General features: G+C 64.7%; 110 protein-coding genes, 1 tRNA gene and 4 pseudogenes (1 of these 115 running past the window's edge). 56 read left to right on the top strand and 59 right to left on the bottom strand.

Going from position 1 to position 112179, the window contains the following annotated elements; translation table 11 throughout:
* Positions 1-33 precede the first annotated feature (33 nt).
* On the top strand, positions 34-642 hold the full coding sequence (locus ACVWY3_RS08605) for an FMN-dependent NADH-azoreductase (protein ID WP_456838065.1): 609 nt from the start codon (positions 34-36) through the stop codon (positions 640-642).
* Positions 643-696: 54 nt separating this feature from the next.
* Here ACVWY3_RS08605 and ACVWY3_RS08600 read toward each other — a convergent pair whose 3' ends face one another.
* Positions 697-879 carry a hypothetical protein gene (locus ACVWY3_RS08600; RefSeq protein WP_456838064.1) on the bottom strand — a complete coding sequence of 61 codons (183 nt, stop codon included), beginning with the start codon at positions 877-879 and terminating at the stop codon, positions 697-699.
* Between the two features lie 174 nt (positions 880-1053).
* Complete coding sequence (locus tag ACVWY3_RS08595) at positions 1054-1827, bottom strand: SDR family oxidoreductase (RefSeq protein ID WP_456838063.1); 774 nt, start codon at positions 1825-1827, stop codon at positions 1054-1056.
* A gap of 122 nt (positions 1828-1949) precedes the next feature.
* Here ACVWY3_RS08595 and ACVWY3_RS08590 point away from each other — a divergent pair, with 122 nt between their 5' ends.
* On the top strand, positions 1950-2420 hold the full coding sequence (locus tag ACVWY3_RS08590; RefSeq protein WP_456838062.1) for a winged helix-turn-helix transcriptional regulator: 471 nt from the start codon (positions 1950-1952) through the stop codon (positions 2418-2420).
* Positions 2421-2590: 170 nt separating this feature from the next.
* Here the strand turns inward: ACVWY3_RS08590 and ACVWY3_RS08585 are convergent, their stop codons facing one another.
* Complete coding sequence (locus ACVWY3_RS08585; RefSeq protein ID WP_456843319.1) at positions 2591-2830, bottom strand: hypothetical protein; 240 nt, start codon at positions 2828-2830, stop codon at positions 2591-2593.
* 228 nt (positions 2831-3058) lie between these two features.
* Here ACVWY3_RS08585 and topA point away from each other — a divergent pair, with 228 nt between their 5' ends.
* From topA to ACVWY3_RS08565, 4 genes are read left to right on the top strand one after another with little or no spacing between them, the layout of a single operon-like run.
* Entirely contained in the window at positions 3059-5794 is a 2736-nt protein-coding gene (gene topA / locus ACVWY3_RS08580) for a type I DNA topoisomerase (RefSeq protein WP_456838061.1), read from the top strand.
* Between the two features lie 20 nt (positions 5795-5814).
* Complete coding sequence (gene rnr / locus ACVWY3_RS08575; RefSeq protein ID WP_456838060.1) at positions 5815-8166, top strand: ribonuclease R; 2352 nt, start codon at positions 5815-5817, stop codon at positions 8164-8166.
* The gene (locus ACVWY3_RS08570; protein ID WP_456838059.1) at positions 8160-8600 is read left to right on the top strand and encodes a DUF983 domain-containing protein; all 441 of its coding nucleotides are present in this window, start codon (positions 8160-8162) and stop codon (positions 8598-8600) included. The genes rnr and ACVWY3_RS08570 overlap by 7 nt, the downstream gene beginning before the upstream one ends.
* A 31-nt stretch (positions 8601-8631) precedes the next feature.
* Positions 8632-9381, top strand: coding sequence for an NUDIX hydrolase (locus ACVWY3_RS08565; protein WP_456838058.1), 750 nt, complete (start codon positions 8632-8634; stop codon positions 9379-9381).
* A gap of 122 nt (positions 9382-9503) precedes the next feature.
* Here the strand turns inward: ACVWY3_RS08565 and ACVWY3_RS08560 are convergent, their stop codons facing one another.
* Entirely contained in the window at positions 9504-10046 is a 543-nt protein-coding gene (locus ACVWY3_RS08560) for a hypothetical protein (RefSeq protein WP_456838057.1), read from the bottom strand.
* Positions 10047-10230: 184 nt separating this feature from the next.
* On the opposite strand from ACVWY3_RS08560, the gene ACVWY3_RS08555 reads away from it, so the two are divergent.
* The 3 genes from ACVWY3_RS08555 to rpmG all read left to right on the top strand — a co-directional run bounded on the left by ACVWY3_RS08555 (position 10231) and on the right by rpmG (position 13411).
* On the top strand, positions 10231-11568 hold the full coding sequence (locus tag ACVWY3_RS08555; protein ID WP_456838056.1) for an amidohydrolase: 1338 nt from the start codon (positions 10231-10233) through the stop codon (positions 11566-11568).
* 143 nt (positions 11569-11711) lie between these two features.
* Positions 11712-13037, top strand: coding sequence for an LLM class flavin-dependent oxidoreductase (locus ACVWY3_RS08550; protein ID WP_456838055.1), 1326 nt, complete (start codon positions 11712-11714; stop codon positions 13035-13037).
* 206 nt (positions 13038-13243) lie between these two features.
* Positions 13244-13411: a 50S ribosomal protein L33 gene (gene rpmG / locus ACVWY3_RS08545; RefSeq protein WP_007603295.1), complete on the top strand. Its 168-nt coding sequence runs from the start codon at positions 13244-13246 to the stop codon at positions 13409-13411.
* A 231-nt stretch (positions 13412-13642) separates the two neighbouring features.
* On the opposite strand, the gene ACVWY3_RS08540 is transcribed toward rpmG, so the two are convergent.
* Positions 13643-17515, bottom strand: coding sequence for a LuxR C-terminal-related transcriptional regulator (locus ACVWY3_RS08540; RefSeq protein ID WP_456838054.1), 3873 nt, complete (start codon positions 17513-17515; stop codon positions 13643-13645).
* A 152-nt stretch (positions 17516-17667) separates the two neighbouring features.
* Between ACVWY3_RS08540 and ACVWY3_RS08535 the strand changes: the two genes are divergently transcribed.
* From ACVWY3_RS08535 to ACVWY3_RS08525, 3 genes are all read left to right on the top strand, one after another.
* On the top strand, positions 17668-18003 hold the full coding sequence (locus ACVWY3_RS08535) for a nuclear transport factor 2 family protein (RefSeq protein WP_456838053.1): 336 nt from the start codon (positions 17668-17670) through the stop codon (positions 18001-18003).
* 283 nt (positions 18004-18286) lie between these two features.
* Complete coding sequence (locus ACVWY3_RS08530; RefSeq protein ID WP_456838052.1) at positions 18287-19888, top strand: hypothetical protein; 1602 nt, start codon at positions 18287-18289, stop codon at positions 19886-19888.
* A 43-nt stretch (positions 19889-19931) separates the two neighbouring features.
* Positions 19932-20498, top strand: coding sequence for a hypothetical protein (locus ACVWY3_RS08525; RefSeq protein WP_456838051.1), 567 nt, complete (start codon positions 19932-19934; stop codon positions 20496-20498).
* 10 nt (positions 20499-20508) lie between these two features.
* Here ACVWY3_RS08525 and ACVWY3_RS08520 read toward each other — a convergent pair whose 3' ends face one another.
* The gene (locus ACVWY3_RS08520) at positions 20509-21747 is read right to left on the bottom strand and encodes an MFS transporter (protein WP_456838050.1); all 1239 of its coding nucleotides are present in this window, start codon (positions 21745-21747) and stop codon (positions 20509-20511) included.
* 130 nt (positions 21748-21877) lie between these two features.
* Between ACVWY3_RS08520 and ACVWY3_RS08515 the strand changes: the two genes are divergently transcribed.
* Positions 21878-22480, top strand: a complete 603-nt coding sequence (locus ACVWY3_RS08515; protein WP_456838049.1) for a TetR/AcrR family transcriptional regulator — start codon at positions 21878-21880, stop codon at positions 22478-22480.
* A 34-nt stretch (positions 22481-22514) separates the two neighbouring features.
* Here ACVWY3_RS08515 and ACVWY3_RS08510 read toward each other — a convergent pair whose 3' ends face one another.
* Both ACVWY3_RS08510 and ACVWY3_RS08505 read right to left on the bottom strand, forming a co-directional pair.
* Positions 22515-23888: a PleD family two-component system response regulator gene (locus tag ACVWY3_RS08510; protein WP_456838048.1), complete on the bottom strand. Its 1374-nt coding sequence runs from the start codon at positions 23886-23888 to the stop codon at positions 22515-22517.
* Positions 23889-23902: 14 nt separating this feature from the next.
* Positions 23903-24268: a response regulator gene (locus ACVWY3_RS08505; RefSeq protein ID WP_008566616.1), complete on the bottom strand. Its 366-nt coding sequence runs from the start codon at positions 24266-24268 to the stop codon at positions 23903-23905.
* A 241-nt stretch (positions 24269-24509) separates the two neighbouring features.
* Between ACVWY3_RS08505 and ACVWY3_RS08500 the strand changes: the two genes are divergently transcribed.
* From ACVWY3_RS08500 to ACVWY3_RS08485, 4 genes are all read left to right on the top strand, one after another.
* A complete protein-coding gene (locus ACVWY3_RS08500; RefSeq protein ID WP_456838047.1) occupies positions 24510-24821 on the top strand; it encodes a DUF3572 domain-containing protein in 312 nt (103 codons plus the stop codon).
* Entirely contained in the window at positions 24818-26107 is a 1290-nt protein-coding gene (locus tag ACVWY3_RS08495) for a DNA polymerase IV (protein ID WP_456838046.1), read from the top strand. Before ACVWY3_RS08500 ends, ACVWY3_RS08495 begins: the two co-directional genes overlap by 4 nt.
* 336 nt (positions 26108-26443) lie before the next feature.
* On the top strand, positions 26444-26860 hold the full coding sequence (locus ACVWY3_RS08490) for an ACT domain-containing protein (protein WP_456843318.1): 417 nt from the start codon (positions 26444-26446) through the stop codon (positions 26858-26860).
* Between the two features lie 64 nt (positions 26861-26924).
* A complete protein-coding gene (locus ACVWY3_RS08485) occupies positions 26925-27329 on the top strand; it encodes a nuclear transport factor 2 family protein (RefSeq protein ID WP_456838045.1) in 405 nt (134 codons plus the stop codon).
* Here ACVWY3_RS08485 and ACVWY3_RS08480 read toward each other — a convergent pair.
* The 3 genes from ACVWY3_RS08480 to ACVWY3_RS08470 form a co-directional block, all read right to left on the bottom strand.
* Complete coding sequence (locus ACVWY3_RS08480) at positions 27306-27746, bottom strand: MerR family transcriptional regulator (RefSeq protein ID WP_456838044.1); 441 nt, start codon at positions 27744-27746, stop codon at positions 27306-27308. The genes ACVWY3_RS08485 and ACVWY3_RS08480 overlap by 24 nt on opposite strands.
* A 292-nt stretch (positions 27747-28038) precedes the next feature.
* The gene (locus tag ACVWY3_RS08475) at positions 28039-28440 is read right to left on the bottom strand and encodes a RidA family protein (protein ID WP_456838043.1); all 402 of its coding nucleotides are present in this window, start codon (positions 28438-28440) and stop codon (positions 28039-28041) included.
* A gap of 71 nt (positions 28441-28511) precedes the next feature.
* Complete coding sequence (locus ACVWY3_RS08470) at positions 28512-29357, bottom strand: cell envelope integrity EipB family protein (protein ID WP_456838042.1); 846 nt, start codon at positions 29355-29357, stop codon at positions 28512-28514.
* A 243-nt stretch (positions 29358-29600) separates the two neighbouring features.
* Between ACVWY3_RS08470 and ACVWY3_RS08465 the strand changes: the two genes are divergently transcribed.
* Genes ACVWY3_RS08465 through ACVWY3_RS08450 form a run of 4 tightly spaced genes read left to right on the top strand, consistent with a single transcriptional unit; the run spans position 29601 to position 32591 of the window.
* Positions 29601-30068: a RidA family protein gene (locus ACVWY3_RS08465; RefSeq protein ID WP_014494672.1), complete on the top strand. Its 468-nt coding sequence runs from the start codon at positions 29601-29603 to the stop codon at positions 30066-30068.
* A gap of 5 nt (positions 30069-30073) precedes the next feature.
* Positions 30074-30820, top strand: coding sequence for a glycerophosphodiester phosphodiesterase (locus ACVWY3_RS08460; protein ID WP_456838041.1), 747 nt, complete (start codon positions 30074-30076; stop codon positions 30818-30820).
* Between the two features lie 53 nt (positions 30821-30873).
* On the top strand, positions 30874-32115 hold the full coding sequence (locus tag ACVWY3_RS08455; protein WP_456838040.1) for a GNAT family N-acetyltransferase: 1242 nt from the start codon (positions 30874-30876) through the stop codon (positions 32113-32115).
* Between the two features lie 50 nt (positions 32116-32165).
* The gene (locus ACVWY3_RS08450; protein WP_456838039.1) at positions 32166-32591 is read left to right on the top strand and encodes an HIT domain-containing protein; all 426 of its coding nucleotides are present in this window, start codon (positions 32166-32168) and stop codon (positions 32589-32591) included.
* A gap of 3 nt (positions 32592-32594) precedes the next feature.
* Here ACVWY3_RS08450 and tsaA read toward each other — a convergent pair whose 3' ends face one another.
* From tsaA to ACVWY3_RS08435, 3 genes and pseudogenes are all read right to left on the bottom strand, one after another.
* Positions 32595-33086, bottom strand: coding sequence for a tRNA (N6-threonylcarbamoyladenosine(37)-N6)-methyltransferase TrmO (tsaA, locus tag ACVWY3_RS08445; RefSeq protein ID WP_456838038.1), 492 nt, complete (start codon positions 33084-33086; stop codon positions 32595-32597).
* 32 nt (positions 33087-33118) lie between these two features.
* Positions 33119-33262: pseudogene (locus tag ACVWY3_RS08440) on the bottom strand (AzlD domain-containing protein); the annotation flags it as partial.
* 65 nt (positions 33263-33327) lie between these two features.
* Positions 33328-34170 carry a transglycosylase SLT domain-containing protein gene (locus ACVWY3_RS08435; RefSeq protein ID WP_456838037.1) on the bottom strand — a complete coding sequence of 281 codons (843 nt, stop codon included), beginning with the start codon at positions 34168-34170 and terminating at the stop codon, positions 33328-33330.
* Between the two features lie 213 nt (positions 34171-34383).
* Between ACVWY3_RS08435 and ACVWY3_RS08430 the strand changes: the two genes are divergently transcribed.
* Together ACVWY3_RS08430 and ACVWY3_RS08425 are read left to right on the top strand one after the other, a co-directional pair.
* A complete protein-coding gene (locus tag ACVWY3_RS08430; RefSeq protein WP_456838036.1) occupies positions 34384-35400 on the top strand; it encodes a TRAP transporter substrate-binding protein in 1017 nt (338 codons plus the stop codon).
* 71 nt (positions 35401-35471) lie between these two features.
* Positions 35472-36110, top strand: coding sequence for an HAD family hydrolase (locus ACVWY3_RS08425; RefSeq protein ID WP_456838035.1), 639 nt, complete (start codon positions 35472-35474; stop codon positions 36108-36110).
* On the opposite strand, the gene ACVWY3_RS08420 is transcribed toward ACVWY3_RS08425, so the two are convergent.
* Together ACVWY3_RS08420 and ACVWY3_RS08415 are read right to left on the bottom strand one after the other, a co-directional pair.
* A complete protein-coding gene (locus ACVWY3_RS08420) occupies positions 36107-37147 on the bottom strand; it encodes a phenylacetaldoxime dehydratase family protein (protein WP_456838034.1) in 1041 nt (346 codons plus the stop codon). The genes ACVWY3_RS08425 and ACVWY3_RS08420 overlap by 4 nt on opposite strands.
* Before the next feature lie 27 nt (positions 37148-37174).
* Complete coding sequence (locus ACVWY3_RS08415) at positions 37175-38191, bottom strand: carbon-nitrogen hydrolase family protein (RefSeq protein ID WP_456838033.1); 1017 nt, start codon at positions 38189-38191, stop codon at positions 37175-37177.
* A 196-nt stretch (positions 38192-38387) separates the two neighbouring features.
* Here ACVWY3_RS08415 and ACVWY3_RS08410 point away from each other — a divergent pair, with 196 nt between their 5' ends.
* From ACVWY3_RS08410 to ACVWY3_RS08395, 4 genes and pseudogenes are all read left to right on the top strand, one after another.
* The gene (locus ACVWY3_RS08410; RefSeq protein ID WP_456838032.1) at positions 38388-39344 is read left to right on the top strand and encodes an AraC-like ligand-binding domain-containing protein; all 957 of its coding nucleotides are present in this window, start codon (positions 38388-38390) and stop codon (positions 39342-39344) included.
* Positions 39345-39385: 41 nt separating this feature from the next.
* Complete coding sequence (locus tag ACVWY3_RS08405) at positions 39386-39676, top strand: hypothetical protein (protein WP_456838031.1); 291 nt, start codon at positions 39386-39388, stop codon at positions 39674-39676.
* A gap of 117 nt (positions 39677-39793) precedes the next feature.
* Complete coding sequence (locus tag ACVWY3_RS08400) at positions 39794-40819, top strand: aldo/keto reductase (protein ID WP_456838030.1); 1026 nt, start codon at positions 39794-39796, stop codon at positions 40817-40819.
* Positions 40820-40989: 170 nt separating this feature from the next.
* Positions 40990-42412 (top strand): annotated as a pseudogene (locus ACVWY3_RS08395) (MFS transporter).
* Positions 42413-42507: 95 nt separating this feature from the next.
* Here ACVWY3_RS08395 and clpA read toward each other — a convergent pair.
* Together clpA and clpS are read right to left on the bottom strand one after the other, a co-directional pair.
* Positions 42508-44919, bottom strand: coding sequence for an ATP-dependent Clp protease ATP-binding subunit ClpA (gene clpA, locus ACVWY3_RS08390; RefSeq protein WP_456838029.1), 2412 nt, complete (start codon positions 44917-44919; stop codon positions 42508-42510).
* 285 nt (positions 44920-45204) lie between these two features.
* The gene (gene clpS / locus ACVWY3_RS08385) at positions 45205-45537 is read right to left on the bottom strand and encodes an ATP-dependent Clp protease adapter ClpS (protein WP_235545867.1); all 333 of its coding nucleotides are present in this window, start codon (positions 45535-45537) and stop codon (positions 45205-45207) included.
* A 467-nt stretch (positions 45538-46004) separates the two neighbouring features.
* Here clpS and ACVWY3_RS08380 point away from each other — a divergent pair, with 467 nt between their 5' ends.
* Both ACVWY3_RS08380 and ACVWY3_RS08375 read left to right on the top strand, forming a co-directional pair.
* Positions 46005-46358, top strand: a complete 354-nt coding sequence (locus ACVWY3_RS08380; protein WP_456838028.1) for a hypothetical protein — start codon at positions 46005-46007, stop codon at positions 46356-46358.
* Between the two features lie 200 nt (positions 46359-46558).
* Entirely contained in the window at positions 46559-46714 is a 156-nt protein-coding gene (locus ACVWY3_RS08375) for a hypothetical protein (RefSeq protein ID WP_456838027.1), read from the top strand.
* Positions 46715-46789: 75 nt separating this feature from the next.
* Here ACVWY3_RS08375 and ACVWY3_RS08370 read toward each other — a convergent pair whose 3' ends face one another.
* The gene (locus tag ACVWY3_RS08370; RefSeq protein WP_024341049.1) at positions 46790-47128 is read right to left on the bottom strand and encodes a phasin family protein; all 339 of its coding nucleotides are present in this window, start codon (positions 47126-47128) and stop codon (positions 46790-46792) included.
* 399 nt (positions 47129-47527) lie between these two features.
* Between ACVWY3_RS08370 and ACVWY3_RS08365 the strand changes: the two genes are divergently transcribed.
* Positions 47528-49357, top strand: coding sequence for a serine hydrolase (locus tag ACVWY3_RS08365; protein ID WP_456838026.1), 1830 nt, complete (start codon positions 47528-47530; stop codon positions 49355-49357).
* A gap of 224 nt (positions 49358-49581) precedes the next feature.
* Here the strand turns inward: ACVWY3_RS08365 and ACVWY3_RS08360 are convergent, their stop codons facing one another.
* From ACVWY3_RS08360 to ACVWY3_RS08345, 4 genes are all read right to left on the bottom strand, one after another.
* Complete coding sequence (locus ACVWY3_RS08360; RefSeq protein ID WP_456838025.1) at positions 49582-50307, bottom strand: DnaJ domain-containing protein; 726 nt, start codon at positions 50305-50307, stop codon at positions 49582-49584.
* A 264-nt stretch (positions 50308-50571) separates the two neighbouring features.
* Positions 50572-51321 carry a VWA domain-containing protein gene (locus ACVWY3_RS08355; RefSeq protein WP_456838024.1) on the bottom strand — a complete coding sequence of 250 codons (750 nt, stop codon included), beginning with the start codon at positions 51319-51321 and terminating at the stop codon, positions 50572-50574.
* 124 nt (positions 51322-51445) lie between these two features.
* Positions 51446-52306: an alpha/beta fold hydrolase gene (locus tag ACVWY3_RS08350; protein ID WP_456838023.1), complete on the bottom strand. Its 861-nt coding sequence runs from the start codon at positions 52304-52306 to the stop codon at positions 51446-51448.
* Between the two features lie 339 nt (positions 52307-52645).
* The gene (locus tag ACVWY3_RS08345) at positions 52646-53569 is read right to left on the bottom strand and encodes a division plane positioning ATPase MipZ (RefSeq protein WP_456838022.1); all 924 of its coding nucleotides are present in this window, start codon (positions 53567-53569) and stop codon (positions 52646-52648) included.
* A gap of 282 nt (positions 53570-53851) precedes the next feature.
* Here ACVWY3_RS08345 and panC point away from each other — a divergent pair, with 282 nt between their 5' ends.
* Complete coding sequence (gene panC / locus ACVWY3_RS08340; RefSeq protein ID WP_456838021.1) at positions 53852-54703, top strand: pantoate--beta-alanine ligase; 852 nt, start codon at positions 53852-53854, stop codon at positions 54701-54703.
* Here the strand turns inward: panC and ACVWY3_RS08335 are convergent.
* From ACVWY3_RS08335 to ACVWY3_RS08315, 5 genes are all read right to left on the bottom strand, one after another.
* Positions 54700-55140 (bottom strand): DUF1489 family protein, encoded by a 441-nt coding sequence (locus ACVWY3_RS08335; protein WP_456838020.1) that lies wholly within the window; start codon positions 55138-55140, stop codon positions 54700-54702. The two genes, panC and ACVWY3_RS08335, sit on opposite strands and share 4 nt — an antisense overlap.
* 42 nt (positions 55141-55182) lie before the next feature.
* The gene (locus ACVWY3_RS08330; protein ID WP_456838019.1) at positions 55183-56181 is read right to left on the bottom strand and encodes a hypothetical protein; all 999 of its coding nucleotides are present in this window, start codon (positions 56179-56181) and stop codon (positions 55183-55185) included.
* Between the two features lie 150 nt (positions 56182-56331).
* Positions 56332-56523, bottom strand: coding sequence for a hypothetical protein (locus tag ACVWY3_RS08325; protein ID WP_027559703.1), 192 nt, complete (start codon positions 56521-56523; stop codon positions 56332-56334).
* Positions 56524-56725: 202 nt separating this feature from the next.
* Positions 56726-57094, bottom strand: coding sequence for a YidB family protein (locus tag ACVWY3_RS08320; protein WP_456838018.1), 369 nt, complete (start codon positions 57092-57094; stop codon positions 56726-56728).
* 136 nt (positions 57095-57230) lie between these two features.
* Positions 57231-57893 carry a glutathione S-transferase family protein gene (locus ACVWY3_RS08315; protein WP_456838017.1) on the bottom strand — a complete coding sequence of 221 codons (663 nt, stop codon included), beginning with the start codon at positions 57891-57893 and terminating at the stop codon, positions 57231-57233.
* Positions 57894-58015: 122 nt separating this feature from the next.
* Here ACVWY3_RS08315 and ACVWY3_RS08310 point away from each other — a divergent pair, with 122 nt between their 5' ends.
* Positions 58016-58729 (top strand): DUF599 domain-containing protein, encoded by a 714-nt coding sequence (locus tag ACVWY3_RS08310; protein WP_456838016.1) that lies wholly within the window; start codon positions 58016-58018, stop codon positions 58727-58729.
* A 373-nt stretch (positions 58730-59102) separates the two neighbouring features.
* The gene (locus tag ACVWY3_RS08305) at positions 59103-60203 is read left to right on the top strand and encodes an IS4 family transposase (protein WP_456836948.1); all 1101 of its coding nucleotides are present in this window, start codon (positions 59103-59105) and stop codon (positions 60201-60203) included.
* 791 nt (positions 60204-60994) lie between these two features.
* On the opposite strand, the gene ACVWY3_RS08300 is transcribed toward ACVWY3_RS08305, so the two are convergent.
* The 4 genes from ACVWY3_RS08300 to mgtE all read right to left on the bottom strand — a co-directional run bounded on the left by ACVWY3_RS08300 (position 60995) and on the right by mgtE (position 64894).
* Positions 60995-61972 carry a hypothetical protein gene (locus ACVWY3_RS08300; protein ID WP_456838015.1) on the bottom strand — a complete coding sequence of 326 codons (978 nt, stop codon included), beginning with the start codon at positions 61970-61972 and terminating at the stop codon, positions 60995-60997.
* A gap of 49 nt (positions 61973-62021) precedes the next feature.
* On the bottom strand, positions 62022-62840 hold the full coding sequence (locus tag ACVWY3_RS08295) for an aldo/keto reductase (RefSeq protein ID WP_456838014.1): 819 nt from the start codon (positions 62838-62840) through the stop codon (positions 62022-62024).
* Between the two features lie 120 nt (positions 62841-62960).
* Entirely contained in the window at positions 62961-63263 is a 303-nt protein-coding gene (locus tag ACVWY3_RS08290; protein ID WP_456838013.1) for a helix-turn-helix domain-containing protein, read from the bottom strand.
* A gap of 209 nt (positions 63264-63472) precedes the next feature.
* The gene (mgtE, locus tag ACVWY3_RS08285) at positions 63473-64894 is read right to left on the bottom strand and encodes a magnesium transporter (protein ID WP_456838012.1); all 1422 of its coding nucleotides are present in this window, start codon (positions 64892-64894) and stop codon (positions 63473-63475) included.
* A 116-nt stretch (positions 64895-65010) separates the two neighbouring features.
* Here mgtE and ACVWY3_RS08280 point away from each other — a divergent pair, with 116 nt between their 5' ends.
* Positions 65011-65784 carry a polysaccharide deacetylase family protein gene (locus tag ACVWY3_RS08280; protein WP_456843317.1) on the top strand — a complete coding sequence of 258 codons (774 nt, stop codon included), beginning with the start codon at positions 65011-65013 and terminating at the stop codon, positions 65782-65784.
* 160 nt (positions 65785-65944) lie between these two features.
* On the top strand, positions 65945-67231 hold the full coding sequence (locus tag ACVWY3_RS08275; RefSeq protein ID WP_456843316.1) for a polysaccharide deacetylase family protein: 1287 nt from the start codon (positions 65945-65947) through the stop codon (positions 67229-67231).
* A 4-nt stretch (positions 67232-67235) separates the two neighbouring features.
* Here ACVWY3_RS08275 and ACVWY3_RS08270 read toward each other — a convergent pair whose 3' ends face one another.
* Complete coding sequence (locus ACVWY3_RS08270; protein WP_456838011.1) at positions 67236-67610, bottom strand: hypothetical protein; 375 nt, start codon at positions 67608-67610, stop codon at positions 67236-67238.
* A gap of 258 nt (positions 67611-67868) precedes the next feature.
* Between ACVWY3_RS08270 and ACVWY3_RS08265 the strand changes: the two genes are divergently transcribed.
* Positions 67869-68126, top strand: coding sequence for a hypothetical protein (locus ACVWY3_RS08265; protein WP_456838010.1), 258 nt, complete (start codon positions 67869-67871; stop codon positions 68124-68126).
* Positions 68127-68335: 209 nt separating this feature from the next.
* Here the strand turns inward: ACVWY3_RS08265 and ACVWY3_RS08260 are convergent, their stop codons facing one another.
* From ACVWY3_RS08260 to ACVWY3_RS08235, 6 genes are all read right to left on the bottom strand, one after another.
* Positions 68336-68524, bottom strand: coding sequence for a hypothetical protein (locus ACVWY3_RS08260; RefSeq protein WP_456838009.1), 189 nt, complete (start codon positions 68522-68524; stop codon positions 68336-68338).
* 11 nt (positions 68525-68535) lie between these two features.
* Entirely contained in the window at positions 68536-68865 is a 330-nt protein-coding gene (locus tag ACVWY3_RS08255; RefSeq protein ID WP_456838008.1) for a four-helix bundle copper-binding protein, read from the bottom strand.
* Between the two features lie 133 nt (positions 68866-68998).
* Positions 68999-69901, bottom strand: a complete 903-nt coding sequence (locus tag ACVWY3_RS08250; RefSeq protein WP_456838007.1) for an NAD(P)/FAD-dependent oxidoreductase — start codon at positions 69899-69901, stop codon at positions 68999-69001.
* Positions 69898-70974, bottom strand: a complete 1077-nt coding sequence (locus tag ACVWY3_RS08245; RefSeq protein ID WP_456838006.1) for a flavodoxin family protein — start codon at positions 70972-70974, stop codon at positions 69898-69900. Before ACVWY3_RS08245 ends, ACVWY3_RS08250 begins: the two co-directional genes overlap by 4 nt.
* 66 nt (positions 70975-71040) lie before the next feature.
* The gene (locus tag ACVWY3_RS08240) at positions 71041-71241 is read right to left on the bottom strand and encodes a hypothetical protein (RefSeq protein WP_456838005.1); all 201 of its coding nucleotides are present in this window, start codon (positions 71239-71241) and stop codon (positions 71041-71043) included.
* A gap of 2 nt (positions 71242-71243) precedes the next feature.
* Positions 71244-71450: a hypothetical protein gene (locus ACVWY3_RS08235; protein ID WP_456838004.1), complete on the bottom strand. Its 207-nt coding sequence runs from the start codon at positions 71448-71450 to the stop codon at positions 71244-71246.
* Positions 71451-71771: 321 nt separating this feature from the next.
* Between ACVWY3_RS08235 and ACVWY3_RS08230 the strand changes: the two genes are divergently transcribed.
* Complete coding sequence (locus ACVWY3_RS08230; RefSeq protein WP_456838003.1) at positions 71772-72056, top strand: hypothetical protein; 285 nt, start codon at positions 71772-71774, stop codon at positions 72054-72056.
* A gap of 29 nt (positions 72057-72085) precedes the next feature.
* On the opposite strand, the gene ACVWY3_RS08225 is transcribed toward ACVWY3_RS08230, so the two are convergent.
* The 5 genes from ACVWY3_RS08225 to ACVWY3_RS08205 all read right to left on the bottom strand — a co-directional run bounded on the left by ACVWY3_RS08225 (position 72086) and on the right by ACVWY3_RS08205 (position 78203).
* Positions 72086-72286: a hypothetical protein gene (locus ACVWY3_RS08225; RefSeq protein ID WP_456838002.1), complete on the bottom strand. Its 201-nt coding sequence runs from the start codon at positions 72284-72286 to the stop codon at positions 72086-72088.
* A gap of 472 nt (positions 72287-72758) precedes the next feature.
* Positions 72759-73505: a Crp/Fnr family transcriptional regulator gene (locus ACVWY3_RS08220; RefSeq protein ID WP_456838001.1), complete on the bottom strand. Its 747-nt coding sequence runs from the start codon at positions 73503-73505 to the stop codon at positions 72759-72761.
* Positions 73505-76675 carry a CheR family methyltransferase gene (locus ACVWY3_RS08215; RefSeq protein WP_456838000.1) on the bottom strand — a complete coding sequence of 1057 codons (3171 nt, stop codon included), beginning with the start codon at positions 76673-76675 and terminating at the stop codon, positions 73505-73507. Before ACVWY3_RS08215 ends, ACVWY3_RS08220 begins: the two co-directional genes overlap by 1 nt.
* 240 nt (positions 76676-76915) lie before the next feature.
* Positions 76916-77185 (bottom strand): hypothetical protein, encoded by a 270-nt coding sequence (locus ACVWY3_RS08210; RefSeq protein ID WP_456837999.1) that lies wholly within the window; start codon positions 77183-77185, stop codon positions 76916-76918.
* 10 nt (positions 77186-77195) lie between these two features.
* A complete protein-coding gene (locus ACVWY3_RS08205) occupies positions 77196-78203 on the bottom strand; it encodes a chemotaxis protein CheB (RefSeq protein ID WP_456837998.1) in 1008 nt (335 codons plus the stop codon).
* Positions 78204-78293: 90 nt separating this feature from the next.
* Here ACVWY3_RS08205 and ACVWY3_RS08200 point away from each other — a divergent pair, with 90 nt between their 5' ends.
* Both ACVWY3_RS08200 and ACVWY3_RS08195 read left to right on the top strand, forming a co-directional pair.
* The gene (locus ACVWY3_RS08200; RefSeq protein ID WP_456837997.1) at positions 78294-78698 is read left to right on the top strand and encodes a response regulator; all 405 of its coding nucleotides are present in this window, start codon (positions 78294-78296) and stop codon (positions 78696-78698) included.
* 62 nt (positions 78699-78760) lie between these two features.
* Complete coding sequence (locus ACVWY3_RS08195) at positions 78761-78952, top strand: hypothetical protein (protein ID WP_456837996.1); 192 nt, start codon at positions 78761-78763, stop codon at positions 78950-78952.
* 350 nt (positions 78953-79302) lie between these two features.
* Here the strand turns inward: ACVWY3_RS08195 and ACVWY3_RS08190 are convergent, their stop codons facing one another.
* Positions 79303-80085, bottom strand: coding sequence for an SDR family NAD(P)-dependent oxidoreductase (locus tag ACVWY3_RS08190; RefSeq protein WP_456837995.1), 783 nt, complete (start codon positions 80083-80085; stop codon positions 79303-79305).
* Between the two features lie 174 nt (positions 80086-80259).
* Here ACVWY3_RS08190 and ACVWY3_RS08185 point away from each other — a divergent pair, with 174 nt between their 5' ends.
* The 6 genes and pseudogenes from ACVWY3_RS08185 (at position 80260) to ACVWY3_RS08160 (ending at position 86024) form a co-directional block, all read left to right on the top strand.
* On the top strand, positions 80260-81435 hold the full coding sequence (locus ACVWY3_RS08185) for a zinc-dependent alcohol dehydrogenase (RefSeq protein ID WP_456837994.1): 1176 nt from the start codon (positions 80260-80262) through the stop codon (positions 81433-81435).
* Between the two features lie 11 nt (positions 81436-81446).
* Complete coding sequence (locus ACVWY3_RS08180; RefSeq protein WP_456837993.1) at positions 81447-82004, top strand: hypothetical protein; 558 nt, start codon at positions 81447-81449, stop codon at positions 82002-82004.
* A complete protein-coding gene (locus ACVWY3_RS08175; protein WP_456837992.1) occupies positions 81997-83598 on the top strand; it encodes an alpha-amylase family glycosyl hydrolase in 1602 nt (533 codons plus the stop codon). Before ACVWY3_RS08180 ends, ACVWY3_RS08175 begins: the two co-directional genes overlap by 8 nt.
* A gap of 157 nt (positions 83599-83755) precedes the next feature.
* Positions 83756-83935, top strand: a complete 180-nt coding sequence (locus ACVWY3_RS08170; protein ID WP_456837991.1) for a CsbD family protein — start codon at positions 83756-83758, stop codon at positions 83933-83935.
* A 45-nt stretch (positions 83936-83980) separates the two neighbouring features.
* Positions 83981-85096 (top strand): annotated as a pseudogene (locus ACVWY3_RS08165) (DUF305 domain-containing protein); the annotation flags it as partial.
* Positions 85097-85244: 148 nt separating this feature from the next.
* Complete coding sequence (locus ACVWY3_RS08160; RefSeq protein ID WP_456837990.1) at positions 85245-86024, top strand: Crp/Fnr family transcriptional regulator; 780 nt, start codon at positions 85245-85247, stop codon at positions 86022-86024.
* A gap of 20 nt (positions 86025-86044) precedes the next feature.
* Here the strand turns inward: ACVWY3_RS08160 and ACVWY3_RS08155 are convergent, their stop codons facing one another.
* Entirely contained in the window at positions 86045-86653 is a 609-nt protein-coding gene (locus ACVWY3_RS08155) for a cysteine hydrolase family protein (RefSeq protein ID WP_456837989.1), read from the bottom strand.
* A 23-nt stretch (positions 86654-86676) separates the two neighbouring features.
* Complete coding sequence (locus tag ACVWY3_RS08150) at positions 86677-88998, bottom strand: FdhF/YdeP family oxidoreductase (RefSeq protein WP_456837988.1); 2322 nt, start codon at positions 88996-88998, stop codon at positions 86677-86679.
* 182 nt (positions 88999-89180) lie between these two features.
* Here ACVWY3_RS08150 and fdhD point away from each other — a divergent pair, with 182 nt between their 5' ends.
* Entirely contained in the window at positions 89181-89948 is a 768-nt protein-coding gene (gene fdhD, locus ACVWY3_RS08145) for a formate dehydrogenase accessory sulfurtransferase FdhD (RefSeq protein WP_456843315.1), read from the top strand.
* Between the two features lie 263 nt (positions 89949-90211).
* Here fdhD and ACVWY3_RS08140 read toward each other — a convergent pair.
* Positions 90212-90296 (bottom strand) — tRNA-Leu (locus ACVWY3_RS08140).
* Positions 90297-90467: 171 nt separating this feature from the next.
* Positions 90468-90710 (bottom strand): FliM/FliN family flagellar motor switch protein, encoded by a 243-nt coding sequence (locus ACVWY3_RS08135; RefSeq protein ID WP_018647371.1) that lies wholly within the window; start codon positions 90708-90710, stop codon positions 90468-90470.
* Between the two features lie 82 nt (positions 90711-90792).
* On the opposite strand from ACVWY3_RS08135, the gene lipB reads away from it, so the two are divergent.
* On the top strand, positions 90793-91542 hold the full coding sequence (lipB, locus tag ACVWY3_RS08130) for a lipoyl(octanoyl) transferase LipB (RefSeq protein ID WP_456837987.1): 750 nt from the start codon (positions 90793-90795) through the stop codon (positions 91540-91542).
* Between the two features lie 199 nt (positions 91543-91741).
* A pseudogene (locus ACVWY3_RS08125) lies at positions 91742-92451 on the top strand (DNA helicase).
* Between the two features lie 30 nt (positions 92452-92481).
* On the opposite strand, the gene ACVWY3_RS08120 reads toward ACVWY3_RS08125, so the two are convergent.
* A complete protein-coding gene (locus ACVWY3_RS08120; RefSeq protein ID WP_456837986.1) occupies positions 92482-92922 on the bottom strand; it encodes a tautomerase family protein in 441 nt (146 codons plus the stop codon).
* Between the two features lie 113 nt (positions 92923-93035).
* Between ACVWY3_RS08120 and ACVWY3_RS08115 the strand changes: the two genes are divergently transcribed.
* Positions 93036-93890 carry a LysR family transcriptional regulator gene (locus tag ACVWY3_RS08115; protein WP_456837985.1) on the top strand — a complete coding sequence of 285 codons (855 nt, stop codon included), beginning with the start codon at positions 93036-93038 and terminating at the stop codon, positions 93888-93890.
* A 4-nt stretch (positions 93891-93894) separates the two neighbouring features.
* Here ACVWY3_RS08115 and ACVWY3_RS08110 read toward each other — a convergent pair whose 3' ends face one another.
* The 3 genes from ACVWY3_RS08110 to ACVWY3_RS08100 are packed head-to-tail and all read right to left on the bottom strand — an operon-like array spanning position 93895 to position 96567.
* Complete coding sequence (locus tag ACVWY3_RS08110; RefSeq protein ID WP_456837984.1) at positions 93895-95331, bottom strand: TIGR01777 family oxidoreductase; 1437 nt, start codon at positions 95329-95331, stop codon at positions 93895-93897.
* A complete protein-coding gene (locus ACVWY3_RS08105) occupies positions 95328-95993 on the bottom strand; it encodes a DUF4166 domain-containing protein (RefSeq protein ID WP_456837983.1) in 666 nt (221 codons plus the stop codon). Before ACVWY3_RS08105 ends, ACVWY3_RS08110 begins: the two co-directional genes overlap by 4 nt.
* Before the next feature lie 16 nt (positions 95994-96009).
* Entirely contained in the window at positions 96010-96567 is a 558-nt protein-coding gene (locus ACVWY3_RS08100) for a GbsR/MarR family transcriptional regulator (protein ID WP_456837982.1), read from the bottom strand.
* 155 nt (positions 96568-96722) lie between these two features.
* On the opposite strand from ACVWY3_RS08100, the gene ACVWY3_RS08095 reads away from it, so the two are divergent.
* A complete protein-coding gene (locus ACVWY3_RS08095; RefSeq protein WP_456837981.1) occupies positions 96723-98243 on the top strand; it encodes an ATP-binding protein in 1521 nt (506 codons plus the stop codon).
* Positions 98244-98410: 167 nt separating this feature from the next.
* On the opposite strand, the gene ACVWY3_RS08090 is transcribed toward ACVWY3_RS08095, so the two are convergent.
* From ACVWY3_RS08090 to ACVWY3_RS08075, 4 genes are all read right to left on the bottom strand, one after another.
* On the bottom strand, positions 98411-98710 hold the full coding sequence (locus tag ACVWY3_RS08090) for an acylphosphatase (protein WP_456837980.1): 300 nt from the start codon (positions 98708-98710) through the stop codon (positions 98411-98413).
* Complete coding sequence (locus ACVWY3_RS08085) at positions 98707-99573, bottom strand: isocitrate lyase/PEP mutase family protein (RefSeq protein ID WP_456837979.1); 867 nt, start codon at positions 99571-99573, stop codon at positions 98707-98709. The genes ACVWY3_RS08090 and ACVWY3_RS08085 overlap by 4 nt, the downstream gene beginning before the upstream one ends.
* 76 nt (positions 99574-99649) lie before the next feature.
* Entirely contained in the window at positions 99650-101665 is a 2016-nt protein-coding gene (locus ACVWY3_RS08080; protein WP_456837978.1) for an acetyl-CoA carboxylase biotin carboxylase subunit, read from the bottom strand.
* 174 nt (positions 101666-101839) lie between these two features.
* Positions 101840-102916: a zinc-binding metallopeptidase family protein gene (locus tag ACVWY3_RS08075; protein WP_456837977.1), complete on the bottom strand. Its 1077-nt coding sequence runs from the start codon at positions 102914-102916 to the stop codon at positions 101840-101842.
* 279 nt (positions 102917-103195) lie between these two features.
* Between ACVWY3_RS08075 and ACVWY3_RS08070 the strand changes: the two genes are divergently transcribed.
* The 3 genes from ACVWY3_RS08070 to ACVWY3_RS08060 all read left to right on the top strand — a co-directional run bounded on the left by ACVWY3_RS08070 (position 103196) and on the right by ACVWY3_RS08060 (position 107719).
* The gene (locus ACVWY3_RS08070) at positions 103196-105673 is read left to right on the top strand and encodes a PAS domain S-box protein (RefSeq protein WP_456837976.1); all 2478 of its coding nucleotides are present in this window, start codon (positions 103196-103198) and stop codon (positions 105671-105673) included.
* Between the two features lie 231 nt (positions 105674-105904).
* On the top strand, positions 105905-106345 hold the full coding sequence (locus ACVWY3_RS08065; protein ID WP_456837975.1) for an EamA family transporter: 441 nt from the start codon (positions 105905-105907) through the stop codon (positions 106343-106345).
* Between the two features lie 123 nt (positions 106346-106468).
* A complete protein-coding gene (locus ACVWY3_RS08060; RefSeq protein WP_456837974.1) occupies positions 106469-107719 on the top strand; it encodes an arsenic transporter in 1251 nt (416 codons plus the stop codon).
* Between the two features lie 88 nt (positions 107720-107807).
* Here ACVWY3_RS08060 and ACVWY3_RS08055 read toward each other — a convergent pair whose 3' ends face one another.
* Both ACVWY3_RS08055 and ACVWY3_RS08050 read right to left on the bottom strand, forming a co-directional pair.
* Positions 107808-109172 (bottom strand): MFS transporter, encoded by a 1365-nt coding sequence (locus ACVWY3_RS08055; protein ID WP_456837973.1) that lies wholly within the window; start codon positions 109170-109172, stop codon positions 107808-107810.
* Positions 109173-109196: 24 nt separating this feature from the next.
* Complete coding sequence (locus ACVWY3_RS08050; protein ID WP_456837972.1) at positions 109197-109964, bottom strand: GntR family transcriptional regulator; 768 nt, start codon at positions 109962-109964, stop codon at positions 109197-109199.
* 178 nt (positions 109965-110142) lie between these two features.
* On the opposite strand from ACVWY3_RS08050, the gene ACVWY3_RS08045 reads away from it, so the two are divergent.
* The 3 genes in view from ACVWY3_RS08045 to ACVWY3_RS08035 are tightly spaced (at most 20 nt apart) and all read left to right on the top strand, a layout consistent with a single transcriptional unit that may run on beyond the window.
* A complete protein-coding gene (locus ACVWY3_RS08045) occupies positions 110143-111342 on the top strand; it encodes a mandelate racemase/muconate lactonizing enzyme family protein (RefSeq protein WP_456837971.1) in 1200 nt (399 codons plus the stop codon).
* A 12-nt stretch (positions 111343-111354) separates the two neighbouring features.
* Positions 111355-112122 (top strand): SDR family oxidoreductase, encoded by a 768-nt coding sequence (locus ACVWY3_RS08040; RefSeq protein ID WP_456837970.1) that lies wholly within the window; start codon positions 111355-111357, stop codon positions 112120-112122.
* A gap of 20 nt (positions 112123-112142) precedes the next feature.
* A protein-coding gene (locus ACVWY3_RS08035; RefSeq protein ID WP_456837969.1) for an L-idonate 5-dehydrogenase crosses the window boundary here: on the top strand, positions 112143-112179 show its 5' portion. Its footprint extends 1001 nt past the window's final position; only the first 37 of its 1038 coding nucleotides appear in the window; its start codon is at positions 112143-112145; its stop codon lies beyond the right edge, outside the window.

Raw genomic sequence — 112179 nt, 5'->3', positions numbered from 1 at the left:
GCGGGTTACAAATCTATACCATGGGTGACCCCAATGAAACTCCTCCATATCGACTCCAGCGTGCTCGGCCCCCACTCCGTCTCCAGGCAGGTTTCCGCCGCCATCGTCGACCGGCTCAGGCAGGCGACGCCTTCGCTTGATGTCGCCTATCGCGACCTGACCCAGACCCCGCTCGCCCACCTCTCCGGCTCGCATCTTGCGGCCGCGCAAGGCGCGCCGGCGCCTGCGGAACTCGGACCCGACCTTGCCGCGAGCGCGGCGGTGCTCAACGAGTTCCTCGATGCCGACATCGTCGTGATCGGCGCGCCCATGTACAATTTCACCATCCCGAGCCAGCTCAAGGCCTGGATCGACCGCGTCCTCGTTGCGGGGAAGACTTTCAAATATGGCGCGAGCGGCCCGCAGGGCCTTGCCGGCGGCAAGCGCGTGATCGTGGCGATCTCGCGGGGCGGCTATTACGGCCCGGGCACGCCGGCCGCCTCGCTGGAGCATCTCGAAAGCTACCTCCGCGGAGTGTTCGCTTTCATGGGCATCACCAGCCCCGAATTCATCGTTGCCGACGGCATCCAGGTTGGCCCCGAGCATCGCGAAAAGGCGCTCGCCGGTGCGCTTGCGGCCGCCACCAGCCTGCGCGCGGCGTAAGGCTCGCACTGACAACAGCCGCTGCCGGCCTTTCGGCGGCGGCTGACCGACCGCCTAAAACCAGATGCCCTGAATGCCGAGAATAACGGCGACGAGCGAGATCAACAGCCCGATGCCGGAGAACAGAGCCACTCCGATGAACTCGGCCGTATCTGAGCGTTTGGCTGATGTGGCGGACCGTTCAGTGTAAATACGCGGTGCTGAAATCGACGAAAAAATGCGAGCTGCCTTTGGCATCACGGGCTCCTTTAAAATGAGTCTTGTGACCCCTGCCCGTAAGAAGGTCTCGGCAGCATGCGCGAAGGTTCAACGCCTCACACGAGGTTCAAGAAATACATCCCGCAAGACGTGGGAACCTGTCGGCTCAACCACGGCAGGCCGGCCGACAGATTCAATTTTCACTTCACTTGATCAACCACGATAGATCGGCGCGCCGCTCGGCGAGGCCACTGCACCGCCGTCGACGAAGATCTCCTGGCCCTGGATATGAGCGGCATCGTCGGAGGCGAGGAACAGCACTGTCTTCGAGATGTGATCCGGTTCACCAATGCGGCCGAGCGGCGTCGACAGCGCGATGCGCTTCTCGAATGCTTTCTCCGCTTCAGGCGTTGCGACCGCCGCGCCCCAGATCGGCGTGCGGATCGCGCCGGGCGCAACGACGTTGACGCGGATGCCGCGCGGCGACAGTTCCGAAGCCATGATCCGCGCCATCGCGCGCACGCCGGCCTTCGCCGCGCCGTAGGCGGAGTAGCCGGGAATGCCGAGCACGGAGATCACCGAGCCGTTGAGGATGATCGAGGCATTGTCGTTGAGATAAGGCAGCGCCGATTGCACAGTGAAGAACACGCCGGTGAGGTTCGTGCTGATGACCTTCTCGAACACCTCGAGCGTCGCCGAGCCGAGCGGCGTGCCGCCGGGAATGCCGGCATTGGCGAACACGATGTCGAGCTTGCCGAATTTCTCGGCGCCCTTCCTGATCGCGGCTTCCGTTGCGGCGATGTCGGTGGCATCGGCAACGAGCGCGAGCGCGTTCGGGCCGAGCTCTTTCGCCGCGGCCGCCAGCGTCTCCTTGTTGCGCCCGGTGATGACCACCTTGGCGCCCTCGGCGACGAACAGCTTTGCCGTCGCAAGGCCGATGCCGCTATTGCCGCCGGTAATGAGGGCCGTCTTGTTCTTCAGTCTCACGCTCGTCTCCAGTGGTTGCATGATGAAACTAAGTTGCCATCTAGAGCGCATGGTTTTATGATGCAACCACACAAGCGCGTGATCGGCGCCGAAATCGTGCGAATGCGACAGGACGACGGACGATGGTGAAACGAACGAGCTTTGCGGGAGATTCCTGCCCGATCGCGCGGTCGCTGGAGGCGATCGGCGACTGGTGGTCGCTGCTGATCATTCGCGAGGCGCTGTTCGGCCTGCGCCGCTTCGGCGAGTTTCAGCGCAAGCTCGGCATGGCCAAGAACATCTTGTCCGTCCGGCTGCAGTCGTTGGTCGACCACGGCATTCTCGCCACCGCTCCCGCCTCGGATGGCAGCGCCTATCAAGAGTATGTCCTGACTCCGAAGGGCCGCGGCGTCTTCCCCATCCTCGTGGCGCTGCGCCAATGGAGCGAGGAGTTCGACGATCATCCCGAGGAGATCGCGACCATCCTGGTCGACCGCGAGAAAGGCCGCCCGGTGAAAAAGCTCGAAATGCGTGCGGAGGACGGCCGCCTGCTCAGCCCCTCCGACACCACGCTGAAGCCGCGCCCCGCGCCGCGGCGGCGGTCGGCGGGATAATCGTCGCGTTAGTGACTTTTTGGCAAGCTGTCACCACACATTGGATGTCATCGCCCGCGAAGGCGGACGATCCAGTATTCCAGCGGCGGCCCTGCTTCCCCGAAAAGCCGCGGCGTACTGGATTCCCCGCCTTCGCGGGGAATGACGGCCCTTGTGGAGCGACAGGCCCCTCACGACAGCTTGCGCTTGCTCCGCAGCCGCAAATGTTCGTCGGCCTCCAGCTTTGTCATCCCCAGGAGATAATGCAGCACGTCGAGCTTGTGGCGCTCGGCGAGCTTGCGCAATGCGCCGGCCTGCTCGGATATGAAGGCGACCGCCTCATCGGCTCCGCCTTCCCCCGGTTCCTCGTTGCGCGCGCGCAGCGGCGCACGTGATGTGGCGCGCGCCCGTTTCCGTCCCGGCTTCGTCACCCGACCCAACCCCGAATCCATGCCCCGGGGGGACTCTACGCCGAGAGCGAGCGCAACTCCAAGGTGGTATTTTGCAACTTTCTCGATATGAAATTTTTCCCATTTGGAGCCCTCTCAACACCCCTCGATTTGACAGGGACCGCCTCACCACCCATGTTCGGGTCGAAACGGCCGACCCGAGTCCTTTCGTTCTCGGCCTAAGATTTTCCCGTAAGTTACTGGAACTACATGAATATCGTCATTGTGGAGTCGCCGGCGAAAGCCAAGACGATCAACAAATATTTGGGCTCGTCCTACGAGGTTCTGGCCTCGTTCGGCCATGTCCGCGATCTCCCCGCGAAGAACGGCTCCGTCGATCCCGACGCCAATTTCAAGATGATCTGGGAGGTCGACCCCAAGGCGGCCGGCCGGCTCAACGATATCGCCAAGTCCCTGAAGGGCGCGGACCGCCTGATTCTCGCCACCGACCCTGATCGCGAGGGTGAGGCCATCTCCTGGCACGTGCTGGAGGTGATGAAGGAGAAGCGCGCGCTGAAGGATCAGAAGATCGAGCGCGTGGTGTTCAACGCGATCACCAAGCAGGCGGTCTCGGAAGCGATGAAGAACCCGCGCGAGATCGACGGTGCGCTGGTCGACGCCTATATGGCGCGCCGTGCGCTGGACTATCTCGTCGGCTTCACCCTCTCCCCCGTGCTGTGGCGCAAGCTGCCGGGCGCCCGCTCGGCCGGCCGCGTGCAGTCGGTGGCGCTGCGCCTCGTCTGCGACCGCGAGCTCGAGATCGAGAAGTTCGTGCCGCGCGAATATTGGTCGCTGATCGCAACGCTGCTCACCCCCCGCGGCGATGCCTTCGAGGCGCGCCTCGTCGGCGCCGACGGCAAGAAGATCCAGCGCCTCGACATCGGCACCGGCGCGGAAGCCGAGGACTTCAAGAAGGCGCTGGAACTGGCCACCTACGCGGTCACCGCGGTCGATGCCAAGCCCGCGCGCCGCAATCCGCAGGCGCCGTTCACCACCTCGACCCTGCAGCAGGAAGCCAGCCGCAAATACGGCTTTGCGCCGGCGCACACCATGCGCATCGCCCAGCGCCTCTATGAGGGCATCGACATCGGCGGCGAGACCACCGGACTCATTACTTATATGCGTACCGACGGCGTGCAGATCGCCCCGGAGGCAATCACCCAGGCGCGCAAGGTGATCGGCGAGGATTACGGCAACGCGTACGTGCCGGACGCGCCGCGCCAGTACCAGGCCAAGGCCAAGAACGCCCAGGAGGCGCACGAGGCGATCCGCCCCACCGACCTCTCCCGCCGCCCCGACAGCATGAGCCGCAAGCTGGATGCCGAGCAGGCCAAGCTCTATGAGCTGATCTGGAAGCGCACCATCGCGAGCCAGATGGAAGCGGCCGAACTGGAGCGCACCACGGTCGACATTACGGCAAAGGCCGGCGGTCGCACGCTGGAGCTGCGTGCGACCGGCCAGGTCGTCAAGTTCGACGGCTTCCTCGCGCTCTATCAGGAAGGCCGCGACGACGAGGAGGACGAGGACTCCCGCCGTCTGCCGGCGATGAGCTCGGGCGACGCGTTGAAGCGGCAGTCGCTGGCCGTCACCCAGCACTTCACCGAGCCGCCGCCGCGCTTTTCGGAAGCATCCCTCGTCAAGCGCATGGAAGAGCTCGGCATCGGCCGGCCCTCAACCTATGCCTCGATCCTCCAGGTTCTCAAGGACCGCGGCTACGTCAAGCTGGAGAAGAAGCGCCTGCACGGCGAGGACAAGGGCCGCGTCGTGATCGCGTTCCTGGAGAGCTTTTTCAGCCGCTACGTCGAATACGACTTCACCGCAGCGCTGGAAGAACAACTCGACCGCATCTCCAACAACGAGATCTCCTGGCAGCAGGTGCTGAAGGACTTCTGGCGCGACTTCATCGGCGCGGTCGACGACATCAAGGATTTGCGCGTCGCGCAGGTGCTCGACGTGCTCGACGAGATGCTGGGGCCGCACATCTATCCGCCGCGCGCCGATGGCGGCGACGTCAGGCAGTGCCCGAGCTGCGGCAGCGGCCGGCTGAATCTGAAGGCCGGCAAGTTCGGCGCCTTCGTCGGTTGCTCGAACTATCCCGAGTGCCGCTACACCCGCCAGCTTGCCGCCGACGGCGAAGCCAGCGCCGACCGTTCGCTCGGCCAGGATCCTGACACGGGTCGCGATGTCTGGGTCAAGGCCGGCCGCTTCGGCCCCTACATCCAGCTCGGCGAGCAGAAGGACTATGAGGAAGGCGAGAAGCCGAAGCGCGCGGGCATCCCGAAGGGCACCTCGCCCGGCGATGTCGATCTCGAGCTTGCGCTGAAACTGCTGTCGTTGCCGCGAGAGATCGGCAAGCATCCCGAGACCGGCCACCCGATCATCGCCGGCCTCGGCCGCTTCGGGCCGTTTGTGAAGCACGAGAAGACCTATGCCAGCCTGGAAGCCGGCGACGAAGTCTTCGACATCGGCCTCAACCGCGCCGTGACGCTGATCGCGGAAAAGGCGGCGAAGGGCCCGAGCCGCCGCTTCGGCGCCGATCCCGGCAAGGCGATCGGCGATCATCCCTCGCTCGGCACGGTCACGGTGAAGGCCGGCCGCTACGGTCCCTATGTCACCGCGGGCGGCGTCAACGCGACGATTCCGAGCGAGATCGAGAAGGACGCCATCACGCTGCCGCAGGCAATCGCATTGCTCGACGAGCGCGCGGCCAAGGGCGGCGGCAAGGCCAAGGCCGCCAAGAAGGCGAAGCCGGCTAGGTCAGCCAAATCCGCCGGTGGCGAGGACGCCGCGCCGAAGAAGAAGCCGGCCGCGAAGAAAGCCGCGGCCAAATCGAAAACCGAATCCACCAGCAAGGCGCGCGCTGCCGTGTCGTCGACCGCCAAAACGTCGCCGACCAAGACAGCCACCGCCAAGGCTCCGGCCAAGAAGAGTGCCGGCAAGACTTAAGATCAAGAATTAGAGGTTAAGTGAAACGCAAACATGACCATGGCTTTCCTGACAGGCAAGCCATCGTCGCCTTCATCAAGGCAAACCAGGGAAAGGTCGGAACCCGCGAAATTGCGCGCGAGTTCGGCCTGAAGAACGCCGATCGCGTCGAGCTCAAGCGCATGCTGCGCGAGCTCGCCGACGACGGGGTCATCAAGAAGAAGCGCCACAAGGTGTCCGAGCCGGACGCGCTGCCGCCGACGCTGCTCGCCGACATCACCGGGCGCGACGCCGACGGCGAGTTGATCGCCTCCCCCGCCGAATGGGACGAGGTGGAGAGCGGCGAGCCGCCAAAAATCCTGATCGAGATGCCCCGCCGGGCCAAGCCCGGCACCGCCGCCGGCATCGGCGACCGCGCGCTGCTGCGCGTCGAACGCTCCGATGAGGACGAAGGCCCTGCCTATCGCGGCCGCATCATCAAGGTCATCGACAAGGCCAAGAGCCGCATCCTCGGCGTCTTTCGCAGCCTGCCCGAAGGCGGCGGCCGGCTCGTCCCCGTCGACAAGAAGTTCGCCGACCGCGAGCTGAACATCGCCAGGGCCGATACATCAGGCGCGCAGGACGGCGATCTCGTCAGCGTCGACATCGTCCGCACCCGCGGCTTTGGCCTCGCCTCCGGCCGGGTCAAGGAGAAGCTCGGCTCGGTCAAATCCGAGAAGGCGATCAGCCTGATCGCGATCTACGCCCACGAGATCCCGCTGCAATTCTCCTCCGCCGCCGAGCGCGAGGCGGAAGCGGCAGAGCCCGCCAATCTCAGGGGCCGCGAGGACTGGCGCGACGTCCCGCTCGTCACCATCGATCCGCCCGACGCCAAGGATCACGATGACGCGGTGCATGCGCAGGCTGACGAAGATCCCAACAACAAGGGCGGCTTCATCGTCAACGTCGCCATCGCCGATGTCAGCTTCTACGTCCGGCCGGGCACCGCGCTCGACCGCGACGCGCTCGACCGCGGCAACTCGGTCTATTTCCCCGACCGCGTCGTGCCGATGCTGCCCGAGCGCATCTCGAACAATCTCTGCTCGCTGGTGCCGGGCGAGCCGCGCGGCGCGCTCGCGGTGCGGATGGTGATCGGCCCCGATGGCCGCAAGCGCTCGCACAGTTTTCATCGCATCCTGATGCGTTCGGCCGCGAAGCTGAACTATGCACAGGCGCAGGCCGCGATCGACGGCCGCACCGATGACACCACCGGCCCCCTGCTCGATCCGATATTGAGGCCGCTCTATGCGGCATATGCCTGCGTCAAGCGTGCGCGCGACGAGCGCGATCCGCTCAATCTCGATCTGCCCGAGCGCAAGATCCTTCTGAAGAGCGACGGCACGGTCGACCGAGTCGTCGTTCCTGAAAGGCTCGATGCGCACAAGCTGATCGAGGAGTTCATGATCCTCGCCAATGTCGCAGCAGCCGAGATGCTGGAGAAGAAATCGCTCCCGCTGATCTACCGCGTTCATGACGAGCCGACGCTGGAGAAAGTTCACGCGCTCGCGGAATTCTTGGAGACGCTCGACGTCCCCTTCACCAAGTCGGGCGCGCTGCGGCCCACGCTGTTCAACCGCGTGCTGGCCCAGCTCGAAGGCCATGACTATTACCCGCTGGTGAGCGAGGTGGTGCTGCGCGCCCAGGCGCAGGCGGAATATTCCTCGGAAAATTACGGTCATTTCGGCCTGAATTTGCGCCGCTACGCGCATTTCACCTCGCCGATCCGCCGCTATGCCGACCTCGTCGTGCACCGCGCGCTGGTCCGCGCGCTCGGCCTTGGCGAAGGCGCCCTGCCCGACAGCGAGACGCCGGAAACCTTAAGCGAAGTCGCCGCACATATTTCGCTGACCGAGCGCCGCGCCATGAAGGCGGAGCGCGAAACCGTCGACCGCCTGATCGCCCATCACCTCGCCGACCGGATTGGTGCCAGCTTCCAGGGCCGCGTCTCCGGCGTCACCCGCGCCGGCCTCTTCGTCAAGCTCTCCGAGACCGGCGCCGACGGGCTGATCCCGATCCGGTCCCTCGGCACGGAATATTTCAACTATGACGAGAGCCGCCATGCGCTGGTCGGCACGCGTAGCGGCACTATGTACCAGCTCGGCGACGTCGTCGACGTCCGCCTGATCGAAGCGGCTCCCATCGCAGGCGCGCTGCGCTTCGAGCTATTGTCCTCGGAGAGTGAGAGCGGCCCGCGCGAGCGCCGGCCGTTCCGCGGCCAGCGCAAATCATCCAAGGCGGCTCCCGGCCGCAGCCCGGAGAGAAAACGCAAGCCGGAGAAGCAAAAGTCCGGCAAAGGGAAGACGTCGAGAAAGAACAAGGGCAAGGGAAAGAGCAAGAAGGGCAAGGCGTGGTGACGATGAGCACGGCCCCGAAAATCTGGACGCGCGAGACCGGTCTCGTCGAGAAGCGCGACGTCTGGACCGCGATGAGGCGCGGCTTTCGCAGCCGCTGCCCGCGCTGCGGCCAGGGAAAGCTGTTCCGTGCCTTTCTGAAGACCGCGGACAATTGCAGCGCATGCGGCCTCGACTTTACGCCGCACCGCGCCGACGACCTGCCCGCCTATCTCGTCATCGTCATCGTCGGCCACGTCACGGTGCCGGCGATCCTCTGGATCGAGACAAATTACACGACGCCAGTCTGGCTGACCTTCGTGGCCTATCTGCCCTTCACCTTCCTCGCTTCGCTCGGGCTGCTCCAGCCCGTTAAGGGAGCTGTGGTCGGCTTGCAATGGGCTCTGCGCATGCACGGGTTTGACGAGAACCCTCCGGATGGTATTCCGCCAGTGTAAGCAATAAGCAAAAAACGGTCTGGGTGAGGACATGACGGATATTTCGCAGGCCGAAGAGAAGGCCAAGATTCACGAGGGCAAGGAAGCCGACCACCATCCCTACTTCCGGCCAAAGGATGCCGCGACGCTGATCCTGGTCGACCGCAGCGGCGCGATCCCGAAAGTCCTCGTCGGCAAGCGCCACGACAAGGTCGTGTTCATGCCCGGAAAGTTCGTTTTCCCCGGCGGCCGCGTCGACAAGGACGATCATCGCGTGCCTTGTGCGGCGCCGATCACGCCGGAGCTCGAAGCCAATCTCGCCAAGGGCAGCCCGAGGACGCCGGCCTCGCGCGCAAAATCGCTGGCGATCGCCGCGATCCGCGAGGCCTGCGAAGAGACCGGCCTCTGCCTCGGCCGCAAGGTCGAGGGCAAGGCCAGGCTCGAGGGTCCGTGGAAGCCCTTTGCGGATGCAGGCCTGCTGCCCGATCCCTCCAGCCTGTTTTTGATCGCGCGCGCGATCACCCCGCCCGGCCGCGTCAAGCGGTTCGACACGCGCTTCTTCACCGCCGATGCCTCCGCGATCACCCATCGCGTCGAGGGCGTCATCCACGCCGATGCGGAGCTGGTCGAGCTGGTCTGGGTCGAGCTCGGCTCGAAGCCGCTCGCCGATCTGCATCCGATGACGCGCAACGTGCTCAACGAGCTCGACACCCGCCTTGCCACCGGCCCGCTGCGGCACGATGCGCCGGTGCCATTCTTCCATTTCTATGGCGGCAAGATGCAGAAGGATATTCTGAGCTGATCGCTACCCTCGCCATTCCGAGGCGCGCGTAACGCGAACCCGGAATCCATTAGGCCGCAGCGATTGACGATGGATGGATTCCGGGTTCGCCAAGAGGCGCGTCCCGGAATGAGCAGAGTGCTTTATTCCTCATCCGGCTCGGTGCCGACGTAGTCGCGCGCCGGAAGCTTGAGGACGCGGCCGATTTCTTTCGCAAGCTTGTCCGCCTCCTCACGTCTGGTAAAACTCTGAAGCGTAATCGGCTCGGTGCCCTTGTTGCCGCAGAGGTTGACGTCATACGTGGTCAGCTCACGATCGTAATCGTCGGTGATGCTGATGAAATGGTAGTCGGCGAGATCGCGCTCTTTCCGGATATTCAGCGGGCCGAACTGGCTCGTGATGACGATCTGGCGCAGCGTCTCGTTGAGCACGACGAAGGTGCGGAATGTGAGCAGGATCAGGCCGGGAATGCCGACAACCAGCCCGAGGCCGGTGAACACCAGCACCGGCACGAGATCGTCGGCGAGCCGGCCGAAGCCGGAAAAATCCTGGCGCAGCCCGAGCGCGACATTCCACAGGAGATAGCCGCTCGCCGCCAGCAGCGGCAGCGACAGCAGCCGGCCGACCCAGGGCATGGGCCGATCTATGCGGACCATGCCGCCATCCACTGTCATTGCGCCGGTCATGTCTGGCCTCCTTACGGGTCTCGGCTTGGTCGGGGCTAGGAGCGGACTGGTTCGAAGAGGCACGCCCACGCCTTGCGACCGGCCTCCCCTCGACGTGCCAGTGCCGTTCTTCCATTTCCATGGCGGCAAGATGCGACGAGATGTGCTAGGTGAAGCAAAGTCGCCTAATCGACTGGAGGGTCGGATGACGCGGTTCGCAAGACCTCTGCTCGCTTCCGTCGCGTTGTGCAGCCTGCTGTCGCTGCCGGCCCATGCGGAGCTCGACGTCGCCAGATTGAAGCAGACCATCGAGACCTCCTTCGAGAGCGACTATCCGAAGCTGGACGCGCTCTACAAGGACATCCACGCCCATCCCGAGATCGCCTTCCAGGAAGAGAAGACCGCGGCGAAACTCGCTGCCGAGATGCGCGCGATCGGTTTTGAGGTCACCGAGCACGTCGGCAAGACCGGTCTTGTCGCCATCTACAGGAACGGCGACGGTCCCACCATCATGGTTCGCACCGAGCTCGATGCGCTGCCCATGGAGGAGAAGACCGGCCTGCCCTATGCCAGTCGTGACAAGCAGATCTGGCAGGGCCGCGAGACATTCGTCGCCCATAGCTGCGGCCATGACATCCACATGGCGAGCTGGGTCGGCACGGCGAAGACCTTGGTCGGCATCAAGGACCAGTGGCACGGTACGCTGATGTTCATCGCGCAGCCCGCCGAGGAAGAGGTCGCGGGCGCAAGGGCGATGATCGATGATGGCCTGTTCACCCGCTTTCCGAAACCCGATGCGGGATTTGCCCTGCACGACGGCAGCGGAGCCTACGGCTCCGTCACCTACAGGGTCGGGGTCGGATCGTCGAATGTGGACGGCCTCTTCATCAAGTTCATCGGCCGGGGCGGCCATGGCGCGATACCGCAGGCGACCATCGATCCCGTGATGATGGCATCCCGCTTCGTCGTCGACGTGCAGAGCGTGATCAGCCGAGAGAAGGACCCGACCGAATTCGGCCTTGTCACCATCGGCGCGATCCACGCCGGCACCGCGGGCAACATCATTCCCGACGAGGCCCGGGTGATCGGCACGATCCGCAGCTTCAAGCCGCAGGTGCGCGCCAGGATGCTGGCCGGGATCGAGCGGACGGCGAAGGCAGTGGCGGCGATGGCGGATGCGCCGGCGCCCGAAATCCATCTCGACGAGGGGACCAAGGCGGTGGTGAACGATGCCGCCGTGGTCGGCCCGGCCGAGCGGGTGCTGAAGGCGGCCTTCGGCGACAAGTTCAACGTCAGCCCGGCGAACACGACCAGCGAGGATTATTCGGAATATGTCAATGCCGGCGTGCCGTCGATGTTCTTCAACATCGGCGTCTATGAGCCCGACCGCGTCGCCGCCGCGCGTAATGGCAGCGGCCCGCCGCTTCCCGGCAACCACTCGCCGCAATTCGCCCCGGTGCCGAAACCGACCATCCAGACCGGCGTGACCGCGATGACCCTCGCCGTGCTGAGCGCGTTCGATCAAAGGGCACGGGGGCAGTAGCGCCGCTCGCGTCAGTTTGCGGAATGACGCGAACGTTCTGAGAGTTGATCGAAAAACGAAAAATTCTTCCCAGCCCTCCCAATGGCAGAGTTCCGCCGCGTCCCTATGTCTTTGCGAACGACACCCAGAACGGATACGGGGCGATGGCACAACGGCAACTCAAGCTTGGCGCGTTCATGCGCCCGATCAGCATCCACACCGGCGCCTGGCGCTATCCCGGGGCCTGGCCCGACGCCAATTTCAACATCAGCCACATCAAGACGCTGATCAGGAAGCTCGAGGCCGGCAAGTTTGACGCCTTCTTCATGGCCGATCATTTGGCCGTGCTGAACATGCCGATCAATGCGCTCAAGCGCAGCCACACCGTAACCTCGTTCGAGCCGTTCACGCTGCTGTCGGCGCTCTCGGTCGTCACCGAGCGCATCGGCCTGATCGCAACCGGCTCGACCACGTTCGACGAGCCCTATCACGTCGCGCGGCGCTTCGCCTCGCTCGACCATCTCAGCGGCGGCCGTGCCGGCTGGAACATCGTCACCACCTCGAACCCGGACGCGGCGCTGAATTTCGGCCTCGACGACCACATGGAGCATGCCGAGCGCTACAAGCGCGCCCGCGAGTTCTATGACGTCGTCACGGGCCTGTGGGATTCCTTCGCCGACGACGCCTTCGTGCGCGATGTGGAATCCGGCCTGTTCTTCGATCCTTCGAAGCTGCACACGCTCGACCACAAGGGCAAATATCTGAAGGTGCGCGGTCCCCTCAACATTGCCCGCCCCGTGCAGGGTTGGCCGGTGATTGTGCAGGCCGGCGCGTCGGAGGACGGCAAGCAGCTCGCCGCCGAAACGGCGGAAGCCGTCTTCACCGGCGGCGGCAGCCTCGCCGACGGGCAAAAACTCTACGCCGACATCAAGGGCCGCATGGAGAAGATCGGGCGCGATCCTGAGCATCTCAAGATCCTGCCGGGCGCCTTTGTCGTGGTCGGCGACAGCGTCGATGAAGCCAAGGAGAAGCGCGCGCTGCTCGACAGCCGCGTCCATTACGACAGCGCCATCGCCTCGCTCTCGGTCATCCTCGGCACCGATGCGTCCGGATTCGATCCCGATGGGCCCCTCCCCGAGATCCCCGAGACCAACGCCAGCAAGAGCGGCCGCCAGCGCATTGTCGATCTCGCCGCCCGCGAAAAGCTCACCGTGCGCCAGCTCGCCCAGCGCGTCGGCGGCTATGGCGGACTGTCGTTCGTCGGCACTGCCAAAACCATCGCCGATCAGATGGAGGAATGGCTGGTCGGGCGCGGCTCCGACGGCTTCAACATCATGTTCCCGTTCCTGCCCGCTGGCCTCGACGATTTCGTCGACAAGGTGGTCCCGGAGCTGCAACGGCGCGGGATTTTCCGGAAAGAGTATGAAGGGGCCACTTTGCGGGAGAATCTGGGCCTGCCACGGCCGAAAAACCGCTTCTTCGAGGCCTGATCGGCCCGATTTGGGTGGATTTTAGCCCTAGAGCCCCATTCCGGGCTCTCGCTCTTTGTTTTGACGCGTTTTCTTGACGCGAACCGCTGCCCACTTCGCTCGAAAGCGCTCCGAAACCTTGACTTCCCCCGGTTTCTGGCTAGGTTGCCGCCCAACGCGGGCCGTTTGGCCGGCTCCAGATTCCCCAATTTTCTGAGGTTCAGAACATGGCCAAAGCGGTCACCATCAAGGTCAAGCTCGTGTCCTCGGCTGACACCGGCTTCTACTACGTCGCCAAGAAGAATTCGCGCACCATGACCGACAAGCTGGTCAAGAAGAAGTACGACCCGGTTGCGCGCAAGCACGTCGAATTCCGCGAAGCCAAGATCAAGTAAGATCGCGGACGCTAAAGACTTTTGCGGGGCCCCTTTCGGGGCCCCGTTTCGTTTGGGCTCTCTCGTGCCCGGCTCTGCGTCGCACCCGCTGAAGCTGCGCTGCGCTTCTTTTTTGACCGGTCATCCTGAGCTGCGCGCTAAGCGGATGCAATCGATGCGGCAGCGATAGCTAAACTCGCGGCTAAGACCAGATCCCGCGCCTGCCCATTTCAATCATGATGATGCAGCGCTTCAAATCAGCAGATCATGATGCGCAGGTATAGTGGCGTGATGCGCACCACTATTGCCGTGGTTGGCCGCGTGTTCATCCGGTGCATAAGGGACCGCTTTGACGATCATCTCGAGGTGCTCTTTCTGACCGGGGGGAACGTGCGGATCGATCGGACTATCAAGCACTTTGGGCGCGATGATCGCGACGAGGGTGGAAGGAGCTGTCTCGCTATCGAACCGGAACACCTGTTCTTGATCTGCACCGCCGGTCACGGACGCAGCTTTGGCCGACTGCGTGTCTTCTGATTCGGTTGCAGCAGGTTGCGCAACCTGCTGCGAGTTTCCGCATTCGGCGTTGCCGCCGGTCGCAACGCTCGGATCGACGATGTTGGCCGCTTGCGGTGCGTTCGCCGCGGCTGCGTGCTCCGAATTGCCGTGCTCAGCGGCCGCAGGCTCTGCCGTCTTCACTGCCGCTGAGGCGCTCGCCGCGTCGGAAGCCGAAGCGTGTTGCTCAGCAACGTCGGTCAACTCCGTCGCCACAGCCTTTGCTGACCCCGGCCCCCCAGCGTGCTGCGAGTTGCCGCATCCCGCGTTGTCACCGGTTGCGAAGCCCGGATCGACGATATCCCTTGCTTGCGGTGCGTTTGCAGAGGTCGCGTGTACATCGTGCCCCGAGTTGCCGTGCTCCACGGCGCCCGGTTCTGCCGTCTTCACTGCCGCTGACGTTCCCGCAGCGTCTGAAGGGGAAGCGTGATGCTCGGCGCCATGGCCGACGCCGTTGCCCGGTTTGGAGTCAGCTTCAGTCGATTCCGTGGCTGCCGACTTTGCAGACCCCTTCTCCGAAGCGTGCTGCGAATGACCATGGCCTGTGCTGGCGGCGATTGCGACGACCGGATCGATCTCGGCTGCGTCCGGCGCGTTTGCAGTGTTTGAGTGCCCCGAGTTGCCGGGTTCGGTTTCGCTTGATTCTGCCTTCTTCGCCAATCCTGGCGGAACGTTCGAGCCCGAAGCGTGATGCCCGTCGCGATTGCCTGGTTGGGCGTCAGCCTCAGTCGACTCCGTCGCTGCCGCCTTTGCAGACGCTTTCTCCGAAGCGTGGTGCGACTTGCCGTGGCCCGCGCTGTCGGCCGATACGACGTTTTCGGCCGCGTCCGATCCGTCTGCAGATTTTGAGTGCCCCGAGTGGCCATGCTCGGCTTCGCTTGATTCTGACTTCTTCGCCAATCCTGGCGGAACGTTCGAATGCGAAGCGTGATGCCCGGCGCCATTGCCGTCGCCGTGACCCGGTTTGGAATCAGCTTCAGTCGGCTCCGGCGCTGCCGCCTTTGCAGACCCTTTCTCCGAAGCGTGGTGCGACTTGCCGTGGCCCGCGCTGGCAGCAGTTTCGGCGCTCGGTCCGCTCTCTTCGACCGCGTCCGATCCGGTTGCAGATTTTGCGTGCTCCGAGTTGCCATGTTCGGCTTCGCTTGAGTCCGCTTTCTTCGCTAGCCCTGGTGGAACGTTCGAATCCGAAGCCTGATGCTCGGCACCATTGTCGACGCCGTTGCCCGGTTTGGAGTCAGCTTCAGTCGATTCCCTAGCTGCCGCCTTTGCAGGCCCTTGCTCCGAACTGTGCTGCGAGTTACCACGGTCCGCGCTGTCGGCCATTGCGAGGCTCGGTTGGACGGTCACGTTCAGCCCCGTCGACGGATGGCCGGTTTCCGCACTGATCGGACCACTGTTCGATGTGGCATTTCCAACTGCCGGAGCCGTCGCGCTATGAGCAGGCACGATCGATGATACGCGAACCGGCTCGGCAGATGCACCACCGCTCTGTTCCGTCGCATTCGCTGTCTCGCCCGTGGAGGTTCTGAACCTTTCCGTCCCTCCCGAGCCGGTCCTAGTCTGGCCGAACTGGAGCCTCGAGCCGTCGTCGGCCGGGATGGCCCAAACTCCGGCCGTCCCGAGCGTGCCCTCGCTCGCCCCGGTGCTGGCGTCGCCACTCTCCTTGCTCAGAACGGTCCCATCGATGGCGCTCGCCGGTGTCAGCACTTGTTCGAGCTTCTCCAGGGTGATGGCGACAGGTAAGGCTTCTCGCTGATCGGCGACATCCGCTTCCGCGACGGATACGATCCCCTGCAGGTGGATCTCCAGCAGGCCGCGATCGCCGATATCAAGGACCCGATCGGTCGGATTCACGTAGACGATCGTTTCATTGCTTGCGGCGTCGTAGATCCAGGCGAGGGTATGTGGCGGGATCGACTTGCTCGCCGCCGTCATATGCAGCCACGCAAGCGCGCCGAACGCCGCAAGATTGAGCCTGCCCGGCCCGGATGCGAAATCGAAGCCGGATTGGGACGATGTAGAGTTGGAATCGGTCGGCGAGCGATGAACAACGTTTCCATCACCGTTGCCGCCGGCCATCAGTTGATCGCGGCCATATCCGCCCGCACTGGCCTCGTGAGCAGCGTCCACCGAGGCAACAGGTTTTTGTGCGTCACCCCCGACGCCATCACTCGCGCCATGGCTCACTTGGGTCCGAGCGTCTTCTGCAGCGACGCTCTCGATTGCAGTGGTCACATGCGCGGAAGACAGGCGAGACTCGTGCGAAGGCAAGCCCGTGGCTGGGTTGTCGACATGATTGACACCGGCATGAGGGATCGCGGCCAGTTTTGTGGCCGCCTGCTCTCCGGCGACGCTCACGAAGCCGTCGTTCGACGCCTGACCCAATTCATGCGCCTGCGCGGCAAGATGCGGATCGTGCAGTGCGTAGATCAACGCACCGGCGAGAGTGGCGAAGGTGCCATACTTTCCCTGAACCGACATCGGATTGGAAGCAAGCCGGGGGAATTGATGCTCCGCGGTCAGCTCACCTCCCAGATGTGTGTCGCTGGTTGCTCGCAGGAGAGGCGTCGGAAGATTGGGCGTGCCCGAGCCAACAGGACCGTCGTATTTCCACGGTTTCGAGCCGGCAGATTGCTCAGCCACGCGCAACGCTTCCATTGCCGCCGGCGCGTTCGCGACCTGGCCCAGCTTGGCCAGAAACTCTGTCTGGCTAAGCAGGTGCGTCTCGCCGGATTCATAGACCATGAGGTGCCGGAGAATGGCTTTCTTCCAAGGCTCATATTCGGCGTGCTCTGCCGCGTCGCCGGCGCCGTCGTCATCCGGAAGCATGTCGTTCGCTTCCGACGCCTTGAGTTCATCCGCGATGGCGACCGCCAGAAAGGCCAGCGCAAGCGTGCCGAAGCCGGAGGGATGTTTCAGCAATGCGAGAGTCGCGAGCACCGTCCTGTTGGTGACCTCGAGCTTCTGAAATATGTTGTACAGGTGAACTTTGACTGTCCCCGGTGAAAGGTTCAGCTGGCGCGCGATCTCCTTGTTCGACATTCCTTCCGACACCAGTCGAACGATTTGACGTTCCCGGTGCGTCAACAGCTCCAGCTTCGTTTCAATTTGGCCGGTGCCGTCAGTCGCCTTGCTGATTGGCGAGAGATCGAAATGCTGGGGCGACACACTGTGCTTCGTCAACAGCCGCAGCACTCGCAGCATGGTGTCGGGGGAGACGTATTTCGAAATTGCGCTGCAGGCGCCGGCAGCAATCGCGGCGGCGAGTTCGTGGTTGGCTTCGGTCTCGGTGAAGAACACCAGGCGCGTCGGAACATTCTCGGCTCTCGCAATCGCCAGGATCTCGGTGACCGTCAGGTCTGGCAGCGTATCGGCCATCAGCGCGACGTCGGGTGTCAAATTCCGGATGGCTTCGAGGCCGCTTGCCGCATCGCGGCATGATGCGACCACGTCGAAGTCCTGCTGTGCTCCGAGTATCGATTTCAGCCCCTGCAGAACGATCGGCTGTGGATCGACGATCACAATCCGATTGCGCTGAAATATGCCTTGCTTCGCAGACACGTCTAACATGGACACTGCCTCGGCCCGGCCATCTATGTATTTCGGCATATGGCCGAGACCAGGCGAGGCATTAAAATACAATTAATCGAACGAAGAAAGAGGCTTAGCGGCGTTAACGTTACGTTGGAACCGCGAGCTTTGAGGCATTTGGGCGAAGAAATATGACATTTGACCCGATGGCGGCTGCGATTGACTGGCTCGACGCCTACCGCGCGGGTGATATCGAGGCGATCCTGGACATGTATGCCGAAGATGCCGTGGTTCACTGCAGCTGCGGTTGCGGCGGCGTCAGAACCATTACGAGCCGCCAGGCACTTCGCGCCTATTGGATCGATCGCCTCCGAGAGCATCCGGCAGGCAAGTTGGACGATCTCAACCCCTCGCACAACGATGGAACCATTATCTCATACCTCACCGATGCCGGTGTCATGAGCGCGCTTTTTGCGTTTGACGCCACCGGGAGGATCAAGGAACTGAACTGCCATCCCTCACACTAGAGCCGCGAGCTTGATCGAGGCCCGCAATGGGCCACGTGCGGACTTGCGGAAGAGTGCCAACGTCCGCAACGGATCAACGGCTGCGACCGGCAGCTTGCATGATGGCCTGACAGGCCTGCTTCCCTAACGCAAATCAGCCCCGTCCTATTGACTCGCATCGCGAATGGGCAAATCCTTCGAACGACGTAATTGCCATTGTCAATCTCAGAGTTACTGACTTCGGCGCCCGGCGTTTATCGGCGCCATCTGACCAAACTTTTTCCGAACAGAAGCGGAGGGGCCGATGCGCGCGCTCGCCTTGAAAACCGTCTCTCTTCTCGCCCTCGCTACCCTCTGCGCGATCTCCGCCTCGCCTGCCGCACGCGCGGAAGACGCGACCGACGAGCAGTTCGGCAAGGTTCACTTCCAGACGTCCTGCAACGAGGTGGCGCAGCGCCGCTTTGACCGCGGGATGCGCTATCAGCACTCGTTCTGGTACCGGCCCGCGAAAGAGATTTTCGAGGAGACGTTGCAGGCCGATCCGGAATGCGCGATCGCCTATTGGGGCATTGCGCTGAGCCTGCTGTACAATCCGCATTTTCCCGCGCCGAAGGAAAACCTCGCCGAGGGTCTCGCCGCGCTGCAGAAGGCCAAGGCCCTCGGCGCCAAGAGCCAACGTGAACGCGACTATGTCGATGCGCTGCTGGCCTTCTATTCGGGCGACGAGAAGACGACGTTTGGCCAACGCACGCAGGCCTATCTCAAGGCGACCGAAGCCGTCGCCGCGCGCTATCCCGATGATGACGAGGCGCAGATCGCCTACGCCATCACGCTGAATGTCACGGCGTCACCCAACGACAAGACCTATGCCAACCAGCTCAAGGGCGCGGCCATCCTCGAGCCGATCTTCAAGCGGCAGCCGCGGCACCCCGGCGTTGCGCATTACCTGATCCACCTCTACGACTATCCCGCAATCGCAGAGCAAGGTCTCGACGCTGCCAAGCGCTATTCCGAGATCGCGCCGGCGGCGCCGCACGCTTTACATATGCCCTCGCACATTTTCACGCGCGTCGGCTATTGGAACGAATCCATCGAGGCCAATAGCCGTTCAGCCAAGGCAGCCAAGGAGGGCAAGGATCCCAGCGAGCAGCTGCACGCCGAGGACTATATGGTCTACGCCCTGCTCCAGCTTGCGCAGGACGGCCGGGCCCGCGACGTCATCGCGGACATGGCTGCGACCACGGGCTATGCCCCGGCTGTCCGTGCCGGTCCCTACGCGATCGCGGCCAGTCAGGCGCGCTATATGGTCGAGCGCGGCGATTGGCAGGGCGCCGCCGCGCTGAAGGTCGAGCCGAGCCGGTTTGCCTATGTCGACGCAATCACCTATTTCGCCCGCGCGCTTGGCGCGGCGCGCTCCGGCAATGCGGACGCGGCGACGGCGGACATCGCCAAGCTGACGGAGCTGCGGGACAAGCTGCAGCAGGACAAGGACGCCTATTGGGCCGAGATCGTCGACATTCAGCGGCAGGTCGCCACAGCCTGGCAGCTCAACGCCCAGGGAAAACAGGCGGACGCGTTGGAAGCGATGCGCCTTGCCGCCGACGCCGAAGACAAGACCGAAAAATCCATCGTGACGCCGGGACCGCTCGCCCCGGCCCGCGAGCTCTACGGAACCATGCTGCTCGAACGCGACATGGCGACGGAGGCGTTGGCGGCGTTCGAAAGCACCATGCGCAAGGAGCCGAACCGCTTTGGCGCGACGATCGGCGCCGCGCACGCCGCCGAGAAAGCGGGTGATGCCGTGAAGGCACGCCAGTACTATGCGAAAGTCGTCGACATGGCGCGAAATGGCGACTCCTCGCGGGAGGAGCTCGCGGCCGCACGAAAGTTCATGGCTCAGAACTAACAACTCATGGCTCACAAGTAGCAAGAGCGCCACGGCAGCTTTCATGCGCCTGACAAGCAAATCCGTTGCGATCAGCGCAGCCATCGCCCTGCTCTGCGCCGCCGCCGCGGTCTGGATCTCGCGATCCGGCGAACCGGCGCGCACAACTGTGGCATCTGGCGAGGTCCGCCCGGTGTGGACGGAAATCGACTGGCCTTTCGCCGCAGATCCCTGGGGCAAAGGAAAGGCCTTCCGCTGCAAGGCCGACAATTGCGGCGCAGAGGTCGAGCTCTACGTTCGCGCCAAGCTCGGCTTTTGTAATTGCGCCACCGGCATCGCCGACGATCGCGATCTCGAGCAGATGGGCGACCTGGTGCTGATCGGCAAGGCAACGCCGAGCGGTGCCGGCCGAGAGATCATCGTCGGTCCCATGCGCGGCCGCAGCCGGGCCTATCGCCTCGAGGGCAATCGCAACACCGCGCTTTCGCTCGCCTTCAATCAGCGCTGCGACATGGTGGCCGCGACGGCTCTGGTTGGACCGGGCGCGCCCGCGTCGCTGGAGCCGGCAGTGCTGGCGTTCCTCAATAGCGAGCGCATGCTGAAATGGGCCGAGGTCGCGCTGGGGTTATAATCCACTCCGCCTACGCCGCCTTCAGCACTGGCGCCGGCGGCTGCGACGGCCTGACCAGCGCGAAGGCGACCTGGATGATGCCGCCGGCAAGGCCGAGTGCCACGCCGATGCGCCAGGCCATGGTGTAGGACCCGAGCGCGTCATAGAGCAGCCCTCCCCCGTAAGCGCCGAGGAAGCTGCCGATCTGGTGGCTCATGAAGGCAAGGCCCTGGATCATTGCCTGCCAGCGCAAGCCGAACATCTCGGCGACCGCGCCCGCGACCAGCGGGCCGACACCCATCCAGAGGAAGCCCATGATTGCGCCGAACAGCAGCGTCGAGAACGACGTGGCCGGCAGCATGAAGTACCAGGCGAGCGCGAGCGAGCGCAGGATGTAGATGCCGCCAAGCAGCGCCAGCTTGTTCCAGCGCTGGCCGGCCCAGCCGAAGAACAGCGAGCCCAAGACGTTGAAGCCGCCGATCATGCCGAGCGTCTGCGCGCTCAGCATCGGATCGAGGCCGCAGATCGCGAGATAGGACGGCAGATGCGTGGTGAGGAAGACGAGCTGCATGCCGCAGACGAGATAGGCGCAGGTCATCACCACGAAGGATGCGTTGCCGAACGCCGTTCTCGTCACCGACGCAGCCGTGGCATCGCCGATGTCGTCGGCGGCCGCCTTCGGCAGCGGGATGGCGTCGACGCGGCCGGCATACCACGCCGCCGGGATCATCAGCGCCGACATGATCACGAAGCCGGCAAGCCCGATGCGCCAGCCAAAGCCCTCGTTCAGCATCTGCCCGATCGGGGCCGACAACAGCGCGCCGAGCGAGCCCGCGCCGGAGACGATGCCGAGCACGGTGGAGCGCACCGTTTCGGGCACCGCACGCGCCGCCACCGACATCGCGATCGCCGCAGCGGTGCAGGCCAGCGAGGTGCCGATCAGCACCCCGGCGCCGATCATGATGCTGACGAGGCCGTTCGCGGTCGCCATCAGCGCAAGGCCGACGATGTACATCAGCGCACCCACGATCATGATGGGCCGGAAGCCGTAGCGCACCGTCATCGCGCCCGCGAGCGGCTGGAGGAAGCCCCAGGCGAGGTTCTGCACGGCGAGCGCCAGCGTGAAATCCGAGATCGAAATGTGGATGTCTTGCGTCAGCGGCTGCATGAAGATGCCCAGGCTCTGCCGCAGCCCCATGCTCAGCGTCAGCATGATCGAGGCGCCGATCAGGATGGGCAATGTCGGACGCAAAACCTGCAACAGGGGCATTTTTGTTCTCCCGTTTGGGCGCGGCGCGACAGCCGCCGTCTGCGATATCAGTTGATTTTGGTTACACAGACCTGTGTACTTAGGCTATAGATAGACGAAGCTGTCAAGCGAACAGGATGCACGCTACCGCATGGCTCCCCCGCCCGCCCCACAGACCATGAAAGAGCGGATCCTTCAGACCGCCGACAAGCTGTTCTATCTGCAAGGCATTCGCGCCATCGGCGTCGACACGATCGCGGCCGAGGTGGGCATCAGCAAGCGCACGCTCTACAACCACTTTCCGTCCAAGGACGCGCTGATCGCGGCGTATCTGGAGCGCCGCTTTGTCGCTCAGCGCCCCTCCGACAAGCCGCCGGCCGAGCAGATCCTGGCGACCTTCGATTCGCTGGAGCGGCGGTTTGCGGCCAAGGATTTTCGCGGCTGCCCGTTCGTGAATGCGGTGGCGGAGCTTGGGCCTGCAGATCGCGCGGTGAAGAAGATCGCGATTGCCTTCAAGGAAAGCCGCCGCGTGTGGTTTCGTGATCGGCTGAACGAGCTCGGTGTTGCGGATGCGGATGCGCTGGCAACCCAGCTCGTGCTCCTCGTCGATGGCTCCATCGCGCAGGACCTCGTCCGCGACGATCCCGCAATGGCCCGCGCCGCGAAGGAAGCGGCGAAGGTGCTATTGCGGAATGCGGGGGTTGATGTGGGTGGAGATGCAAAGCCGGTGAAGGACAAGCACTCGCCGCGGTGATCACTGCCACCGCGTTACTCGGTGTCAGGCAGCCTCACGCCGCCTGCGACACCACGCGATTGCGGCCGTCGTGCTTGGCGCGATAGAGCGCGGTGTCGGCGCGCTTGAGGACGTCGGCGACCGCCTCGCCCTTCTGCTCCAGCGTGGTGAGGCCGATCGAGATCGTGACCTCGATGCGCTTGGTCCCCTTCTGGACGGCGAAGGGCTCGCCTGCGATCGAGCGGCGCAGGCGCTCGGCGACCATGCCGGCGACGTGCAGATCGGTCTCGGGCATCACGATGACGAACTCCTCGCCGCCATAGCGGCATGCGAGATCAATGCCGCGGATCGATTTGCGCACGCGCACCGCGAATTCGCGCAAGACGTCGTCGCCGGCGTCGTGGCCGTAATTGTCGTTGATGGATTTGAAGTAGTCGATGTCCAGGATCATCAGCGCGAGCGGCTTGCCGCGGATCGAGGCCTGCTCGGCGAGGGTCGCCAGATGACTCTCCATGTAACGGCGATTGTGCAGGCCGGTGAGCGCGTCGGTGATCGCCATCTCGATCGAGTTCTGCACGTTGTCGCGCAAATGATCGGTGTAGCGCCGGCGGCGGATCTGGGTGCGCGCGCGGGCCAGGAGCTCGGTCTTGTCGATCGGGCGCAGCAGATAGTCGTTGACGCCGATCTCGAGGCCGCGGAGCAGCCGCATCGAGTTCTCGGCGTCGGCGATCGCCAGGATCGGCACGTGGCGCGTGCGCTCCAGCGAGCGCGCCTGGCTGCAGAGCCGCAGGCCATCGAAATTGTTGAGGTCGAGCGAGACGATCAGAAGGTCGTAATTGCCCTCGGCAGCGTGGAACAGCGCCTCCGTCGGGTTCGGCTCGACGTCGATGGTGTGCTCGGCGGCGAGGGTCGTCGCCAGCCGCTCATAGGAGGACTGGCGGTCGTCGACCAGGAGGATGCGGCCACCCTTGCCGGTGTCGGCGACGGCGCTGCGCTCGGGCGCCTGCATGCCGATCTCGAGCGAGGTGATGGCGCGCATGCGCAGCTCATCGGTCATCATCTTCAGCCGCGTCAGCGAGCGCACACGCGCGATCAGCACGACGTCGGAGACGGGCTTTGTGAGAAAATCGTCGGCGCCGGCCTCCAGGCCGCGGTTGCGGTCGGCGGGGCTGTCGAGCGCGGTAACCATCACGACGGGGATGTGGTGCGTCGCCGGATCGGTCTTGAGGCGGCGACAGACCTCGAAGCCGTCCATATCAGGCATCATGACGTCGAGCAGGATGATGTCGCATTCGGCTCTCCGGCAGATCGCCAGCGCCTCGGCGCCGTTCGAGGCGGTCATCACGTCGAAATATTCAGCCGATAGGCGGGCCTCCAGCAGCTTGACGTTGGCAGGAACGTCATCGACAACCAGGATACGCGCGGACACTGTGAACTCACTTCCTATCCGATAAAACGCCGGACCGTCTCAATGAATTTGCCGACCGAGATCGGCTTGGACAAATAGGCTTCGCAGCCGCCCTCGCGGATGCGCTCTTCGTCGCCCTTCATCGCGAACGCCGTGACCGCGACGACGGGAATGGCACGCAGCTCCGGATCGTCCTTGATCCAGCGCGTCACCTCGAGGCCGGAGACCTGCGGCAATTGGATATCCATCAGCACGAGGTCGGGCCGCATCTTGCGCACGAGGTCGAGCGCCTCGTAGCCGTTGCTGGTGCCGGAGGTCTGGTAGCCGTGCGCCTCCAACAGGTCGCGGAAGAGCTTCATGTTGAGCTCGTTGTCTTCCACGATCAGGACGGTCTTGGCCATCCCGCCCTCCTGCTTGGTCCGAAAGACCGATACATGTGACGCCTCAGGCGCCTCTTTCCGGCGCTTCGAAAACTGGATTCAAACTAGCCTCAGATTCGCTCTAGTTTCGTTAAACCCGAGGGCCCACTTTCTGCGATGTGGTTTCCAGTTGCTTGTCGCCGGGCCTGCAAGACTCGGGGCCGAGACTCGGGCATGATCTCAAAGTAGACACCGAAAGTTAACGGAAAGGCAAACTGGGCCATTGAAAAAGCCTGTTCACAACCCCCGAGAAGTCGCTGAAATCGTTGCGATTCAGGCGCTGTCCTTCGTTGCGAGCGAGCCCGAGCGGCTGGGCCTGTTCCTGGCCGAGACGGGGGTCGGTCCGGAGACCCTGCGCAACGCCGCCTCGGACCCCAATTTCCTCCTCAGCGTGCTCGATTTCGTGCTGCGCGATGACGGCACCGTGAAGGCCTTCGCCAAGGCCGCGGAACTGCACCCGACCAACGTCGCCGCGGCGCGGCAGGTCCTTGGCGATGCGCTCGGTGACCCCAATTGGGAGCGCGACGTGCCGTGAGCACTCCCGATACGGCGGGGCCCCGCTGCTTCTGCCGGGATTGTCTGGCCGATCTGGATATGGGCGTGCGGCGCTGTTCCGCCTGCGGATCCCCCCGCCTCGTCCGCCACCGCGCGCTGTCGAGCCTGACCATCGCCCACATCGACTGCGATGCTTTTTATGCAACGGTCGAGAAACGGGACAACCCTGATATCGCCGACAAGCCCGTCATCATCGGCGGGGGCAAGCGTGGCGTGGTGTCGGCCGCCTGCTACATCGCGCGCACCTATGGCGTGCGCTCGGCCATGCCGATGTTCAAGGCGCTCGAGGCTTGCCCGCACGCGACCGTGATCCGGCCCGACATGGCGAAGTATGTCCGCGTCGGGCGCGAGGTGCGGCGGGCGATGCAGGCGCTGACGCCGCTGGTCGAGCCGCTCTCGATCGACGAGGCCTTCCTCGATCTTTCCGGCACCGAGCGTGTCCACGGCATGATCCCGGCAAAGGTGCTGGCGCGCTTTGCCCGCAACGTCGAGCGCGATGTCGGCATCACCGTCTCGGTCGGGCTGTCCTGCAACAAGTTCCTCGCCAAGATCGCCTCCGACCTCGACAAGCCGCGCGGCTTTGCCACGCTGGACCAGGAGGAAGCCCGCACGATGCTGGCGGAAAAGCCGGTCGGCTTCATCTTCGGGGTTGGACCGGCGACGCAAGAGCGCCTCGTGCAGCGCGGTTTCCGCATCATCGCCGATCTGCAGAAGGCCGACGAGATCGAGCTGATGCGGCAATTTCCGAGCGACGGCCGCAGGCTGTGGCGGCTCGCCCGCGGCATCGACGACCGCCGCGTCGAGCCGGATCGCGGCGCCAAAACGATCTCCAGCGAGACCACCTTCGAGACCGATATCCGCGATTTCGCGACGCTGGAAAAAATCCTGTGGCGGCTGTGCGAGAAGACCTCGTCGCGGCTGAAGAGCAGCGAGCTCGCCGGCTCGACCGTCACGCTGAAACTGAAGACCGCCGATTTCCGCCAGCGCACCCGCTCGCAGTCGATTGCAGCCCCGACGCAGCTTGCCGCAAAGATCTTCTCGATCTGCCGCGAGATGCTGGCAAAGGAGATCGACGGCACCGCCTTTCGCCTGATGGGCGCCGGTGTCAGCGCGCTGCGCGAGGGCTCGCCCGCCGACGACACCGACATGCTCGACCGCCGCGCCGCCCACGCTGAACGCGCCGTGGACAGTCTGCGCAAGAAGTTCGGAAGCGCCGCCGTGATCCGCGGCATCGCGTATGACGGGCCGGAGAAGGCGCAGGAGTGACCGTGTCCTGCTCAAGTCAGTCGCATTCGTAGATCCGTGCACCCGGATAGGCACGCCTGGCATATCGAACGACCAACTGCCGATCCTGAGTTTCCAGGAACGGAGTTCGGATCTGACAAGCCCCGACGATGAGGTGCCACAAGCCGTTGAGCTTTCGAATGACAACGTTCATTAAGCCGCCTCGCAGTGACCCGCGTGGACTCAAATTGTAGGCATCTTCCGCTGTCGCTCAATTGTACTGGCGTAAGCTCGGCCTATTAGAAAGATTAGAGGAGATATACAAAGGTATGCTGGTCGCGGTCTCAACAGCAACTCGGGGGCTATAGGTCTTGCATGGTGACAGGCGAACGCAATCTCGACGCGCTGCTGAGTAACATGAAGCCGGAGATCCTGGACGACATCTTCGTGTTTTGCACGCTTGCGCCGCGCGCGAGCATTCCAGCCGCCATCAGCCCGATGCTGACGTTCCGCGAACGCGAAGGAACTACGCTGGTGATCCTGCGCGAGGAGGCTGAACGTGCCGGACTAAGCTACGCATTCCCCTCGCGCCTGATCACCCTGACGCTTCACTCCGCGCTCGATGCGGTGGGCTTTCTGGCGGCGATCACGGCACGTCTGGCCGAAGCCGGTATCAGCGTGAACGCCGTGTCGGCCTTCCACCACGATCATCTTTTCGTGCCCGCCGACCGGGCCGATGAAGCGATGGCTCTCTTGCATGCACGTTTACGCCGAAACGGGGGTGATTGCGCTTGATCTAGAGCATGCTCTAGCCTGTAGAGAGATGGCTGGCCTCGGTTCAAGGAGACAGCCCATGACAGTGACCGACAACAAGGCGCTCATTCAGGACATCATGGATGCGCGCGCACGTCGCGACCCCAACCCGTTCATCGCCGCAATGGCAGATGACTTCGTCTGGCGGATCACCGGCTCGACGGCCTGGTCCGGCGAGTATGTCGGCAAGGCCGACGTGCTGGAGCGCCTGATGAAGCCGCTCCACCGACAATTCACCGCTCCCACCAGACTCACGGTATCCCGCATCATTGCAGAAGGCGATTACGTCGTTGCCGAGTGTCGGGGCAATGCGACGACGCTTGCCGGCGACCTCTACGCAAATACTTACTGCTTCGTCATTCGCATGGCGGACGGAAAACTGCGCGAGCTGACCGAGTACATGGACACCGCATTGGTCGAGAGGGTTCTAAGGCCGCCCGGCAGCCAATGAGGCCGACGCAGCCTTGAGGCGTCCATGCGGCGACACGGCGGGTCTTTCCCCTCCGACGATCCACTCCTCATAGAATTCGATCTTGGCTTCAATGAGCGCCAAAGCCTGCGTCCAACGTCGAATGTTGTCCTGCACACGCTGCTGATGGGCTGCGAGCAGCGCGTGACGCTCGGTCAGCGTTGCTTGGCCGCGTTTCGCAAGCGCTGCATATTCGCGCATCTGCCTGACCGACATGCCGGTGCCGCGCAGCCGCTCCATCAGATCCAACCAGCCAACGTGAAAATCGCTGTAGATGCGCCGTCCGCCGCGCCCCCTGATAACGCGGGGGATCAAACCCTGAGCTTCATACCAACGCATGGTGTGGATACTGCGGCCCGTTAGGCTGGCGACCTCTCCGATGCGAAGCTCCCGCGACATGGTCTTCCCTCCCGTTCGAAACCGCCTGGCGAGCGTAGCGCTGTTTGCCCGCAGAAAGGATATCGCGCGGCGTGGATTGCCTCGCCCGTCTCGATCGGCCGTTCGAATGGCTACGATGGCACAGTACCACTGTTTTGCCCGACGCGTCAAAGAAAATTCTAAAAAAACGAAATAGCCTACCGTTCCGCAATTGCGTTTCTACTGTGCATGGGGTTGTTTTCACGTTTTGCGAAAACGCGGGCGGACGCGGCCCAGCAAGGACGGCGCGTCGCCCGCGGCAAGTGAAGCCCAGTCAATCCGCGACCGCGATCGCCTCGATCTCGATCAGCCATTCCGGCGCAGCCAGCGCGGAGACGCCGACGAGCGTCGAGGCCGGCGGCTCCATGCCTTCGAAGAATACCGATCGCGCCTTGCCGATGATCGGGCGCAGCTCCGGCTTGTAGCCGACGACGAAGGTCGTGATCTTGACGATGTTGGCGTAGCTCGCGCCTGCGGCCTTCAGCGCGAGGCCGAGATTCTGCATCACCTGCGTCGTCTGCGCGGCGATATCGCCCTCGCCGACGATCCGCCCTTCCTCGTCCACCGAGACCTGCCCGGAGATGTAGATGGTGCGCGCGCCCGAGGCGGTGACGACGTGGGAATAGGCCGGATTGTGATGCAGGCCGCTGGGGCGGAGATGGTCGAGCGTGGGCATGGGCTGGCTCCCCGAGTTTGTGGTTGGGAGGGAGCGTAACCGGAGATGGCGTTGGGTGCTAGCCTTGCCCTTCAATTACAGGGCTTGCTGTCCTTGACGTCGAACTTGCCCATGGCACCGGAAATGACGAAATCGTTGTAATCGAGCACGAGCTGGCGGGAGACGCCGTTCTCGTAGAGCTCGAACGCCATCGCGTAGACCGGCGTCTGCTCGCCCTCCTTCTGCTCCACGTCGCGATCGAAATAGCTGACGGTGACGGGCCAGCGCCTCAGCGATTTCATGTGCTCGTCGGAGGTCGACGGATCGGATGAGGTGGTGCGGTCGGCGGGGATCGGCTGGCCGATCACGGTCAGCGTGTTGTAGACCTTCTGGCCGTCGTCGGAGCCGTCATAGACGGAGAGCTCGAGCAGCGACTTGCCGTCCTTGGCCGCCGCAATGATGCGCTGGATCTGCTCGGTCGGGAACACGATCTTGCCGTCGAGGGTGAAGGTCTTGGGTGCCGGCAGCTTCAGCTTGACGTTGATGTGGTCGCCGTCGCGCTCCGCCGAGCCGTCGACACGACCGGCATCGGCCTCGTTCATCCGCGTCTCGATGTTGAAGCGGTAGCTTTTTCCCGCGGCATCTTCCCAGGAATTGGAGCGGAGGTCGCTGAGCGTGACCTTACCCTCGCCGCTGTCGAGCTCGGAGACCTGGCGGAATTCCGAGGTGTAGCCCTCGCAGGCGCTTCCGGTGAAGTTGTAGAGAATGCGGCCGCGCGCGCTGTTGACCGAATTGGAGCGCGATTTCACCAGGCTCAGATCGTACAGCGCCTGGTGGGCGAGGAACGGGCCGTTGGCGGCCTGCGCCGTGCAGCCCGGGCCGAAACTGGCCGCCGCGAGCGCCATCACACCGAGCGAAGTCCGGAAAAGGTGCACCATGTCTGTTCCTTGGGGACGCGTCCTTGGCGAAAGCGCAGATTCGACATTTTAATGACTGTTCCATTGCGTCGCAACTGAGGCCGTTTCACGTAAAGTTGCGGCCCTTGCGTTGAACCGCCTGCCCTGCCTCAACAAATTGCGGTGACTCCGGGTTGCTTGCATGTGGCGGTACGATGGGCGAAACAGACACGCCGGGCCAACAGATTGCGCCCGGCTTACGAATTCCTGGCAACGAGGTCGAACATGGCGGGCACGGTCGAGCAGAAACTGGCGGAACAGGGCATCAAGCTGCACGAGGCCCCTACCCCCGTCGCCAACTACGTGCCGTTCGTGCGCACCGGCAATCTGCTGTTCGTCTCCGGCCAGGTCTGCTTCGATCCCGCCGGCAAGCTGATCGCCAAGGGCAAGCTCGGCGCCGGCGTCTCGATCGAGGACGGCGCCGCGGCGGCGCGCGGCTGCGCGGTCAACCTGCTGGCCCAGGTCAAGGCGGCGCTCGGCGATCTCGACAAGGTCGTGCGCGTGGTGCGCCTCGGCGGCTTCATCAACTCGGCGCCCGACTTTCTGGACGGGCCGAAAGTGCTGAACGGCGCCTCCGACCTGATGGTCGCCGCCTTCGGTGACAAGGGCCGCCACGCCCGCACCACCGTGGGCGTCGCCTCGCTGCCCGCGGATGCGGCGGTCGAGGTCGAAGGCGTGTTCGAGGTCGCCTGACGCGCATGCGCGCTCCGGATTGGCTGACAGCCCGGCCGGTCGCCCATCGCGGCCTGCACGACATCTCGCGCGGCATCGTCGAGAACATGCCGGGCGCGGTGCAGGCTGCGATCGCGGGCAATTTCTCAATCGAGGTCGACATCCAGCTCTCCGCCGATGGCGAGGCGATGGTCCACCACGACCACGCGCTCGGCCGTCTCACCGAGGCGACCGGCGAGGTGGTCTCGAAGGCCGCAGCGGAGCTGAGGGCGATCAAGTTCAAGGACACCAACGAGCGGATGATGTCGCTCTCCGACCTCTGCGCCATGGTCGCCGGCCGCGTGCCGCTGGTGATCGAGGTGAAGAGCCGTTTTGGCGGCGACCGCAGGCTAGTGAGGCGCATGGCCGAGGTGCTGGCGTCCTATGACGGCCCCGCCGTCGGCATGTCCTTCGATCCCGACCAGGTGCTGGCACTCCGCGAGCTGTTGCCGAGCCGCCCGCGCGGCATCGTCGCGCAGCGGACCTATGAGGACGAATACTGGGGCTATCTGACGCAGGAGCAGCGCGACAGCATGCTGTACCTGCGTCACGGTTTTCAGACCCAGCCGCATTTCGTCGCCTTCAAGGTCGACCACCTCCCGGCCCCCGCCCCCTGGATCGCCCGCAACGTCTTCGGCTGCCCCCTGCTCGGCTGGACCGTCCGCACACCGGAGCAGCGCACGCGGGTCGGGCAATATGCCGACCAGATGATCTTTGAGGGATTCGTGCCGTAGGCATGATGTTCCCACCCTTGAAGTCGCTGCTGCAATGCACGATCTTGGGCTCAATGGCATCATCCGAAATTACGCTCGAGGCCGTCCCGTCCATTGGCGAAGTCTCGCCGGAGGATTGGGACGCCTGCGCCAATCCCGGTGGCAAGTGCAACGGGCTTGGCGCGGGAACCTCATCGGCTCTTCCAGGCGATTCCCTCGGCCTCTCAAGACCGGCCTACAACCCGTTCGTCTCACACGCGTTTTTATCCGCCGTCGAGAAATCGGGTTCGGCAACGATCCGCACCGGCTGGGCACCGCGCCACCTCGTGGCCAAGCTCGACGGCCGCGTCGCAGGCGTCGTGCCCTGCTATCTAAAATCGCACAGCCAAGGCGAATATGTCTTCGACCGCGGCTGGGCGGACGCCTATGAGCGCGCCGGCGGACGCTACTATCCGAAGCTCCAGGTCTCGGTTCCCTTCACGCCGGCCACGGGTCCGCGGCTACTGGTGCGCGACGGCGTCGACCGCGAGCACATCACCGAAGCGCTGGCGAGCGGGTTGGTCGCGCTGTGCGGTGTCAGCAAGGCTTCCTCGGTCCACGTCACCTTCGCTCGCGAAGCCGAGTGGAAGCTGCTGGCCCAGCACGGCTTCCTTCAGCGCACCGACCAGCAGTTCCATTGGCACAACCAGGGTTTCGCCAGCTTCGAGGACTTCCTGGCGACGCTGAATTCGCGCCACCGCAAGTCGATCAAGCGCGAGCGGCGCGACGCGCTAGCAGCGGGCGTCACCATCCACTGGCTCACCGGAAAAGACATCACCGAGGATGCCTGGGACGCGTTCTTCGAATTCTACATGGAGACCGGCTCGCGCAAATGGGGCCGGCCGTATCTCACGCGCGAATTCTTCTCGCTGATCGGCGAAACCATGGCAGAGGACGTGCTGCTGGTGATGGCTCGCCGCAACGGCCGTTGGATCGCGGGCGCGATCAACTTCATTGGCTCGGACACGCTGTTCGGCCGCAACTGGGGCGCGGTCGAGCATCATCCCTTCCTGCATTTCGAGGTCTGCTACTATCAAGCGATCGATTTTGCCATCAAGCGCGGCCTCACCCATGTCGAGGCGGGCGCTCAGGGAGAGCACAAGATCGCGCGCGGCTACCTGCCGCGGACCACGCATTCAGCCCATTTCATCGCCGATCCCGGCCTGCGCCGCGCCATCGACGATTACCTCGAGCGCGAGCGGGCCTATGTGGCCGAGGCCGGACGGGAGCTTGCCGAGCTCGGCCCGTTCCGCAAGGGCATTGGCGAGGCGCCTTGACGGTTTGCCGTCGCTGGTGACAGTAAGCGCAAAATTCCGAGGGAGCCGTCATGACCGCCTACGACACCAACAACATCTTCGCAAAGATCCTGCGTGGCGAGCTGCCCTGCCACAAGGTCTATGAGGACGAGCACGTCTTCGCCTTCCTCGACATCATGCCGCGCGTGACCGGCCACACCCTCGTGATCCCCAAGGTCCCTGTCCGCAACATCCTCGATATCACGCCGGACGACTACGCCCATGTCGCGCGCGGCGCGCACAAGATCGCGGCGGCCGCGATGAAGGCGTTCAAGGCCGACGGCATCACGGTGCAGCAGTTCAACGAGCCAGCCGGCGGGCAGGTGGTGTTTCACCTGCACATGCACGTGATGCCCCGCCACGACGGCGTGGCGATGCTGCCGCCCGCCAGCCGCAAGGAGGACGACAAGGTGCTGGAAGACCATGCGGCGAAGCTGATCGCGGCGCTGAAGAGCTGAACGTCACTCCGTCTGGAAATCCCCCGGCTGCGGCGCGGCCAGCGGCGTGAACTCGCAGCGATCAGGCTTGATGTCGATCAGCGGCGTGTTGTCGATGCAGTCGAGCCCGCGTACCAGAATCGCATTTCCCTCGATGCCGACCAGCTTCACGATCGAGGTCCCGATCGGATTGGGCCTGACCGGCGAGCGCAGCGAGAATGTGCCGCGGGTTTTCTCGTTGTTCTTCGGGCTTTGCAGGATGATGTCGCGGCGCGACTTGTCGAGCCAGTACAGCACTTCGAGATTGCTATAGAAGTCCACGCCCTTGATCGCGGGCACGAACGGTTCAAAAATCTCGAGCCGGCAGATCGGGCCGTCATGGCGGCCCTGCCGCGGCGTCTCCAGCCGCGAGGTCCAGGGCGTGCGGATGCGGCCGATGAAGACGAGGCCGGCATCCTCCACGGGCGGCAACTCGATGGCGACCTCACCCTCGCGGAGCTCGTTTTCGCGAACCATATTTCCAGTTCCTTAGCTGTTCGCCGGCAGTTTTAGCCCAACCACCATTTCCCGGCCAGCATGAAGAGTTCGCCGGTCACCACGCCGGCGAAAATCGAGCGGCGGGTCAGCAGGAAGACGACGAGGCAGGGGCCGACCGCACCGTCGCGCAAGGCATCGGGCACGCTGGCCAGCGCGCAACTGCGCACCATCGTTCGATGCTTCGCATCGCCCCGGAATGACAAGCAGAGAGGCGTGTGCCCTACCCGCTCACACCCCTATTCCTCAGCACGAAACAGGCGCCACCGGCCTTGCGGATCTTATTGCAGAGATCATCCGCCTCGCTCCGCGTATCCGCGCCGATGCGCACCTGGTAGAACGCGCGCGTGCCGCGGCTGCGCATCACCGACCTTAGCAGGCTCGGATCACGCTCGCCGATCACGGTGCTCAGCTTCGTGACGGCCCGGGAATACATCGCCAGCGCCTTGTTGCGGTCGAAGCCGGCCGCGAGCTGCACGCCCCAGATCTTTGCGGCGGCGAGCTCCACATGCTGCTCGAGCTCGGCCACGAACGGATTTGGCGCGCGCTTGAGCAGCGCCATCAGATCGCGGCAGCTCGTCGGCGGCGAGCTCGGCGGCCCCTTGCCGGTGCTGCCGGCCTTGGCCCAGGCATCGACGCTCGCGCCGGTGATGGCATAGACATAGTTGCGGGTCTGCTCCGGCATCGGGCCGGTGCCGGCGAGCCATTCCTGCACACGGCGCGGTCCCGCATTGTAGGCAGCCGCCGCAAGGCCGAGATTGCCGAACTGGTTCCGCAGCTCGTTGAGAAATTCCGCGGACTTCGGCAGCGCCTGCACCGGATTGAAGGGATTGAGCAGCCCGCGCTCGCTCGCGGTGCCCGGCATGAACTGCGCGATCCCCTGGGCGTGCTGGCCGCTGCGCGTCATCGGCCCCACCGCATCGGCCTGGAAGCGGCTCTCCTGCCAGATCACGCGGGCGAAGAACTCCAGGGGCAGGTTATTGTCGCGTGCCGCGGCCTCGACGATCAGGCAGATGGATTCACGCGTGTCGCTCTCGCGTGCGTCTGCGGGCTTTTGCGGCGGCATCGCCAGCTCTTCGACACTGGGGACGGCTATGTTCGTTTTCGCGGGTGAGCTGTCCCAAGCCGCCTGCGTCGCCGGCGCGGCCAGCGCGACAAGGATAAATGCTGCAATTCGCGCCAACTTTGCCCAAGCATCGTTGTGGCGCGTGCCGGCGCGGCATGCGACAAGTTGTTCTGCCATGTGGCATCGTGCCATGGTTCGACGAGTTGCCAATATATGTTGCCTGACCTGCTTCTCCCAATGCGTTCCCCCGCCCGACGGATCCGCGCAATCCTGGCCCTCGCTGCCCTCGTTCTGTCCGCCGCGCCGGCCCTGGCGCAGGTCAGCTGGCTGATGGCCACGGAATATCCGCAAAACAACATCTCGGGCATCGGCCTCACCACTTTCGCCGATCACGTCGCGGCGCGCACAAACGGTTTTGTGACCGTGACGAGCGCCTTCGACAACGAGCTCAAGATCAATTCGGGCGAAATGCCGCGGGCTGCGCTGGATGGCCGCATCGCCGGCGGCGATGCCTTCGCGGGTGCGCTGTCCGGCCTCGACCCGGTGCTCGGCCTCTCCACCCTGCCCTTTCTGGTGCAAACGCTCGATGTCGCGCGCGCCACCAATGCGCGGGCCCGTCCGCTCTACGAGAAGGCCTTCGCAGCGCGCGGTCTGAAGTTGCTCTATCTCACGATCTGGCCGGCGACGGGCCTCTGGTCCGATCATGCGCTCGCGGGCGCCGACGATCTGCCGAAATTGAATTTGCGCGCCTACGACGCCAATTCCAGCGCGGTGATGCGTACCGCCGGAGCAAATGCGCTGTTCCTGCCGATGGACAAGGCGCTTGCCGGACTGAAGGAGCACCAACTGAACGCATTCCTCACCTCCGGCGATGGCGGTGCGGGACGCAAGCTCTGGGACTACCTGCCGCATTTCACGGCCATCAATTATGCGATGCCGATCTCGATCGCCTTCGTCCGCAGCGAGGCGTTCGCAGAACTGTCCGAGCCGATGCAGCGCGAGGTCATGGCGGCTGCAGCCGAGACCGAGCGGAGCCAGTTCGCGCTGCTCGCCCATCGCACCGCCGAGAATTACGCACGCATGCGCGACAACGGCGTCAGCATCGCTGAGCCCGCGCCGCAATCTCTCATCGGAGCGCTTCGCAACGCCGCGACCAGCACGATCGCAGCCTGGGAAACCCAGGCCGGCCCGGAGGCCACAGCGATCGTCGAATGGACGAAGCAGCAATGACCTTCCGGACCTTGACTTGACGCCTGATCCGGCTAGCAACGGGCGGCAGTCTCAACGCTGGTTCCGCCCTGATGACGACAATCTATTTTGATCTCGATGGCACCCTGACCAACCCGAAACCCGGAATCACCCGCTCGATCCAGTACGCGCTGGAGCGGCTCAACGTCGCAGTGCCGAGCGAGGACGAGTTGACCTGGTGCATCGGCCCGCCCCTGCATGCCAGCCTGGAGAAGCTCACAGGCAGCTCGGAACTCGCCGACCGCGCGCTGCTGCTCTATCGCGAGCGCTTCAGCGATGTCGGCCTGTTCGAGAACGAGGCCTATGGCGGGATCAAGGACACATTGTCCTCGATCGCCGCGACGCATCAGCGCATGTTCGTGGCGACCAGCAAGCCGGCAGTCTATGCCAACCGCATCGTCGATCATTTCGGCCTGAAGCCGTATTTCGAGCGCGTGTTCGGCTCCGAGCTCGACGGCACGCGCGTCGACAAGCGCGAGCTGCTGCGCTACGCCCTTGAACAAGCCAAGGTCGATCCCGCCAGCGCGATCATGATCGGCGACCGCAGCCACGACGTGGTCGGCGCCCGCACCAACGGCATGACCGCGATCGGAGTGCTCTACGGCTATGGCAGCGAGGCCGAGCTCCGGGATGCCGGCGCACATCACATCTGCGCCGCGCATCCTGAGCTGCTCGGCCACTGCGTCGCTTAGGCGCTGACGGTCTCCACCGCCGCCAGCATGCCGGTTTTTGCATGGCAGCTCCGATACTCGAAGAACTGCTCGTCCGCAGCCGCGACCGTGACCTCGTGATACAAGCGCAGCTTGGCCGAGGGCCCGAGCGTCGAGAGGTACTTCATCGCCGCGCCGAAGATCCTGACGTGGGTCGGATGCGACTCCGCCCATCGTTCCAGTGCGGCCAGACTCTTCCACCAGCTCTGGCCGTAGGATTTTTTGCTCGCGCTGCCGTCAGCCGCGAGCACCTGCATGTAGCGATTGGCGTAGCAGCCGATCGCAAGGCCGTCGTCGCGCAGAAAATCCATTCCCTCGTGGAGCACCGGCTCGACGTCGTCGAGATAAAGTTTTCGCTCGGACCCCTCGGTATCGCTCCAGTCCTGCCCGGAACGGATCAGGCAGAGATTGTCGTGTGCCTTGACGCGCAGGCGCGCGCCATCGCGGATCAGCTCGGGAGTACCGGTCGGCGACATCGGATCGGTCTGCGACAGTGGAATGCGATCGCGCATGCCGCCCCAATAAGCGTGCTCCTGCACCTGGCCGCTCATGCCGTCGGCGATGACGGCGACGCCTTCGGGCCGGTCGCGTGAGGAGAACAGTGTCTCGTGTCGCGCCAGCGCGGGACGCAGCACCTCGATGAAGGTGCCGATGCCTTCCCGCGGCTTGCCGGTCCACACTTCGCGCGCCGGCGCAAACCAGGCGTCGAAGCGCGCGACGTCATCCCAATAGGCCACCGAGACGATGGTCTCATAGCCGGCCTGGTCGACATAATGCGCGCGGTCCCAATGCGAGGGACCGCCCTCGCCCGCGAAACGTCCGGCGATCTCCGCGAGCGCCTCAGTCGCCGCCGCCGACCCCGACCCACGATGCTGCACGCCAAAATAAGCCATCACCACGCGGCTCACGGCCGGCTTGTAGCGCGCCACGAAGGACGGATATGGCGGCTGGTAGTCATCAGGCACGCGCTTGTGACGCGTGCGCACCGTTTCGAGATGCAGAGGAATTGCGGATTCCATGATCGTGCCCTGCCTTGCTCTCGGCGATCAACTCGCCGCCGCGCCGATGTCCGTGGCCTCGACGGTGTCGGCCGGCAGCGCAAACTGCTCGACGCGCTTGTAGGGCTTGTTGTTGAGCAAGAGCCGCGTCACGTCGGGCCGTGAATAATGTCCGGCGGGATCGGCGGCGTTCTTGGCAACTCCGATGGCCCCGAGATCGATCTCGGCGATCAAAAGCCCCTCCTGATCCGGTGCAAGCTTGTCGCCGATCTGGCTGCCGTCGGGACCGTAGATCGCGGCAAAGCCGCCGCCGGCATGCAGAAGCGCGTGCTTGTCCGGCCGATCACAAAGCTCATCGATCATGGCCTGCGAGACCGTCGCGCAGGGCGCGAGCACGAAGCAGGAGCCCTCGACAGCATAGACCCGCGAGGCCGCGTTGTTGACCTCGGCCCCGAGCGCCGGCGCAAAGGGATCGTAGAGCGAGAAGCTCGGCCAGGCCGCGACGTGGACCTGCTCGTTCTGGGCGTACATGGCGTATTTCGACAGCGGCTGGAGATGCTCCCAGCAGCACAGCGCACCGAGCCGGCCGATATCGGGCCTCGCGTGCACGGCGAGATCGCTGCCGTCGCCCTCGCCATAGACGGTGCGTTCGGCATGGGTCGGGCGTAGCTTGCGGCGCTTTGCGATGGTCTCGCCGTCGGGTCCGATCAACCATTGCGCGAGATATAGGCTGCCGCCGTCGCGCTCGGACAGGCCGATCACGGCCGTCAGCTTCGCTTTGCGCACGGCCTCGCGCAACCGTTCGGCCTGCGGACTGTCATAGGCCAGCGAATTGTCGAAATAGCGCTGTACGAAGCCGCGGCCAATCGCCCAGGCCGGCGAGTCCATCCAGATGTGCCAGGGATAGCCGGGGATGAAGGCTTCGGGAAAGGCGATCAGTTTCGTCCCCTTCTCGGCGGCCTCCCTGATCAGCGCGACCGACTTGTCGATCGAGCCATCGAGATCGAGCCAGGCCGGCGCTGCCTGCACCACCGCGACCTTGTATTTCGGATGTTCGATGCCCATTCCCGCCTCCCTTGCCGGTTGATCGGAAGCCACGTCCGATGCAGTCTATTTGGCCAAGCCGACGGCGGGGCGCTCGACCGCGGCGGAACAAAAACTCGACTGGACGGCAGCGCCGCCTCGGTACGGAATTTGCCTCCGCCAAGGCTCGATCCGGTGCCGCATGCAGTTTTGCAGGATGTGAAAGGGAGGCTTGCCGATGCCAATCCAGTTCACGACAGACGGCAGCCCCGCCTACCGGCGGCTGGCGCTGTGGCAGGACATCGTGTGCGACGTCTTCGTCGGGCTCGACTGCAAATCCGACCTCGGCAGCGCCTTTCGCGGCTCGGTCACGCAGGCCCCGCTCGGCAAGGCCGTATGCTCGGAGGTCTGCTCCGACCGCCAGCACGTGTACCGCACACCCTCGCGCATCGCGCGTTCGGATCAGGATTTTGTTCTCATTGCGCTCGGCAATCGCGGCTATGGCGGCGTGGTGCAGGATGGCCGCGAGACCGTAATCCATCCCGGCGAGTTCGCGCTCTACGACACCACGCGGCCCTATGAGCTGAAGTTCAACGAGGCCTTCACGCAGACCATCTTCAAGGTGCCACGGGAAATGCTACAGCGGCGGCTCGGCGCCACCGAGACGCTCACTGCGATGTCGTTCGGAGCTGACGCACCGCTCGAACGGCTCGCCTACGATTTCATCTTCCGGCTTTGCCAGAGCGCGGACCAACTTGCGCCGGATCATGCTGCGGCTTTGTCGGAGCAGGCTGTCGATCTGTTGGCCATGGCGCTAGGCGAACGGCTCGGCAAGGCATCGCTGCCATCGTCAACTCATCGCGCCGCCCTGCTCTACCGGCTGAAGGCGCACATCCGCGCGCACCTCGCCGATCCCGACCTCTCGCCGGCGGAAACCGCCGCCGCAATCGGCATCTCGCCGCGCTACGTCAATGATCTGCTCGCCGACGAAGACATGTCGTTCCAACGCTATGTCCTTGCCGAGCGTCTAGCCCAATGCAAGCGCGATCTCGCCTCCCCTGTGCTCGCGCATCGCCATATCAGCGAGATCGCGTTCGCCTGGGGCTTTAACGACCTCTCACATTTCGGCCGCGTCTTCCGCGAGCATTTTGGAATGTCGCCGCGTGACTTCCGGCAGAGCCAGTTGCGGCACTGACAGTCAGCCATCACCTCGAGCCTTCGCCCCGGGCGAAGGCAATGCTCGCCAATTCCAGATTGTCTTGCCTCGCGGCCTGGATCAGGCTGGCGCGCATGAGGACTCACGGCACGATAAGCGGATCTGAGCTGCTGCTGGGTGTGATCGCGATCCGGCTCGCGGTCCTCGTCCTGGTGGGCTGGAGCCTGACGCTCCTGCCGCGGCAGGCGCGTGACACTGAGGTCGCCTGTTTCCCGCCGGCCGCGATACGGATCGAGGCGCAGTCTTCGACGAAGACAGCCGGCCCCCGCATTGCTGATGCGGCATTCGATGACATGCGTCTGCACGACTAGGCCACGTCCGGGCAAGGCCGGTATGTGAGCGCGTGACAGGACGCAGGCGCCCGCTTGCACTACCATCGCTCCCGAGGGCCGCAACGATCAACTGACGGCCAGCCGAGGAGCAGATCGATGGAATACCGACGCTTGGGCCGGTCAGGCCTGATGGTGCCCGCTTTGAGCCTTGGGACCGGCACCTTCGGCGGCGTCGGCCGCCTTGCCGCTTGGGGCACGACCGATGCGACCGAAGCGCGGCGCCTTCTCGATATCTGCCTCGAGGCCGGCGTGTCGATGTTCGACACCGCCAACGTCTATTCGCTCGGCGAGTCCGAGCGCGTTCTGGGCGAGGCGATCAAGGGCCGCCGCGACAAGGTGCTGGTCTCGACCAAGGCGACGTTCCGATTCGGCGATGGCCCCAATGACATCGGCTCGTCGCGGCAGCATCTGCTCACCGCCATCGATGCCTCGCTGCGCCGGCTCGGCACCGATTACATCGACCTGTTCCAGCTCCACGGCTTCGACGCCTTCACGCCGCCCGAGGAGGTGCTCAGCACGCTCGACGTGCTCGTGCGCGCCGGCAAGATCCGCTATGTCGGCGTCTCGAATTTTTCGGGCTGGCACCTGATGAAGTCGCTCTGCGTTGCCGACAAGCACGGTTTTCCGCGCTACGTCGCCAACCAGACCTACTATTCGCTGATCGGACGCGACTATGAATGGGAGCTGATGCCGCTCGGCCTCGACCAGGGGCTCGGCGCCGTTGTCTGGTCGCCGCTCGGCTGGGGGCGCCTCACCGGAAAAATCCGCCGCGGCCAGCCGAAGCCCGAGGTGAGCCGCCTGCCCAAGACCGCCGAATTCGGCCCGCCCGTGTCCGACGAGCACGTCTATCGCGTCGTCGACGCCATCGACGAGGTCGCGAAGGAAACCGGCAAGAGCGTGTCGCAGATCGCGCTGAACTGGCTGCTCCAGCGTCCGACCGTGTCGACGCTGATCATCGGCGCGCGCAACGAGACGCAGTTGCGCGAAAATCTCGGCGCGGTCGGCTGGTCGCTGACCAAGGACCAGATCGCCAAGCTCGATGACGCAAGCAAGGTGACGCTGCCCTATCCCTATTGGCACCAGCGCGTGACCTTCACGGACCGCAATCCGCCGGCGGTTTAGCAGCCGGTCGATCTGCCTCGCCGCTCGAGGCCCGTATTGTCGTGCTCCTCCGGGGCCAAGGCGAGCGCGTTGGTAACGGCTGGGTTCCGGAACCATCGCGGTCCTGTCCGGTTGGCGCAATACTCCGTCACCTGGCACGTTCGATTCGCCAAAGCAGACGCCGCTCACAAATGTCGACAGTCACGATCGAGCAGGCCGACGGCCTGCCGCTGCCGCAGCGCCGATGGGCCATCCTCACCATCGCGCTGGGCATCACGATGTCCGTGATCGACGGCGCCATCGCCAATGTGGCGCTGCCGACGATCGCGGCCGATCTCAAGGCAAGCCCGGCCTTCTCGATCTGGATCGTCAACGGCTACCAGCTCGCCATCACCATCTCGCTGCTGCCGCTCGCCTCCCTCGGCGAGATCGTGGGCTACCGGCGCGTCTACCTGGCGGGACTTGCGCTGTTCACCCTCGCCTCCGCGTTTTGCGCGGTCGCGCAATCGCTGCCGATGCTGACGATCGCGCGCATCATCCAGGGCTTTGGCGCAGCCGGCATCATGAGCGTCAACACCGCGCTGGTCCGCTTCACCTATCCGCATGCGCTGCTCGGGCGCGGCATCGCGCGCAACGCGCTCGTCGTGGCGGTGTCGGCCGCGATCGGGCCGACGCTGGCCTCGGGCATCCTGGCCGTAGGCAGCTGGTCCTGGCTGTTCGCGATCAACGTGCCGATCGGTGCGGTCGCCGTTGCGCTCGGCGCACGGTGCCTGCCGCACACGCGCCTGGCGGCGCATTCGTTCGACTGGCAGAGCGCGGGGCTTAGCGCTGTCACCTTCGGCGTCGGCATTTTCGCGGTCGACAGCGTCGGCCACGGCGAGCCGCTGCTCACCTGCCTGATCGAATTCGCCGTCGCCGCCGTCGCAGGCGCCGCGCTGATCTGGCGCGAGACCCATGTCGCCGCGCCGCTGTTGCCGGTCGACCTGCTGCGCATCCCGATCTTCGCGCTGTCGATCGCGACCTCGATCGCCTCGTTCTGCGCCCAGATGCTGTCCTTCGTCGCGATCCCGTTCTACCTGCAAAGCCGCTTCGGCTATTCGGCCGTGCATATGGGACTGCTGATCACACCCTGGCCGATCACGGTGGCGTTCGCCGCACCGCTTGCCGGGCGGCTGGTCGAGCACTATCCCGCCGGCCTGCTCGGCGGCATCGGCCTCTTGCTGTTCGCAGGCGGGCTCGCCTCGCTCGCGATGCTGCCGGCCGAGCCCGGCGCCCTTCGACATCGCCTGGCGTATGGCGCTGGCCGGCTTCGGCTTCGGCCTGTTCCAGACGCCGAACAACCGCACCATGATCGCGGCCGCACCACGCGAGCGCTCCGGCGGAGCCAGCGGCATGCTCGGCACCGCCCGCCTGCTCGGCCAGACCGCCGGCGCCGCGCTGGTCGCGCTGTTCCTCGGGCGCTATCCGCATGAGGGAACCAGGATCGCGCTGCTGGCTGGCGTCGGCTTTGCGCTATGCGGTGCGCTGCTCAGCATGTTGCGCCTGTCGCCCGCCGGCGCGCGCGGCGCCGAGCGTGTGCGGGTGCAGGACGGACAGCGGATGAAGGGAGATTGAGCGCGGGACGCTCGGGTTTCAGACGACGGCGCTGCCCGCTGCGCCAAAAAAAGGCCGGCTTTTCAGCCGGCCTTTTCGATCCATGTTGCTCGCGATCAAACCTTGACCAGCGGGCCCTTCGAGATCGGCCCTTTCGAGCCGCCGGGGCCGCCGCCCGGCTTGGACTTGCCCGGCGGACGCTTGCGGGTGCCGGGCAGCTTTTCCTGCTTCGGCGTGACCGGCCCCTCGACGAACTCGAAACCGATCTTGTCCTTGGTCTCGTCGGCCTCGTCCTTGACGAGGACGACGCGGACGTGGCCGCCGGCCTTGAGCTTGCCGAACAGCACCTCGTCCGCCAGCGGCTTCTTGATGTGCTCCTGGATCACGCGTGCCATCGGACGTGCGCCCATCTGCTCGTCGTAACCATGCTGGACCAGCCAGGCCTTGGCGGGCTCGGACAGTTCGATGGTGACGTCGCGATCGCCGAGCTGGGCCTCGAGCTGAAGCACGAACTTCTCGACCACGGTGCCGATCACCTCGACGCTGAGATGGCCGAACGAGACGATGGCATCGAGGCGGTTGCGGAATTCCGGCGCGAACTGGCGGTTGATCGCCTCGTGGTCGTCGCCTTCCCGCTTCGAGCGCGTGAAGCCGAACGCCTGCTTGGCGAGATCCGCCGCGCCTGCATTCGTGGTCATGATCAGGATCACGTTGCGGAAGTTGACCTGCTTGCCGTTGTGGTCGGTCAGCCGGCCGTGGTCCATGATCTGGAGCAGCACGTTATACAGGTCGGGATGCGCCTTCTCGATTTCGTCGAGCAGCACCACGCAATGCGGATGCTGGTCGACGCCATCGGTGAGCAGGCCGCCCTGGTCGAAGCCGACATAGCCCGGAGGTGCGCCGATCAGGCGCGACACGGTGTGCCGCTCCATGTATTCGGACATGTCGAAGCGAAGGAGCTCGACGCCGAGCGTCGCCGCGAGCTGCTTTGCGACCTCGGTCTTGCCGACGCCGGTGGGCCCTGAGAACAGATAGCAGCCAATCGGCTTCTCCGGCTCGCGCAGGCCGGCGCGGGCGAGCTTGATCGAAGCCGCCAGCGACTCGATCGCCCTGTCCTGGCCGAACACGGTGCGCTTCAGGGTCTGCTCGAGATGCTTGAGCACCTCGGCATCGTCCTTGGAGACGCTCTTCGGCGGAATCCGTGCCATGGAAGCGATCGTGGTCTCGATCTCCTTGATGCCGATGGTCTTCTTGCGCTTGTTCTCGGCGACCAGCATCTGCGCCGCTCCGGACTCGTCGATCACGTCGATCGCCTTGTCGGGCAGCTTGCGGTCATGGATGTAGCGCGAGGACAGCTGCACGGCAGCTTCGATCGCCTCATTGGTGTATTTCAGCCGGTGGTAGTCCTCGAAATAAGGCTTGAGGCCCTTCAGGATCGCGATCGCGTCCTCGACCGTCGGCTCGTTGATGTCGATCTTCTGGAAGCGCCGCACCAGTGCGCGGTCCTTCTCGAAGTGCTGCCGGTATTCCTTGTAGGTGGTCGAGCCCATGCAGCGGATGGTGCCCGAGGCGAGCGCCGGCTTGAGCAGGTTCGAGGCGTCCATCGCCCCGCCCGACGTCGCGCCCGCACCGATCACGGTGTGGATCTCGTCGATGAACAGGATGGCGTTGGGATGGGCTTCGAGCTCCTTCAGCACCTGCTTCAGGCGCTCCTCGAAGTCACCGCGATAGCGCGTGCCGGCGAGCAGCGTACCCATGTCGAGCGAGAACACCGTCGCTGCCGCCAGAACCTCCGGCACCTCGCTGTCGACGATGCGCTTGGCAAGGCCCTCCGCGATCGCGGTCTTGCCGACGCCGGCCTCGCCGACGAACAGTGGGTTGTTCTTCTGCCGGCGGCACAGCACCTGGATCGCGCGGTTGATCTCGGAATTGCGTCCGATCACCGGATCGATCTTGCCGTCGCGCGCCTTCTTGTTGAGGTTGACGCAATAGGTCTCGAGCGCCTCGCCCTTCTTCTTGGCGTCATCGTTGCCCTTGGTCTCGGTCTCCTCGTCGACGCCGCGAACCGGACGCGCCTCGGAGACACCAGGCCGCTTGGCAATGCCGTGGCTGATGTAGTTGACGGCGTCATAGCGCGTCATGTCCTGCTCTTGCAGGAAATACGCTGCATGACTTTCACGTTCGGCGAAAATCGCGATCAGCACGTTGGCGCCGGTCACCTCTTCGCGACCGGAGGACTGCACGTGGATCACCGCGCGCTGGATCACGCGCTGGAAACCGGCCGTCGGCTTGGCGTCGTCGGCGCCATCCGTCACCAGATTTTCGAATTCGGTCTCAAGATAATTGACGAGGCTCGTACGGAGCTTGTCGAGATCGACGCTACAGGCGCGCATGACCGCAGCTGCATCGGAATCGTCGATCAGAGAGAGCAAAAGATGCTCGAGCGTCGCGTATTGGTGATGACGCTCGTTTGCGATCGCCAGTGCACGATGCAGGGATTGTTCAAGGCTTTGGGAAAAAGTCGGCATTCGCGTCCTCTATGGCCCCCACCATCATGATCGCCATCGCCCGGTCAGGCAACAACAACCTTTGTCACATATAGTTATACAAGACCGCGGCGAAAGACCGGTTCCGCGACCCGGCGGCGACACGCCTGCGGTATTTTCGATGCAAAACCTGTTCCGATTTGGGCAGAGCTGCCCATCTGGGCAGGATTGACGCCGCTGCCAATGTTCGCCGGATCATGCAGCAGGATGTGCTGCCATCACACAGCACGCGAACAGAACCGCTCTAAAAAGAACTCGAACGCACGACTACTTCTTTTCCATCACGCATTGCAGCGGATGCTGGTGCTTGCGGGCAAAGTCCATCACCTGCGTCACCTTGGTCTCGGCGATCTCGTAGGTGAATACGCCGCACTCGCCGATACCATGGTGGTGGACATGCAGCATGATCTTGGTCGCAGCCTCGACGTCCTTCTGGAAGAACTTCTCGAGCACGTGGACGACGAATTCCATCGGCGTGTAGTCGTCGTTCAGGATCAGCACGCGATACAGGTTCGGCCGCTTGGTCTTGGGCTTGACCTTGGTGATCACCGACGTGCTCGGCCCGGTCGGACCGCCCGAGCGGTTGTCGTCATTGCTCATACGCGGGGCATGGGCAGCGGCTGGCGCGGACAGGTCGAGGCTGGAAGACAGGTGCGGCATGGCTCAGGCGTTCAAATTCCCAACGGAGCGGATGACAGCTCGCTGCGCAACCCCGCCCTCCGGAGCTTCGCGCTGGCGCGCCGCCTTGTTGGATCGCCGCTCCCGACGGATCCGGTCCAAGCCGGATCATTCGCTAGCAATATGGGCCTGCCCCTGGCTCGCCGCAAGCGTGCAAAGGTCTGGCCGATGCGGCCGCGGCGGTCCCGAGTCCCGGTCCGGCGATCCTGACCAAGGTTAATCAATCCGGATCGATTTGACAAAAATTTCCGCCCGCCCGTTCAGAGCCTGTTGACCAGGAACCGGGTCGCAGCGTGGCTGCGACGGTTTCGCGCGGGCTATCTCCGGTTTTCTACGGTCCCATTACCTGCCGTCCAAGGGGGTGGCGCGAACGGATTTCGGGGATCATCATGTTTCGCCTGCCCGTTATCTACCTCGTCCACCAGTGCCTGGGGCCTGGCGCGTATGCGCGTCGCCATGGTGCTCGACAACACCGCATCGATGGTCGACGATGGCAAGATGCCGGCGATGCAGACCGCCGCCAAGAACCTCATGGACCAACTCAGCGCGCTCGCCAAGACCCGCTCGCCAAGACCAATGGCGACGTCTACATCTCGATCGTGCCGTTCGCTAAGGCCGTCAATATCGGCGCCAGCAACTACAAGTACTGGATCGACTTCGCGGATTGGGATGCCGCGTGGACTCCGGCCAATCACAACGCCTGGACAGGTTGCGTGGTCGACCGCGACCAATCATGCCGCTGAGCTACGACTGGTCCTCGCTCAAAACCGTGATCGACAAAATGAAGCCGACCGGCAACACCAACCAGGGCATCGGGCTCGCCTGGGCTGGATGACGCTGCGGTCTGAACACGCAGAACCGCCGGCACAACAATGCCTCACAGATCGACGCGCGGCAGAAGCCGTGCGACAACGCCAAGGCCGCGAACATCACAATCTACACGGTGCAGGTCAACACCGGCCACGATCCGACCTCGAGCGTGCTGCAATATTGCGCGAGCAGCACCGACAAGTTCTATCTGGTGAAGTCGGCGGACCAGACCGTGTCGGTGTTCAAGGACATCGGCATCTCGCTGTCCAAGCTGCGCGTGGCGCGCTGAGACCACCCGCCACAACACAGAAAAAAGCCCGGCTGGATCAGCCGGGCTTCTTGATTCCAGGATGTGAGGGAGCGCTTAGTTGGCGGCCGGGGTGAACTTCGAGACGATGGTCTCGACCGGCTTGAACGCCTGCTTGGCGAGGTCGCTGTAGAGGCCGGCGATCTTCTGCGATTCCGCGACGAAGGTCTCGTAGGCGGAACGGGCGAAGTCGGTCTGGGCTTCCATGGCCTTGTCCAGCGACTTCACGCCGGAAAGCTTCTCGACGAAGGATTTGGTGTCTTCGAACGACTTCTTAGTGTAGTCGCCATAGGCGCTGGCGATCGCCTGGAGACCGTGCTGCACCGAGGTCGCGGAGGCGACGCACTGCTCGAACTGCTCTTTCCCGTAGTTCTGAAAGTCTTCAACCTTGAACATTTCGCAATCCTTTTCCCTGGCTCTCGTCCGGAAGCCCCGGCTCCCTGACTCTGCCCACAATTAGTGCAACGCACAAAAATGTCAAGAATCTTGTGCGACGCACAAAAACGGATGCCAAAATAGATGCAAGTCGCGGAAATTCCCGCGCTTTCCCGCAATGGTTCCTTAAGCTTTTGGAAACCGCAGCCCCGTACCCTGATTCCCTGGACGTGTTCAGCTTCCGCACGCGGTCAAAGCCGTTTGAGAACATCACCTTAGCCAGAACAGCGGCTCAGGCCCAACGTCTCCCGTGGCGAACACCAGCGGAGGGACAGCCTGAGCAGGTAATGATCCCGGCTCCAGTGGGCACAATTTCGCCTCACGAGCCGGTGATCAAGTCAGAAACGGGGACGGGGTTCCATGCTTCGTAAAAGCTTGTCTTCTTCGCGCTTGGCGCGCGTCGGCGTTTTCGGGCTTCTTACAGTCACCACTGCAGCCATCTTCACCACCGACGCGGCCGAGGCGCGGCGCCATCGCCGCCATTACGCGAGCCATCGGGTGCAGCGCGATGTCTCCGAGAGCTCCAGCCCGAAATTCGCGTCCATCATCGTCGACGGCAATTCCGGCGCCGTGCTCCAGGCAAACAGCCCCGATGGTCTCCGCCATCCCGCCTCGCTGACCAAGATCATGACGCTCTATCTGCTGTTCGAGCGTCTGGAGTCCGGCAAGATGAAGCTCGACACCGAGATGCCGGTATCGCAGCACGCCGCCGATCAGGATCCGACCAAGCTGAACCTGCGCCCCGGCCAGACCATCCGCGTCGAGGATGCGATCAAGGGTCTCGTCACCCGCTCGGCCAACGATGCGGCGGTGGTGATCGCCGAAGCGATCGGCGGCGACGAGGACGATTTCGCGCAGATGATGACGCGCAAGGCGCGCTCGCTCGGCATGTCCAAGACGGTCTATCGCAACGCCTCTGGTCTGCCGAACGACGAGCAGGTCACGACCGCGCGCGACCAGGCCACGCTCGGCCGCGCCATCCAGGAGCGCTTCCCGCGCTACTATCGCTATTTCGCGACCTCGACGTTCAATTGGCGCGGCCAGTCGATCCGCAACCACAATCACCTGCTCGGCAGCGTCGAGGGCGTCGACGGCATCAAGACCGGCTACACCCGCGCCTCCGGCTTCAATCTCGTGACCTCGATGCGGCGCGGCAACCGCCACCTGATCGGCGTGGTGCTTGGCGGCCGCAGCGGCGGCTCGCGCGACGCCATCATGCGCAACCTGCTCGCGGAGAACCTCGAGAAGGGCGCGACCACCCACACCGTGGCCGCCGTCACCGAGCGCAACGGTGCAGACGCGAGCAGCGACGTGGCCGATGCCTCGGATACGCCGGCCCGTCCCGCGCCGCAGGTCCAGGCCGCGGCCGCCCCGGAAGCCCCGTCGCGTCTCGCCTCGCGCCTGTCGACGCTTGCCGCTGCGACCGCGGCGATGCCGCCGGCTCAGCCCAAGCCTGAAGTCCGGCCGACTGAATCCAAGATCGAGCCGGCGCCGCTCACCAATGGCGTGATCTCGAGCCAGCCGCTTTCCATCATTCCCGGCTCGTCCGAGCCGATGAAGCCTGTCCGGGTCAAGACCGTCCAAGTCAAGGCCGGCACTGTGAAGGTCGCCTCCGCCACCCCGGCTCCGGTCGCTCCGCAAGTCACGAGCACGATTGCCGCCCGTTCAGACGTTGCGGAAACTTCCGGCGCCGTCGTCGCCCGGGCCGATTTGATTAACAAGCCCGAGCCCCAGAGCCAGCCGGAAGCGCCGAAGCCTGCCGAGGTCGCCCGCACCGAACTGCCGCGTCAGCCGGCGGGTTTTGGTACCGGCAACGGCATCCTCGGCGTGCTGCCGGCCACAACCACCGCCGCTCCTGCCCCGGCGGCTGCGAAGCTCGCGTCCGCCGATCCGGCGCCGCAGCCCGCCCAGATGAGCGCCACCCCCAAGCCGGTCGTTACCCACAGCGGCTGGATCGTCCAGGTCGGCGCGCTCGAGAGCGAGACCGAAGCCCAGCAGCGCATCGATGCGGCGCGCAGCTCGGCCCGCGGCCTGCTCAGCAAGGCCGATCCGTTCACCGAGCCTGTGGTTGCCAAGGACAATCGCAAGCTCTACCGCGCCCGCTTCGCCGGGCTCGAGCGCGACCAGGCCGAGGCCGTCTGCCGCGCCCTCAAGCGCGCCGAGATCTCCTGCATCACCGTCCGCAACTGATCGAGCGGATCTTTCCCACAGCCAATGCCCGCGCCCTGCGTGGGCATTTTTCGTTTGGGATTCGGATGAGGCCCAAGGCTGTTCCACGACAACCTCTCGTCAAGACTTTACGGTTAAAACTTTACGCAAGGGATCGACCACGCCGACAATGGCGGGCACCAGGGCGACGGCGAACGGAGAAGCGGAGCTGACGCGGTACGGGCGTTTGTGGCGTGGTGCCGGAGTTAGACGTTATGCGTACGAAGCAGAGTATCCTTGGCCTCGTTTACACGGGCAGCGAGATACGTCGAGCCCCCCTGGTCGGGATGGAGTTTCTTCATCAGGGACTTGTGAGCCCGGCTGATGTCGTCGCGGCCCGCCCCCGGCTGCAAGCCAAGGATCTGATAGGCTTCCTCCGCCGTCATTTTGCCGCCCGGCGCCGCGCTGCGCTGCCGCCCTGCCGCATCGCCCTGCGCGTTCTGACGCCAAGCGGGAAACCGGCGGTCCAGATAGCTTTCAAGTAAGGCGACGCTCTCGGCGTCGAACGCCGGTACCATCGCCAGCAGGCCAGCGAGATCGAACTCATCGAGATCGCGCCCCGCGTGGGGCCCGGCGACGATCCGGCCCGCGAGCTGGCCGGAATCGTGATCGAGCCGCATGTCCAGGAACTGCGACCGCACGCGCGAGGCCTGACCTGTCGGGCGCGTTGCGCCGCCGCCGAACAGCCCGCCAACATTGCCGATGCCGGCGTTCGCCAGCGGCGTCCAGCCGAGCAGTCCGGCTCCCATGAGTCCGAGCGGGATCGCCACCGCCAACTCGCCTCGCAGACCCGTGAAGGCCGCGACCGCCAGCGCCACGACGCCGCCGCCGAACTTGATGGTGCGCGCAAGCACCGCCGGATTGGCGGAGCGGAACATCTGGAGCAGCAGATAGAGCGTGATAACGGCGACAGCGCCGGCGATCAGGGTCATGGCCTGAATATAGTCGTCCTGTTGTCAAAAAGCATGGCGTCCTTCGTTCACGTCCACGACCGGCTGATGACACGAGACGTTCGTTTGCAATAAGCGACCCTGTCCAGATCATTCCCCGCACGGCGAAATCCTGCTCGGTCTCGCGTCCATGGTCTGGGCGGCCGAAAGCGCGATGAGATCAAGGTGAACCGTCATCGCGTTTTAGCTTCTTGAGCATGATCTTTTCGAAAAACCGCTGCGCAGTTTTCCGGATCATGCTCTGGCCTATTTCATCTGGCCGATCAGCCTGGCCGCGCCGCTCTCGCCCTTCGCCAGTTTCAGCAGCGCCTCGCGACCACCGACCGCATAGGCCGCGGCAGCGCGCAGCAGCTCACGCAGTTGCGCCGCCGCGCCAGGATCGAACCGGCACCAGGCGCCGCCGGTCAGCCTCGCGATCTCGCGAAACGTCCGCTCGGCCACGGTGTCATCGCCTTCCTGAAACAGGAACACCGGCACCTTGAGCATGCCGAGCTCGCCGGCCTTGGCGCAGAGGTCGTCGACCTTCTCCTCCATGGCATCGCCGACGAAGACGACGGCGCGCACGCCAGAGGCAACCGCCTCGCGCCGCGCCTCGCCTAGCACCTTGCCGATCTGGGTGTCACCGCCGCGGCAATCGATCTTGCTCATCAGCCTCGCAAGCTTGCTGCTGTCGGAGATCCACCCTGTGGCGCGGCACTCGTTGAAACCGCGATAATAGACCAGCCGGATGTCCAGACTGCCGAGCGCCGCAGCTTCGCGGAACATGTCGGCTTGGAGCGCGCAGGCCATGTCCCAGGTCGGCTGCCGGCTCATCGTCGCATCCAGCGCGAAGATCAGCCGCCCCTTCGCGCCGGGCGCATGCGGCGACAGCGCGCGCGCCTTAGCGACGAAGGCGGCGATGTCCTCCGAGGTCGATGTCCTCGTCTTCGGCAGCGCGCCGTCCGCTTGCGCCGAAACGGCATCGCCACCACGGGGTTTGATCGGTTCGCCCGACATCTCTGCTCTTCGCCTCGCGGTGAGCAGCTAATGTGGTCAGCGACGATGGCCCGGTCAATGTGCAAAGCCCCCGCAAGCTGGCGCCGACGGGGGCTTCGAGGATCGGATCGACCGGAGCGAGAGGTCAGCTCTTGGCCGGCGCCATCAGAGCGACCGGACCGGGCTCGAGAATCTTGGGCGGGGACGATTGCGTGTCGACCGGCGCCACCTCGCTGTCGGTCGAGCTCAGGAACTTGTCCAGCATGCTCTGGATCGAGTTCTTGGCGTCGTCCGGACCGGTGTCACGCATGTCGTTATGCTGGAATTCGGTCTTCACGACCTGGATGCCCGCCTTCTCGCACTCCTCGTCCGTGGGGATCACGCCCGGATCGGTCTTGAATTGAGGATCCTTGGAGCGGAACGACAGGATCTTGAACTTGCCGGCGGTGACGAAAGGCACGCGAAGATTGTCGAGCGTGACGACCTTCTTGACTTCGTCCGGGTACTGCTTGGCGAAGTACATCGTGATGTCGCCGCCCATGGAATGGCCGACCATCGTCACCTTGTCATAGTCGGCGTTGGGCTGAACCTTCTTCATCTCCTGCATGGCCAAATGAATGTTGGCGACCCCGCGCAGGATCTGCGGCAGCCGGCCGACATAGAGCTCGCCCGGCTTGGTCACCATCGGAGGATCGGTCGGCAAATCGTGCTGCGGGCTGACGACGAGATAGCCGCGCGCGGCGAAGATGTTGGCGAGGAAGCCGTACTCGGTGTTCTTGACGGTGTTGCCGTGATTGATCACCGCGACCGGCAGCGTGATCATGCCGGCGTTGGCCTGCATTTCCTTGTCGCGGCGGATCGCGATGTCGACGGGAACCGGACGGTTGTCCCGCGAAGCGTCGTAGAAAGTGATGGTCTCGTGCTTGATCGCCCACTTGCTCGCCGTGAAATAGGCGATGCCGCAGAGCGCACTCACTGAAACCAGAACGGCAATTCCACGCTTCATTTTCGTCCTCAGCCTCAGGCTCTTACGGCCTGAATCCCTGTTGAAAATCGTGTTCTTCCGGGGCTCTTTGTCCCCTTGTCGCCTATTCCCTAATATATGTCACAGCCACGTGACAGGAAGCGTAAATATTGTGACCTGACAGCCCTTTCATTGTGCGCCGCACACGATTCTTGGGCAGCCCGGACTCGTGCGCTACGTCAGCGTGCAGGTCAGGATCGGACGCAACCCATCTCGATCGGGTTCAATTTCGCAGTGAACGTAGATGAAAACGAGCGAATGCGCGCCCGGTTCCCCCGGGAACCGGCATGCGGATCGATGCGGAAGTAGCTCTATACCGCGTCAAGCGCCCAGGATGTCGTGGACCTCAAGCGGCTTGTCGACCTGACTGAACCACTCGGCGCGGTTGGCGGCGCGGCGGCGACCGCGCTCGTCGAGCGGCAGCTTGAGCTGGCGGAGCAGGCTCGTTACCTCCTCGCGCGCAGTGAGATGGCCGAGATTGGGCCGCATGCCGAGCGTGGCCTCGTCGATCTCGTCCAGGGCAGTCAGGCCGCGCGGGAAGAATTCGCGATAGACGACGCGTTCGGCGAAGCCGTCAACGTAGCGGAAGCCGAGTCGCAGCGACAGATCCTTCAAGCCGTCGGCGACGAGCTGCTTGTTGCGGGAGCCGAGCATCGACAGTCTGTTGCGGACGACGATCCAGTCGGTGGTCGCCCCGTCGAGCTGGCGGCGCTTGCGCCTGACGTCACGCACCATCTCCGCGTAATGGCTCTCGCCCGTCACCGCGTAGTTGGCGGGGTCGACGGTGCCGAGCACGTCGAAGTCGAGAAAGCTGTCGTTGATCGGCGTCACCAGGGTGTCGGCCATCGAGTGCGCAAGCCGCATTAGATAGCTGTCGGTGCCGGGCGTATCGATGACGATGAAGTCGAAGCTGCGCTCGACCGCCGCGACCGCCTCCATGAACTGCTTAAACTCCGAGTTCTCGTTCTCCGCGATCTGCATGGTCTCGCCGAGCTTGATGCAGCGATGCACCGGCAGCTCGAGGCCGAGCCCGGTGCGGCGGGCCCAGGCGGAGCGGTTGCTGATGTAGCGGGTAAAGCTTTGCTGGCGGCAATCGAGATCGATGGTGGCGACGCGCTGGCCGGCCTTCAGGAGCGCAACGGCGATGTGCAAGGCGGTCGTCGACTTGCCGGAGCCACCCTTTTCATTGCCGAGCACGACCACATGCGCCGAGCCGGATTGGCCTTGGCTAGCTTGCACAAGCATTGCGATCCTCAACACCCCTAACGAATATCTTCGAGTTGACCACGTCTGCGGTCAAGTGAAATGCGTGACAGGTAACGCAAATCGCAACGCGCGGTTCTAATCATGAAGAGCAGTGCAGCTGCGCGTCTGCGATGCAGCCCACACACTCGCAATGTCGCGCGGCTCGACGCGAATTGCTGTGCCGCATCCGGATGCATGGCGTCCACGACCGCCGCTTGTTAAGGTTGGCCTGCCGGCCGTCGGGCCGCGCCCCCCTCCGATTCCCAACCCCGTCGAGTCCCGATGTCACGAAGCCCCTTGATCGCCCGCACGGTCCCCACCTTGCGACGCGCCGTCGACAATCTACGCAAGCGAAAGGCCACGATCGCGCTGGTCCCGACCATGGGGGCACTCCATGACGGGCATGTGTCCCTGGTGCGCCTCGCCAAGCGGCGCGCCAGCCGCGTCGTGGTGTCGATCTTCGTCAATCCGACTCAGTTTGCGCCGACCGAGGACTTTGGCGCCTATCCGCGCACCTGGAAGGCCGACATCGCCAAGCTCGCGGCCGAGGAGGTCGACATCGTCTGGCATCCCGGCGTCGAGGCCATGTACCCGGACGGCTTTGCCACCCGCATCGTGCCCGAGGGACCGGCGCTCGCCGGCCTCGAGGACCGGTTCCGGCCGCACTTCTTCGGCGGCGTCGCCACCGTCGTCGGCAAGCTGTTCACGCAGTGCCGGCCGGATGTTGCGATCTTCGGCGAGAAGGACTTTCAGCAGCTGCGGGTGGTGATGCAGATGGCGCGGGATCTCGACCTTGGCGTCAGGGTGATCGGCTCCCGCACCGTGCGCGAACGCGACGGGCTCGCGATGTCCTCGCGCAACGTCTACCTCTCGGCGGAGGAGCGGCAGACCGCGACCACGCTCTACCGCGCCATGAAGGACAGCGCCGGCCGCATCCGCGCCGGCGAAGCCCTCGGAAGCGCGATGACGCGTGGTGCGGAGACGATCAAGGCGGCCGGTTTCGCGCTCGACTATTTCGAGGCGCGCCACGCCGAGACGCTGGCGCCGGTCACCTCGCGCGAGGACGGTCCGTTGCGGATCCTGGTGGCAGCCAAGCTCGGCACGACGCGGCTGATCGACAATATCGCGGTTTAGAGCAGCCCGAGATCGCGCAGCTCGCGCCGCATCGGCTCGGGCATGGCCGCGATCGAACCGGCGGCGGATTTGCCGAGATCGGGCGGCACGGAATCGTTGGTGAGATAGCGCCAGCCCTGGAACGGGCGCATCGGCCGCGGCGACACCGAGATCACCTTCGGCTGCATCACGATCCGGCAGCGACCGATGCCGTCCTTGTCGCGGAACGGCTCGATACCGATGATCTTTTCGCGCGCGGCGATCTCGCCCTTGATCACCCAGTAGAGCGATCCGCCCGCCAGAATCTCGGCGTCGCGCTTGGGCACCATGCGCGTGATGTGGATGTGATGTTGCGGCAGACCCTTCTTCTTGGCGGTCTGCATCCGTTCGGCCACCCACCCCTTCAATTCCTTGACGGAGTCGCAGCCGACGGCGAGCTTGATCAGATGGAGTGGCATGGCCCAGCATTAGCCGGGCGGCCACGCGTTGGGAATGCCGATCTACTCGTTATCCGCAGCCCGAGGCGTCGGCGTCGCGGACGGCGGCGCAAGCGGAACCGGAGCGGCGGCTGGCGCGCGCTTGGGGGCCGGCTGCTTCTTGGCGGCCGCGGCTGGTGCCGCAGGCGCAGCGGCCTGCGCCGAGGCGGCCGCGGGTGCGCGCGGGGCTGGAGCGGCGTTTGCGGCAGGCGCGGCCTGGCGCGTCGCCGGCGTCGCCGGTTCGGGAGTCATGATGCTGACCGGCGGCGTCGAGGAGGCGCTCGGGAACTCCGCATTGGTCGGCTTGCCCGTCGGCATCGACGGCGGCAGCCCGGCAAGCGCAGCAGTTGCGGGCAGCGCCCCCGGCACCGTTGCGGGCGCGTTCCAGGTCGGCGCGTAGCGTGCGACCAGCTGATCGTAGAGATGGGAATCCATGTTGGCGGCGACCTGCTGCTGATCGGTCAGCGAGCGGAACGCCGGGCAATCGAACTGCGTGCAGCCGTCGCGCGCGACCAGCACCTGGGCGACGAGGCCGTAGCGATCGTGCTCCAGCGTCTTGCGCAGTATCTTCATGTCCTGTGTCAGGCTCTTCTCGGCGGTTGCGGCATCACCGAGCGCGGTCAGCCGGTCGATCCGGCTTGCAGTGTAGGCGACGGCGGCGGCCGCCGCGTCGGGCGCGCCGAACAGCGCCTTCTCGCAGCCGGCGGCCACGGTCTCTCCGGCGAGCTCGTCGAGGCAGGACAGCGCCGGCAAGCCTGCGACGACCGCGGCTTGCGTGCGACCTTCAGCAACCGGCGTCTCGTGTCCGATCGGCCCATAAGGGCGCATGGTGGCGGCGACCGCGATGATGATGGCGAGCAGCGAGATGGCGGCCAGCGCGCCGTTGGCGACCGTTCTCTCGGCGCGCAGCAGCGTGAACAGCAGGATCAATCCGAAAACGACGGCAGCGACCAGCGTCATCCACATCAGGAAGGCCGGCGAGCGCCAGATTTGGTCGAGCGTAGTGGCCCAAGCCCAGTCCATGCGCGACGTCCCCTCACGCGAGTTGAGAGCGAATGGTCAAGCGAGCACCGCGAGTCGGCAACTGGCCCCGGCTCACCTTGGAGGTGAAGCGGGCCTTTTGACGGCGGCAGGATACAAATTCCTTGAGGCGCGACAAGGCGCCGGTGGCCTTCAGGACAGCGCGAGCTGGCTTTCCTTGGCGACGCGCTCGAAGGCTTCGGTCGAGCTCTTGATGCGGTACTGGCAGTCGTCGCCTTCCGTCGGCAGCAGGCGGATGATCTCGTACGAGCCGCTGGCAGCGGGGCGCGCGACGTTGCTGGCCGTGAAAAGTACGCGCGCTCCCACGGGGAATTTATGCTTCAACGCCCATCTCCATCACTCAAACAGCGCCGGCCGTGCCCAGGGTCCCACTGCGACGGACCGGCTAAACCCGGGCCGCTGTATAGCACGCGCCGGGCCGCTTTGGCCAGCAGTATACAGCCATGGCAAACACGCCGATCTGTCAGCGTTTTCAGGATGATGGCCGGGGAACCGGGCGCCGACGATACCGCCGGAACGGCTCGCTTCAGGCGGTATGGGGCAAATGGCCGTCGGGACTTGCGTGATCCACCGCCTTGGGCAGTTCCTGGGCGAGGATCTCGCCGAGCTGATCGACGGGAATGTTGTAGCGCGCGGCCAGCTGGCGGACGGTGTCGTTGCCCAGCACGGCCCGGAGCTGATCGGCCGAGATCGGCAGGTTCTGCCCGTTGCCGAGCCAGGATTTGACCTGCTCGCCGAAGCCGGACTGCTGAAGCTTTGCGACGATCGCGCTGAGGCCGCCCTGATTGCTGCTGCCGAGCACCTCGTTCAGCACGGCCGGGAGCACGGCAGCACCGAGCTGGCCGAGCGCGCTGCGCAAGGCGGGGTTGTTCTCCAGCGAGTCCAGGATTCCCATGACGATGCCTCTCCTTGGATTCCCTCGCGATTGAGCGCCGCCCTCGCGCAGGCCGTCAAGCGGCGCTCGATCACATTCATGAGTTAAGCGAACATGACCTTATCGGGAAACCGGTCCCCGCTTTTCCGGATCATGCTCACACGGTCTCGAACTTTTCGATGACGAGCGTTTCGGCGATACCGTCGCGGGTCCATTCCTGAAACGCCGGCATTGCGATCATCGTGTCCATATAGGCCCTGGTCTCCGGTGTGACCTCGATGGCGTAGGTGCGGAAGCGGTGCACGACCGGGGCATACATCGCATCCGCCGCGCCGAAGCGGCCGAACAAATACGGTCCGTTGGCGCCGTAGCGCGAGCGGCACTCGCGCCAGATCTCCTGCACCCGCGCGATGTTGGCCTTGGCGTCCGCCGACAGCGTCACCGGGCGCACCGGGCGGTGCAGGTTCATGCCGCATTCGTTGCGCAGGGCCATGAAGCCGGAATGCATCTCGGCGCACACCGAACGGGCATGGGCGCGAGCCGCGACGTCGTCCGGCCACAGCTTCTTCTCCGGGTAGCGCTCGGCGATGTATTCGATGATGGCGAGCGAATCCCACACGGTGATGTCGCCGTCGACCAGCACCGGCACCTTGCCGGCGCGGCTGAAGGAGAGAATCTGCTCCTTGTCCGCGGGATTGTCGGTGTAGAGCGGGATCACGGTCTCCACGAACGGGATGTCGTTGGCGCGGAGTGCGAGCCAGGGCCGCATCGACCACGACGAGTAGTTCTTGTTGCCGATTGCGAGTTTCAGCGCTGCCATGTCACTGGTCCTTCCCGAGTCTTCCGGATGCAGCCGCTTTTACCGCCATCGCCTGCCGCCAATCAATCGTTGCTGCGCCTCGTCATGCATGGCAATCGTTGCCGCTCCGCGAGGAGAGAGACATGAGCAGGCACTGGGTCGACATCACCGCCGTCGGCTTCTTCATCATCGAATGGCTGGTCTATGCCGCGACGCTGGAGCATTCGGCCTATGGACGCGACAGCCTGTCGGCGCGGATGAACCGCTATCGCGAGGTCTGGGTGCGCCGCCTGCTCGATCGCGAGGCGCGCATGGTCGACATGCAGATCATGGCCTCGCTGCAGAACGGCACCGCCTTCTTCGCCTCCACCAGCCTGTTCGCGCTTGGCGGCGCGTTGGCGCTGCTGCATGCCACCAACGACGCCATCACCATTCTGGGCAAGCTGCCGATCGATCTCAGCACCTCGCCCGCCATGTGGGAATTGAAATGCGTCGGCCTCGTGCTGATCTGCGTCTATGCCTTCTTCAAGTTCGCCTGGGCCTATCGCCTGTTCAACTATGTCGCGATCCTGTTCGGCGGCATGCCGCCGGCCTCGCAGCGCGGCACGCCCGAAGCCGAGGCCCATGTCATCCGCACCTCGCGCGTGTTCGAATCCGCCGGCCGCCATTTCAACCGCGGCCAGCGCGCCTTCTTCTTCGCACTCGGCTATCTCGGCTGGTTCGTCAGCCCGTGGGTGCTGTTCGTGTCCACCGCGGCGGTGGTGGTCGTGACCTGGCGGCGTCAGTTTGCCTCCAGCGCCTGGGCAGCGATGGCGCCGGAGATAGCCGCGGGCGATGAGGGGAAACGTGGTCGTTGAAGGACTCTCGTGTCCCGGACGCGCCGCAAGGCCCCCTAGCGCGTCGAAGACGCGCGTAAACGCGCTTAGGGCGTTGCTGCGCCGAGCCGGGGCCCATGCTCTAAGTGACGCTGTCATTCCCCGCGAAGGCGGGGAATCCAGTACGCCGCGGCCTATCGATTCAATCACGAGCGCCTCGGAATAATGGATCGCCCGGTCAAGCCGGGCGATGACGGCGAGTGTGTGGCTACAGACATACGTATTCGACCTCGCGGCGCAATTCGCCCGAGCTTTGCTTGATCTCTCCACCCTCGAAGCCAAGAGGGCACAGGGAAGGCCGCATAGGCGTTAAGTTTATTCTTGAGTGTTGGAATCACACGTGATTCCAAGGGGCATGGCAGACGAATCGCTTCTAAATGAGGACTGGACGAGAGTGGTTGCGCAGCTGGGTGGGGCTGAGCAGCTTGAGATAAGCGCGCGCCAGACGAAGGCTTTCGCGCGGCGGCGCCAAATTCCAGACGCGGTGGCGTTGCTTCGGCTGATGCTGGCCTATTGTTTAGGGGAAAGAGGATTGAGATCGACAGCTGCGTGGGCGGCTTCTGTTGGCCTTGCGGACCTCAGCAGCGTGGCGTTGTTCTATCGCCTGCGTCAATGTGGCGATTGGTTTGCAGTGCTGGTGGAGAGCTTGCTCGATGCGGCAGCGCCGAAGGCGAGCCGAGGCCGCCTGATCCGCATCGTCGATGCGACGACAGTACCTCAGGCCGGGCCGACTGCCCGCAGGAGCAGTGAGCTTTGGCGGCTTCATAGTGCATTTGATCTGCCAAGTGAGCGCTTTGGTCACTTCGAGCTAACGGATCAGCAAGAGGGCGAAACGTTTGACCGGATACCAGTAGTCAAGAACGAGATCCGCATTGCTGACCGCGCTTATCTGCAACCTGACCGCATCGCGGCTGTCCGCGCGGCTGGTGCCGACGTTCTGATCCGAGCAGGCTGGAAGAACGCGCGCTGGCTTGATGCCCAAGGCCTTCCATTCGATCTGATGGCCCAATTGCGTGCGGCAAAGGCACGCGGACTGATCGATCGGAGGATTTGGATCAAACGCAAGGACGGGGCGCCTCTGGCTATGCGTCTGGTTGCGGTCAAGAAGCCCACCGGTGCGGCCGCGGCTTCGCGTCGTAAAGCTCGGCGAGACGCACGAGACGAAAACCGCATCATCTCCAAAGGGACTCTGGAAGCCGCGGATTGGGTCATTCTGGTCACGTCGCTCGCACGGGACGAGTTCTCCGCCAAGGATGTGCTTGCACTCTATCGACTGCGATGGCGGATCGAACTTGGCTTCAAGCGACTGAAAAGCCTGATTGGTCTCAAGACACCGCCTGGAACTGATCAGCGTTCGGCGAAGCCCTACCTGCTGGCTCACCTCTTGATTATCCTGCTGCTCGAGCCGCTTGTCCGCGACTTCGAGGACTCTCCCCACTGGAAGCAGGCCGCCTGACGACACCTGGCGGTTGGCGTATCTTGCAACAACTCGTTGCATCCTTGCTGCAAGCAATCATTCCACAACCAACCATCCGCCGCTTGCGCCGCAGTAAGCGAGCGCTCGGGCGGCACCTGCGCGAGCCTCCCCGAAAACGTCAATATCAATCAATGCTTGCGCTACCTTAACGCCTATGGGGAAGGCCGGGTGCCGGCGGCACCCGCGGTCCGCTGCGCGAACAGGTAGCGCAAAAGAACCGCACAGCAGCATACAGGTGAAGCCCAACACACGGCCTTCCCTGCGCGATGGTCGGACGGCTTATGCCGCGCTCTCCCGGGAGCCGAGTTCGTTCTGGCCTCCCTCATCCTGACAGAAGTCGCCGGCAGCACGCCGGTTGACGCGACTGCCGCATCCGCCAGGGCTTGACCGTAGCAACGACGGCCAGGACCACACGGTTTTGCCGTACGCGCGGCTCGTTGGCGCCACAGCGGCCGATGGCGTTGTGCACGTTGCCATCGACATGTTGGCACGACGAACCTGACAGCGCCGTCCGTCCGCGCGAAGCCTTAAGGGCTCACGGAGAGCAATCCGCCCTGCCCCTGGCCACTCGCGCCCGACGCTGCCGCGTCCACCGCAACGCCCGGCTCGCAAACATGACGACCTCATGATCGCCCCTCAAGAATGAGCCGGGACGGGCGACACATACGACAAATCCGAATTTCGGCAAAGCGGAATATATTTGCAAGGACGAATTGACAGCTTCGCAGGTGTTTTGCCCGTCGGGCAAATCCGGGACCAATCCCGGTGAGCTAAGACCCGAAATCCCGCGGCGAAAACGGCAGGTCCATCACCTTCCATTCCCCGTACAAATTCGCTGGCAGCATCTTGTAGGGCTGGCACGCTTGGAGCGCGGCCATCGCGGACTTCACCAGGGCCACGCCCTTCGCCGACGGCGGGGCTTCGATCAGGATCGGCTCTCGCGCCAGGGTGCCGTCGGTGGCGAACACCGTGCGCAGCTTGATGTGGACATTGTCGGTCGGCGTGAGCCCGGCCGGCAGTTTTGCGCAGCTTCGCAAATGACGGCGCAGTTCGGCGATGACCTCGGGCGGCAGCTTGGCCGCGATTGAATCCTTGGCATCGCCACCGTCGTCCTTGGGGGCGTTCTTCGGCTCGGCCGGCAATTCGGGCGGCAGGCCCAGCATGACGCCGTATTTGACGGTGACGTCGGGCTCCGGCGCCTGATAGGCCGGCGGCGGCGCGGCCCGCGGCTGCGCTTGTGGCGGCGGCTGCGGCTGAGGTTGCATTTGCGGCAGCGGCGGCAATTGCGACGGCTGCGGTTGTGGCTGCGAAGACTGCGACTGCTCAGGCTGCGGTTGCACATTGGCCTCGCGCTGCTTCGTCTCCGGCGAGGGTTGCACCTGCTTCTGCTGCGGTTCGGGTGATACCTGCTGCTTCGGCGATGCCGCGGTCGCCTTCTCCTTGGCCGCGGGCTTCGGCGCCACCTCCGGCTTGTCCTTGTCGGTAAAATCCAGCTTGGGCAGCTTCAAATCAGGGAGCGGCTCTTGCGCCTTCTCCTTTGCCTCCTTCAGCTCCTCCTGGGCCTTCTCCTCGGCCCTGGCCTCTTCCTGCTTCACCTGCTCGGGCGTGACGATGTCGATCGAGACCGTCTCGGGCGCGGCGGCGTGAAACGGATGGACTTCGCTGATCAAGATGATCAGCGCCACCAGCATCAGATGCGCAATCGCTGACGCCGCAACGTCCGTCCGTATGATCTTCCGCAGTTCCATCGCCCGATCTTGGGTTGCCGCCCTGCTCCTATCACACCGGAACGGCCCCTCAATCCCATTTCGGCGCGAAGCCGAAATCGGTCAGGCGGCCCTTCGGGCTCGCCAGCGCGGCGATCTCCGCCATCTCGTCGCCCGACAGCTCGAAATCGAAGATATCGATGTTTTCCGACAGGCGTTCGACGCGCGAGGTGCGCGGGATTGCCGCAACATTCTGCTGCACCAGCCAGCGCAGGCAGACCTGGGCCGGCGTCTTGCGATGCGCGCGGCCGACGGCGGCGAGCCTCTGGTCGGACTTGATACGGCCCTTGGCGATCGGACTGTAGGCGACCAGTGCAAGGCCATGCTGCGCGCAGGCCGCCCTCACCTTCGCCTGATTCAGATAGGGGTGGTATTCGACCTGGTTGCAGACCAGCGGCTCTGATGACAGCGCCACCGCCTGCTCGATCAGGGCCACCGTAAAGTTGGAGACACCGATGTGGCGGGCGAGGCCCATGCGTTTGGCATGCGACAGCGCGCCCAGCGTCTCCGCCAGCGGCACGTGCGGATTGGGCCAGTGCAACAGCAGCAGGTCGACGGAAGTAAGGCGCAGCCGCGCCAGGCTCTCCTTGACCGAGCGCTCGAGATCGTGGGGCGCGAAATGATTGGTCCAGACCTTCGTGGTGAGGAAGACGTCGTCGCGGCGCACGCCGGAGGCGCGCAAGCCGTCACCGACCTCGCGCTCATTATCGTAGACCTGGGCGGTGTCGATGTGGCGGTAGCCGAGCCGCAGCGCCTGCTCGACCACGCGGGCGCAGGTGCGCCCTTCCAGCTCCCAGGTCCCGAGCCCGATCGCCGGGATTCTTGCGCCACTGGCCTCGACGAACAGCATGAGGAATCCCCTCTGTTGCGGCAGCCCGGCGATGATTATGGACCTCGTCCGTCATGGTGCCAACGGAAGTCCACGGCCAGCGACCCGGATCTTCGGCGCAATGCTAACGGGAGGTTCGTATCAGGCCTTGGCGAGCGCCTGAAACACCGTCTCCGGCGCGTGCGCGATCACCGCGAGCAGCGCGCGGGCGGGTCCGCGCGGGGCGCGCTTGCCCTGCTCCCAATTCCGGATGGTTTCGACGGGAACGCCGAGCTTGGCGGCGAACTCCATCTGGGTCAGACAGGCGCGGCGGCGCAGGTCGCGCACGGCGAGCGAGCCGGTGTCGCCAGCTGCGGCATTGGCGCTCGGCTCGACCGGATATTCCTGCCCATCCCGCAATTCGACGATCCGTCCGTCCGCCTTCAGCCGCAACCGCATGTCCATTCCCCCAAGCGGGCCTGATGATGCGGCAGGTCGCTTAAGTTCGGATTAAAGACAACCGCCTCTCGCCCGGGAAGTCAGGGGCCCCGGTTCTGCAGCTCTCTCCCCGTCATTGCGAGGAGCCCTTGCGACGAAGCAATCCAGACCGCCGCCGCGCAGGGGTTCTGGATTGCTTCGCTTCGCTCGCAATCACGAGGAGAGAAAGACGCCCCCTACTTCAAGCCGAACCAGAGCGTCGCGATGCCGAGGAAGGAGAAGAAGCCGACCACGTCCGTCACCGTGGTGACGAAGGTGCCGGACGCCACGGCCGGATCGGCCCTGACGCGTTCGAGCGCCATCGGAATCAGGATGCCGCCGAGCGCGCCGGCGACGAGATTGCAGATGATGGCGAGCCCGATGACGAGGCCGAGGCCTGGGATCTTGAACCAGGCCACGGCGGCGATGCCGGTGATCACGGCAAAGGCGAGGCCGTTGACGAGGCCGACCAGCGTCTCGCGCATGATCACGCGCCAGGCATTGGCGGAGCCGAGCTCGCGCGTCGCGAGCGCCCGCACCGCCACCGTCATGGTCTGGGTCGCGGCATTGCCGCCCTGACTCGCCACGATCGGCGCCAGCACGGCGAGCGCGACCATCTTCTCCAGCTGGCCCTCGAACAGGCCGAGCACGGAGGACGCGAGGAACGCGGTGGCGAGATTGACCAGCAGCCAGTTGAAGCGGCCGCGGGCGATGGTCAGGAACGTGTCCGACAGTTCTTCGTCGCTGGTGACGCCGCCGAGCGCCTTGAGGTCCTCGTCGGCCTCCTCCTCGATAACGTCGACGACGTCGTCCACCGTGATGACGCCGACGAGGCGGTCCTGGGTGTCGAGCACGGGGGCTGCAACGAGATTGTACTTGCCGAACATGCGCGCGACCTCCTCCTGGTCCTCCAGGACGGAGACGCGGCGGCGATCCTCGTCGGTCAATTCGGTGAGCGGCACCGGGCGCCGTGCGCGCAACAGCACGTCGAGCGGGACCGCACCCTGCCAGTGCTGGTCCTTGTCGACGACATAGATCTCGTAGAAGCGGTCGGGCAGATTCGGCGTCTCGCGCATGTAGTCGATCGCCTGCCCCACGGTGAAATCCTGGGGCACCGCGATGAACTCGGTCTGCATGCGGCGGCCGGCGGAATTTTCCGGATACAGCAGGCTGCGCTCGAGCGCGACGCGCTCCTGCAACGGCAGCTTTTCGAGGATCTCCTCCTGATCGGCCTGGTCGAGGGTCTCCAGCAGCTCGACCGCGTCGTCGGATTCGAGCTCGCGGACGCCTTCGGCGACTGTCTCCGGCGGCAGCTCCTCGAGGATCTCCTCGCGCACGGCCTCGTCGACCTCGTTCAGCGCGGAGAAGTCGAAGTCGCGGCCGGTGAGCTCGACCAGGCGGACGCGGTCTTCGGGCTCGAGCGCGCCGATCAGGTCGCCGAGATCGGCCTCGTGCAGCTCGGCGACGCAGGCGCGCAGCGCGGCGCTGTCGCCGGCTTCGATCGCATGGGCGATTTCCTCGACGAATTCCTGCCGGATTTCGCCGTCTTCATTGCGCATCGGCACGTGGTCGAGTACCGAGGCCTCGGCGGATGCAGCACCGTCCATATGTTCATCCATGGTGCGCCTCGCCGTTTGACAGGTTGGAACGTGTGATCCGAGCTGATGGTTCAGGCAATACCCACAAGGCAACTCCGAGCGCAATGACAAAGATGCTTCGACAGCGATGGACCTCGATGTCGCTGGGCGCGGTCCTCGCGGCCCTCGCCGGCATCGCCTCGGCCGAGGCCGCCGACTGCCCGCGCAAGGATGCGCTCGGTACTTCGCGCATTCTGAGCGTCGATGCCAAAGCCACGCCGCGCGTCGGGCTGAAGAGCTTTCCGCAGACGTTGCCGCTTGCCGATCACGAGGTCGTGCTGACCTTCGACGACGGCCCGCATCCGCCGACGACGTCGAAGGTGCTGGCCGCGCTGGCGCAGGAATGCGTACGCGCGACCTTCTTCCTGATCGGCCTGCACGCCGCCGAGCATCCCGAGATGGTCAAGCGCATCGCGCGCGAGGGCCACACCATCGGCCATCACACCTTCTCGCATCCGTTCATGGCGCGGATCCCGTTCGAGAAGGCCAAGAGCGAGATCGACCGCGGGATTGCGGCCGACGAGATGGCGCTGCACGGGATCTCGACCACGACGCCCTCGACGCCGTTCTTCCGCTTTCCCTATTTCGAAGCGACGCAAGCCGAGCTCGACCTGCTCCAGTCGCGCGGCATCGTCGTGTTCGGCGCCGATCTCTGGGCCAGCGACTGGAACGAGATGACGCCGGAGCAGGAACTGAAGCTCATCACCGAGCGCCTCGCCGCTGCCGGCAAAGGCATCATCCTGTTCCACGATCCCAAGGCGCGCACGGCCGCAATCATGCCGGCCTTCCTGCGGTATCTGAGGGAGAACGGCTATCGCGTGGTTCACGTGGTCCCGGCGGGCCCATCACAGAAAAACGCCGACGCGCGTTGATGCCGGAATGTCACGGCAGCGCAAAAAGGGGTGATTTGAGTCCTATTAACACTCTGTTCATGCTAAGCCATGCAAAGATGGCAGGGACTTGCGCCTGAACCGTTGTTGGAGCGTCTCCGACCTACTATGGCGGCAATCGCAAATGAGGCAGACCGAGTTCATGATCGGGCGTAGCGTTGTTTTCCGGACGCGATCGTCGGCCGTCCTTGGCGCAGTGTTGGCATTGCTGAGCACCGCGTCAGCGCCGGCGCTGGCGGCCGAATGCCCCGGACATCCGGGCGCGCTCGGGACCTCGCGCACCCTCGTGGTCGATCCGCGCGAGCATCCGCGCATCGGCACGATGCAATACCGCGAGACGCTGCCGCTGAAGGACCATGAGGTCGTGCTGACCTTCGATGACGGTCCGCTGCCGAAATATTCCAACCAGGTGCTCCAGATCCTCGCCGACGAGTGCATCAAGGCGACCTTCTTCATCATCGGCCAGCAGGCCAAGGCGAACCCCGAAGGCGTGCGCAAGCTGGTGGCGGCGGGCCACACCGTCGGCACGCACAGCATGAACCATCCGCTGACCTTCGACCGGATGCCGGCCGAGAAATTCGAGCCCGAGATCAACGGCGGCATCCAGTGGACCTCGGCGGCGATGACCGATCCGTCAAAGCTCGCGCCGTTCTTCCGCATTCCCGGGCTGATGCGCGCCGAGGGCGTCGAGAACTATTTGATCTCGCGCGGCATCCAGGTCTGGAGCGCCGATTTCCCGGCCGACGACTGGCGGCATGTGTCCTCCGATCGAGTCTACCAGCTCGCGATGCAGCGGCTGGAAGCCAAGGGCAAGGGCATTCTGCTGCTGCACGACATCCAGGCGCGGACGGTGGCGGCGCTGCCGAAGATCATCCGCGACCTCAAGGCGAAGGGCTATCGCATCGTGCATGTGGTGCCGGCGAGTGCGGACCAGCCGGCGACGCCGACCACCGCGGTGGAATGGCTGCTGCATCCGCCGACCGAGACGACGCCGATCGCGCGCTGGCCGGCCGTTCCGAACTTCGTGTTCACGCAGAGCAAGATGCTGCCGGCGCCCTCGCTCGCCGATCTGAACCCGGAAGCCGCGCATGAGCCGCTGCTGCCGCACCGGACCAGGGCCCAGATGGATGTCGCATCCACCCTCGCCGCGCCGGGCCGCGATCTGTTCGCGATCCCCGAGGGCTCGGTCGAGGTGCTGCTGTCGACGACCTTGTCGCGGCGCGCCGCGACGCGGCTGGCGATGGCAGCCGAGACGCCGCGTGCGGCCAAGGGGCGTGCGGCCATGGGTCCTGCGAAGGACACCGCCGCAAAGCCGCTGGGGCGCAACACCGCGCAAGCGGCGCAGGCCGCACCGAAGCGTGCGGCGCAGGCCAAGGGCACCACGCCCCGCGCGACCCGGATTGCGACCGGCCTGAAGAAGCGCGCTTGAGTTGCTATTGCCGCATGATGGCGGCGACGCAGAGCAGCACGATCAGCGCCAGGAAGAACAGATCCATGTAGGACTTGAGCTCGCCGTCGCGCCGCAGCCGTGCGACGTCGGCGACGATCTGCTTGCGCGCCGCGGTTCCGCCCGAGCCGTCGTTGATCGGCGCCTGAAGGCGGCGCGTCTCGGCCTCCAGCTTCTCGATCTTCTGGAAGAAGTAGAACGCGCGCAGCGTCGAGGCCGCGCGCATGCCGGAATAGACCAGCACCAGAATCGCCAGGATCGCCCGGTTCGGATACTTCTCCATGAAATTCAGGCTGAAATAGACCATCGCCAGGAACGCGAAATTGGTGACGAAGCGGTAGACGAAGCTGAGGAAGACCATGCTGGCTCGAGCCTTGAGGGGTGCGCAACCGGATCGGCTTACGGTTACGGGATCAGGAAGACCCAGAGCGGAACAGCCGGCCTGGACGCCGTGCAGGTCCGTCTACGCCAACTTCGTTTCAACAAAGATACCACGGCCCCGCAACCCGCCGCCTTTTAGCCGCGCGCGGCCACAATTCAAGCCGGGAGCCCGGCCGCCGCCAATGGAGATTTGGCCGAACTCGCGATAGACTGGCCCCGCCAAATGTGGGGTCTGCCGATGCCGAAGAAGGGAATCACGGGCCACGACGAATGGGTTCTGACCGAGGCGCTCGCGACCGCGCTGGTCGCGCTGGAGCAGCTCGAACCCAAGCACAGGCCGAACGCGCATATGGACGATCTTCGCAAGATGCTGTCGAACGGCAAGGAGCCGGCGGCGGTGAGCCTGCACCTCGCCCAGGCCAAATGCCGCCTGTTTCCCGAGCTCGATCCGCTGGAGATCTACCGCGAATACGGCATCGGCGAGGAATATGGCTGAGGCCCGCGCGCCGCGGTACGGACGCGTCGGCTGCGAGTTGAAGCGCTTAACGATCGCGCCTCAAAGCGCGATGAGATTTGGATGAATCGTCATCGCGCGTCAGGTTGTTGTTTACGCATGATCTCCGCGCAAACGCGTTCCGCGTTTGTCGCGAGGGAAAACCGCTTCGCACTTTGCGCTAACGCGGCCCTTCGGGTCCGGATCATGCTTTAGGGTCCGCCCGCAACCGACCCTGCGATCACCATGGCGAGCGCGGCAAGATCGATCCTGCCGTTGACGATCAGCTCCTCCGAGCCTTTCGCCTCGCTGCCGCCCTGGACCTTGAGCGCCTGCGGCCGGTTCGCCGCCTGCCGTTCCAGCTCGCTGATGATGGCTTCCTTGAGCTTCTCTTCCAGCATGGGCTTGTCCCTCAGGCCGCCATCGCGCGGCAGGATTGCGCGCAGGAGCGGCACATCGCGACGCACTCGTCCATGCCGCCGATCCGCTCGCAATCATCCGCGCATTCGTTGCAGATTTCCGCGCATTCGCCGCAGCTATGCCGGTGATGCGGCGTGTTGATCAGCATGAAATGCGCGGCTGTTCGGCAGATTTCGGCGCAGGCCATCATCAGGCGGAAATGTTTTGGCTCGACGTGCTTGCCGCCGGTCTCGAGGCAGTGGTTCATCGCGGTGCCGAGGCAGGTCTGGTAGCAGCTCATGCAGAGCGCGATGCAGCGGGTCATCTGTTCGGATTGAGCCATCCGTTCTCTCCAATTGCGCCTTCGATGCCGCCCTGCCCGCTCACGCTCAACCAAGGCGCGGCTTCGATCGTTCCTGCCCGTCGGCCGATTGTGACTGCGGGAACCGCGCATTGCTGGCGCAGGGCCGCGCTTCTCATGCCAGGCGCGGCGGCAGGCTGTTGTGGATGGTGCAGGCGGCAATTGCGGCGTGGCCGAACGCGACCGAGATCTGGTGCAGGTCGGTGACGACGTCGCCGATGCCTAGGAGCCCGCTGACAGAGGAGCGCTGATGATCGTCGACTTTCAAGTAACCGTCTGCGGTATGCTCGGCGCCGAGCGACACAGCGAGCTTTGAGCGCACCTCTGCGCCCATCGCGGGATAGACCAATTCGAATTGCGCCGTCCTTCCGTCCGCGAAAACGGCTTCAATCCTGTCCGCCGTCCGCCTGAGGCGCAGGTCGGGCGCGAACACCACCTTCACACCGGCTTCAGTCAGCCGCGACATCGCGGCCTCGTCGTCACTCTGCTCGATTGCGAGCAGCGTCACGTCGCGCGAGTAGCCGCGTAGGAACAGCGCCTTGCCGGCGGCGGTGCCGAGCGGGCCGACGACGCCGATGCGGCAGCCGCGCGCCTCAAAGGCGTCGCAGACCGGACAATACCGCAACTGCCCCTCCGCAACGGCGGCGCGCCATTCGTCGAACGGCGGATGGGTGTCGACGATGCCGCTGGCGAGAACGACGGTGGCGGCCTCATGCGCGCCGCCGTGCCAGCTCGCCCGAAAACCGTGCGCTTGCCGGTCCAATGCCGTGACCTCGGCCTCGACACGCGTGACGGCGAGCTCGTCCAGTTGCGCCGACATGCGCGCGATCAGCTCGGCGCCGGATAGGCCGTGGACGAAGCCGGGCACGTTATGACTGCGCGGGATCAGCGCCGCCCGGCTCGCGCCGCTATCCACGACAAAGACGCGGCGGCGGAAGCGCGCCAGATAGATCGCGGCCATCATTCCGGCAGGGCCGCCCCCGATGATCAGGCAATCGATCGATTGTGCACCGGTCATTTGGGATTCGGATCCTGAAGGCCGGCGCCGGGCTCCCCAAGGCGCCCGCTCCGCGCCAGCTTGACCGCATTGCCGAGCGCGCGCGCCGCATTCACGACCTGCCGCTGAAACTCACTGTCCTCGTCGAGCTCGCGGTGCGAGGTGGCGTATTGCTCCATGTAGCCGAGATAGCCGTCGAGCTCGGCGAAGCGGCCTGCCGAGATCAGGTGCATGTCGGTGAGCCAGTCCGACAGCGCCCGGCGCACACCCTCGGCACCGACGGAGTCGCCGTGAACCACCAGGCCAAAGTGACGGCCGGCGAGATGGCGCGGATAGGACCAGCCCTTCAACTCGATCGCCTTGGCTTCCTTGGCGGTCTTGCCGTGGGTCGAGGTCGGATCGGGATTGCCGCCGTCGGCACAGACCATGCGGTCCATCATCGCCTTGAGCCCGGCGGGCACGTGATACCAGTTCACCGGCGTCACGATCAGGATGCCGTGAGCCGCGACCCAGAGCGGATAGATCTCATTCATCCAGTCGCTGGTCTGACCCAGCGAATAGTTCGGATAGCAGCTGCACGGCCAGTGGCAGAGCGGCATCGCGGTCGCGACGCAGGACTTGCAGGGATGGATGGTCTTGCCGAACTCGGAAGCGAGGCGCGACAGGTCGAGGATGTCGACGGCAAACCCCATCTCGGTGAAGACCGGCTCGGCCAGCTTGACGAGGCGCCATGTCTTCGACATCTCGCCGGGACAGGTATGCTCGCTGCGCGCCGAGCCGTTGATGATGAGGATGCGCGGCGTTTCGTTCGCATCGTCATGCCGCCGCTGCGCCGCCAGCACGGCGGCGCGCGCATCGAGCCAGTCGAGGGCGATATCGTAGTCGGGATCGGCAAATCCGGGGCCGGCCTTGCGCGTCAGCGGCGCCTTGCGCGAATGGCTGTAGGCGTCCCAGGCGGCACTGACGATGGCGTCGAGCTCGCGCCCGAGCGGCGCAAAGGCGGGATCGATGAACTGGCTCTTGTAACGGTGCTCGAACTCCTCGCGCGACAGCTTGACCGGCGGCATCCCCTTGCGAATGTCGGCTTCCGTCATGCTGGCTCCTCGCGAAGTCGGTCTGATGCGACCAACCCGGGGCGCCGCGCTCGGTTCCGCTCGGCTCTACTGGCGCACGACCTCCGGCGGCAGATCGAATTGCGCGATCCGCTGGTCCAGCCGCCACAGCTCGATGCGGTGGACCAGAACGAGCGCCGCGGCCTCGCGCTTGGCCTGCTCGTCATTGTCGCAGACGAGATTGATGCAGCCGAACACATGCCCGTCCGGATCGATCTGGAAGGCGCGATAATGCTTGATGCTCCGCATCGTCATTCTCCTCGCCTCGGGTAGACGGGCGCGCTGAGCCAGTCCGTCAGGTTCGAGGTCACCTCGTTCTGCTTGGCGCGTCGCAGCAACATCTCGCGCTCCTTGCCGGGCGGCAGGCTGCGCGCGCGCTCGCGGGCGCTTTCGGCGAATGCGGTCAACCGCTCCTGGAGCGATTGGGTCTGTTTCCTACGATTACGCTTTGCGGTCATTTGGCCTATCGCGATGATTTCGGATCGAGGAAATCGGCCCCGGCGGGGGATCGGGCGCCGGGGCCCAAGTCGTCTGTCAGTCGAGTCGCCTGCCGGGTCAGGGGCGGCCCTGTCCGGCAGCCTTTGTAGCTTCCGCCGCGATCTCGGGTTCCGGCATTTCAGTAAGTTAACGCCGCATGATTTTACAAAGGGTTGGCGCACCGCAGCACTGGTCCGGGGACAGCACGAATGCGCGCCGGGCGGCGGCGCATTGCGACAACGAATGCGCCGGAACCGAAATGCTGATTCGCCTGTTCACGACGGGTTTGAAGGAGGATCATCATGGCGAAAGCAGCATGGAAACGGCCGGGCTCACCGATCGGCCGCAAGGGTCCACGCAAGGCCAATCCCGCGTACAAGCGGCGCACGCGCCAGCCGTGGACGCCTGCGGATGTGAGCAAGTTGAAGCAGCTCGCGAAGGGAAACACCCCGACGGGCGTGATGAGCATGAAGCTTCAACGCCCCGTCGCGGCCATTCGCAGCAAGGCGCAACGCGAAGGGATTTCGCTGAAACCCATCAACCGCTCGCCCTACAACCGGCGGACCAAAGTGGCGACGCGGCGTTGACCGGGGGCCCAGCCCTGGCACCGCGGAGTTCAGTCCGGCGGCTGCAATCCCGGCGAGCGCAGCCACTCGCTCATCTGCGACCCCGTCTCCGCCTGGCGTGCCTTGCGCAAGATCTCATCGCGCGCAGCCCCGGGCGGAAGCGATTTGGCCTGTTCGCGCAGCCGCTCCGCTTCGGCAGCCAGGCGCGTTTCCAGCAAGTCCGTTTGTCTGTGTCGACGCCGTGTCAGCATGAGGCGTTCTCCGTGACCATGAGGCGGAGCGCGCCGTTGCGTTCCTGTCACTGGTGGTCGCCAACGCCGGATCGGCATGGCGGATCATCAACGCCCCGGGCACCGAACGGTTGCTCGGGTTCCGCGATTAGTCTGCCTTGACCTCATCAGGCTCGTCTCTTCTCGATTGTCGCGATGGGCCTTGATCTCGGAACGCACCATCGCGCTGTCCATCACCGCAAGTCGCGCTGCAGCCAAGGTCCGGTCGTGCTGCTGCGTCACCTGCCTGTGCTGGTCGCGGAGAATGCGGCTTGCTTCGATGGCGCGGGCCGCACGGGCAAAGAGCGCGTTTTGCATGGCCCGTCATAGGAGCAGCAGCCGCATCCCGCCTTTGCGTAAGTTACTCAAACGACATCATCTGCTCAAAACTCTCGCGCCCGCTAACCTGGATCAAGATCGGGAATTGGCGCGCCGCCCTTCGAACATAAATCAGTCAGCTGCGCCGATAGAGTTGCAAATAGCTCGGCGAGAACAGCGCGGCGTCCTTGAGTGCGTCGAGATCGTTGATGGTCAGCATGCGATCGCGCAGCACGATCAGGCCGGAGGCGCGCAGCTCCTGGACGGTCCGGTTCAGGTGGACCACCGACAGGCCGGTGGCGTCGGCGAGATCCATCTGCGTGATCGGCATGATGCAGGAATTGCCGTCGATCATGCCGACGGGGCGAAGCCGTTCGAAGATTTCGCAGAACAGATGCGCCACGCGCTCCAGCGCGACGCGGCGACCGAGATTGATGGCCCATTCACGTTGGATGGCGGTATTGACCAGGGTTTCGCACAAGAATGCGTCCGCGAGCGCCCGATCGCCCGCCACCAGACTCTCGAACCGCGGACGCTTGATTTCGGCATAGACCGCCGGCGTCAGCGTCGCGATGGAATGATCCATCACCGAGAGCAGGAACGCATGCGCATCGCAGCTCTCGCCGGGGAAGATGAAATTGACGATCTGGCGCCGGCCGTCCTCGAGCGTCTTGTAGCGGCAGAGCCAGCCCGACAGCACGATGCGGACGCTATCGACGGAATCGCCCTCCGAGATCAGGTCCTCGCCCGCTCCGGCGCGCTGCAGGCCTTCGAGCATGGCATATTCGAGCGCTGCGCGGGCTTCGGCCGACAACGGCCTCAGCGCGCTCAGCCGGCGAATGACCGGCTCCACCAGGCTTCGATCGGAGATCGACAGGGTCATCAGCCAGCCACTACGGGTGTGTGGAATGCGCGCCTGCTGAGGGGAATAGTGATCGTGCATTGCAGCCCGGACGGATTGAATGCCATCGTGGTCTGCCCCTTGAACTCGAATGCCAGCGTGCGCTCCAGGAGCTCCGTGCCGAAACCCTTGCGCGGCGGCGGCGTGACCTTTGGCCCGCCGCGCTCGCGCCATTCGAACACGAGCTCCGCCGGCTCCGTGCTCTCGTCGAGGCGCCAGGAGATTTCGATGCGCCCGGTCGGCTGGCTCAGGGCGCCGTATTTCAGCGCGTTGGTCGCAAGCTCATGGATCGCGAGCGCGAAGGTCTCCGCCGCCTTGGGCTGGAAGCGCACCTTGGGGCCGGAAAGCCGCATCTGCTCGCCTTCGCGGGCGTTATATGCGAGCAGCTCCTCGACCACGAGATATTCGAGGTCAACGCCGCCTTCGGGATCGCGGGTCACCAGCGCCTGGGTGCGGGCGAATGCGTTGAGCCGACCGTCGAGATGTGAGGCGTATTCTTCGACGGTGGTGCTGGAATCGGCCGAGCGGCGGGCGATCGAGCGCACCACGCCGAGCGTGTTGCGGACCCGATGCTGGAGCTCGGCCAGCAACAGGCGCTGCCGCTCCTCGGCGCGGGTGATCGCGGTGACGTCGATGAAGGTGATGACGACGCCCGCGATGAAATTGTCGATGCTGCGATAGGGCAGGATGCGCACGATGTAGCGCGTGCCGCTGTCCGGCGCGCTCAGCTCACGCTCGGCGGCGGCGAGCGTGCGCAGCACGCGGCGGATGTCGTCATAGAGCTCCTCGATCGGAATGCGCGCCTTGATGTGCGCGATCGGCCGGCCGGTGTCGGTCTCGACGAGATGCAGGACTTGCGTGATCGCCGGCGTGAAGTTCATCACACGCAGATCGTTGTCGAGGAACACCGTCGCGATCTGGGTGCTCTCGAGGAAATTCTTGAGGTCGCTGGTGGCGCGCGTCAGCTCCTGGACGCGGTGCGCCAGCTCGCCGTTGACGGTCGTCAGCTCCTCGTTGACCGACTGCAGCTCCTCGCGCGAGGTCTCGAGCTCCTCATTGGCTGACTGCAGCTCCTCGTTGAGCGACTGATATTCCTCGTTGGAGGATTTCAGCTCCTCGTTGGTACTCTCGAGCTCCTCGATCGTCGCCTGGAGGCGCTCGCGCGTGGCGCGCAGCTCACTTTCGAGCCGCTCGACATGTTCGGTGCGCACCAGCACGTTCGGATTGCCCTGGTTGGCCTCGATGGCACGGACCGGGCCGTCCTTGAACAGGACGACGAAATTGCGCTGGGCGCCGGCGCCCTCCTGGATCGGCTCGACGGTGATGTCGACCAGGACGCGGTGACCGTTCACGCCGAGCTGAACCTGCTCGGCATGGGCCGGTTCGCCCGTCTCCGCTGCGCGGCTGAGCGCGGTGCGCAGTTCGAGCCTGAGATCGCGATGCACGAGCTGCAGGAGGTCGAGCGTGGCCGCGCCCGCCGTCGGCTCGATGTAGCGGCCGGTGCGCCCCGAAAAGTGCAGGATCTGGAAATTGTCGTCGGTGATGACATAGGCGGGCGCATAGCGCTCCGCGATCCGCTGTGCGCGGCGTTCCAGGCCGACGTCGGGCCCGAACGAGCGCACCGGCGGCAGTTCGACCGCCTGCCTGCCCGCAGCGGTCGTGATCGGAAATTCCGGCGGCAGCCGTGTTCCGGTTTCCAGCTTCTTGAAGATACGGGCGCGGCGGTCGATCGGCGCGAATAACTTCGGGTGCCGCGTCACGTTCTCGGAATTGCCGAGGAACAGATAGCGCTCGGGCAGCAGCGCAAAATGAAACAGCGGGATCACCCGGTTTTGCAACTCGGCATTGAGATAGATCAGCAAATTGCGGCAGGAGACGAGGTCGAGCTTCGAGAACGGCGCGTCCTTGATGACGTTGTGCTGGGAGAAGATGCACATCTCGCGTAGCTCCTTGACCACGCAATAAGTGTCGCCCTCGCGCACGAACCAGCGCGCCAGGCGCTCGCTGGTCATATCGGCCTCGATGTTGGTGCGATAGCGGCCGACACGCGCGGTCGCCAGCGCCCGCCCGTCGATATCGGTGGCGAAGATCTGCACCTGCGGCGCCGAGTCCATCCGCGTCATGTGTTCACGAAGGAGGATGCCGATCGAATAGGCCTCCTCGCCGGTGGCGCAGCCGAGCACCCAGACGCGGACCTGCTGGCCCGCAGTCTTGCCCTCGAAGATCTTCGGGATGATCTTACTCTCCAGCACCTCGAACTCGCGCTTGTCGCGGAAGAACTCGGTGACGCCGATCAGGAGGTCGTTGAAGAGGTGCTGGGCCTCGTCCTTGTCGTTCCGCAGGAAATCGACATAGGCGGGAATCTCGTCGATCTGGACCACTTGCATGCGCCGCTGCACGCGGCGCAGGAAGGTGTTCTGCTTGTAGCCGTGGAAATCATTCCCGGTCTTGTTGCGCAGGATGTCGGCAATGCGCGACAGCGAGGTCGCGGCCGCCGCGAGCACCTCGTCAAAACCCTGCTTCTCGTCCAGGCGCCGCAGATGACGGGCGTAGACCTGGATATGTTCCGGGATGTCCTCGGGCGGCAGCACATAGTCGGCGATGGCGGCGGGCGTGTTGCTGTCGTGCAGGTGGTCGGCCTCTTCCTGGTTCACGACCTTCTCGGCGATGGCGAGGCCGCCATGATCCTTCAGCGTCGCGGTGCCGAGCGTGCCGTCGCCGCCGGTGCCGGCGAGAATGACGCCGATAGACTGCTCGGCGCGCTCTTCCGCCAGCGACACCAGGAAGCTGTCGATGGTGGCCCGCTCACCGGGGGCCTGCTCGGCCTTGCGGATCGCGAACCTGTCACCCTGGATCGTGGTGATCGTCCCCGGCGGGCACAGATAGACCGTACCGCCCTCGATGGCGTGGCCATCGCCGACATCGGCGACCCTGCCGCCATTGGAGCCCTGAACGATCCCGCGAAGCCGGGACTCGTCAAATGCCTCGTGATGCTGAAGCGCGAGCACGATAGCCTGATCCGCGCCCAGACTCAGCTTGGCGAAAAAGCGCTCGATGCTGTCCATCGCGCCCGGCGAGGCGCCGACCCCGATGATCAGAGGGGACTTGATCTGGCGCTCTCCATCGACCGGCTGGTCGCCGATTTCATTCATGGCTCTGGCAGCTTTCGTTCACCGACCGGCACCAACGGGGACCGGTTCCTGCAAATAGCAGAAATCGATATTACCCCAACAGATCAAAGGCAAAAATGTCTCGAAGTGTTTTGGGCAGCCCGCCGGGGCGTGGCGAGGTTCCGGTCCGGGAATCCAGGCGTGCCGGCTCGACAACGCCGCAGTGCGACGACAACGACCGCCGATGCGGCAGCGCAAGTGCCCGATTGAGGCCGAAAGCCGTCAAGCGCCCGGATCGACCTCTCGCTGGAGATATGCCACGCGCTCCTCGATAAGGACGCGATGGCGCTCCCACTCCACCAGAGTCTGCCTGAGCAACTGCACCAGCCGCTCCGCCTGACGCGTGTCGTGGCCGCCGGCTATGAGCTCACGAACGCGTTCTTCCTGGTCGCGGATGCGCTGCCAGCCTTCCTCAATGTCGTGGTCGGCCTTCACCAAAAGGCTCTGCTCGGCATTGAGCTGCGCGGTGCGTTCAGCAAGGGAGATGGCCATGGCGGAGCCTTCACGCCTCCCGTTTGCGAACCGGGGGGTCGAGCGATTGTAGCACGACGCGCCGGATCATGTCGGCATATTCGCGGTATTCGGCCGCGCGCGTCTCATACATCTCGGCAACCGCGGCCCGGCCGCTGCGCCGGCCGTCGGCGGCCATGCGCTGCACCAGCTCCGCCCGCTCCTCGATGATGCGCAGCGCGACGCGCAAGGCTTCATCGACCCGCCCTTCCTGCTCCTTGGCGAGTGCATCGGCGGTGAAGCCGTGCCCCACCTGGCAGCGGAAGCGCATCGGGCGCGCTTCCTTGACCTCAGAGAGCACGCCGCCGCATGCCGGGCAGGTCAGCGCGACAGGTTCGGCAATCGCGCCGAGATTGTCGCTGCCGACGCGCTCCCCGGCGGCAATTTCCACCTCGAGCCTGATCTCGGGCGGGATCGGCAGCGCCGCGCCAGCCGGCTCCCTGACGAGCTCGGACAGCACGTCGCCCATCGTGGCGCCGGGAACGCAGAGATCGACCGTGGTCGCTTCCATTGCGCGCCGCGGCATCTCGTCCGAAATTGCGTCCGCAGGGTCCTGAACCACGGCCATGCCGCCACAGCGCTTGATGGCGTTGAGGCCGGCCGCGCCGTCCGACAACAGGCCGCTCAGGAGCACGCCGATCACCCGCGGGCCGTGATAGAGGGCGGCGGAGCGGAACAGGGCATCGATCGCCGGCCGCACCATGTTCTCCCGCGGTCCTCGGCCCAGGAAAATGTGATCTCCGGACAGCAGCAGATGATGGTCCGGCGCACCCAGGTAGACCTGGCCTGGCTCGATTTTCATGCCGTTCTGGGCTTGCCGGACCGGGAGCGGCCCGGCACTGCCGGCGACCGTCGAGAGGATGCCGATGCCCTGCACCGGAATGTGCAGGACGACGAAGACGGCCGCGGGCAGATCTGCCGGCAGACGGCCCAGAATCTGCTTCAGTGGCGCGGTCGCTCCGGCCGAGCCCCCGATGACAATGATGTCGCGGTTGCTCATGGAACCGGCCTCCGATTGCATCGTTTGAAGTTTGCACCAAGGCGGGACAAGGTCTTATGTTCCTACAGAGTTGAAGCAACCGGAGGCACCATGGCGGCCCTATCTGCGTCATCGCATCGGCGCGCGCCGCTCACGGGACGCCGCATCCTCATCGTCGAGGACGAATATTTCCTCGCCGATGACATCGGCAGGACGTTCCGCAACCTTGGCGCCGAGGTCGCCGGTCCCGTCGGTCACCTCGCGGACGCGATGAAGATCCTGCACGACGGCAGTGTCCTGGATGCCGCCGTGCTCGACGTGAACATCCGCAGCGAGATGATCTTTCCGATCGCCCGCGAGCTGAAGGCGCGCAAGGTGCCCTTCGTGTTCACCACGGGATACGACAAGGTCACCGTCGGTGCTGAATTCCAGGACGTGCCGCTGCTGGAGAAACCGATCGATCTCCCGGCGATGGTACAAAAGCTGGTCGCGCTCATCGCCGATGCGCAGGCCTGACACGCAACGAGGCGTGTTCCTTCGCCGTCATTGCAAAAGGAGCAAGACAAAAGGAACGTTCGATGATCTACGCACCCGACATTACCGCCGACAAACAACTGCTGAGCCATTCGCGCCAGCTCGTTCGCGAGGCCATGGCGTTGCTACGCAGCAGCGATCATCTCGTGAGCGCGCTGCGCCTGCGCGACGGATTGGAGGAGGATCACGACGAGTCGTCATCCCGCGACGACAAGCGGGCCGGTGACGACCTGTGATTCGAGGGCGCCATTCGCCGATCAGAGCAAATGCGCGAAAGCGAGCCAAGCGGTCACCGCCAGGCAAAGGAGAACCGCAGCATAAGGCAGCGCGACGCGCAAGACAGGCCTCCCCGCTTCAGCTCATCATCATCCAGACGATGGCTACCAGCATCACGAGAAAGCCCGTGATTGCAGTCGCCACAAAGGCCTGTTCGATGCGATCCATTGCCATCGCAGCCCCCACCTACCACCTCGTGCAATCTGACGGCTTCGGAGGTCCTGCGCATTAGGCTATGTGAATCCGCGCGAGGCTTTGTCGGGCCGCGGAATCGGCCATCCCGCTTCTCAGAGATTGCGCCGACGGCGCGCTACGACTTCGCCGTGCCCGGCTCGGCCATCTTGCGGTGCTGCCTGGCCAGCATTTCGTTCGGCGTGACGTTGGCGATCGTGGTCTGGAGCTTGTTCTTCAGTCCGGTGACGATGTCCGCGTCGCCGCGCAGCATCGCATCGAAGCCGGCCTTGGCGACGTCATAGGCGCCATCCTTCGGTTCGGTGCCGACCTTGGTGTCCATCATGTCGGCGCGGCGGAAGAATTCGGTTTCGGTGGCGCCTGGCATCAGGCAGGTCACGGTGATGCCGCTGCCGCGCAACTCTTCGCGCAGCGCAAACGAGAACGAATCCAGGAACGCCTTGCTGGCGTTGTAGACCGCCTGAAAACTGCCCGGCGTGAAGCCGGCAATCGATCCCGTGATCAGGATGCGCCCGGAATTGCGCCGCAGCATCTCGTTGCCGGCGCGATGAATTAGGTAGAGCGTGCCGGTGATGTTGGTGTCGACGATGTGCCTGATGCGCCGGAAATCCTGATCGAGGAAGGCCTTGCCGAGGCCGACGCCGGCATTGGCAAGCAGCGCGTCGATCGGCCGGTCGCCCACGGCCGCGCAGAGCTTGTCGACACCTTCGGTGGTGGCGAGATCAGTCTCGACCGGCTCGACGCTGCCGCCGAGCCTGCGCAGATCGACGGCCACCCGTTCGATCTCGGGCTCGTCCGCCGCGATGACCAGATTGAAACCTGCTTGCGCGCAGCACCTGGCGAGCTCCAGGCCGATCCCGGTGGAGGCGCCGGTGACGACGGCGAGTTGATTGGCGGGCATGAGCGTGTTCCTTCGACGTCATTCTTGGAGGCGGGATGATCACGCCCAATCACTGCCCTGCGGTCTCGTTCCTATTTGCACGCGCCAGTGCGGTGCGAACAATTTGCGCGCCGCATAGCAACCATCGTTCATTGCTGGACTTAGATGCCTCGTGGTTAGCCGTGGAGGACGGACATGAAGGCGCTGGTTTGGCATGGCAAGGAGGACATCAGGTGCGACACCGTCACCGATCCTGAAATCCAGGACCCGCGCGACGCCATCGTCAAGGTCACGAGCTGCGCCATCTGCGGCTCCGACCTGCATCTCTTCCACAACTACATTCCTGGCATGCTGCCCGGCGACATCATGGGCCACGAGACCATGGGCGAAGTGGTCGAGGTCGGCTCGGGCGTCAACGGCAAGCTGAAGAAGGGCGACCGCATCGTCGTGCCGTTCACGATCATCTGCGGCGAATGCGACCAGTGCAAGCGCGGCAATTTTTCGGTGTGCGAAACCACCAACCGCAAACGTCATCTCGCCGACAAGGTGTTCGGGCACAGCACGGCGGGCCTGTTCGGCTATACGCATCTGACCGGCGGCTATCCCGGCGGCCAGGCCGAATATCTGCGCGTGCCCTTTGCCGACGCCACCCACATCAAGGTGCCCGCCGGCGTCCCCGACGAGCAATTGCTGTTTCTCAGCGACATCTTCCCGACCGGCTGGCAGGCCGCCGTGCAATGCGACATCGTTCCGACCGACACGGTCGCGATCTGGGGTTGCGGCCCCGTGGGGCAGATGGCGATCCGCAGCGCTATCCTGCTCGGCGCCAACCAGGTGATCGCGATCGATTGCCTGCCCGAGCGTCTCAGCATGGCGGAAGCCGGCGGCGCCACGACAATCAACTTCGAGACCGAGAGCGTGCTGGAGCGGCTCAAGGAGCTGACCGACGGCAAGGGGCCGGAAAAGTGCATCGATTGTGTCGGCATGGAATCCCACGTGATGGCTTCCCTGCCCGACACCCTGCTCGACCGAGCCAAGCAGATGGTGATGGCGGAGAGCGATCGGCCGCATGTGCTGCGCGAGATGATCTATGTCTGTCGGCCCGGCGGCATCCTCTCGGTGCCGGGCGTGTACAGCGGCTTTTCCGACATGCTGCCGATGGGCGCCTTCATGAACAAGGGTCTGACGATGCGGACCGGCCAGACCCACGTCAACCGCTGGACCGATGATCTGCTCCGCCGCATCGAGGAAGGCCAGATCGATCCATCCTTCGTCATCACCCACACCGTTCCGCTCGAGCAAGGCCCCGAGATGTACCAGGTGTTTCGCGACAAGCGCGACTCCTGCGTCAAGGTCATGCTGAGGCCCTGAGGAGCAAGCTCATGTTTCATTTCTCCAACATCGTGCGCACCAAGGGCGATCCGAAGATCATCGAGGGTGGGCCGAGCCTGAAACGGCCGGAAGACCAGCTCGCCCGCGCGCTCGGCTGGTTCAGCATCGGCCTCGGTGTCGTGGAATTCTTCGCGCCGCGACGCGTCACCGAAACGCTGGGCATGGAAGGCCGCGAGACGCTGGTGCGTGCCTTCGGCGTGCGCGAGATCCTGGCCGGGATCATGTCGCTCTCGGTCGACAAGAACGCTGGCCTGTGGGCGCGCGTGGGCGGCGACGGCCTCGATGCCGCCGCGCTGCTCTCGGGGCTGACATCAGACAATCCCAGGAAGGGCAATATCGCCCTGGCGCTGCTGATGGTCGGCGGCATCGCCATGCTCGACTACCGCGCGGCGCAGGACACCAAGCCGCGCCGGCCGCCGCGCGATGCACGCCGCAAGCTCTATCCGAACCGCAGCGGCTTCCCCAAGGGCATCGAGAACGCTCGCAGCGCGGCGAAGCAGATCGCCGCGCACGCCAAGCATGACGAGGTGAAGCGAGACGATGACTGAACGGTCCCGTGAAGCAGGTGCGTGGTGGGAATCCGCCGTCATCTACGAGATCGCGCTGATCTCCTTCCAGGACTCCAATGGCGACGGCAAGGGCGATCTCGCCGGCCTGATGTCGCGCATCGATTATCTGAAATGGCTCGGCGTCGACGCGGTCTGGCTGACGCCGATCTACAAGAGCCCGTTCCGGGATCTCGGCTATGACATCTCGGATTACTGCTCGATCGATCCTGCCTTCGGCAGCCTCGATGATTTCGACCGCCTGCGCGAGGCGCTGCACGCCGAAGGCATCCGCCTCATCCTCGATCTCGTTCCCAATCACACCGCGGACGATCACGCATGGTTCGTCGAGAGCTCCAGCTCGCCCAACAGCGCCAAGGCCGACTGGTACATCTGGGCCGATGCGGCCGAGACCGGCGGGCCGCCCAACAACTGGCTGAGCCGCTTCGGCGGAAGCGGCTGGGAATGGTGCGAGGCACGGCGGCAATATTACTATCATTCCTTCCTGGTCGAGCAGCCTGACCTCAACTGGCGCAATCCGCAGCTGCGCGCCGCGATCGCCGATGTGATGCGGTTCTGGCTCGACCGCGGCGTCGACGGCTTTCGCGTCGATGCCAGCGCGGTCCTGATGAAAGATGCGCTGCTGCGCGACAATCCACCAAACCCGCAGGCCCAGGGCAAACCGCCGCCGCAGCGTCAGACGCCTGTTTTCACCGACGACCGGCCGGAGACCATGAACTGCATCGAGTTCATCCGCGAGGTGATCGACGCCTATCCGGAGCGGCTGCTCTGCGGCGAGGTGCAGGGCAAGACCGACCGCATCGGTCACTTCTACGGCAACGACCGGCCGCGCCTGCATCTGCCGCTCAACTTCGCGCTGCTCGACGCGCATTGGGATGCGCTGTCGCTGCAAGCGGCGATCGACGCCTATTATAACGCCCTGCCCGACCACGCCTGGCCGGTCTGGCTGATCGGTGGCCACGACAAGCAGCGGATCGCGAGCAAGATCGGCGAAGCGCAGATGCGCGTGCTGGCGATGCTGCTGATGACGCTGCGCGGGACGCCGTTCCTGTATATGGGCGACGAGATCGGCCGCAAGCGGGTGCCGATTCCGCCCGATCGCGTCCGCGATCCCTTCGAGAAGCTGGTGCCAGGATACGGGCTGTGCCGCGATCCCGAACGCGCGCCGATGCGGTGGGATGACAGCGGCAATGGCGGTTTCAGCACCGGCGATCCCTGGCTGCCGCTGGAGCGTGATGGCGCGCTCAACGTGGCCGCGCAGCAGCACGACGAACGCTCGATCCTGGCGCTGTTTCGCGCGCTGATGACGCTGCGGCGTGAGCATGCGTGCCTGCGAAAGGGCGGCTATAAGCCGCTGCGCGCACAAAACGACGTACTTGCCTACCGGCGAACCGATGGCCGGAACGAGATCCTGGTCGCCCTCAACATCGCCGCCGAGCCGCGCAAATGGCACTGGCGAGGCCATGGCCGCCTGCTGATGTCGACGCATCTCGACCGGCCGCCCGCGGCGCTGCCGGACGCCACCGTGCTGCTCCGGGGCAATGAAGGCGTGATCATCGCGCTGGAGACCCGGTGATCGCCGCAGGAACCATCGGCGCGCCGGCGAGTCTCATCAACGCTTCCGGCGTCCCCCCGCTGCCGGAAGCGCACCAGACCGCAGCCCCGGCGCTCCCACCTTCAAGCGCCGGGGCTCGCGGCGTGAGCCTGGAGGCAGGTCATATCGGAGGCAGCTCATGGGCAAGACCAAGGATCTTCGCGAGCGGATCGTCGGCAAGACGAGGCAAGCCGTCGGCGAGATCATCGGCGACCAGGATCTCCACGACGAGGGCAAGATGCAAGCCGAGCGCGGCCGCGACGAGCAGGGTCAGCCGAGCGAGCTCAATCCGCTGAAGAAGCTCAAGCGACTCACGTGAACCGCCGTGCAGCCGGCCGTCTCCCTTCAACACACCGGCGGAAGCATCTCTTTGCTCTCCGCACGGTCGCGGCGTTCACGCTGGATCGCCGCTGCCGCGCTCGGCCTGATCAGTAGCAGCTTCTCGACCATCGTCAGCCAGCTCTTCGCCACCCGGATTGGCCGCGATGCGGCGGTCGACTGGATGACGGTCGCGGCCATTCCGGCGCGCGACTGGGCGATCAGCGCCGAGCCGTCGTGGAGCGCGATCCTCACCGGCATCGCCTTCCACCAATGGGCGGATTTTTCCTGGGCGCTGGTCTTCTTCGGCGCGCTCGGGCGCTGGACCGCCGATTTGCGGCCGCTGACGATCCTGCTGCTCGCGCTGCCCTGGGCGGTGTTCTCCTCGGCCATGGAATGGTTCGTGCTGGCGCCGCTGTTTCCGTTCTGGCAGCCGCTGTTCACGCTGCAACAGCCCTACTGGATCGGCTTGCTCGTCCACGGCTCTTCCGCCGTGATGTATCCCCTGTTCGCCGGACTGCGCTGGATGCCGGGCAACGCGCCGGCACGAGACGTGCGCTTCACCAATGCCTGGATCACCGGCGCGGTTGCCGTGCTTGCGATGCTCGGCACCATCGCGCTGCTCGGCAGCGTCGGCTACGAGTTGCCGTGGATGGGCCGCGACAAGGATGCCGACCAGGCCTATCTTCGCCACATGACGACGCACCACGCGCAGGGTATCGAGCTCGCGCAGATCGGCGCCGAACGCGCCCGCGACCCGCATCTGCGCAAGCTCGCGATGCTGATGGTCGCGAGCCAGACCGGCGAGAACAGGATTTTCGAGACCTGGTGGCTGAGCTGGTTCGACACGGACATGCCGGATTGCAGCACAGAGGAACGTGCCGCCATGCCGGGCTTCCTGACGCCGAACGAGATGCGCCAGATCAAGAGCGCGCCGGCCGACCAGTTCGACGCGCTGTTCGTCGCAGCGATGAGCAAGCATCACAGAGGCGCGGTCAGGATGGCTGACCAGATGTGGCACAGCCGCGGTGATCTGCGCCTGCGCATCATGGCCCATGCCATTCGCCACGAGCAGCAGGGCGAGATCGCGCTCATGCAAGGCGTGAATGGCGTTGCCGCTGTCATCACCGCCTTCCGCAACATGCGCGGTGACAACGTCAATTGCGCGCTGGGAACATCGGCTCGGCGAGCCGATTGGCGAACACAATTCCCAAACGGCCCATTCGCCGAGGCAAACGTATCAAAGGTTAATGCGTTCGGCCGTCCTTCTCAGTCAAAGTCCGGCACGGGCGGTGGGCATCGGACATCGCATGCAAGCAGGATTTGCTTACTCCAGGCTCGCCGATCGTCTGGCGAGCCTCGCCGACCTGACCGCCGACGATCTCGGGCTTCTCGCGGACATGCCGAGCGGTATCGCGCATGTCGGCGCACGTCAGGCCATTCTGCGGCATGGCGACGAGGCGACCCAATGCTGCCTGGTGCTGCAAGGCTATCTCTCCTGGCAAAATACCGAAACCCAGGACGGGCAGATCACGTCGATCTGCGTGGCCGGCGACATCGCCAACCTGCACACGCTCTATCGTCCGCGCATCGACGGCAATCTGATCGCGCTCGGCCCCGCCGTCGTCGCGCTCGTGCCGCACCGCTTCTTTCGCGAGATGGCGGCGCGGTCGCCGGCGATATCGCACGCCCTGCTGCTGATGCTGCTTGCCGATCACGCCGTGCAGCGGAACTGGACGGTCAATCTCGGCAGCCGCGATGCATTGACGCGCGTGGCGCATCTGATCTGCGAGATCACCACGCGTCTGCAAATCGTGGGTCTCGCCACGGATTTCAGATTGTCCTCGCCCTTTACCCAGTCCGACATCGCGGCCGCCTGCAGCATCTCCGCGGTGCACGCCAATCGCACCATCCAGGAGCTGCGCCGCTGCAAGCTGCTGCAATGGCAGGGCAAGACCATCACGATCACCAATTGGCCGGGACTGGTCCGGCTCGCCGGCTTCGATCCGGCCTATCTTGGTCTGCGGTCCGCAAGGAGCGATGCGCGGCTGCCGCACCCGAGAGCGGTGCCGGCCGTCGCGCTCGCTTGAGCCGCTTCGAGGCGCGCCTTCTACGCGCGCCAGAACTCCGCAAGCTCTTCTGCGGTCACGAGGTCCACCTGGCCGTGGAAGCGGGTGCGATACATCGTCATCAGCGCATCGTGCCCGACGTCGGACGAGCTGCACAGCGCGTCTTCGACGATGACGACCCTGAACCCGAGATCGACGGCGCTCAGCACCGTCGACAGCACGCAGACATCCGTCTCCGCTCCGGTGATGACGACCGTGCCGACGTGCTTTGCGACCAGCAGGCGCGCAAGAGCGGGATTGCTGAACGCCGAATAGGCCGGCTTGTCGACGACCGCTGCGGGCGGAACGAGCCGGCCGAGCGCCGGCACGAGGTCGAGCGCGGAGGGCGGCAGGTGCCTGCGCGTAGCCTCACGCCAACGGTGAAAATAACTCTGCCACTGGCCGGGGCGATCTTCCGGATCCTGCGGCGTGATGAAGCGCGTAAAGATCGTTCTTTCCCGATAGCGCGACGCGATCGCGGCGATCGTCGGCAACACCCGTTCCATCCACGGCGTCGCCCATAGGCCGCCGGGCGCGAAAATGTTCTGCATGTCGATGCAGAGGTGGGCGGCGCTGGTGATATCAGCAACTTTCGACGTGCCGTCCCTCATCCTCCGTCACCGCCAGCTCGCGTTCAACTCGCCGAAATCGGGGCTTCTGCACCGTCGATGATCTCGGGAAGGACGTCCTTGAACAGGCGTACCGGAACGGATTTGGCCGCAGGGACCTTGCTGCCCTCCGCGTAATGCCAGAGCGGCACGAGCACGTTGCATTCCGGATAGTAGCCCGCAATGTTCCTGCGCGGGATGGCGTAGGGCACGACCTGGAGCTCGCTCAGACTGCGCTCGACGCCGTCGCCCGCTTCCGTCACCAGCGTGACGGTGTCTCCCGCCTTCAGCCCGTCGTCCTCCATGTCGGCAGGGTTCATGAACACGACATAGCGGCTGCCCGCGATGCCGCGAAAGCGATCGTCCTCGGTGTAGATCGTGGTGTTGAACTGCCCGTCCGCACGCATCGTCATCAGCTCGTAGACGCCGTCGTTTTCGCGCGGCGGCGCGAAGGCCGCCTTCGGAACCGTGAAGTTCGCCTTGCCGTTCGGGGTCTTCCACTTCCGTTCGCGCGCCGCGAGCGGCCGCGCAAAACCGCCGGGCTCGAACATCCGCGCATTGAAGTCCTTGAACTGATCGGGATAGGTGCGCTCGACGGCGTCCCGAACCTTCGAGTAATCGCCGACCCAGGCGTCCCAATCGACATTGGGATTGGGCTTCAACGTCGCCTTGGCGAGACCGGCAATGATCGCCGGCTCCGACAGAAGATGTTCGGCCACCGGCCTGCGCTGGCCGCGCGAGCCATGGATGCAGGCGGTGGAATCCTCCATCGACACCGCCTGCGCGCCGCTGGCCTGCTCGTCGATCTCGATCCGGCCAAGGCACGGCAGCAGATAGGTGATCTCTCCCGGCACGAGATGGGTGCGGTTGAGCTTGGTCGCGATCTGCACCGACAGGCGCAAACGTGACCATGCGGGCTCCATCAACGACCGCTCGGGAACAGCACGGAGGAAATTGCCGCCGAGGCTGACGAAGCCGCGAACCTCGCCCTTCAGGATGCCCTCGCAGGCGTCCACCGTCGACAGACCATCCCATCGCGGCGGCTCGAAACCGTAGAGCTTGGCAAGCTTATCGAGCGGCACGAGCTTGGTCTTCTCGGAGATGCCGACCGTGCGCTGGCCCTGGACGTTGGAGTGGCCGCGGATCGGCGAGATCCCGGCCCCGCGCTTGCCGATATTGCCGCGGAGCAGCAGCAGATTGACGATCATCTTTGTCGTCTCGACGCCGTGCTTGTGCTGGGTGAGGCCCATGCCGTAGTTCGCAATCACGGCGTTCGCCGCCATGTAGGTGTTGGCGGCCGCGAGCATTGCCGACTGCGGCAGACCCGAGGCTCGCTCGATCTCGCTCCATTCCTGCTCGCGGCAGAACCTCGCGAACTCCTCAAATCCCGTGGTGTGCTGCTCAATGAAATCGACGTCGATCACGCGCGGCTCGCCGTACTTTACGGCGCGATCATCCGCCTCGATCACCAATTTGCAGATCCCGATGATCGCCGCAGCGTCGCCGCCGACTCGCACCTGATGATATTGCGAGCTGATGCGGGTCCCGCCCGCAATCATCTGGACAGGATTTTGCGGGTTCACGAAGCGCTCGAGGCCACGCTCGCGAAGCGGATTGAACACGACGATCGGCACGCCGCGCTGCGCCGCCTCCTGGAGCGGATGCAGCATGCGCGGCGCATTGGTCGTGGTGTTGTGACCGAAGAAGAAGATGCAATCGGTGGTCTCGAAATCCTCCAGCAACACGGTGCCGACGGGAACTCCGATTACCTCCGGCAGCGCCACCGACGTGGTTTCGTGGCACATGTTGGAACTGTCGGGGAAATTATTGGTGCCGTACATCCGGCCGAACAATTGGTACATGTAGCTCGCCTCGAGCGAGGCGCGACCGGACGTGTACATGATGACGGAATGCGGATCGAGCCGGTTCAGCTCCGCGCCGATCTCCCGGAAGGCCTCGTCCCAGCCAACCGGCAGATATTTGTCGCTGGCGCGATCGTAACGCATCGGCGTCGTCAGGCGCCCCTGCTCCTCCAGTTGGTGATCGGACCAGGTTTGCAGCTCGGCCAGCCTGTGCTGTGCAAAAAACTCCGGCGTCACGGTCTTGCGCGTGATCTCCCAGGCGGTTGCCTTGGCACCGTTCTCGCAGAACTCGAACGGACGCGGTTTTGCCGGCTTGGCCCACGAACAGCTCACGCACATGTAGCCATCGGGCTTGTTCTGCTTGAGCAGGATCTCGCTGCCGAGGATCGCGACCTCTTCCTGCGTCAGGATGTGAGCAACGGCGTTGAGCGAGCCCCAGCCACCTGCCGGACCATCGTAGGTCTCGACCTTTGCCTTTTGCCGCATGACATGTCCTTCGATCGTGCAAGCCTGAACGCGAAGAACCCGAGATGCCATCGCAAGTTCCTAGGCGTTTGGGAACCTTGCTCACGCTCGCGCGTCGATGAACAGACGTAAGGCAAGCATGCATGCACGGCTCCCAGTTCAGCGCACGCGATCGCGTCTCGACACCCGCGGCCTCGGTGAAAATGCCCCGGCTTACGTCGAGCGGCACGCACGACGCACGCATCATGGCCGAGGAATCTCCGGTGGCGCTCGTCTATGACGGCACGACGACTGCCGTGCTGATGGCGAGCCCCGGCGACCTGACCGATCTCGCACTCGGATTCAGCCTGACCGAGGGGATCATCACAGACATCGGCGAGATCGAGGAACTCACGGTCGTTCCCGGCGCCGACGGCATCGAGCTGCGGCTATGGCTGCGGCCAGACGCCGGACGCCGGCTGAAGCAGCGACGGCGGCACCTGGTCGGACCGACCGGTTGTGGCCTGTGCGGCATCGACAGCCTGCACGAAGCGCGCCGCATCGCGCCGCCGGTCGAGCGGGCGACGGGCCTCACGCGCGAGCAGATCAGTTCGGCCATCGCGGCGCTCTCCGAGTCGCAAATCCTCAATCACATGACACGCGCCACCCACGCCGCCGGATTTTTCGAGCCAGGCAGCAGAACCATGATCGTGCGCGAGGACGTCGGCCGCCACAATGCACTCGACAAGCTCGCCGGCGCCCTCGCGCTCGAAGGCACATCCGGGCGCACAGGCGCCGTCATCCTCACCAGCCGCATCTCGGTGGAGATGGTGCAGAAGACCGCAGCGATCGGTGCCGGCGTTGTCGTCGCGATATCGGCGCCGACCGCGCTTGCCGTGCGAACGGCGGAGGCCAGCGGCATCACGCTCGTCGGTGTCGCGCGGGGAGACACATTCGAGATCTTCAGCCATCCGGCCCGACTTCGCGGTTGAACCGGCACGCGCGCCCCGCGGCGTTCGTACTTAGCGAGGCAATCGACTCAATAGGTGGCCGCACTGTGCGGCCCTGATCGCGTTTTAGGGAGCCTCTCTCCGGGGCCTGCCCGTGATTCCACGCCCGACCCAAGCCCTCGGCGACGCCAATCCGACCAACGCAAACTGTGAACCTCCCCGGGGATATCCTTGTGGATACCCTGTGGAGAGGTCACGCCAAGCGCGCCCCCGCGAGCCAAAAACATCAGTAATTTCAAGGGAAGTGGTGCGCTCGGAGGGACTCGAACCCCCACGATTTTACTCACTGCCACCTCAAGGCAGCGCGTCTACCAGTTCCGCCACGAGCGCTTGGGAATGCCGGCTTGAGGCTTGAAGGCCCGCCGCATCAACGGCGCCGATCTAACAAATCCATCAGTGGGGTACAAGTCTGCTGAAGCCCTGACTTCCACAAGCTTGGGACAAAAATGTTCCGTGCCTGCCCGACCGGGCTGCCCCCGGGGGGCCGCTGTGCCACGGGCCCTACCGGGTCCCAGGCGAGCGCGGCAGCATCTGTTTGACCTCGACCGCGATCCGATTGCGGTCGACCAGCACGACGCCGGAGGCCACCGGCAGATTGTTGGCGAGAACCTTGACCTCGTCGGCCTCGGTTGCGTCCAGTTCGATGATGGCGCCGCGGGAAAGACGTAATACTTGATGGATCGGCATGGTGGTCGTCCCGAGGACGACCATGAGATCCACGGTGACTTTATCGAGAGTGGGCACTGTCAGGACCGCCGCAACTTGGGACTGGGGCCAAAGAGCTTGGCATTTGCTCCCGCGATGATCACCACGTTATGGTTAGCCAATGGTTAATTCTCCTCAAAACCCCCGCCCAAACCAACGTCAAGAGCTCGATTTAACGTCGTTTTCCGTCTCAGGCGGTGAGCCCGCCGAATGGCGCATCTCGGACGCACCGGTGCCCTATCCGGACGCCGTCGCCGAAATGGAGGCGCGCGTCGCCGCCATCGCGGCCGGCGAGGCGCCGGAGCTGGTCTGGTTGCTGGAACACCCCCCGCTCTACACCTCGGGCACCTCGGGCAAGGAAAGCGACCTGCTCGATCCCCGCTTCCCGACCTTCGCCACCGGGCGCGGCGGGCAGCTGACCTATCACGGGCCCGGCCAGCGGGTTGCGTACATCATGCTCGACCTCAAGCGGCGCCGGCCGGACGTGCGGGCCTATGTGGCGAGCCTGGAGGAGCTGATCCTGAGGACACTCGCCGCCTTCAACGTCCGCGGCGAACGGCGCGAGGACCGGGTCGGCGTCTGGGTGAAGCGGCCCGACAAGGGGCCTGAGCACGAAGACAAGATCGCCGCGATCGGCGTTCGGCTGAAGCGCTGGGTCTCGTTCCACGGCATCTCCATCAATGTCGAGCCGGAGCTGTCGCATTTCGCCGGCATCGTTCCTTGCGGCGTCGCCGATCCCCGCTATGGCGTCACCTCGCTGGTCGATCTCGGCCAGCTCGCAACCATGGCCGATGTCGACATCGCGCTTCGGCAGGCGTTTGAGGAGCTGTTCGGGCCAACCAAAGCGTTGGTGCCGGAAGCAGCTGTCTAACATTTTTCTCCCTGAGCCCGACCGCGCGTGTTCTCCGCACGCCACGGAATCAACTATGCTCGATTCCGGTGCCGCCCACGCCTCCCCCCTCCGCCGCGAAAGCAGACATCATGCCGGGCTATTCAACATCGGACCGACTGTTCGAGCGCCAGGCATAAGGAGGGATTGCGCTTTCTGCTCGCAATGGGAGGTTTTGACGATGAGACTTTCTGCGCCGATCTATCATCTGAAGCGTAAAGCAAAGCGCCTGTCGCGCGAGCAAGGCATTCCGCTGCACGCTGCGCTCGACCGCATTGCTGCGACGGAACGGTTTTCCGCCTGGAGCATGCTCGCGGCGAAGGCGGCGGCGATGACTCCGGCCAACAAGCTGTTCCCGCAAATTCAGCCTGGCGACCTCGTGCTGGTCGGCGCGCGTCCCGGCCAGGGCAAGACGCTGATGAGCCTCGAACTTGCCGTCGAAGCCATGAAGTCAGGCCGTCGCGCCGCGTTCTTCTCGCTCGAATATACCGAGAGGGATGTGCTGGATCGCCTGCGCACGATCGGCGTGGAGCCGGCGCAGTTCGCGGACATGCTCGAGGTCGACTGCTCCGACGTGATCAGCGCCGACTACGTGGTGAAGCAGATGGCGACGGCTCCTCGCGGCGCAATCGTCGTGATCGATTATCTGCAACTGCTTGACCAGCGGCGGGAAAACCCCGACCTGACCGTTCAGGTGCGCGCGCTGAAATCCTTCGCGCGCGACAAGGGACTGATCGTCGTCTTCATCTCGCAGTACCGGTCCTACGATCCCTCCATCAAGCCCTGTCCTGATCTCAGCGACGTCAGGCTGCCGAACCCGCTGGACTGACGCTGTTCGACAAGACGTGCTTCATCAACAACGCCGAAGTTCAGTTCCGCGCGGCGAGCTGATCCAACCGACGCGGCCGCGGGTGAGACGGCTCACCCGCGGCTTGCGGCCTCACGCCGCTTCAGCGAAACCTCGAGCTTGCCGGCGATGTAACGCCGCTCCTGGGTCAGGCCGCCAAAACCGTAGGCATCGCCCTTGACCTCGTCGACATGCAGATAGGTCTCAGGATGCAGCGGGCCCAGAATTTCGGCCATGCGCTCGAACATCGCGGCGAGATAGGCCGCCTTCTCGTCCTTGGTGTTGGTGCCTTCGGTGACATGGATGTCGATCCAGTAGCTGGCGAGCTTCTGCTCGGCGAGCGACTTGCCGCCGGCGAACCAATCGCCCGCATCGACCGATTTCACGATGATGGCGGTGACCGCGGGATCCTTGTGCAGGATCTTTGCGGTGAGCTCCGAGACTGCGCTCGCAATGTCGGCCTTCAGCGACGGCGACTGGCGGGACGACGTGTAGGATACGGTGATCAGGGGCATGGTCGTTCTCCTCGAGATGTCGCGCAGGTCTTGCGCGGCGTTGGTGAGAAGCTAGACCTACTCCTGTCATTTTGGTACCTTATCTCTGCTGATACGAATGATAAATAATCAAAATGACAGCCACACTCGACATCGCCACCGTCCAGGCCTTCCTGCTGGTCGCCGACCTCCAGAGTTTTACGCGCGCCGCCGAGGCGCTCGGCACGACCCAGGCGGCGGTCAGCCTCAAGCTGCAACGGCTGGAGACCTTGCTAGGGAAACGCCTCGTCGAGCGCTCGCCGCGTGCGGTCCGGCTCACCGCCGACGGCGCCAGCTTCCTCGATCGCGCCCGGGCGCTGATGGCCGCGCATGACCTCGCGCTCTCGGGCGAGGCGCCGGCTACACAGTCGCTCTCGCTCGGCATTTCCGACCACGCGGCAGGCCCGGAACTGGTGCCTCTGCTCGAACGCCTGCATGCGATGTCGTCGAACCTCACCCTCGCCGTCACCATCGGCTTCTCGCGCGAGATGCAGGATGCCTATGATGCAGGCGAGCTGGATGCGGTGATCGTCCGCCAGGAAGGCAGCCGCCGTGGCGGCGAAGAGCTGGCCGAGGACGAATTCGGCTGGTTCGCGTCACGGCGCTTCGCCTTGCCGAAGGGCGAGCCACTGCCGCTCGCGACACTCGCCCCGCCCTGCGGCGTCCGCGCCATCGCGGTGCGCGCGCTCGACAAGGCCAGTGTCGCCTGGCGCGAGCGTTTTGTCGGCGGCGGTGTCACCGCGGTTGTCGCCGCTGCGCTGGCGGGCCTCGCGATCGCGCCGCTGGCGCGGCGGATCGCGCCTCCCGGGCTGATCGATATCGGGCCCGCGCACAAACTGCCGAAGCTCGGCAGCTCGAAAGTGATGCTGCATTCGAAGGTCAGCGATCCCGTAAAACTGGCAGCGTTGCGCGCAGTGACGGCAACGTTTCGAAGTGCAGCCGCCACCTGAAACCTCAAAGGATTGCCTCGAACGCGCTGCGCAGCGTTTCGTGCCGAAAGACAAAGCCGCGGCTCAGCGCCTTGTTCGGCAGCACACGCTGACCGCCCAGCAAAAGCTCGTCGGCAAAGCCGCCGCCGATCCTGCGCAACAGCCCGCCCGGGATACGGAACACCGCGGGCCGATGCAGACGACGGCCGAGCTCTTCCGTGAATTTTGCATTGGTGACCGGGATCGGCGCGGTGGCGTTGACGGGCCCGGTGAGATCCGGCGTTGCCATCACATAGGCGATCAACCGGATGAGGTCGTCTCGCTCGATCCAGGACATCCACTGCCGCCCGGTGCCAAGCGGACCGCCAAGGCCGAACTCGAACGGCGTCAGCATCCGTGTAATGAAGCCGCCTTCGGTGCCGAGCACGAGGCCGATGCGCAAGTACACCACGCGGACGCCAAGCTCCTCGGCCGGCCCGGCCGCCTTCTCCCAGGCCGCGCACAGCTCGTGGCTGAAGCAGGCGTGAGATTTGGCCGATTCCGTCAGCACCTGGTCGGCCCAGAGGCCGTACCAGCCGATCGCGGAGCCGCTGACCAGCACCTCGGGCTTGCGCTCGAGCCGCGCGATCAGTTTGACGACTTCGCCGGTCATGTCGATGCGCGAGCCGATGATCTTCGCGCGCTTCGCCTCAGTCCACAGGCCGTTGCCGATCGGCTCTCCCGCGAGATTGACGATGGCGTCAATTGGCGTATCCGCGGCAAGCTGATCGAGGCTGGTGATCAGCGTGACCGGCGGCGGCAACATCTCGGCCTTGGCGGGGTTACGGATCAGCGCGATGACGTGATGCCCCGCCCCGCTGAGGCTCGCCACAAGGCGGCTGCCGATGAAGCCGGTGGCGCCAGTGATCAGCACGGTCTTGCGGCCGGGCAACTTTTCGACCAGGCCCTCGGCAGGAACGCTTCGCATGCGGCCGAGCCGCCGCATGGCCGCAAAATCCCTGATGCCGCAGAGCGACGCGCCAACCGCGCAGCCGGTCGCGGCGATGCTGAGCAGGCCCTGATAGACCATCCTTACGCCGAACGGCTGCATCGCCCAATCGATCAGCACCGGCAGCAGCAGAACCAGGATGGCGCCGTAATTGATCGCGAGCAGCGTGTGATTGATGCGCTCGCTCGGCGGCAGCTTTCGGCTCAGATCCTCCTCGACGAAATCCATCAGCGTGATGATGATCTCGGCCACCAGCACCGCGACGATCAGCAGCGCCAGCACGCCATAGACCTCGAGCCAGCCGAGCAGCAGGAACAGCAGCGCATAGAGCATGTTGCGGATCCCGTGCAGCTTGAGCTCAAAACGCTGCGACGGACGCCAGGCCAGGCGCTCGGTGAATTCGTGGTGATAGAAGGTGTCGAACACGCCCATCACGATCTGGATGGCGATGAGCGTCCACAAGAGCGGCGTCATGATACGGCCTCCCTGAACAATACGGACTGGTGGATCAGCGCGCCGTAACGCGGATGAATGACATCGAGGGTGAAGCGGAACGCGCCCTCGCCAAGATCGCTGTGCGTCACGGTGAGATCGCCCGGCGTGAGCCATTGCGGCAGCGGGATCCAGAGACGTCCAAGCTGGAGCCCATAACCGGCGCTGCGGAACGTCAGCGCCTGTCCCTCGACCGCGATACGGAGCGCCATCGACACGCCGAAGCCGACATACTCCTCGAGCCCGGTCGGACCGGCGAAGCGTTTTGCCGAATGGATCACCTGCGGAAAACCGCGCTTGCGCGAGCAGATGCGGGTCCAGGTCTGACCTCCCGTCGCGCCGTCCTCGGTAACAGTCACGATCATGGGCACGCCGGTGTCGCGCCCCGTGGGCAGCGGCCCGCCGATCAGCCGCGCGACTTGTGCGAGCCACCATCCGATGTCGCTGAAGGCGACCTCGTCGACGACACCGACATAGACCACGCTGTCGCCGTCGGCGACGCGTTTGGAGAAGCGCCGCCAGGTCGCGAGCGGCAGGCGGCCCCAATCCTCGTCCGACAGCAGGCTGCGGAAGCGGCGATCATCGAGCAGTTTGGTGTGAGCGGAGGTTGGTACGTTGGAGCCTGATAATCTCGCCGACGTCATCGCAACCTCCTCACCTCTATTTGGCCTTGCCCGGCGGCAGCAGGTTGGCGATCTTCTCGCCAAGCCGCATCAAGGCAACCAGCCGCGGCCGCGGCACCTTCAGCATCTGCATGAACCAGTGGTCCGCGAGCTCGGTGAAGGCGAGCATCTCCTTCAGCCGCTTGCTCGCGACCGGACTGATGGTCGGATCATCCGTCGCAGCGGACACGCAGGCCCTGAGCGCGACGATGGCCGGATCGATCTCCCGCTCCTTGCGCCGCGCCGCGATGCGGACAGCGACCTCCCAGATGTCGGTCTCGGCCTCGTAATGGTCGCGGCGGTCGCCGAGGATCGGCACCCGCCGGATCAGGTTCCAGGCGAGCAGCTCCTTGAGCGAGTTGGAGACATTGGACCGCGCCATGCCGAGCGTGTCGGCGATGTCCTCGGCCGTCATCGGCGCCTCGGCCAGATAGAGCAGCCCGTGGATCTGGCTGACCGAGCGATTGACGCCCCACCCGTCCCCCATGTCACCCCAATGCAGGATGAAGCGCTCGGCGGCGGCAGGGAGTTTCTTCTTTCCGGTTATTTCTGTCATAACAGAAACATCTGATAAATAACATTGATTGTCAAGCGCGATGAGCGGCCGGGCCGTCCCTGCATACCGCCCGCGAGATTTGCCTAAAAATGTCCCAGGCACGGGAACAATTTGCCGAGCTGTGGCGTTTGCCCCCGTTCAGGCAGGGTTCCGGAATGGTCGAAAAGTTCAGTCGGCAGAGAGACTTGTTCGAGAGCGAGCGCAGTTTCCGGCTGCTGGTTGAAGGAGTCGCGGACTACGCCTTGTACATGCTGGACCCCAACGGGATCATCACCAGCTGGAATATCGGCGGCGAGCGCATCAAGGGCTATTCGCCCGAGGAAATCCTCGGCCAGCATTTTTCCCGCTTCTACACGGAGACCGACCGCGCCGATGGCAAGCCCGCGCGTGCGCTCGGCATCGCCAGGGAAAAGGGCCGCTACGAGGAGGAAGGCTGGCGCGTCCGCAAGGACGGTACGTTCCTCTGGGCCAGCGTCGTGATCGATCCGATCTACGAGGACGGCGAGCTGGTCGGCTTCGCCAAGATCACACGCGACATCACCGAGCGCCGCAACGCGCAGCTCAAGCTCGAGGCGATGCAGAAGCAGCTCGCCGAGTCCCAGAAGTTCGATGCGCTCGGCCAGCTCACCGGCGGCGTCGCTCATGACTTCAACAACCTCTTGATGATCATCAGCGGCAGCCTCCACGTGTTGAAGCGGGGCGCCGATAATGAAGCCAAGCTCGAACGCGCAATTTCGGCGATCGAGACGGCGACCAAGCGCGGCGCAGCGTTGACCAACCAGCTTCTCACCTTCGCACGGCGGCAGAGCGTCAATCCGCAGGCGATCGATTTCGCCGACCGCATCGGCGCGATCCGCGAGGTGCTCGATGCCGGCGTCGGCAGCTCCGTGCGCGTGACCTACGACGTCAGCCGCGACGTCTGGCCGATTAAGGCCGATGTCTCGGAACTCGAGACTGCGCTGCTCAATCTCGTCATCAACGCCCGCGACGCGATGCCCGACGGCGGCACGGTGACGATCCGTGCGCGCAATGTCGTGCTGGATGAAGCGTCCCTCGCCGGCGAATTCGTCGCGATCGACATCGCCGACACCGGGCTCGGCATTCCCTCGGACGTTCTCGACAAGATCTTCGAGCCGTTCTTCACGACCAAGCCGATCGGCAAGGGCACCGGCCTCGGCCTGTCCCAGGTGCACGGCTTTGCCCATCAGGCCGGCGGCACCGTGAAGGTCGCGAGCGAGCTCGGCAAGGGTACGACTTTCACCATCCTCCTGCCGCGCGCCGAAGGGGCGCCAGCGCGCGAGGCGACGGGAAGTGGATCGTTCCGCGGCAGCGGCACCGTGTTGCTGGTCGAGGACAATCCGGACGTCGCCCTCGTCAGCATCGGCCTTTTGGAGCAGCTCGGTTACCAGGTACGGCGCGTCTCCGATGCCGAAGCGGCCTTGCGCGAGATCGAGACGAACGGCGTCGACTTCGTGTTCTCCGATATCGTCATGCCCGGCAAGATGGACGGGCTCGGCCTCGCCCATCTTCTGCGCCAGATCCGCCCCGGCCTGCCGGTCCTGCTCGCCACCGGCTACAGCGACGTCGCCTCCGGTATACGCGGCGATTTCCCGATTCTGCGCAAGCCGTACGAGATCCACGAGCTGAGCGAAGCGATTTCGAAGCTGCCGAGGTGATTGTTCACCTTCCCACCTCGGCGCCGTCATGGCCCGGGCTTGGTGTTTGGCCCGGCCACCCCCGCCTGGCCCGGTTGCACGAAGAACGATGATGCCCGGCCTTCGCCTCGCCGAACCGGCTTCGGCTGCGCAGGCGGGACACGCATGACGACCTCTTGTGAGATCGCCTACACCGTCGGCAACACCGAGAACTTCTCCCCTGCCCCGCGCAGATTGAGCTCGTCCGCACTGGCAGTCTCACTCGTCACGCTGTCCACGCGCGCGGACGGCGGTCCGTGCCGGCACAGCGCGACCATGTCGGCGACGTGCTTCGGCGTTCCCGCGAACAGCGCTTCGACGCTGCCGTCGCGACGGTTGCGGACCCAGCCTTCGAGGCCGCTGGCGGCGGCCTGATACTCGACCCAGGCGCGATAGCCGACGCCCTGCACGCGCCCACGGATCATGACCTGGAGGATCGCCCGGCTCATTTCTTCAGTCCGAGAAGATCGGCGCTGCGCGCTTTTACCTCGGCGTCGCGCATGACGCGATTGGTCAGTTCTGCTGACGGCAATCCCCTCAGCGCTTTCGGTGCCGCGCCCTCGCGCAGCGCCTTCTGCGTCTCGTACACCGCCTGCATCGCCGCCGCGATCGACGCATGTCCCTGAAGCGCGATGCGCACGCGCCGGCCGGCGAGATAATCGAGCGCGCTCAAGTCCTCGGGCGCGCCGCCGAGCACGATCGGCAGGCGCGTCGCAGCCGCAATCGCGTCCAGCTCCGCGCGCGATTTGATGCCGGTGAAGAACAGCGCATCGACGCCGGCGGCCTCATAGGCCTGCGCCCGGCGGATCGCATCGTCGAGCGAGGTGATCGAGGCAGCTCCGGTGCGGCCCATGATGACCAGCGAGGCATCGCTGCGGCCATCGAGCGCGGCCTTCATCTTGCCGACGCCCTCCTGCAGCGAAATCAGCTGCGTCTTCGGCTCGCCAAAGGCGGCGGGCAGCAGCGTATCCTCGATGGTGAGGCCGGCGGCGCCCGCCGTCTCCAGCTCCTGCACCGTGCGGCGGACGTTGAGCGCATTGCCATAGCCATGGTCGGCATCGACCAGCACAGGCAGCGCGGCGGCGCGCGACATCCGCCGCATCTGCTCGGCAAGTTCGGTGAGCGTAATCAGCGTGACATCAGGGTCGCCAAGCACCGCGAGCGATGCGACCGAACCGCCGAACATGCCGAGCGGAAAGCCGAGATCCTCGGCGATGCGGATCGAGATCGCGTCATAGACCGAGCCGGGATGGACGCAAGCCGAGCCCGACAGGATCGAACGCAGTTTCTCGCGGCGGGAACGAAAGGCCATGGTGTCCTCTCAACTATTGCGACGCGGCCGCAATGACGGTGCTTGTGGGGACGGGCGAGAGCCCCACTCACGCTCCTTACGCAAACTCCAAAATCAGCGCGTCCACCGCGAGCGTCGCGCCGGCGCTGGCGTGGATCTTCTTCACGGTGCCGTCCTGCTCGGCGCGGAGCACGTTCTGCATCTTCATGGCTTCGACCACCGCGAGCGTCTCGCCGGCCTTGACCTCCTGCCCCTCGCTCACCGCGATCGAGACAACGAGGCCGGGCATCGGACAGAGCAGCTTCTTGCCGCTGTCGGAGGCTGCCGTCACCGGCATCAGCCGCGCGGAGGCCGCCTCGGCTTCGGTCCAGACATAGACCGGCACCTCGACGCCCTGATGCGCGAGGCGGATGCCGTTGGCAATCGGCCGCGCCTGTACCGCGACGAGGTGGCCGTCGATGGTGCCCTGCCAGACCGGATCGCCCGGCTTCCATGGCGACTGCAACAAATGCGCGTTGCCGGCCTTGCCTTCGGCATCGATGAAGCGGATCGCGATGGCATCGCCTTCGCGGCCGACCTCGAGCAAGATCTCTTGGCGGTCGAGCCAGACCGCGCGCCGGCGCTCGCGCTGCACGATCCTGCCGCCCAATTGGCCCGAGATCTGCCGCTTGCGCTCCCCGAGCACATGATCAATGGCGGCGCCGACCGCAGCGATTCGCCGCGCGACCTCGCCTTCGGGCGCGCGCACCGCAAAACCCTTCGGGAATTCCTCGGCGATGAAGCCGGTCGACAGCCTTCCCTCGCGCCAGCGTGGATGATGCATCAGCGCCGACAGGAACGGGATGTTGTGCCTGATGCCGTCGACATAGAACGAATCCAGCGCGGTCGCCTGGGCCTCGATCGCGGCCGCGCGCGATGGAGCATGGGTGACGAGCTTGGCGATCATCGGATCGTAATGGATCGAGATCTCGCCGCCCTCCTGCACGCCGGTGTCGTTGCGCACGGTGATGCCGTCCTGGCTGGTTTCCGGCGGCGGACGATACTTCACGAGGCGCCCGATCGAAGGCAGGAAGTTGCGGAACGGATCTTCCGCATAGAGGCGCGATTCCACGGCCCAACCCGTGAGCGTGACGTCCTTCTGCGCAATGGCGAGCTTCTCGCCGGCGGCCACGCGGATCATCTGCTCGACGAGATCGACGCCGGTGACGAGCTCGGTGACGGGATGCTCGACCTGGAGGCGCGTGTTCATCTCCAGGAAATAGAAGCTCTTGTCCTGCCCCGCGACGAATTCGACCGTGCCGGCCGAATCGTAATTCACCGCCTTGGCCAGCGCGACGGCCTGCTCGCCCATCTTGCGGCGCGTAGCCTCGTCGAGCAGCGGCGACGGCGCCTCCTCGATGACCTTCTGGTTGCGGCGCTGGATCGAGCATTCGCGCTCGCCGAGATAGATCACGTTGCCGTGCTTGTCGCCCAGCACCTGGATCTCGATGTGGCGGGGATCGACGATGAACTTTTCGACGAAGACGCGGTCGTCGCCGAACGAGGCCTTGGCCTCGGCCTTAGCCAGATTGAAGCCCTCAGCGGCCTCGGCCTTGGAATGGGCGATGCGCATGCCCTTGCCGCCGCCGCCGGCGGAGGCCTTGATCATGACGGGATAGCCGATCTCGTCGGCGATGCGCACCGCGTGCTTGTCGTCCTCGATGACGCCGAGATAGCCGGGCACGGTCGAAACCTTGGCCTTGGCGGCCGCCTTCTTGGACTCAATCTTGTCGCCCATGGCCGCGATCGCGCCCGGGTTGGGACCGATGAAGACGACGCCGGCGCCTTCCAGCGCGCGCGGAAACGCCTCGCGCTCGGACAGGAAGCCGTAGCCGGGATGGACAGCCTCGGCGCCGGTCTTCCGGCAGACCTCGACGATCTTCTCGATCACCAGATAGCTCTCGGCCGCCGCGGGCGGGCCGATCAGAACGGCCTCGTCGGCCATCTCGACATGGAGGGCGTCGCGGTCGGCCTCGGAATAGACCGCGACCGTCTGAATTCCCATGCGGCGAGCGGTCTTGATGACCCGGCAGGCGATTTCGCCGCGATTAGCGATCAGAATGCGATTGAACATGCTTTTCTTGAGTCTCGACCTTGGGCGGGACCCCTTCCTGACCGTTGCAGCCTATGGGAACGGGCCGTGTGGCTCCCGTGGTACATTAAAATGAGCCGGAGGCAACGGTCTAAATCCGGCCCCTCTGGCGTACCAGCGCAAGACCGAAACGGCCGGACGCGCCCCCGGGGTCGCCTACGGCTTGCCGTCCACGCCCCGGACGAGGCTCTGAATGAAGCCCAGTTTGGCGACCACGGCCGGCGACAGGATGAAGGGATAGAGGTCGCGCAGGCCCATGGCGTGGTTGACGCTGTTCATGGCGAAGGTGAAGGGCAGCCATGCGTCGACGAGCGCCTGGACGTCCCTGGCCTCGTACGGGTCGAAGCGGATGCGCGCCGACAGCTCCCCGTCGCGGTCGACCTTGGGGCGCACCTCCAAGCCGAACTCGGCGGCCATCTCCAGGGTGTCGACGATGTGGAGATAATGCGCCCAGGTCTCCGCGAAATCTTCCCACGGATGTGTGGTGGCATAGGCCGAGACGTAGTTCTGCTGCCAGTTCGCCGGCGCGCCCTCGGCGTAATGGCGCTGCAGGGCCTCTCCGTAATCGGCGGAATCATCGCCGAACACCGCGCGGCATTCCCTGAGCTTGCCGCCGTCGCGCACCAGCACGTCCCAGAAATAGTGCCCGACCTCGTGGCGGAAGTGCCCAAGCAGGGTGCGGTAAGGCTCGCCCATCTCCAGCCGCCGCCGCTCGCGCTCGATATCGTCGGCCTCGGTGAGCGCGATCGTGATCAGGCCGTTGTCATGGCCGGTCATGATCTTTTGTCCGCTGCTGGGATCGTCGGCGAGGAAGTTGAAGATCAACCCGTGCTCGGGATTGTCCTGTCGGGTCTGGAGCGGCAGCTTCCAGCGGATCAGCGAATAGAACAGGCGGTGTTTTGCGATTTCCAGCTCGCGCCAGCGAGCGAGCTGCGCGAGATCGGAGAGGTCAGGCACAATGCCGTTGTGGCGGCAGGCGCGGCAATAGCCGGTGGCATCGCCTGCATCCGTCAGCCAGTTGCAGGCGTCGTACTCGGCGTTGCGGCACAGCATACGCCCCCTCCCCTTGTCGGCGAGCGTGGCCCAGGCCTTGGCTTCAGCCTCCCCGTCCGGCTCGATCGCCGACATCGTCTCCTTCTCGGGCAGGAAGGCGACCCGATGGCCGCAGCGTTCGCAGGCGCGGTTCTCGAAATAGAGGACGTTGCCGCAGGCCTGACAGACAAAGAGCTTCAAGATTTAGCCTCTCGGGAAAGGGAGTTTTGCGAATGAGAGTTGGGGCGCCTCGCGAAGACGCGCCCGCAGGGCCTATCGTTCCACTGTCGGGAACAAATTGCCAGACGCCAGGTTTCGTTCATAGCCGGCAGCATCCACCTGGGGCCACCAGATGGTCAAAGACGCATCTGCTGGGTCTTGGAGCTTTGCAGCTGCCACGCAATTTGATGGCGCTTTCCGACATATTCCTCCGTAGGCAATGGTCATCACGCTTCGTCTGTGTGAATATCGGCCCGGCACGTGCGCTCTCGCATCACAACGGCCGACGCCTTGAACGACAATACTTCCGAGACCCTTGCTGCCGAAAGGCTGCGCCAGCACCTCGAAGACATCGCGAGGGAGCGTGATGAAGCATATCGTGCGCTCCAGGAGAGAGAGGCCGAACTGGCGCGCATCCAGCGCATCGGCAAGGTCGGCGGCCTCGAGGTCGACTTCCGGGAGGGTTTTCGGAACCGCCGCTCGCCCGAATATCTGATGATCCATGGGCTGCCTCCCGAGGCGGCCGACGAGACACACGAGGATTGGATCAATCGCATCCATCCCGACGACCGCGATGCGACCGTCAAGCATTTCTTCGATGCACTGGCCGGGACCAGTGAGGACTACACAGCCGAGTACCGCATCATTCGCCCCAGCGACGGCGAGACCCGCTGGATCCGCGTCGTCGCCAAGATCGAGCGCGACGGCGACGGTCGCGCCATCCGCCTCGTTGGCGCCCATATCGACATCACCGACCAGGCGCTGGCCCGCGAGACGCTGCGCGAGAGCGAGGAGCGCTTCCGGCTGATCGCCGACAGCGCGCCAGTGCCGATCTGGGTCACGAAGCTCGACCGCAAGCGTTCCTTTGCCAACCAGGCCTATGTCGATTTCGTCGGCCTGCCCTATGACCAGGCGATCGATTTCGACTGGCGCAAGGTGCTGCATCCGGACGACCTGCCGCATGTGCTCCAGCAATCCGTCCAGGGTGAGGCGTCGCTCAAACCATTCGTGCTGGAGGCGCGCTACAAGAACGCCAGCGGCGAATGGCGCTGGCTGCGCTCGGAATCGCAGCCGCGCTGGGACCCGACCGGCAAGCATATCGGCTTCATCGGAGTCGCCCACGACGTCACCGTCGCCAAGCAGGCCGAGATCGAGCTGCGCCGGCTCAACGAGACGCTGGAAGAGCGTATCGTCGAGCGCACCGCCGAGCTCGAGTCCAACGAGGCGCGGCTGCGCGCGATCCTGGAGACCAGCAACCAGTATCAGGGCCTGGTCAATCTCGAGGGAGCGCTCCTCTACGCCAACAACACCGCGCTTGACGGCATCAAGGCGAGCCCCGCGGACGTGATCGGCAAGCTGCTGTGGGAAACGCCCTGGTTCACCGGAACCCACGGCATGAGCGCCGTCGTCCGCGAAGCCTTCGACACTGTGCTCCGCGGCGACGCTGTACGGCTGGAGATGCGGCTGCGCCTGCCGATCGGCGAGCGCGATTTCGAGTTCAGCATGCGTCCCGTGCTCGACCGCCACGGCAACATCACTGGCGCGGTGCCCGAGGCCGTCGACATCACCGAACGGCGCCGCGGCGAGGAAGCGCTGCGGCAGTCGCAGAAGATGGAGGCGATCGGGCAGCTCACCGGCGGCGTCGCGCACGATTTCAACAATCTGCTCACCATCATCCGCTCGGCGACCGACTTCCTGCGCCGGCGCGAGCTGCCGGAGGAGCGCCGCCGTCGCTATGTCGATGCCATCTCCGACACCGTCGAGCGCGCTTCCAAGCTGACCGCACAGCTCCTGGCCTTCGCACGAAGGCAGCCGCTCAAGCCGCAGATCTTCAACGTCGGCGGCCAGGTGGAGGGCGTGGCGCAACTGATCCGGCCGCTGGTCGGCGGCCGGATCGATATCTCCGTCGACGTGCGTGACACCGATTGCTTCACAGTGGCGGACATCGCGCAGTTCGAGACCGCGCTGATCAACCTCGCCATCAACGCCCGCGACGCCATGGAGGGCGAAGGCCGTCTCACCATCGCGGTGCGCAAGGTCTCCGGGATTCCCAGCCTGCGCGCGCAATCGGCGCGCGGCGGCGACTATGTCGCGATCTCGGTCGCGGATACTGGCGGCGGCATTGCACCCGAAAACATCGACGCCATCTTCGAGCCGTTCTTCACCACCAAGGAGGTCGGCAAGGGCACCGGGCTCGGCCTCAGCCAGGCCTTCGGTTTCGCCAAGCAGTCCGAGGGCGACATCGCGGTGACGAGCACGCAGGGCAAGGGCGCGACCTTCACCATCTACCTGCCGCAGGCGCAGTCGCCCACCGCCGAGAAGGAAGCCGCAGCGCTGACCAGCGAGGCCGCAACCACGGGGCGCGGCTACCGCGTGCTCGTGGTCGAGGACAATGACGATGTCGGCCAGTTCTCGACCGAGCTCTTGGAAGACCTCGGCTACGTGGTACGCCGCGTCGCCAACGCCAATGCCGCACTGTCAATCCTCGGCGAGAACGAATTCGCCGTCGACCTCGTGTTTTCCGACGTCATCATGCCCGGCATGAACGGCGTCGATCTCGCCGGCGTGATCCGGGAGCGCTATCCGGGCCTGCCGGTGGTGCTCACCAGCGGCTACAGCAACGTGCTCGCCGAAAACGCCCATCGCGGATTTGAATTGATCCAGAAGCCGTATTCGGTGGAGTCGCTGTCGCGCATCCTGCGCAAGGCGATCACGGAGAAGCTGTCGGTGGCGAGGTGATTGTGAACCAAGTAAAACGCTGTCGTCCCGGACAAGCGCGCTTCAAGCGCGCGCCGATCCGGAGGACCCATAACCACAGGATTGGGTTTGGCGAAGAACGACGACGCATGTGCCTCAAGACAGATTCCGCGGTATGGGTTCCGGATCTTCGCTTCGCTTGTCCGGGACGACAGCGGTGTTGGCCCGCAGCGTCTGCCCCGTCACCTCGCAAAAACTTGATCCGGCACCCCGATGAAATCCGCCCTCCTCTCCGCCTGGCAGACCTGGGCGCTCCTCTCCGCCTGCTTTGCCGCGCTGACCGCAATCTTCGCCAAGGTCGGCGTCGAGAACATCAATCCGGACCTCGCCACCTTCATCCGCACCGTCGTGGTGCTGCTCGCCTTCTCGGTGCTGCTGTTCTTCACCGGCCAATTCGCCATGCCCTCGGCGGCTTCGTCGAGGACATGGCTGTTCCTGATCCTGTCGGGGCTCGCGACCGGCGCCTCCTGGCTGTGCTATTTCCGCGCACTCAAGCTCGGCCCCGCCACGCTGGTCGCGCCGATCGACAAGCTCAGCGTCGTGCTGGTCGCCCTGTTTGCATTCGCCTTTCTCGGCGAACGGCCGACCGCGCAGGGCTGGGTCGGGATCACCATGATCGGTGCCGGCGCCGTGCTGCTGGCCGTGAAGTTTTGAGGCTTCCCTGTCGCGCCGATCTCATTCCCGTTGGAAAAGGCCCGTGCGGGCACAGGAGGAAGACAGCAGCTCCGGCTTCCGCTATCGCTGCCGAATGAACCCATTCCGCCTCAAGGACTGAAAGTGCCGTCTGACGCCATCTGGGCCTGGAGCATCATCGTCGCCGCGACCGCGTGCGTCATTATCCGCCCGTTCCGTCTTCAAGAGGCGATCTGGGCCGTGATCGGCGCCGCGGCGCTGGTGCTGCTCGGCTTCCTGCCTTGGCAAGACGCGCTTGTCGGCATCGAGAAGGGCATCGACGTCTATCTCTTCCTGATCGGCATGATGCTGATCGCCGAGCTCGCCCGGCTCGAAGGCCTTTTCGATTATCTTGCCGCGCTCGCGGTTGAGTATGCAGACGGCTCGCCGCAGCGGCTGTTCTTGCTGATCTATCTTGTCGGCACGATGGTCACGGTGCTCTTGTCGAACGACGCGACCGCGATCGTGCTGACGCCGGCGGTCTATGCCGCAACGCGTGCGGCCGGCGCCCAGCCGCTGCCCTATCTTTTTGTCTGCGCCTTCATTGCAAACGCCGCAAGCTTCGTGCTGCCGATCTCGAACCCCGCCAATCTCGTGGTGTTCGGCTCGCACATGCCGCATCTGACCGAATGGCTGCGTCAGTTCGCTCTGCCCTCGCTTACCTCGATCGTGCTGACCTATGTCGTACTGCGCCTCACCCAGCATCGCGCGCTGAAGGAGGAGACCATCGAGCGCCGCGTGCCGCACAAGGTGCTCAGCCGCGGCGGCAAGCTGACCGCGATCGGCATTGCCGCGATCGGCGTCGTGCTGGTCACGGCCTCCGCGCTCGACAAGCAGCTCGGCCTGCCGACCTTCATCTGCGGCGCCGTGACGACCGGCCTCGTCCTGCTGCTCAGCCGTCAGTCGCCCGTGCCGGTGCTCAAGCACGTGTCCTGGAGCGTGCTGCCGCTGGTCGGCGGGTTGTTCGTGATGGTGGAAGCGCTGATCAAGACCGGCGTGATCGGGCAGCTCAGCGCGCTGTTGCATCAGGCCGTCGCCCAATCCGTGCCGAAAGCCGCCTGGAGCGTCGGCATCGCCACCGCGATCGCCGACAACGTCGCCAACAATCTTCCCGTTGGCCTCGTCGCGGGCTCGATCGTGGCCGCCGATCACCTGCCCACGTCGGTCGGCAGCGCCATCCTGGTCGGCGTCGACCTGGGGCCGAATTTCTCCATCACCGGATCGCTCGCCACCATCCTGTGGCTGGTGGCGCTGCGCCGCGAGAAGATCGAGGTCGGCGCCTGGCCCTTCCTCAAATTGGGACTTCTCGTGACGCCGCCGGCCCTGATCGCGGCCCTTGCGGCCGCAATCAGGTAGCGTTCAGACTCTATTGTTTGAGCATGATCTTATCGGAAAACCGCTGCGCACTTTGCGCTAACGCGGTCCTCCGGGTCCGGATCATGTTCTAGTCGTTCTCGTAGCCGTAGACTTCCGGCAGGATGAAGATTGCGGCGAGCAATCCGATCAGCGGGAAGATTGCGACGAACAGCGTGGCATTGGCCTGCCCGATCGCCGCGAACAGCGAGGGGAACAGGAAGATCGCCAGGAACGACGGCAATTTCACGAACATGTAGGCGAAGCCGCTGGCGGTGCCGCGATATTTCGGCTTGGCGACCATGGTCGGGATCGTCATGCAGTTCGACGCATCCCAGTAGTGGCCCCACAGCATGGCGGCGGCCGCGAACGGCAGCAGCATCTTGTTGTCAGTGTAGAGCGCGAAGGCGGCGACCAAAAGCGAGGCCAGCACGATGCCGAAACCGGCGATCGCAATGCCGCGATGACCGATCTTCGGCGTCAGGAGCGGGCCGACCCAGCCGGACAGAGCGGCGAAGCAGAACAGCGCCATCGTGACGAGGTTGTTGCCGAGCACGCTCGACACGCCGACCATCACGAACAGCACCGGCAGGTAGAACGCGAAGGTCGAGAACTCGCTGCCTTGCGCGAAGCAGGCGATCCAGCCGTAGATGGTTGCGCGCCAGCGGATCGGGTCCTTCTTGAGGTCGGCGAGGAAGGCGCGAGTCGAGACCTTCGGCACCTCCACGTCTTGATCCGGCAGCATGTCGAGACTGTCGTTGAACATCTCGCGCGCGACCTGCTTGGCCTCGCGGTAGCGTCCCTTTTGTACCAGCCAGACCGCCGTCTCCGGCACGTCGTGGCGCATGATCAGGATGATCAGCGCCGGCACCGCGCCGAGGCCGAGCGTCACGCGCCACAGCATCTCGTGCTGCATGTCGATCAGCAGGAAGATCACGATGACCCCGATGGTCAGCACCTCGCCGACGGCGAACATGAACTGCCAGCGATTGCCCATGACCTCGCGCTCACCCTTGGCCATGGATTCCATGATGTAGGTGTAGCCGGTCGAGATGTCCGAACCGAGCGGGATGCCGAGCAGGAAGCGGATCACGACGAGCCACGTAACGTTCGGCACGAAGGCCTGCGCCAGCGCCAGCACGATGAACAGCACCATCGTGACCAGGAACATGACGCGTCGGCCGATCTTGTCGGACATCCAGCCGCCGAGCAGCGCGCCGATCAGCGCGCCGCCCTGCGTGCCCGCCGCGGCAAGGCCGAGCATCAGCGGATCGGGATTGTACTGCTCGCGGATAAAGATCAGCACGAAGGCGATCGAATAGAGGTCCCAGGCCTCGACCAGGATCGAGGCCATCATCAGCCAGCCAACCTTGTTGCCCTTGGGACTGTAGTTCGTGATGAGGTAGCGGACTGCGGCTTCGCTCGCGCTCGGTTGTGGCATCGCCATCGTTGACATTCTTCTTCCTTTCTTCTGAACTCTTTACGTGCCGAGCAGCGGCTCGATGCTGCAATCGAGCAGGCGCGGATCGATCCCCGCCTCCATGCCAGTGAACATGGAGCCCATGTAGTCGATCAGTGCATCGCTCGCCTTGACGGCATCCTCGGCGCGGCGGTTCGCGACTGCGTTGAGAATGCCGAGGTGATGATCGATCGTTCCTGACAGATCGGCCTGCCCCGGCATGAAGCGGTGGTGGATGTAACCGATGCGGCGATAGAGCGTGTGCAGCGGCCGCAGCGTGTGCACCAGGAACGGCTCGCCGGCCGCCTCGAGCACCAGCGCGTCGATACGCCGGTCGAGGCTGTTGAACTCGTCGAGCGTCAAGGTGGCGCGACGTTCGCGCAGCAGCCGCTCGATGTGGAGCGCCTGACTGCGGTGGGAAAGGCTGGCGCGATCCGCCGCGAGGCGAATGACGAAACGCTCCATGTCGCGGCGCAAGGCCAGCAGCATCCGCTCACGCGCAAGATCGATCGGCGCGATGTGCAAGCCGTGGCGCGGCCGGATGATGATGAGCGTATCGGCGGACAGACGATTGACGGCGTGATGCACCGGCGTGCGGCCGAAACCGGTGATCTGCTGCAACTCCAGCATCGTCATGAATTGTCCGGGCTTGAGCTCGCAATGCACAAGGAGCTCTTCGATCTTCTGATAGGCCAGCTCGAAGAAATTGAGCCGGTTGCGCCGCGAGGGCTTGCCCTCGCCGTCGTCGTCGTTTCTCACCACCTCGAGCGCGCGCTTGCGGCGTGCCATGTCGTCCTCTCCCGTTAGATCCGCGCGCTCGTTGCGCGGTGGCGCCATATTTGTGGCACCCTTAAAACATGTTGTGATATATTACAAGCAGGCGTAAGACGTCCGCGCGACCTGCAACATGTTGCAGCGCAAAATGAAAAGTTGGCGCCGGCGCAAGTTCGATGGGAGGACAATGGCCGTGAAGATCACAGCGATCGAGACGCTGCGCACCGGGGAATTCTCCAACGTCATCTGGGTACGCATCCACACGGATGCCGGCGTGATCGGTCTCGGCGAGACCTTCTATGGCGCGGGCGCAGTCGAAGCGCAGATCCACGACACGTTCGCGGGCCGCCTGCTCGGGCGCAATCCGCTGCACATCGAGGCGATCCATCGCGACATGCTGAACCTGCCGATGGCGCAGTCCTCGACCGGCGTCGAATATCGTGCAGCGTCGGCGATCGACATCGCGCTGTGGGATCTGTTCGGCAAGGTCTGCAATCAGCCGGTGCATCAGATGCTCGGCGGCCTCTGCCGCGACAAGCAGCGCATCTACAACACCTGCGCCGGCACGCAATATGTCCGCTCCACCAATATCAGCCCGGTCTCGAACTGGAATCTCGGTGCGTCCAAGGGTCCCTATGAAGACCTCGACGGCTTCATGAACCGCGCCGATGCGCTCGCCGAAAGCCTCTTGGAAAGCGGCATCTCCGCGATGAAGATCTGGCCGTTCGATCCGGCGGCGCAGGAGAACAAGGGTCTCTTTATCACCGCCGCGCAGATGAAGCAGGCGATCGAGCCGTTCGAGAAGATCCGCAAAGCCGTCGGCGACAAGATGGAGATCATGGTCGAGCTCCACTCGCTGTGGAATCTGCCGACTGCCAAGCAGATCGCCCGCGCGCTCGAGCCCTACAAGCCGACCTGGTACGAAGATCCGATCCGCATGAACTCGCCGCAGGCACTGGCCGAATATGCCCGCTCGACCGACGTCTGGGTCTGCGCCAGCGAGACGCTGGGCTCGCGCTTCCCCTACAAGGACATGCTCGACCGCGACGCCATGCATGTCGTGATGGCCGACCTGTGCTGGACCGGCGGCCTCACCGAAGGCCGCAAGATTGCGGCGATGGCCGAGACCTACCACCGGCCTTTTGCTCCTCATGACTGTATTGGCCCGGTCGGCTTCATCGCCGCCATCCACATGTCGTTCAGCCAGCCCAACACCTTGATCCAGGAATCGGTGCGCGCCTTCTACAAGGGCTGGTACAATGAGCTCGTCACGACGATGCCCGTGATCAAGGACGGCTACGTCTTCCCGATGGAAGGCCCCGGCCTTGGCGTTGACCTTCTGCCCGCCGTTTTCGAGCGCACCGATCTCACCGTGCGCCGCTCCAACGTCTGAGGAATTCTTGAGATGAGCACCGCCCTCTTCGACCTTTCCGGCCGCACCGCGCTCGTGACCGGCTCCTCCCGCGGGCTCGGCCGCGCCATCGCCGAAGGCATGGCCAAGGCCGGCGCGAAGATCATCATCAACGGCATCGATGCCAAGCGCGTCGAGCAGGCTGTTGCCGAGTTTCGTGCCGCCGGGCACCAGGCCGAAGGTGCTGCGTTCAACGTCACCGACGAGCCCGCGATCGTCGCCGCCTTCGAGCGCTTCGACCGCGAAGGGCTCGCGGTCGACATCCTCGTCAACAATGCGGGCATCCAGCATCGCAAGCCGCTGGTGGAGTTCACCACCGACGAATGGCGCAAGGTGATCGAAACCGATCTCACCAGCGCTTTCGTGATCGGCCGCGAGGCGGCCAAGCGCATGATCCCGCGCAAGCGCGGCAAGGTCATCAATATCGGCTCGCTCGGCAGCGAGCTCGCGCGCCCGACGATTGCCCCCTACACCGCTGCCAAGGGCGGCATCAAGAATTTGACGCGCTCGATGGCGGTGGAATGGGCCCAGCACGGCATCCAGGCCAACGCGATCGGCCCCGGCTACATGCTCACCGACATGAACGAGGCGCTGGTCAACAACGCCGACTTCAACAACTGGCTGATGGGGCGCATCCCGTCAAAACGCTGGGGCAAGCCGGACGAGCTGGTGGGCGCCGCGATCTTTCTCGCCTCGGACGCCTCCACCTATGTCAACGGCCAGATCATCTATGTCGATGGCGGCATGATCGCCGCGATGTAATCGCGAAAAAGGAACCAGCCATGCGCGCCATCGTCATCCACGCTCCGAAAGACCTCC

The sequence above is a fragment of the Bradyrhizobium sp. USDA 4486 genome, assembly GCF_054057995.1.
This window is presented reverse-complemented; position numbering and strand designations above follow the sequence as displayed.

Coding starts and splice junctions, on each gene's coding strand:
- ACVWY3_RS08515 (WP_456838049.1), top strand. CDS start 21,878: ATGGCTCCCCCGCCCGCCCCACAGACCATGAAAGAGCGGATCCTTCAG.
- ACVWY3_RS08250 (WP_456838007.1), bottom strand. CDS start 69,901: ATGACCGGTGCACAATCGATCGATTGCCTGATCATCGGGGGCGGCCCT.
- ACVWY3_RS08555 (WP_456838056.1), top strand. CDS start 10,231: ATGACGCGGTTCGCAAGACCTCTGCTCGCTTCCGTCGCGTTGTGCAGC.
- ACVWY3_RS08520 (WP_456838050.1), bottom strand. CDS start 21,747: ATGCCCCTGTTGCAGGTTTTGCGTCCGACATTGCCCATCCTGATCGGC.
- ACVWY3_RS08115 (WP_456837985.1), top strand. CDS start 93,036: ATGACAGCCACACTCGACATCGCCACCGTCCAGGCCTTCCTGCTGGTC.
- topA (WP_456838061.1), top strand. CDS start 3,059: ATGAATATCGTCATTGTGGAGTCGCCGGCGAAAGCCAAGACGATCAAC.
- mgtE (WP_456838012.1), bottom strand. CDS start 64,894: ATGGATGAACATATGGACGGTGCTGCATCCGCCGAGGCCTCGGTACTC.
- lipB (WP_456837987.1), top strand. CDS start 90,793: ATGGTTAATTCTCCTCAAAACCCCCGCCCAAACCAACGTCAAGAGCTC.
- ACVWY3_RS08335 (WP_456838020.1), bottom strand. CDS start 55,140: ATGCCACTCCATCTGATCAAGCTCGCCGTCGGCTGCGACTCCGTCAAG.
- ACVWY3_RS08190 (WP_456837995.1), bottom strand. CDS start 80,085: ATGCCCGCCAATCAACTCGCCGTCGTCACCGGCGCCTCCACCGGGATC.
- ACVWY3_RS08235 (WP_456838004.1), bottom strand. CDS start 71,450: ATGACCGCAAAGCGTAATCGTAGGAAACAGACCCAATCGCTCCAGGAG.
- ACVWY3_RS08040 (WP_456837970.1), top strand. CDS start 111,355: ATGAGCACCGCCCTCTTCGACCTTTCCGGCCGCACCGCGCTCGTGACC.
- ACVWY3_RS08050 (WP_456837972.1), bottom strand. CDS start 109,964: ATGGCACGCCGCAAGCGCGCGCTCGAGGTGGTGAGAAACGACGACGAC.
- clpS (WP_235545867.1), bottom strand. CDS start 45,537: ATGAGCAATGACGACAACCGCTCGGGCGGTCCGACCGGGCCGAGCACG.
- ACVWY3_RS08110 (WP_456837984.1), bottom strand. CDS start 95,331: ATGACGCCGCTCTTGTGGACGCTCATCGCCATCCAGATCGTGATGGGC.
- ACVWY3_RS08065 (WP_456837975.1), top strand. CDS start 105,905: ATGAAATCCGCCCTCCTCTCCGCCTGGCAGACCTGGGCGCTCCTCTCC.
- ACVWY3_RS08360 (WP_456838025.1), bottom strand. CDS start 50,307: ATGACCCTGATCGCCGGCGCTGTCGCCGTTATCACGCTCTATCTGCTG.
- ACVWY3_RS08085 (WP_456837979.1), bottom strand. CDS start 99,573: ATGGCCTTTCGTTCCCGCCGCGAGAAACTGCGTTCGATCCTGTCGGGC.
- ACVWY3_RS08560 (WP_456838057.1), bottom strand. CDS start 10,046: ATGACCGGCGCAATGACAGTGGATGGCGGCATGGTCCGCATAGATCGG.
- ACVWY3_RS08435 (WP_456838037.1), bottom strand. CDS start 34,170: ATGCCGCCGCAAAAGCCCGCAGACGCACGCGAGAGCGACACGCGTGAA.
- fdhD (WP_456843315.1), top strand. CDS start 89,181: ATGCCCCGGCTTACGTCGAGCGGCACGCACGACGCACGCATCATGGCC.
- ACVWY3_RS08365 (WP_456838026.1), top strand. CDS start 47,528: ATGCTTCGTAAAAGCTTGTCTTCTTCGCGCTTGGCGCGCGTCGGCGTT.
- ACVWY3_RS08295 (WP_456838014.1), bottom strand. CDS start 62,840: ATGCTGTTCGTCGAGGCCAGTGGCGCAAGAATCCCGGCGATCGGGCTC.
- ACVWY3_RS08220 (WP_456838001.1), bottom strand. CDS start 73,505: ATGACCCTGTCGATCTCCGATCGAAGCCTGGTGGAGCCGGTCATTCGC.
- ACVWY3_RS08400 (WP_456838030.1), top strand. CDS start 39,794: ATGGAATACCGACGCTTGGGCCGGTCAGGCCTGATGGTGCCCGCTTTG.
- panC (WP_456838021.1), top strand. CDS start 53,852: ATGTCACGAAGCCCCTTGATCGCCCGCACGGTCCCCACCTTGCGACGC.
- ACVWY3_RS08225 (WP_456838002.1), bottom strand. CDS start 72,286: ATGCTGACACGGCGTCGACACAGACAAACGGACTTGCTGGAAACGCGC.
- ACVWY3_RS08590 (WP_456838062.1), top strand. CDS start 1,950: ATGGTGAAACGAACGAGCTTTGCGGGAGATTCCTGCCCGATCGCGCGG.
- ACVWY3_RS08550 (WP_456838055.1), top strand. CDS start 11,712: ATGGCACAACGGCAACTCAAGCTTGGCGCGTTCATGCGCCCGATCAGC.
- ACVWY3_RS08245 (WP_456838006.1), bottom strand. CDS start 70,974: ATGACGGAAGCCGACATTCGCAAGGGGATGCCGCCGGTCAAGCTGTCG.
- ACVWY3_RS08105 (WP_456837983.1), bottom strand. CDS start 95,993: ATGACGTCGGCGAGATTATCAGGCTCCAACGTACCAACCTCCGCTCAC.
- ACVWY3_RS08155 (WP_456837989.1), bottom strand. CDS start 86,653: ATGAGGGACGGCACGTCGAAAGTTGCTGATATCACCAGCGCCGCCCAC.
- ACVWY3_RS08505 (WP_008566616.1), bottom strand. CDS start 24,268: ATGGCCAAGACCGTCCTGATCGTGGAAGACAACGAGCTCAACATGAAG.
- ACVWY3_RS08055 (WP_456837973.1), bottom strand. CDS start 109,172: ATGTCAACGATGGCGATGCCACAACCGAGCGCGAGCGAAGCCGCAGTC.
- ACVWY3_RS08275 (WP_456843316.1), top strand. CDS start 65,945: ATGATCGGGCGTAGCGTTGTTTTCCGGACGCGATCGTCGGCCGTCCTT.
- ACVWY3_RS08410 (WP_456838032.1), top strand. CDS start 38,388: ATGCCAATCCAGTTCACGACAGACGGCAGCCCCGCCTACCGGCGGCTG.
- ACVWY3_RS08320 (WP_456838018.1), bottom strand. CDS start 57,094: ATGGGAATCCTGGACTCGCTGGAGAACAACCCCGCCTTGCGCAGCGCG.
- ACVWY3_RS08540 (WP_456838054.1), bottom strand. CDS start 17,515: ATGTTAGACGTGTCTGCGAAGCAAGGCATATTTCAGCGCAATCGGATT.
- ACVWY3_RS08310 (WP_456838016.1), top strand. CDS start 58,016: ATGAGCAGGCACTGGGTCGACATCACCGCCGTCGGCTTCTTCATCATC.
- ACVWY3_RS08160 (WP_456837990.1), top strand. CDS start 85,245: ATGCAAGCAGGATTTGCTTACTCCAGGCTCGCCGATCGTCTGGCGAGC.
- ACVWY3_RS08170 (WP_456837991.1), top strand. CDS start 83,756: ATGGGCAAGACCAAGGATCTTCGCGAGCGGATCGTCGGCAAGACGAGG.
- ACVWY3_RS08600 (WP_456838064.1), bottom strand. CDS start 879: ATGCCAAAGGCAGCTCGCATTTTTTCGTCGATTTCAGCACCGCGTATT.
- ACVWY3_RS08345 (WP_456838022.1), bottom strand. CDS start 53,569: ATGCTTGTGCAAGCTAGCCAAGGCCAATCCGGCTCGGCGCATGTGGTC.
- ACVWY3_RS08535 (WP_456838053.1), top strand. CDS start 17,668: ATGACATTTGACCCGATGGCGGCTGCGATTGACTGGCTCGACGCCTAC.
- rpmG (WP_007603295.1), top strand. CDS start 13,244: ATGGCCAAAGCGGTCACCATCAAGGTCAAGCTCGTGTCCTCGGCTGAC.
- ACVWY3_RS08240 (WP_456838005.1), bottom strand. CDS start 71,241: ATGCGGAGCATCAAGCATTATCGCGCCTTCCAGATCGATCCGGACGGG.
- ACVWY3_RS08300 (WP_456838015.1), bottom strand. CDS start 61,972: ATGGAACTGCGGAAGATCATACGGACGGACGTTGCGGCGTCAGCGATT.
- ACVWY3_RS08350 (WP_456838023.1), bottom strand. CDS start 52,306: ATGAAGCGTGGAATTGCCGTTCTGGTTTCAGTGAGTGCGCTCTGCGGC.
- ACVWY3_RS08195 (WP_456837996.1), top strand. CDS start 78,761: ATGATCTACGCACCCGACATTACCGCCGACAAACAACTGCTGAGCCAT.
- ACVWY3_RS08355 (WP_456838024.1), bottom strand. CDS start 51,321: ATGTCGGGCGAACCGATCAAACCCCGTGGTGGCGATGCCGTTTCGGCG.
- ACVWY3_RS08100 (WP_456837982.1), bottom strand. CDS start 96,567: ATGACAGAAATAACCGGAAAGAAGAAACTCCCTGCCGCCGCCGAGCGC.
- ACVWY3_RS08480 (WP_456838044.1), bottom strand. CDS start 27,746: ATGTCGCGGGAGCTTCGCATCGGAGAGGTCGCCAGCCTAACGGGCCGC.
- tsaA (WP_456838038.1), bottom strand. CDS start 33,086: ATGGTTCGCGAAAACGAGCTCCGCGAGGGTGAGGTCGCCATCGAGTTG.
- ACVWY3_RS08230 (WP_456838003.1), top strand. CDS start 71,772: ATGGCGAAAGCAGCATGGAAACGGCCGGGCTCACCGATCGGCCGCAAG.
- ACVWY3_RS08255 (WP_456838008.1), bottom strand. CDS start 68,865: ATGGCTCAATCCGAACAGATGACCCGCTGCATCGCGCTCTGCATGAGC.
- ACVWY3_RS08290 (WP_456838013.1), bottom strand. CDS start 63,263: ATGGACATGCGGTTGCGGCTGAAGGCGGACGGACGGATCGTCGAATTG.
- ACVWY3_RS08530 (WP_456838052.1), top strand. CDS start 18,287: ATGCGCGCGCTCGCCTTGAAAACCGTCTCTCTTCTCGCCCTCGCTACC.
- ACVWY3_RS08090 (WP_456837980.1), bottom strand. CDS start 98,710: ATGAGCCGGGCGATCCTCCAGGTCATGATCCGTGGGCGCGTGCAGGGC.
- ACVWY3_RS08455 (WP_456838040.1), top strand. CDS start 30,874: ATGGCATCATCCGAAATTACGCTCGAGGCCGTCCCGTCCATTGGCGAA.
- ACVWY3_RS08185 (WP_456837994.1), top strand. CDS start 80,260: ATGAAGGCGCTGGTTTGGCATGGCAAGGAGGACATCAGGTGCGACACC.
- ACVWY3_RS08370 (WP_024341049.1), bottom strand. CDS start 47,128: ATGTTCAAGGTTGAAGACTTTCAGAACTACGGGAAAGAGCAGTTCGAG.
- ACVWY3_RS08565 (WP_456838058.1), top strand. CDS start 8,632: ATGACGGATATTTCGCAGGCCGAAGAGAAGGCCAAGATTCACGAGGGC.
- ACVWY3_RS08120 (WP_456837986.1), bottom strand. CDS start 92,922: ATGCCCCTGATCACCGTATCCTACACGTCGTCCCGCCAGTCGCCGTCG.
- ACVWY3_RS08215 (WP_456838000.1), bottom strand. CDS start 76,675: ATGAATGAAATCGGCGACCAGCCGGTCGATGGAGAGCGCCAGATCAAG.
- ACVWY3_RS08270 (WP_456838011.1), bottom strand. CDS start 67,610: ATGGTCTTCCTCAGCTTCGTCTACCGCTTCGTCACCAATTTCGCGTTC.
- ACVWY3_RS08265 (WP_456838010.1), top strand. CDS start 67,869: ATGCCGAAGAAGGGAATCACGGGCCACGACGAATGGGTTCTGACCGAG.
- ACVWY3_RS08305 (WP_456836948.1), top strand. CDS start 59,103: ATGGCAGACGAATCGCTTCTAAATGAGGACTGGACGAGAGTGGTTGCG.
- ACVWY3_RS08450 (WP_456838039.1), top strand. CDS start 32,166: ATGACCGCCTACGACACCAACAACATCTTCGCAAAGATCCTGCGTGGC.
- ACVWY3_RS08260 (WP_456838009.1), bottom strand. CDS start 68,524: ATGCTGGAAGAGAAGCTCAAGGAAGCCATCATCAGCGAGCTGGAACGG.
- ACVWY3_RS08280 (WP_456843317.1), top strand. CDS start 65,011: ATGTCGCTGGGCGCGGTCCTCGCGGCCCTCGCCGGCATCGCCTCGGCC.
- ACVWY3_RS08200 (WP_456837997.1), top strand. CDS start 78,294: ATGGCGGCCCTATCTGCGTCATCGCATCGGCGCGCGCCGCTCACGGGA.
- ACVWY3_RS08470 (WP_456838042.1), bottom strand. CDS start 29,357: ATGGTGCACCTTTTCCGGACTTCGCTCGGTGTGATGGCGCTCGCGGCG.
- ACVWY3_RS08150 (WP_456837988.1), bottom strand. CDS start 88,998: ATGCGGCAAAAGGCAAAGGTCGAGACCTACGATGGTCCGGCAGGTGGC.
- ACVWY3_RS08425 (WP_456838035.1), top strand. CDS start 35,472: ATGACGACAATCTATTTTGATCTCGATGGCACCCTGACCAACCCGAAA.
- ACVWY3_RS08430 (WP_456838036.1), top strand. CDS start 34,384: ATGTTGCCTGACCTGCTTCTCCCAATGCGTTCCCCCGCCCGACGGATC.
- ACVWY3_RS08330 (WP_456838019.1), bottom strand. CDS start 56,181: ATGGACTGGGCTTGGGCCACTACGCTCGACCAAATCTGGCGCTCGCCG.
- ACVWY3_RS08095 (WP_456837981.1), top strand. CDS start 96,723: ATGGTCGAAAAGTTCAGTCGGCAGAGAGACTTGTTCGAGAGCGAGCGC.
- ACVWY3_RS08415 (WP_456838033.1), bottom strand. CDS start 38,191: ATGGGCATCGAACATCCGAAATACAAGGTCGCGGTGGTGCAGGCAGCG.
- ACVWY3_RS08210 (WP_456837999.1), bottom strand. CDS start 77,185: ATGGCCATCTCCCTTGCTGAACGCACCGCGCAGCTCAATGCCGAGCAG.
- ACVWY3_RS08405 (WP_456838031.1), top strand. CDS start 39,386: ATGCTCGCCAATTCCAGATTGTCTTGCCTCGCGGCCTGGATCAGGCTG.
- ACVWY3_RS08380 (WP_456838028.1), top strand. CDS start 46,005: ATGTTTCGCCTGCCCGTTATCTACCTCGTCCACCAGTGCCTGGGGCCT.
- ACVWY3_RS08080 (WP_456837978.1), bottom strand. CDS start 101,665: ATGTTCAATCGCATTCTGATCGCTAATCGCGGCGAAATCGCCTGCCGG.
- ACVWY3_RS08180 (WP_456837993.1), top strand. CDS start 81,447: ATGTTTCATTTCTCCAACATCGTGCGCACCAAGGGCGATCCGAAGATC.
- ACVWY3_RS08420 (WP_456838034.1), bottom strand. CDS start 37,147: ATGGAATCCGCAATTCCTCTGCATCTCGAAACGGTGCGCACGCGTCAC.
- ACVWY3_RS08460 (WP_456838041.1), top strand. CDS start 30,074: ATGCGCGCTCCGGATTGGCTGACAGCCCGGCCGGTCGCCCATCGCGGC.
- ACVWY3_RS08175 (WP_456837992.1), top strand. CDS start 81,997: ATGACTGAACGGTCCCGTGAAGCAGGTGCGTGGTGGGAATCCGCCGTC.
- ACVWY3_RS08315 (WP_456838017.1), bottom strand. CDS start 57,893: ATGGCAGCGCTGAAACTCGCAATCGGCAACAAGAACTACTCGTCGTGG.
- ACVWY3_RS08605 (WP_456838065.1), top strand. CDS start 34: ATGAAACTCCTCCATATCGACTCCAGCGTGCTCGGCCCCCACTCCGTC.
- clpA (WP_456838029.1), bottom strand. CDS start 44,919: ATGCCGACTTTTTCCCAAAGCCTTGAACAATCCCTGCATCGTGCACTG.
- ACVWY3_RS08475 (WP_456838043.1), bottom strand. CDS start 28,440: ATGCCCACGCTCGACCATCTCCGCCCCAGCGGCCTGCATCACAATCCG.
- ACVWY3_RS08525 (WP_456838051.1), top strand. CDS start 19,932: ATGCGCCTGACAAGCAAATCCGTTGCGATCAGCGCAGCCATCGCCCTG.
- ACVWY3_RS08465 (WP_014494672.1), top strand. CDS start 29,601: ATGGCGGGCACGGTCGAGCAGAAACTGGCGGAACAGGGCATCAAGCTG.
- ACVWY3_RS08205 (WP_456837998.1), bottom strand. CDS start 78,203: ATGAGCAACCGCGACATCATTGTCATCGGGGGCTCGGCCGGAGCGACC.